The organism is Rhodococcus sp. C3V (assembly GCF_029269915.1).
GTDB classification, from domain to species: domain Bacteria; phylum Actinomycetota; class Actinomycetes; order Mycobacteriales; family Mycobacteriaceae; genus Rhodococcus_F; species Rhodococcus_F qingshengii.
Map to the genome: position 1 here is coordinate 575,925 of NZ_JARJBE010000002.1, position 114,397 is coordinate 690,321.

108 protein-coding genes and 1 riboswitch (1 of these 109 running past the window's edge) are annotated in these 114,397 nt (G+C 62.9%); of the genes, 59 read left to right on the forward strand and 49 right to left on the reverse strand.

Annotation, left to right across the window (positions count from 1 at the left end):
- The 3 genes in view from P3G66_RS07720 to P3G66_RS07730 are tightly spaced (at most 7 nt apart) and all read left to right on the forward strand, a layout consistent with a single transcriptional unit that may run on beyond the window.
- A protein-coding gene (locus P3G66_RS07720; RefSeq protein ID WP_276116407.1) for an 8-oxoguanine deaminase crosses the window boundary here: on the forward strand, positions 1-65 show its 3' end. Its footprint begins 1,249 nt before the window's first position; the window shows 65 of its 1,314 coding nt (coding positions 1,250-1,314); its start codon lies off the left edge, out of view; its stop codon occupies positions 63-65.
- Between the two features lie 7 nt (positions 66-72).
- Positions 73-882 (forward strand): FAD binding domain-containing protein, encoded by an 810-nt coding sequence (locus P3G66_RS07725; protein WP_276116362.1) that lies wholly within the window; start codon positions 73-75, stop codon positions 880-882.
- Positions 879-3,590, forward strand: a complete 2,712-nt coding sequence (locus P3G66_RS07730) for a molybdopterin cofactor-binding domain-containing protein (RefSeq protein ID WP_276116363.1) — start codon at positions 879-881, stop codon at positions 3,588-3,590. The genes P3G66_RS07725 and P3G66_RS07730 overlap by 4 nt, the downstream gene beginning before the upstream one ends.
- Here the strand turns inward: P3G66_RS07730 and lat are convergent.
- Positions 3,587-4,915, reverse strand: a complete 1,329-nt coding sequence (gene lat / locus P3G66_RS07735; RefSeq protein ID WP_050654889.1) for an L-lysine 6-transaminase — start codon at positions 4,913-4,915, stop codon at positions 3,587-3,589. The two genes, P3G66_RS07730 and lat, sit on opposite strands and share 4 nt — an antisense overlap.
- 65 nt (positions 4,916-4,980) lie before the next feature.
- Entirely contained in the window at positions 4,981-5,445 is a 465-nt protein-coding gene (locus tag P3G66_RS07740) for an Lrp/AsnC family transcriptional regulator (RefSeq protein WP_003940830.1), read from the reverse strand.
- Between the two features lie 30 nt (positions 5,446-5,475).
- On the opposite strand from P3G66_RS07740, the gene P3G66_RS07745 reads away from it, so the two are divergent.
- Positions 5,476-6,771: a VOC family protein gene (locus P3G66_RS07745; RefSeq protein WP_276116364.1), complete on the forward strand. Its 1,296-nt coding sequence runs from the start codon at positions 5,476-5,478 to the stop codon at positions 6,769-6,771.
- Entirely contained in the window at positions 6,758-8,263 is a 1,506-nt protein-coding gene (locus tag P3G66_RS07750) for an aldehyde dehydrogenase family protein (RefSeq protein ID WP_276116365.1), read from the forward strand. Before P3G66_RS07745 ends, P3G66_RS07750 begins: the two co-directional genes overlap by 14 nt.
- On the opposite strand, the gene P3G66_RS07755 is transcribed toward P3G66_RS07750, so the two are convergent.
- The 3 genes from P3G66_RS07755 to P3G66_RS07765 are packed head-to-tail and all read right to left on the reverse strand — an operon-like array spanning position 8,214 to position 11,432.
- Positions 8,214-8,999, reverse strand: coding sequence for an alpha/beta fold hydrolase (locus P3G66_RS07755; protein WP_276116366.1), 786 nt, complete (start codon positions 8,997-8,999; stop codon positions 8,214-8,216). The two genes, P3G66_RS07750 and P3G66_RS07755, sit on opposite strands and share 50 nt — an antisense overlap.
- Positions 8,996-10,060: a 2-oxoglutarate and iron-dependent oxygenase domain-containing protein gene (locus P3G66_RS07760; protein ID WP_058039072.1), complete on the reverse strand. Its 1,065-nt coding sequence runs from the start codon at positions 10,058-10,060 to the stop codon at positions 8,996-8,998. Before P3G66_RS07760 ends, P3G66_RS07755 begins: the two co-directional genes overlap by 4 nt.
- Positions 10,041-11,432 carry a nucleobase:cation symporter-2 family protein gene (locus tag P3G66_RS07765; RefSeq protein ID WP_007727244.1) on the reverse strand — a complete coding sequence of 464 codons (1,392 nt, stop codon included), beginning with the start codon at positions 11,430-11,432 and terminating at the stop codon, positions 10,041-10,043. The genes P3G66_RS07760 and P3G66_RS07765 overlap by 20 nt, the downstream gene beginning before the upstream one ends.
- A 134-nt stretch (positions 11,433-11,566) precedes the next feature.
- On the opposite strand from P3G66_RS07765, the gene P3G66_RS07770 reads away from it, so the two are divergent.
- The 3 genes from P3G66_RS07770 to P3G66_RS07780 are packed head-to-tail and all read left to right on the forward strand — an operon-like array spanning position 11,567 to position 14,315.
- Positions 11,567-12,130 carry a cupin domain-containing protein gene (locus P3G66_RS07770; protein ID WP_276116368.1) on the forward strand — a complete coding sequence of 188 codons (564 nt, stop codon included), beginning with the start codon at positions 11,567-11,569 and terminating at the stop codon, positions 12,128-12,130.
- A 54-nt stretch (positions 12,131-12,184) separates the two neighbouring features.
- On the forward strand, positions 12,185-13,189 hold the full coding sequence (locus P3G66_RS07775; RefSeq protein ID WP_080726627.1) for an acyl-CoA dehydrogenase family protein: 1,005 nt from the start codon (positions 12,185-12,187) through the stop codon (positions 13,187-13,189).
- Between the two features lie 34 nt (positions 13,190-13,223).
- Positions 13,224-14,315, forward strand: coding sequence for an N-formylglutamate amidohydrolase (locus P3G66_RS07780; protein WP_276116369.1), 1,092 nt, complete (start codon positions 13,224-13,226; stop codon positions 14,313-14,315).
- Between the two features lie 38 nt (positions 14,316-14,353).
- On the opposite strand, the gene P3G66_RS07785 is transcribed toward P3G66_RS07780, so the two are convergent.
- Entirely contained in the window at positions 14,354-15,685 is a 1,332-nt protein-coding gene (locus tag P3G66_RS07785) for an anaerobic C4-dicarboxylate transporter family protein (protein WP_003940851.1), read from the reverse strand.
- A 106-nt stretch (positions 15,686-15,791) separates the two neighbouring features.
- Here P3G66_RS07785 and P3G66_RS07790 point away from each other — a divergent pair, with 106 nt between their 5' ends.
- Together P3G66_RS07790 and P3G66_RS07795 are read left to right on the forward strand one after the other, a co-directional pair.
- Positions 15,792-20,339, forward strand: coding sequence for an ATP-dependent helicase (locus P3G66_RS07790; protein ID WP_042449813.1), 4,548 nt, complete (start codon positions 15,792-15,794; stop codon positions 20,337-20,339).
- 63 nt (positions 20,340-20,402) lie between these two features.
- The gene (locus P3G66_RS07795; RefSeq protein WP_030535047.1) at positions 20,403-21,194 is read left to right on the forward strand and encodes a DNA-formamidopyrimidine glycosylase family protein; all 792 of its coding nucleotides are present in this window, start codon (positions 20,403-20,405) and stop codon (positions 21,192-21,194) included.
- Here P3G66_RS07795 and P3G66_RS07800 read toward each other — a convergent pair.
- Positions 21,181-21,750: a TetR/AcrR family transcriptional regulator gene (locus tag P3G66_RS07800; protein ID WP_007727263.1), complete on the reverse strand. Its 570-nt coding sequence runs from the start codon at positions 21,748-21,750 to the stop codon at positions 21,181-21,183. The two genes, P3G66_RS07795 and P3G66_RS07800, sit on opposite strands and share 14 nt — an antisense overlap.
- Positions 21,751-21,837: 87 nt before the next feature.
- Between P3G66_RS07800 and P3G66_RS07805 the strand changes: the two genes are divergently transcribed.
- From P3G66_RS07805 to P3G66_RS07825, 5 genes are all read left to right on the forward strand, one after another.
- A complete protein-coding gene (locus tag P3G66_RS07805; protein WP_042449607.1) occupies positions 21,838-22,779 on the forward strand; it encodes an oxygenase MpaB family protein in 942 nt (313 codons plus the stop codon).
- A 17-nt stretch (positions 22,780-22,796) separates the two neighbouring features.
- Positions 22,797-23,333, forward strand: coding sequence for a hypothetical protein (locus tag P3G66_RS07810; protein ID WP_003940745.1), 537 nt, complete (start codon positions 22,797-22,799; stop codon positions 23,331-23,333).
- A 324-nt stretch (positions 23,334-23,657) separates the two neighbouring features.
- Positions 23,658-24,131, forward strand: coding sequence for a hypothetical protein (locus tag P3G66_RS07815; protein WP_007727281.1), 474 nt, complete (start codon positions 23,658-23,660; stop codon positions 24,129-24,131).
- Positions 24,121-25,044 (forward strand): hypothetical protein, encoded by a 924-nt coding sequence (locus P3G66_RS07820; protein ID WP_030535049.1) that lies wholly within the window; start codon positions 24,121-24,123, stop codon positions 25,042-25,044. The genes P3G66_RS07815 and P3G66_RS07820 overlap by 11 nt, the downstream gene beginning before the upstream one ends.
- Before the next feature lie 86 nt (positions 25,045-25,130).
- Positions 25,131-26,015, forward strand: a complete 885-nt coding sequence (locus tag P3G66_RS07825; protein ID WP_058226546.1) for an aldo/keto reductase — start codon at positions 25,131-25,133, stop codon at positions 26,013-26,015.
- A 36-nt stretch (positions 26,016-26,051) separates the two neighbouring features.
- Here P3G66_RS07825 and P3G66_RS07830 read toward each other — a convergent pair whose 3' ends face one another.
- Both P3G66_RS07830 and P3G66_RS07835 read right to left on the reverse strand, forming a co-directional pair.
- Entirely contained in the window at positions 26,052-26,795 is a 744-nt protein-coding gene (locus tag P3G66_RS07830) for a 3-hydroxybutyrate dehydrogenase (protein WP_054188164.1), read from the reverse strand.
- Positions 26,792-28,168 carry an MFS transporter gene (locus tag P3G66_RS07835; protein ID WP_003940819.1) on the reverse strand — a complete coding sequence of 459 codons (1,377 nt, stop codon included), beginning with the start codon at positions 28,166-28,168 and terminating at the stop codon, positions 26,792-26,794. The genes P3G66_RS07830 and P3G66_RS07835 overlap by 4 nt, the downstream gene beginning before the upstream one ends.
- 153 nt (positions 28,169-28,321) lie before the next feature.
- On the opposite strand from P3G66_RS07835, the gene P3G66_RS07840 reads away from it, so the two are divergent.
- Positions 28,322-29,269 (forward strand): LysR family transcriptional regulator, encoded by a 948-nt coding sequence (locus P3G66_RS07840; protein WP_042922131.1) that lies wholly within the window; start codon positions 28,322-28,324, stop codon positions 29,267-29,269.
- Here the strand turns inward: P3G66_RS07840 and P3G66_RS07845 are convergent.
- From P3G66_RS07845 to P3G66_RS07855, 3 genes are all read right to left on the reverse strand, one after another.
- Positions 29,238-29,954, reverse strand: a complete 717-nt coding sequence (locus P3G66_RS07845; RefSeq protein WP_030535052.1) for a GAF and ANTAR domain-containing protein — start codon at positions 29,952-29,954, stop codon at positions 29,238-29,240. The two genes, P3G66_RS07840 and P3G66_RS07845, sit on opposite strands and share 32 nt — an antisense overlap.
- Before the next feature lie 50 nt (positions 29,955-30,004).
- Positions 30,005-30,472, reverse strand: a complete 468-nt coding sequence (locus P3G66_RS07850; RefSeq protein ID WP_228232568.1) for a hypothetical protein — start codon at positions 30,470-30,472, stop codon at positions 30,005-30,007.
- A 174-nt stretch (positions 30,473-30,646) separates the two neighbouring features.
- On the reverse strand, positions 30,647-32,389 hold the full coding sequence (locus P3G66_RS07855) for a glycerol-3-phosphate dehydrogenase/oxidase (protein ID WP_003940825.1): 1,743 nt from the start codon (positions 32,387-32,389) through the stop codon (positions 30,647-30,649).
- Positions 32,390-32,497: 108 nt separating this feature from the next.
- On the opposite strand from P3G66_RS07855, the gene glpK reads away from it, so the two are divergent.
- Together glpK and P3G66_RS07865 are read left to right on the forward strand one after the other, a co-directional pair.
- On the forward strand, positions 32,498-33,988 hold the full coding sequence (gene glpK, locus P3G66_RS07860) for a glycerol kinase GlpK (protein WP_042449616.1): 1,491 nt from the start codon (positions 32,498-32,500) through the stop codon (positions 33,986-33,988).
- 170 nt (positions 33,989-34,158) lie between these two features.
- Positions 34,159-35,574 (forward strand): MFS transporter, encoded by a 1,416-nt coding sequence (locus P3G66_RS07865; protein WP_042449618.1) that lies wholly within the window; start codon positions 34,159-34,161, stop codon positions 35,572-35,574.
- On the opposite strand, the gene P3G66_RS07870 is transcribed toward P3G66_RS07865, so the two are convergent.
- A complete protein-coding gene (locus tag P3G66_RS07870; RefSeq protein ID WP_030535055.1) occupies positions 35,571-36,467 on the reverse strand; it encodes a LysR substrate-binding domain-containing protein in 897 nt (298 codons plus the stop codon). The genes P3G66_RS07865 and P3G66_RS07870 overlap by 4 nt on opposite strands.
- Positions 36,468-36,550: 83 nt before the next feature.
- On the opposite strand from P3G66_RS07870, the gene P3G66_RS07875 reads away from it, so the two are divergent.
- Together P3G66_RS07875 and P3G66_RS07880 are read left to right on the forward strand one after the other, a co-directional pair.
- Positions 36,551-37,465, forward strand: a complete 915-nt coding sequence (locus P3G66_RS07875) for a CoA-transferase (RefSeq protein WP_231915041.1) — start codon at positions 36,551-36,553, stop codon at positions 37,463-37,465.
- Entirely contained in the window at positions 37,462-38,247 is a 786-nt protein-coding gene (locus P3G66_RS07880) for a 3-oxoadipate--succinyl-CoA transferase subunit B (RefSeq protein WP_003940707.1), read from the forward strand. Before P3G66_RS07875 ends, P3G66_RS07880 begins: the two co-directional genes overlap by 4 nt.
- Here P3G66_RS07880 and P3G66_RS07885 read toward each other — a convergent pair.
- Both P3G66_RS07885 and P3G66_RS07890 read right to left on the reverse strand, forming a co-directional pair.
- Positions 38,228-39,409: a PLP-dependent aminotransferase family protein gene (locus tag P3G66_RS07885; RefSeq protein ID WP_276116370.1), complete on the reverse strand. Its 1,182-nt coding sequence runs from the start codon at positions 39,407-39,409 to the stop codon at positions 38,228-38,230. The two genes, P3G66_RS07880 and P3G66_RS07885, sit on opposite strands and share 20 nt — an antisense overlap.
- A 181-nt stretch (positions 39,410-39,590) precedes the next feature.
- Complete coding sequence (locus P3G66_RS07890; protein ID WP_003940987.1) at positions 39,591-40,994, reverse strand: NAD(P)H-quinone dehydrogenase; 1,404 nt, start codon at positions 40,992-40,994, stop codon at positions 39,591-39,593.
- Positions 40,995-41,148: 154 nt separating this feature from the next.
- Here P3G66_RS07890 and P3G66_RS07895 point away from each other — a divergent pair, with 154 nt between their 5' ends.
- A complete protein-coding gene (locus P3G66_RS07895) occupies positions 41,149-41,619 on the forward strand; it encodes a gamma-glutamylcyclotransferase (protein ID WP_003940753.1) in 471 nt (156 codons plus the stop codon).
- Positions 41,620-41,632: 13 nt separating this feature from the next.
- Here the strand turns inward: P3G66_RS07895 and P3G66_RS07900 are convergent, their stop codons facing one another.
- Genes P3G66_RS07900 through P3G66_RS07915 form a run of 4 tightly spaced genes read right to left on the reverse strand, consistent with a single transcriptional unit; the run spans position 41,633 to position 45,781 of the window.
- Complete coding sequence (locus P3G66_RS07900) at positions 41,633-42,709, reverse strand: hypothetical protein (protein WP_030535059.1); 1,077 nt, start codon at positions 42,707-42,709, stop codon at positions 41,633-41,635.
- 55 nt (positions 42,710-42,764) lie between these two features.
- Entirely contained in the window at positions 42,765-43,913 is a 1,149-nt protein-coding gene (locus tag P3G66_RS07905; RefSeq protein WP_003940741.1) for a M20 family metallopeptidase, read from the reverse strand.
- Positions 43,910-45,070 (reverse strand): M20 family metallopeptidase, encoded by a 1,161-nt coding sequence (locus P3G66_RS07910; protein ID WP_050654878.1) that lies wholly within the window; start codon positions 45,068-45,070, stop codon positions 43,910-43,912. The genes P3G66_RS07905 and P3G66_RS07910 overlap by 4 nt, the downstream gene beginning before the upstream one ends.
- A gap of 12 nt (positions 45,071-45,082) precedes the next feature.
- Positions 45,083-45,781, reverse strand: a complete 699-nt coding sequence (locus P3G66_RS07915) for an enoyl-CoA hydratase-related protein (protein WP_073512467.1) — start codon at positions 45,779-45,781, stop codon at positions 45,083-45,085.
- A gap of 67 nt (positions 45,782-45,848) precedes the next feature.
- On the opposite strand from P3G66_RS07915, the gene P3G66_RS07920 reads away from it, so the two are divergent.
- Both P3G66_RS07920 and P3G66_RS07925 read left to right on the forward strand, forming a co-directional pair.
- Positions 45,849-46,646 (forward strand): purine-nucleoside phosphorylase, encoded by a 798-nt coding sequence (locus P3G66_RS07920; protein ID WP_007727315.1) that lies wholly within the window; start codon positions 45,849-45,851, stop codon positions 46,644-46,646.
- Positions 46,643-48,235: a phospho-sugar mutase gene (locus P3G66_RS07925; protein ID WP_063316658.1), complete on the forward strand. Its 1,593-nt coding sequence runs from the start codon at positions 46,643-46,645 to the stop codon at positions 48,233-48,235. The genes P3G66_RS07920 and P3G66_RS07925 overlap by 4 nt, the downstream gene beginning before the upstream one ends.
- On the opposite strand, the gene upp is transcribed toward P3G66_RS07925, so the two are convergent.
- On the reverse strand, positions 48,232-48,855 hold the full coding sequence (gene upp / locus P3G66_RS07930) for a uracil phosphoribosyltransferase (RefSeq protein ID WP_007727319.1): 624 nt from the start codon (positions 48,853-48,855) through the stop codon (positions 48,232-48,234). The genes P3G66_RS07925 and upp overlap by 4 nt on opposite strands.
- Before the next feature lie 81 nt (positions 48,856-48,936).
- On the opposite strand from upp, the gene P3G66_RS07935 reads away from it, so the two are divergent.
- The 5 genes from P3G66_RS07935 to P3G66_RS07955 are packed head-to-tail and all read left to right on the forward strand — an operon-like array spanning position 48,937 to position 52,173.
- Positions 48,937-49,251: a type VII secretion target gene (locus tag P3G66_RS07935; protein ID WP_007727320.1), complete on the forward strand. Its 315-nt coding sequence runs from the start codon at positions 48,937-48,939 to the stop codon at positions 49,249-49,251.
- Positions 49,248-50,240, forward strand: a complete 993-nt coding sequence (locus tag P3G66_RS07940) for a C40 family peptidase (RefSeq protein ID WP_064074926.1) — start codon at positions 49,248-49,250, stop codon at positions 50,238-50,240. Before P3G66_RS07935 ends, P3G66_RS07940 begins: the two co-directional genes overlap by 4 nt.
- 9 nt (positions 50,241-50,249) lie before the next feature.
- Entirely contained in the window at positions 50,250-50,591 is a 342-nt protein-coding gene (locus P3G66_RS07945; protein ID WP_050654874.1) for a hypothetical protein, read from the forward strand.
- The gene (locus P3G66_RS07950; RefSeq protein WP_007727324.1) at positions 50,588-50,887 is read left to right on the forward strand and encodes a YbaB/EbfC family nucleoid-associated protein; all 300 of its coding nucleotides are present in this window, start codon (positions 50,588-50,590) and stop codon (positions 50,885-50,887) included. The genes P3G66_RS07945 and P3G66_RS07950 overlap by 4 nt, the downstream gene beginning before the upstream one ends.
- A 47-nt stretch (positions 50,888-50,934) precedes the next feature.
- A complete protein-coding gene (locus tag P3G66_RS07955; RefSeq protein WP_003940713.1) occupies positions 50,935-52,173 on the forward strand; it encodes a hypothetical protein in 1,239 nt (412 codons plus the stop codon).
- A 15-nt stretch (positions 52,174-52,188) separates the two neighbouring features.
- Here the strand turns inward: P3G66_RS07955 and P3G66_RS07960 are convergent, their stop codons facing one another.
- From P3G66_RS07960 to P3G66_RS07970, 3 genes are read right to left on the reverse strand one after another with little or no spacing between them, the layout of a single operon-like run.
- Positions 52,189-53,274: an adenosine deaminase gene (locus P3G66_RS07960; RefSeq protein WP_007727325.1), complete on the reverse strand. Its 1,086-nt coding sequence runs from the start codon at positions 53,272-53,274 to the stop codon at positions 52,189-52,191.
- Positions 53,275-53,283: 9 nt separating this feature from the next.
- The gene (locus P3G66_RS07965; protein ID WP_003940738.1) at positions 53,284-54,579 is read right to left on the reverse strand and encodes a thymidine phosphorylase; all 1,296 of its coding nucleotides are present in this window, start codon (positions 54,577-54,579) and stop codon (positions 53,284-53,286) included.
- The gene (locus P3G66_RS07970; protein WP_007727326.1) at positions 54,572-54,976 is read right to left on the reverse strand and encodes a cytidine deaminase; all 405 of its coding nucleotides are present in this window, start codon (positions 54,974-54,976) and stop codon (positions 54,572-54,574) included. The genes P3G66_RS07965 and P3G66_RS07970 overlap by 8 nt, the downstream gene beginning before the upstream one ends.
- Positions 54,977-55,229: 253 nt before the next feature.
- Between P3G66_RS07970 and sdhC the strand changes: the two genes are divergently transcribed.
- From sdhC to P3G66_RS07990, 4 genes are read left to right on the forward strand one after another with little or no spacing between them, the layout of a single operon-like run.
- Positions 55,230-55,634: a succinate dehydrogenase, cytochrome b556 subunit gene (gene sdhC, locus P3G66_RS07975; protein WP_020969155.1), complete on the forward strand. Its 405-nt coding sequence runs from the start codon at positions 55,230-55,232 to the stop codon at positions 55,632-55,634.
- A 1-nt stretch (position 55,635) separates the two neighbouring features.
- Positions 55,636-56,091 (forward strand): succinate dehydrogenase hydrophobic membrane anchor subunit, encoded by a 456-nt coding sequence (locus P3G66_RS07980; RefSeq protein WP_003940699.1) that lies wholly within the window; start codon positions 55,636-55,638, stop codon positions 56,089-56,091.
- Positions 56,092-56,106: 15 nt separating this feature from the next.
- Positions 56,107-57,858 (forward strand): succinate dehydrogenase flavoprotein subunit, encoded by a 1,752-nt coding sequence (sdhA, locus tag P3G66_RS07985; RefSeq protein ID WP_003941011.1) that lies wholly within the window; start codon positions 56,107-56,109, stop codon positions 57,856-57,858.
- Positions 57,858-58,625, forward strand: coding sequence for a succinate dehydrogenase iron-sulfur subunit (locus P3G66_RS07990; RefSeq protein ID WP_003940925.1), 768 nt, complete (start codon positions 57,858-57,860; stop codon positions 58,623-58,625). The genes sdhA and P3G66_RS07990 overlap by 1 nt, the downstream gene beginning before the upstream one ends.
- 58 nt (positions 58,626-58,683) lie before the next feature.
- Here the strand turns inward: P3G66_RS07990 and P3G66_RS07995 are convergent, their stop codons facing one another.
- Positions 58,684-59,706: a LacI family DNA-binding transcriptional regulator gene (locus tag P3G66_RS07995; RefSeq protein ID WP_007727328.1), complete on the reverse strand. Its 1,023-nt coding sequence runs from the start codon at positions 59,704-59,706 to the stop codon at positions 58,684-58,686.
- A 75-nt stretch (positions 59,707-59,781) separates the two neighbouring features.
- Here P3G66_RS07995 and P3G66_RS08000 point away from each other — a divergent pair, with 75 nt between their 5' ends.
- Genes P3G66_RS08000 through P3G66_RS08015 form a run of 4 tightly spaced genes read left to right on the forward strand, consistent with a single transcriptional unit; the run spans position 59,782 to position 63,477 of the window.
- Positions 59,782-60,573: an SDR family oxidoreductase gene (locus tag P3G66_RS08000; RefSeq protein WP_042449642.1), complete on the forward strand. Its 792-nt coding sequence runs from the start codon at positions 59,782-59,784 to the stop codon at positions 60,571-60,573.
- Positions 60,573-61,613 (forward strand): Gfo/Idh/MocA family oxidoreductase, encoded by a 1,041-nt coding sequence (locus tag P3G66_RS08005; protein ID WP_276116371.1) that lies wholly within the window; start codon positions 60,573-60,575, stop codon positions 61,611-61,613. Before P3G66_RS08000 ends, P3G66_RS08005 begins: the two co-directional genes overlap by 1 nt.
- Positions 61,610-62,476: a TIM barrel protein gene (locus P3G66_RS08010; protein ID WP_007727332.1), complete on the forward strand. Its 867-nt coding sequence runs from the start codon at positions 61,610-61,612 to the stop codon at positions 62,474-62,476. The genes P3G66_RS08005 and P3G66_RS08010 overlap by 4 nt, the downstream gene beginning before the upstream one ends.
- Complete coding sequence (locus P3G66_RS08015; protein WP_030535067.1) at positions 62,473-63,477, forward strand: Gfo/Idh/MocA family oxidoreductase; 1,005 nt, start codon at positions 62,473-62,475, stop codon at positions 63,475-63,477. Before P3G66_RS08010 ends, P3G66_RS08015 begins: the two co-directional genes overlap by 4 nt.
- Positions 63,478-63,535: 58 nt before the next feature.
- Here P3G66_RS08015 and P3G66_RS08020 read toward each other — a convergent pair whose 3' ends face one another.
- From P3G66_RS08020 to P3G66_RS08035, 4 genes are all read right to left on the reverse strand, one after another.
- Complete coding sequence (locus P3G66_RS08020) at positions 63,536-64,348, reverse strand: ATP-binding cassette domain-containing protein (RefSeq protein WP_007727336.1); 813 nt, start codon at positions 64,346-64,348, stop codon at positions 63,536-63,538.
- A gap of 3 nt (positions 64,349-64,351) precedes the next feature.
- Positions 64,352-65,410 (reverse strand): ABC transporter permease, encoded by a 1,059-nt coding sequence (locus P3G66_RS08025; protein ID WP_003940759.1) that lies wholly within the window; start codon positions 65,408-65,410, stop codon positions 64,352-64,354.
- A 63-nt stretch (positions 65,411-65,473) separates the two neighbouring features.
- Complete coding sequence (locus P3G66_RS08030; RefSeq protein WP_007727338.1) at positions 65,474-66,475, reverse strand: substrate-binding domain-containing protein; 1,002 nt, start codon at positions 66,473-66,475, stop codon at positions 65,474-65,476.
- Between the two features lie 160 nt (positions 66,476-66,635).
- Positions 66,636-67,637, reverse strand: a complete 1,002-nt coding sequence (locus tag P3G66_RS08035; protein ID WP_118602482.1) for a LacI family DNA-binding transcriptional regulator — start codon at positions 67,635-67,637, stop codon at positions 66,636-66,638.
- 115 nt (positions 67,638-67,752) lie between these two features.
- Here P3G66_RS08035 and P3G66_RS08040 point away from each other — a divergent pair, with 115 nt between their 5' ends.
- The 4 genes from P3G66_RS08040 (at position 67,753) to P3G66_RS08055 (ending at position 71,289) form a co-directional block, all read left to right on the forward strand.
- Positions 67,753-68,778 (forward strand): Gfo/Idh/MocA family oxidoreductase, encoded by a 1,026-nt coding sequence (locus P3G66_RS08040; RefSeq protein ID WP_042923507.1) that lies wholly within the window; start codon positions 67,753-67,755, stop codon positions 68,776-68,778.
- Positions 68,775-69,551, forward strand: a complete 777-nt coding sequence (locus P3G66_RS08045) for a TIM barrel protein (RefSeq protein WP_118602480.1) — start codon at positions 68,775-68,777, stop codon at positions 69,549-69,551. The genes P3G66_RS08040 and P3G66_RS08045 overlap by 4 nt, the downstream gene beginning before the upstream one ends.
- Before the next feature lie 173 nt (positions 69,552-69,724).
- Complete coding sequence (locus P3G66_RS08050) at positions 69,725-70,909, forward strand: phytanoyl-CoA dioxygenase family protein (protein WP_276116372.1); 1,185 nt, start codon at positions 69,725-69,727, stop codon at positions 70,907-70,909.
- Positions 70,910-70,971: 62 nt separating this feature from the next.
- Positions 70,972-71,289 (forward strand): hypothetical protein, encoded by a 318-nt coding sequence (locus P3G66_RS08055; RefSeq protein WP_039972802.1) that lies wholly within the window; start codon positions 70,972-70,974, stop codon positions 71,287-71,289.
- 39 nt (positions 71,290-71,328) lie between these two features.
- On the opposite strand, the gene P3G66_RS08060 is transcribed toward P3G66_RS08055, so the two are convergent.
- The 5 genes from P3G66_RS08060 to P3G66_RS08080 form a co-directional block, all read right to left on the reverse strand.
- Positions 71,329-71,754, reverse strand: coding sequence for a hypothetical protein (locus tag P3G66_RS08060; RefSeq protein WP_100245418.1), 426 nt, complete (start codon positions 71,752-71,754; stop codon positions 71,329-71,331).
- A 58-nt stretch (positions 71,755-71,812) separates the two neighbouring features.
- Positions 71,813-73,249: a rifampin monooxygenase Iri gene (gene iri, locus P3G66_RS08065; protein ID WP_007727353.1), complete on the reverse strand. Its 1,437-nt coding sequence runs from the start codon at positions 73,247-73,249 to the stop codon at positions 71,813-71,815.
- A 121-nt stretch (positions 73,250-73,370) separates the two neighbouring features.
- Complete coding sequence (locus P3G66_RS08070; RefSeq protein ID WP_007727359.1) at positions 73,371-74,753, reverse strand: MFS transporter; 1,383 nt, start codon at positions 74,751-74,753, stop codon at positions 73,371-73,373.
- A 30-nt stretch (positions 74,754-74,783) separates the two neighbouring features.
- The gene (locus P3G66_RS08075; RefSeq protein WP_007727362.1) at positions 74,784-75,932 is read right to left on the reverse strand and encodes a Gfo/Idh/MocA family oxidoreductase; all 1,149 of its coding nucleotides are present in this window, start codon (positions 75,930-75,932) and stop codon (positions 74,784-74,786) included.
- Positions 75,933-76,038: 106 nt separating this feature from the next.
- The gene (locus P3G66_RS08080; RefSeq protein WP_003941006.1) at positions 76,039-76,776 is read right to left on the reverse strand and encodes a GntR family transcriptional regulator; all 738 of its coding nucleotides are present in this window, start codon (positions 76,774-76,776) and stop codon (positions 76,039-76,041) included.
- Between the two features lie 199 nt (positions 76,777-76,975).
- Between P3G66_RS08080 and iolC the strand changes: the two genes are divergently transcribed.
- From iolC to P3G66_RS08120, 8 genes are read left to right on the forward strand one after another with little or no spacing between them, the layout of a single operon-like run.
- Positions 76,976-77,980 (forward strand): 5-dehydro-2-deoxygluconokinase, encoded by a 1,005-nt coding sequence (iolC, locus tag P3G66_RS08085; protein ID WP_193604587.1) that lies wholly within the window; start codon positions 76,976-76,978, stop codon positions 77,978-77,980.
- On the forward strand, positions 77,973-78,872 hold the full coding sequence (locus P3G66_RS08090) for a hypothetical protein (RefSeq protein ID WP_021332504.1): 900 nt from the start codon (positions 77,973-77,975) through the stop codon (positions 78,870-78,872). Before iolC ends, P3G66_RS08090 begins: the two co-directional genes overlap by 8 nt.
- Before the next feature lie 21 nt (positions 78,873-78,893).
- Positions 78,894-79,766 (forward strand): 5-deoxy-glucuronate isomerase, encoded by an 873-nt coding sequence (iolB, locus tag P3G66_RS08095; RefSeq protein ID WP_007727367.1) that lies wholly within the window; start codon positions 78,894-78,896, stop codon positions 79,764-79,766.
- A gap of 14 nt (positions 79,767-79,780) precedes the next feature.
- A complete protein-coding gene (gene iolD, locus P3G66_RS08100; protein WP_007727369.1) occupies positions 79,781-81,736 on the forward strand; it encodes a 3D-(3,5/4)-trihydroxycyclohexane-1,2-dione acylhydrolase (decyclizing) in 1,956 nt (651 codons plus the stop codon).
- Between the two features lie 52 nt (positions 81,737-81,788).
- Positions 81,789-82,694, forward strand: a complete 906-nt coding sequence (locus tag P3G66_RS08105) for a sugar phosphate isomerase/epimerase (RefSeq protein ID WP_007727370.1) — start codon at positions 81,789-81,791, stop codon at positions 82,692-82,694.
- 26 nt (positions 82,695-82,720) lie between these two features.
- Complete coding sequence (locus tag P3G66_RS08110) at positions 82,721-83,761, forward strand: Gfo/Idh/MocA family oxidoreductase (RefSeq protein WP_007727372.1); 1,041 nt, start codon at positions 82,721-82,723, stop codon at positions 83,759-83,761.
- Positions 83,762-83,763: 2 nt separating this feature from the next.
- Positions 83,764-84,648: a sugar phosphate isomerase/epimerase family protein gene (locus P3G66_RS08115; protein ID WP_276116373.1), complete on the forward strand. Its 885-nt coding sequence runs from the start codon at positions 83,764-83,766 to the stop codon at positions 84,646-84,648.
- A 24-nt stretch (positions 84,649-84,672) separates the two neighbouring features.
- Positions 84,673-86,178 (forward strand): CoA-acylating methylmalonate-semialdehyde dehydrogenase, encoded by a 1,506-nt coding sequence (locus tag P3G66_RS08120; RefSeq protein ID WP_003941032.1) that lies wholly within the window; start codon positions 84,673-84,675, stop codon positions 86,176-86,178.
- A gap of 62 nt (positions 86,179-86,240) precedes the next feature.
- On the opposite strand, the gene P3G66_RS08125 is transcribed toward P3G66_RS08120, so the two are convergent.
- The gene (locus P3G66_RS08125) at positions 86,241-86,813 is read right to left on the reverse strand and encodes a dihydrofolate reductase family protein (protein WP_007727376.1); all 573 of its coding nucleotides are present in this window, start codon (positions 86,811-86,813) and stop codon (positions 86,241-86,243) included.
- Between the two features lie 198 nt (positions 86,814-87,011).
- Here P3G66_RS08125 and P3G66_RS08130 point away from each other — a divergent pair, with 198 nt between their 5' ends.
- Positions 87,012-88,325, forward strand: coding sequence for a D-alanyl-D-alanine carboxypeptidase family protein (locus P3G66_RS08130; protein ID WP_082920581.1), 1,314 nt, complete (start codon positions 87,012-87,014; stop codon positions 88,323-88,325).
- Here the strand turns inward: P3G66_RS08130 and yhjD are convergent.
- The 7 genes from yhjD to P3G66_RS08165 form a co-directional block, all read right to left on the reverse strand.
- A complete protein-coding gene (gene yhjD, locus P3G66_RS08135; RefSeq protein WP_007727380.1) occupies positions 88,322-89,356 on the reverse strand; it encodes an inner membrane protein YhjD in 1,035 nt (344 codons plus the stop codon). The genes P3G66_RS08130 and yhjD overlap by 4 nt on opposite strands.
- A gap of 51 nt (positions 89,357-89,407) precedes the next feature.
- A complete protein-coding gene (gene trpS / locus P3G66_RS08140; protein ID WP_003941025.1) occupies positions 89,408-90,442 on the reverse strand; it encodes a tryptophan--tRNA ligase in 1,035 nt (344 codons plus the stop codon).
- Positions 90,443-90,468: 26 nt separating this feature from the next.
- Complete coding sequence (locus P3G66_RS08145) at positions 90,469-90,963, reverse strand: barstar family protein (protein ID WP_276116374.1); 495 nt, start codon at positions 90,961-90,963, stop codon at positions 90,469-90,471.
- Positions 90,963-91,481, reverse strand: a complete 519-nt coding sequence (locus P3G66_RS08150) for a ribonuclease domain-containing protein (RefSeq protein ID WP_276116375.1) — start codon at positions 91,479-91,481, stop codon at positions 90,963-90,965. The genes P3G66_RS08145 and P3G66_RS08150 overlap by 1 nt, the downstream gene beginning before the upstream one ends.
- 26 nt (positions 91,482-91,507) lie before the next feature.
- Positions 91,508-92,353 (reverse strand): exodeoxyribonuclease III, encoded by an 846-nt coding sequence (locus P3G66_RS08155; protein ID WP_020969128.1) that lies wholly within the window; start codon positions 92,351-92,353, stop codon positions 91,508-91,510.
- 36 nt (positions 92,354-92,389) lie between these two features.
- Entirely contained in the window at positions 92,390-93,529 is a 1,140-nt protein-coding gene (locus tag P3G66_RS08160; protein ID WP_003941030.1) for an MFS transporter, read from the reverse strand.
- A 199-nt stretch (positions 93,530-93,728) separates the two neighbouring features.
- A complete protein-coding gene (locus P3G66_RS08165; RefSeq protein WP_003940772.1) occupies positions 93,729-94,952 on the reverse strand; it encodes an NADP-dependent isocitrate dehydrogenase in 1,224 nt (407 codons plus the stop codon).
- Positions 94,953-95,257: 305 nt separating this feature from the next.
- Positions 95,258-95,398: riboswitch (SAM riboswitch) on the forward strand.
- A 143-nt stretch (positions 95,399-95,541) separates the two neighbouring features.
- On the opposite strand from P3G66_RS08165, the gene P3G66_RS08170 reads away from it, so the two are divergent.
- From P3G66_RS08170 to P3G66_RS08185, 4 genes are all read left to right on the forward strand, one after another.
- A complete protein-coding gene (locus P3G66_RS08170; RefSeq protein ID WP_007727392.1) occupies positions 95,542-96,867 on the forward strand; it encodes a bifunctional o-acetylhomoserine/o-acetylserine sulfhydrylase in 1,326 nt (441 codons plus the stop codon).
- The gene (locus P3G66_RS08175) at positions 96,864-98,000 is read left to right on the forward strand and encodes a homoserine O-acetyltransferase (protein WP_007727395.1); all 1,137 of its coding nucleotides are present in this window, start codon (positions 96,864-96,866) and stop codon (positions 97,998-98,000) included. Before P3G66_RS08170 ends, P3G66_RS08175 begins: the two co-directional genes overlap by 4 nt.
- Positions 98,001-98,118: 118 nt before the next feature.
- The gene (locus P3G66_RS08180; protein ID WP_228232561.1) at positions 98,119-99,948 is read left to right on the forward strand and encodes a DEAD/DEAH box helicase; all 1,830 of its coding nucleotides are present in this window, start codon (positions 98,119-98,121) and stop codon (positions 99,946-99,948) included.
- Entirely contained in the window at positions 99,948-100,523 is a 576-nt protein-coding gene (locus tag P3G66_RS08185) for a hypothetical protein (protein WP_050654857.1), read from the forward strand. Before P3G66_RS08180 ends, P3G66_RS08185 begins: the two co-directional genes overlap by 1 nt.
- A 5-nt stretch (positions 100,524-100,528) precedes the next feature.
- Here P3G66_RS08185 and P3G66_RS08190 read toward each other — a convergent pair whose 3' ends face one another.
- On the reverse strand, positions 100,529-100,813 hold the full coding sequence (locus P3G66_RS08190) for a DUF3017 domain-containing protein (protein ID WP_003940740.1): 285 nt from the start codon (positions 100,811-100,813) through the stop codon (positions 100,529-100,531).
- Positions 100,814-100,818: 5 nt separating this feature from the next.
- Positions 100,819-101,676 carry a bifunctional methylenetetrahydrofolate dehydrogenase/methenyltetrahydrofolate cyclohydrolase gene (locus P3G66_RS08195; RefSeq protein ID WP_064112569.1) on the reverse strand — a complete coding sequence of 286 codons (858 nt, stop codon included), beginning with the start codon at positions 101,674-101,676 and terminating at the stop codon, positions 100,819-100,821.
- Between the two features lie 31 nt (positions 101,677-101,707).
- Between P3G66_RS08195 and P3G66_RS08200 the strand changes: the two genes are divergently transcribed.
- Entirely contained in the window at positions 101,708-102,220 is a 513-nt protein-coding gene (locus tag P3G66_RS08200) for a GNAT family protein (protein WP_276116376.1), read from the forward strand.
- Between the two features lie 32 nt (positions 102,221-102,252).
- Positions 102,253-102,528: a DUF1905 domain-containing protein gene (locus P3G66_RS08205; RefSeq protein ID WP_007727403.1), complete on the forward strand. Its 276-nt coding sequence runs from the start codon at positions 102,253-102,255 to the stop codon at positions 102,526-102,528.
- A 6-nt stretch (positions 102,529-102,534) separates the two neighbouring features.
- Here P3G66_RS08205 and P3G66_RS08210 read toward each other — a convergent pair whose 3' ends face one another.
- Together P3G66_RS08210 and P3G66_RS08215 are read right to left on the reverse strand one after the other, a co-directional pair.
- Complete coding sequence (locus tag P3G66_RS08210) at positions 102,535-103,155, reverse strand: pentapeptide repeat-containing protein (RefSeq protein WP_003940770.1); 621 nt, start codon at positions 103,153-103,155, stop codon at positions 102,535-102,537.
- 33 nt (positions 103,156-103,188) lie between these two features.
- Entirely contained in the window at positions 103,189-103,869 is a 681-nt protein-coding gene (locus P3G66_RS08215) for an excalibur calcium-binding domain-containing protein (protein WP_042923481.1), read from the reverse strand.
- 137 nt (positions 103,870-104,006) lie between these two features.
- On the opposite strand from P3G66_RS08215, the gene P3G66_RS08220 reads away from it, so the two are divergent.
- The gene (locus P3G66_RS08220; protein ID WP_007727408.1) at positions 104,007-104,471 is read left to right on the forward strand and encodes a tRNA (cytidine(34)-2'-O)-methyltransferase; all 465 of its coding nucleotides are present in this window, start codon (positions 104,007-104,009) and stop codon (positions 104,469-104,471) included.
- 6 nt (positions 104,472-104,477) lie between these two features.
- Here the strand turns inward: P3G66_RS08220 and P3G66_RS08225 are convergent, their stop codons facing one another.
- From P3G66_RS08225 to P3G66_RS08235, 3 genes are all read right to left on the reverse strand, one after another.
- Positions 104,478-108,662 (reverse strand): bifunctional nitrate reductase/sulfite reductase flavoprotein subunit alpha, encoded by a 4,185-nt coding sequence (locus P3G66_RS08225; RefSeq protein WP_125050557.1) that lies wholly within the window; start codon positions 108,660-108,662, stop codon positions 104,478-104,480.
- A 180-nt stretch (positions 108,663-108,842) separates the two neighbouring features.
- The gene (locus tag P3G66_RS08230) at positions 108,843-109,676 is read right to left on the reverse strand and encodes a DUF3626 domain-containing protein (protein WP_042449674.1); all 834 of its coding nucleotides are present in this window, start codon (positions 109,674-109,676) and stop codon (positions 108,843-108,845) included.
- Positions 109,677-109,683: 7 nt separating this feature from the next.
- A complete protein-coding gene (locus P3G66_RS08235; protein WP_050654853.1) occupies positions 109,684-110,820 on the reverse strand; it encodes an NAD(P)/FAD-dependent oxidoreductase in 1,137 nt (378 codons plus the stop codon).
- A gap of 73 nt (positions 110,821-110,893) precedes the next feature.
- Between P3G66_RS08235 and P3G66_RS08240 the strand changes: the two genes are divergently transcribed.
- Complete coding sequence (locus tag P3G66_RS08240; protein WP_007727412.1) at positions 110,894-111,574, forward strand: TetR/AcrR family transcriptional regulator C-terminal domain-containing protein; 681 nt, start codon at positions 110,894-110,896, stop codon at positions 111,572-111,574.
- Positions 111,575-111,586: 12 nt separating this feature from the next.
- Here the strand turns inward: P3G66_RS08240 and P3G66_RS08245 are convergent, their stop codons facing one another.
- The gene (locus P3G66_RS08245; protein WP_030535095.1) at positions 111,587-112,498 is read right to left on the reverse strand and encodes a LysR family transcriptional regulator; all 912 of its coding nucleotides are present in this window, start codon (positions 112,496-112,498) and stop codon (positions 111,587-111,589) included.
- Between the two features lie 91 nt (positions 112,499-112,589).
- Between P3G66_RS08245 and P3G66_RS08250 the strand changes: the two genes are divergently transcribed.
- Positions 112,590-113,675: a TDT family transporter gene (locus P3G66_RS08250; RefSeq protein ID WP_042449826.1), complete on the forward strand. Its 1,086-nt coding sequence runs from the start codon at positions 112,590-112,592 to the stop codon at positions 113,673-113,675.
- A gap of 74 nt (positions 113,676-113,749) precedes the next feature.
- The gene (locus P3G66_RS08255; RefSeq protein ID WP_003940771.1) at positions 113,750-114,391 is read left to right on the forward strand and encodes a dihydrofolate reductase family protein; all 642 of its coding nucleotides are present in this window, start codon (positions 113,750-113,752) and stop codon (positions 114,389-114,391) included.
- Positions 114,392-114,397: the final 6 nt, after the last annotated feature.

Here is a 114,397-nt window from a genome sequence, read left to right on the forward strand (position 1 = left end):
TCGACGAGGACGTCGTGGCCTCGGATGTCGCACGCGCACACCGCGATCTACTCGGAAAGGCTTGAGGTCGCGATGGACCTGCACAGCGTCGACGAAGTTCTGGTGCCGCGGACCCGCGCCGAACTCCCCTGTGCGTCACCCGGCATCGGGTTCATCGGTGGCGGCACCTGGCTGTACTCGGAACCGCAGCCGCACCTGACCACCCTTGTCGACCTTGCGGGCTTCGACTGGGAAGCTGTGGCGGTCGGCGATCTCGGTCTCGAGATCGCGGCCACCTGCACCATCGAGGAACTGTGCCGCGCCGAACTTCCCGCATCCTGGCGCGCCGCAGCGCTGTTCCAACACTGCGCTGACGCACTGCTCGCATCGTGGAAGGTGTTGCGATACGCGACAGTCGGCGGCAACATCGCGCTCTCCTTCCCGGCCGGAGCGATGACGACTCTGTGTACCGCTCTCGATGCCGAACTGACGATCTGGCGTCCGGACGGTACCGAATACTCGTTCCCCGTAGTCGATTTCGTTATCGACGATTCTCGAAACGTACTCAGGTCCGGCGAGATCATCCGCAGTATCCGGATTCCCGTGCATGCATTGACTGCACGTACCGCGATGCGAAAGCTGGCTCAGACGTCACTCGGGCGATCGGCCGTAGCCGTGGCCGGACGCTGCGGCGCCGACGGTTTCACGCTGGCGATCACCGCCGCGACCCGCCGTCCGTACGCTCTGAAATTCGACGAACTCCCCGACGCCACAGCACTTGCGGATGCGTTGCGCAGCAGGATTCCGGAAGACGCCTACTTCACCGATGCCCATGGAACTGCGCCGTGGCGGAAGGCGATGACCGAGCTTCTTGCCGAAGAAATCCGAGGTGAACTGGAATGAAGTACTCGGTGGACGGAGTTCCGCGCGACGACCAGCCCCGCCCAGGACAGTGCCTGCGAACTTTCCTCCGCGAGCACGGAGCGAACTCCGTCAAGAAGGGGTGCGATGCCGGAGACTGCGGCGCCTGCTCGGTGCTGGTCGACGGACACCCCACCCATTCGTGCATATTTCCCGCCCATCGCATCGACGGCCGCGACGTCGTCACCGCCTCCGGTCTCGGAACACCGGAGAAACTTCACCCCATTCAACAGGCATTCGTGGACGCGGGCGGATTCCAATGTGGTTTCTGTACAGCGGGAATGGTAGTCACCGCATCAGCGTTGTCGGTCGAGCAAAAATCCGATCTCGCGTGCTCGATGAAAGGTAACCTGTGCCGCTGCACCGGTTATCGGTCCATTCGTGACGCTCTCGCCGGTACATCCAATACGGAGACTGCCAAAATAGGCGGGGCTCAGGGGCGTTCGATCGCAGCACCGGCGTCCGCGCGCATCGTCACGGGAACCGAGCAGTACACCATGGACTTCTCCCCGGGTGAGAAGCCGGTCGACCTGCTTCACGTCGCAGTACTCGGCAGTCCGCACGCACACGCACACATAACGCGGATAGACACGGCAGCAGCCGAAGCGGCGCCGGGCGTCGCTGCGGTCCTCACTTTTCATGACAGTCCGGACGTGCTGTTCTCGACCGCCCGGCACGAGGACCGCAACGACGATCCGGACGACACGCGCGTGTTCGACAGCACCCTCCGTTTCCGCGGCCAGCGCGTAGCCGCGGTCATCGCCGAATCCCCGACGCAGGCGGAACGTGCACTCTCGCTGATCGAAGTCGACTACGAGGTACGCGACGCGGTATTCGAACCAGATCTGGCGCGTTCCCCCGGCGCTCCACTCCTGCACGGCGACAAGGACGAGAGCTCGCGGATCGCAGAAGTCCCTCGCAACGTGGTTGCCGCGCTTCACGATGGTGTCGGCGATCTGGACCGTGCGCTCGCGGATGCCACTGCAGTCGTCGAAGGTACGTGGAAAACTGCGCGAGTCCAGCACGTGGCCTTGGAAACTCACGGCGCAGTGGGGTGGCTCGACGAGGACGGCCGTCTCGTCATCAGAAGCAGCACACAGGTGCCGTTTCTGGTTCGGGACGAATTGGCGCACATCTTCGATCTCGATCGCAGCCGAATCCGGGTGTTCGCCAAGCGGGTCGGTGGAGGCTTCGGCGGGAAGCAGGAACTACTCACCGAAGATCTGGTCGCACTCGCCGTCCTGCGAACGGGTAGGCCCGTTGCTTACGAGTTCAGCCGCAGCGATCAGTTCACCATCGCACCGTCACGGCACCCGATGCGAGTTTCGGTTCGCGCCGGCGCCGATGCCGACGGAACTCTCACTGCACTGGCCATCGACGTCCTTTCCGACGCCGGGGCGTACGGGAACCATTCGATCGGAGTCATGTTCCACGGTTGCGCCGAATCCATGGCGGTCTATCGCGCTGCAACCAAACGCGTCGACGCCGAAGCGGTCTACACGAACAACGTTCCGTCCGGCGCCTTCCGTGGTTACGGGCTCGGCCAGATCATCTTCGCCGTCGAATCGGCCATGGATCAGCTCGCTGATCGTCTCGGCATGGACCCCTTCGAGTTTCGGCGGCGAAACGTCGTCGTACCCGGAGACGATTTTGTCGACTGGCACGTCGAGGACGGTGATCTCGAATTCGGCAGCTACGGACTGGACCAGTGCATCGACCTCGTCGACAGTGCACTGTCGAGCGGACGCGGAGAGGCTGCACCGGCAGGGTCGCGTTGGCAGATCGGTCGGGGCATGGCAATTGCCATGATCGCGACGATCCCGCCGCGTGGTCACTTCTCCGACACCACCGTCGCGCTCGAGGCCGACGGTCGGTACGTCGTGAACATCGGCACCGCTGAGTTCGGCAACGGAACCACTACGATTCACCAACAGATCGCGGCCACCGAATTGCGGACGACAGTCGATCGCATCACGATTGTTCAATCCGACACCGATGCCGGCGGATACGACACCGGAGCATTCGGGTCGACGGGAACGGTGGTCGCCGGCAAGGCGCTCCTGATCGCCTGCGAGCGCCTTCGCGAGCGAATACTGACCCGTGCGGTGCGATTGAGTGGCCGCGGCGCGCAGATCGACGATCTTTCGCCGGGCGGGGTCGAAACGTCCCACGGTTGCCTCGATTTCGCGACGCTACTCGAAGGTGGCCCGCTCGCCGCTGACGGTCGCCACGACGGAACACCGCGCTCGGTCTCGTTCAACGTTCACGGCTTTCGCGTTGCCGTCGACACGGATACCGGCCGGGTGAAGATCCTGCAGTCGGTTCAGGCCGCCGATGCCGGCACCGTCATGAACCCGGCACAACTGCGAGGGCAGGTGGAAGGCGGTGTGGGACAGGCCCTCGGCGCTGCACTGTCGGAGGAAATCGTCATCGAAGAAGGCCGAGTGATCAATCCTCAGCTACGCAATTACCACGTTCCACAGATCGGAGATTTGCCGATCACCGAAGTACTGTTTGCCGACACGTACGACAAACTCGGGCCTTTCGGCGCGAAATCGATGAGTGAGGCCCCCTTCAATCCGGTAGCACCGGCGTTGGCAAACGCGATAGCCAACGCGTGTGGAGTGCGTATGTACTCCACACCGATGACACCGGATCGAGTGTGGAGCGAACTCCAGGCCAGAGCCTAGACTTCGCGCTCGAGCACTCGCTCGACTGCGTCGACCGCGTCGTCCAACTCACCGGTGGTCACCGTCAGCGCGGGACGGAATCTGATTCCTCTCTTCCCGGTTGGCAGTATCATCACATGCTCGTCTTCTCGCAGTCGCTGGACAACGCGATCACGAAGGTCACTGTCCGCCAACGTAATCGCGCACATCAGACCACGACCGCGCGGCTCGGTTGCCGCCGCGTACCGCCCGCAGACTTCGGTCAACCGGGCAAGGAGATGCGCACCCGTGAATCGCACGCGGTCGATCAGTCGGTCCTGCTCGACGACTTCGAGTATCCGCCGGGCACGAACCATGTCGGTGAGGTTGCCACCCCACGTCGAATTGATCCGAGAACTGACGTGAAACACGTTGTCATGCACTTCATCCACGCGCCCGCCGGCCATGATTCCGCACACCTGCGTTTTCTTGCCGAACGCCACCACATCCGGACTCAGACCCAATTGTTGGTAGGCCCAGGCAGTTCCGGTGATTCCGCAACCGGTCTGTACTTCGTCGAGAATGAAGAGGGCGTCGTTTTCGTGGCACAACTCCTGCATCGCCTGCAGAAATTCCGGCCTGAGGTGATGGTCGCCGCCCTCGCCCTGGATCGGCTCGGCGATGAAACAGGCAATGTCGTCGGGGTTGTCGGCGAAAGCTCGGCGCGCTTGATCGAGAGCTTGCCTCTCCGCAGCTTCGACATCGCGGCCGTCTGCCAGGTACGGCGAGTCGATACGTGGCCAGTCGAACTTGGGGAATCGCGCGACCTTGCCCGGTTCGGTGTTGGTGAGCGACATCGTGTAGCCACTGCGGCCGTGAAAAGCCTCGGTCAGGTGCAGGACCTTTGTCCCCAGATCTGCTGACAACCCACGGCTTTCGTTCCACCGACTCTTCCAGTCGAAGGCAACCTTGAGTGCATTTTCCACCGCCAGGGCTCCGCCGTCGACGAAGAACAAGTGCGGGAGTGCCGAATCCCCCAGTACCCGAGCGAAAGCCGCAACGAAGCGCGCCATGGGTTCGGTGTAGATGTCGGAGTTACTCGGCTTGTTGGAGGCCACGACAGCCAACTCCTGTTGAAACTCCTCGTCGCCTGCGATCGCAGGGTGATTCATACCCAGGGCCGAAGAGCCGAAGAAACCGAACATGTCCAGATACTCGGTTCCGTCTCGCAGGTCACGGAGATAGGAACCCCGCGACCCTTCGACGTCGAGAATCAGATCGAATCCGTCGACGAGGATGCTGGCCTTCAACACGTCGTAGACCGGAAAGAGCGCACTGTCACCGAAGTCTCGCATCGCAGTACTCATACGCGAAGGCTATGTCAATTTTCCGGGAGTGTCGATATAGGACCGTAAAAGTTATTGAACAAGCGTCATTCGTCGTAAAAAGTTTGTAGGATGATGGTGCTTCGTGTGTTGACGTTGGCTGCCGTACGGATCTCCTGCAGCAATCGCTCCAACGCCCGAGGTGACGCCACCCGGACCAGGAGGACGTAGCTTTCGCTCCCGGCTACCGAGTGACACGAGACGACCGCCGGCAGATGACGCAAGCGGGCAGGCGCATCGTCGGGCTGCGAGGGATCGAGAGGAGTGATGGCGACAAATGCGGACAGATTGTGACCGAGTGCCTCCGGATCGATCTTCGCGGAGTACCCACGGATCACCTTGCGAGATTCCAAACGACGCACTCGCGACTGGACTGCGGAGATCGAGAGTCCAGCCTTCTCAGCAAGACTCGCGAGAGTGGCACGGCCGTCCAAGACCAATTCACGCATCAAGAGTCGATCGGTTTCGTCGACCGGAACACCGGCAACGTCACTGGTTTCTGTTTCTCGCACCTGCGCAGGCTAACGCAATCGGACATTCGTATGGTTGAAACCTGGGAGCTACGTGCACGGTTCGCAGCGGCCCTCGCCAAGATGTATGGCGACGAGGTCCCCGCTTACAACACCTTGGTAGATGTAACGATGCAGGTGAACCGTGATTTTGCCGCCGAACATCCGGATTCTGCGGAGCGCCTGGGCAGCCTGGCGAGAGTCAGCGCCGAGCGTCACGGCGCCATCAGACTGGGGACTCTCGACGAACTACGTGACGTAGCCACCGTCTTCGGCGGATTCGGTATGTTTCCGGTCGGCTATTACGACCTCCGGCTCACCGACTCCCCCATTCCCGTTGTCTCGACGGCATTTCGCCCCACCGATCTCGCCGAACTCGCCCGGAACCCGTTCCGCGTTTTCACCTCGGTGCTGACCAGCTCCGATTCCAGGTTCTTCGACACCGACCTCGAGCGTCGGATCACCGGGTTCCTGCGTCGCCGGACCCTGTTCTCTCCCGAACTTCTGCAGTGGGCACGGCAATCGAGTCGCGAGGGCGGCCTGACGGAGCCCGAGGCGACACAGTTCGTCGATGCAGCGACCTCGGCGTTTCGGCTCGGCACCGATCCCATCGACGCGGGCTGGTACCGCGAACTCGCCGCAATCTCGCCGGTCGCTGCAGACATTGCGGGGCAGGGCTCGACCCACGTCAATCACCTCACCCCGCGAGTGCTCGACATCGACGAGTTGTACCGCCGCATGACCGAGCGCGGTATCACCATGATCGACCGCATCCAAGGCCCGCCGAGATGGAGCGGACCACCACTACTTCTGCGGCAGACGTCGTTTCGTGCATTGGCCGAAGACAGACTCTTCCGTCAGCGCGACGGATCGGTCACCACTGAGCCCGTCCGCGTCAGATTCGGCGAGGTGGAGGCACGCGGAATCGCGTTGACCCGCAGCGGGCGAGCGATCTACGACCGACTGATCGCCACGCCCGAGGACGCCGATTGGGACAGCGAATTTCCGCACTCCGAAAGCGAACTCGATGCCGCGGGGTTGGCGTACTTCACGTACCGAAACGAAGGAACTGTTGTCGTCCGCGACCCGATCGTCTACGAGGACTTCCTACCTGCCTCCGCGGCCGGGATCTTCGCATCCAATCTCGATTCCGTGACCGGATTCGTTTCCGATGCGCCCGGCGCCGAATACGGGCAGGATCGATTGGAGGGCGCCATCGACCGCACCATCGAAGATCCGTTCGAGCTGTACCGCGCACAACAAGAGGCGTCACGTGCCGTGCTGCCTCCCGCCCACAACAACAGAGGACTCCCCAGTGAACCTGCCTGATTCTTCGAGCCTCGCCGATCGCGCCGAAAGCGCCCTTGCCGCGTGCGGTGTCGAGTGGCCCGCCGGCGACCTGAGCGCACGAACCCCCATCACCGGTACGCAACTGCGTACCGTTCGGCAGCACTCCGGTAGAGAAGTCGACGACGCCGTCGAGGCGGCTCATCGCGCGTTCCTCACCTGGCGCACCGTCCCCGCTCCGGCGCGCGGCGCGGTCGTGCGCCGGCTGGGCAGCCTACTGACCGAGCACAAGGAGGACCTCGCGGAGATCGTGACCCTCGAAGCAGGCAAGGTCACCTCGGAGGCTCTCGGCGAGGTACAGGAGATGATCGACATCTGCGAGTTCGCCGTCGGTCTCTCCCGGCAGCTCTACGGACGCACCATGCCGTCCGAGCGTCCCGGACACCGGTTGACGGAAACGTGGCACCCTCTCGGCGTTGTCGGGGTCATCTCCGCGTTCAACTTTCCCGTCGCGGTGTGGTCGTGGAATACCGCCATCGCTCTCGTGTGCGGTGACGCCGTCGTCTGGAAGCCTTCGGAGACCACGCCGCTGACTGCGCTGGCATGTGACGCCCTCCTCCGACGCGCCCTCGCCGACTGTGATGCACCGATCGACGTGCACCAGTTGATCATCGGCGGACGTGGCGTCGGTGAGGCTCTCGTGGACAACCCACTCGTGGCCTTGGTCAGCGCCACCGGTTCCGTGCGAATGGGCCGCGCGGTGGCTCCGCGGGTCGCCGAACGCTTCGGGCGAAGCCTCCTCGAGTTGGGTGGCAACAACGCCGCAGTCGTCACACCGTCGGCAGATCTCGAGCTTGCCGTACGCGGAATCGTGTTCTCCGCCGCCGGAACTGCGGGGCAGCGGTGCACCTCACTTCGTCGGCTCATCGTGCACGAGTCGATCGCCGATCACGTCGTCGAGCGCGTTGCGGCCGCGTACGCACAGCTCGAGGTCGGCAGTCCCTTCGATTCCGGTGTTCTGGTCGGGCCGCTGATCAACGAAGCCGCGTTCGAGACGATGCAGAAATCGCTCTCGGCCGCACGCGCGGACGGCGGAACTGTGGTGTGTGGCGGGGACCGCGTCGGCGATTCCGGGTTCTACGTGACACCTGCCCTCGTTCGTATGCCCGCACAGACCGAGGTGGTGCGGGCGGAGACTTTTGCACCCATCCTCTACGTCTTGACCTACACCGACTTCGACGACGCCATTGCGCTGCACAACGGCGTGCCTCAAGGACTTTCGTCCTCGATCTTCACACTCGATCAGCGAGAAGCAGAGCGCTTCCTCGCCGCCGACGGCTCCGATTGCGGCATCGCGAACGTGAACATCGGAACGTCCGGTGCGGAGATCGGCGGCGCATTCGGCGGGGAGAAGGAGACTGGCGGCGGACGCGAGTCGGGTTCGGATTCGTGGAAGGCATACATGCGCCGAGCCACCAATACCGTCAATTACTCGGACCAGCTTCCGCTGGCTCAAGGGGTCGAGTTCGGCTGAACACCTGCCGGGCGAAATCGGTGATCGCGTCGATCAACGCCGGGAGCGCCGACAACTGCGGTGCATGGTCGGTGCCCAGGCTGACCACCTGGGCACCGGGGACAAGTCTCTGCATGGCGCGTTGAGCCTCGATCGGCACGGTTCGATCCAGCGTGCATTCGACATACAACCTCGGCACGGTTCCGAATCGCTCTTCCGTCCAGACCGGTGCCATCAGGCGGGCTGACTCCAGTTGTGGAACGAGCATGCGCGCGGCGAAGATCGCATCAGCCACCGGCGCTTCGTGGAAGAACACAGCGGCACCGGCTTCGGGCGGTACCACCGTCGCATCCCCGTCGTCGGCGGGGACCAACCAACGTGAGATCCCGACCGGACTTTCCAGACCGAGTTCGATGCAGAGCATCCCGAAGTCCGTCTGCGATGGAAGCATCATCCCTGCGACGTACACAAGACCCGTTACCCGCGAAGGCAGCAACTCAGCCACCTGTGAGGCCACGATGCCACCGCCGGAGTGACCGACGAGGGCGCACTGCCCGTCCAAGGACTCGACAACTGCCACAACATGTTCGGCAACGACATCGAGATCGATCACGTCGTCTGAGTTCCAACTTCCCGAGCCGGGAAGCTCCACTACAACAGGATTGAAGCCGGCCGATTTCAGTGGGCCACACACACGATCCCAGACCCAACCGCCGGCCCATGCTCCGTGGATCAGGACGATGTTCCGTGCACTCACTGCTTGACCTCGAGCTCTGCAGCCGAAAGTACCCGAGCCGCCTCACGACCTGCGGCGGCGTTGGACTTCCCCTGCCTCGACCCGGCCAATTTGGCCTTGATGTGATCGCGAACGGTAATGGGTTCGTACTCCAAGCCGGAGTCGTCCTGAAAACTCGGCAAGGTCGCAATCACCGCGTCGACGTTTCCGTCATGGAAGAAGGCCGCCGATCGCCGGCGCTTGATGGTGCCGTTCACCACCGGAGGCGCAACTCGGTGCAGCGTGGACATCCACCTGTCGTTGGTCAGTCGCGCGGTGAGATCCCCGAGGTTGACCAGTAGCGCGCCGTCGTGCGGCCAGACATCGTGCCAGCGTCGGTCGGTCCCGAGCACTTGCAAACCTTCGACCTGATCCGCCCACAGCACGGTGACCAGCCCGAAATCGGTATGTTCACCCATCCCCTTCAACTCACCGTCCAACGTCACCGTCCCTTCGGGTAACGCATAGTTGTTCATCCGCAGTACGTCGATGGAGTGGTCGGTGATCGACTCGAAGAATCCTGGGGTCAGCCCGAGCGCATCTTCGAAAATGGCGGTCAGTGTGCGTGCCACCCGCTCGCCATGGGCGTAGTAATTCTCCACCCGCTCCGTGAAACCGGACACTGCGGGCCACAGGTTGATTCCGTAATCGTCCTCCGACAGTTCGAGTTCGGTGAATGATCGGGCTTCGGTTCCGACGTTGAAGGCCTCGAAAAAGTCGTTCATTCTGGTCGCGGATTCGACGCCGAGGCTCAGGCTCAGCGACTCGCTCTTGGGTGGGCTGTACCCACGATTCGCGCCCTCGATTCGGTAGCCCGACTTCGTCTCCATCGGCAGCCCGAAGAAGTCGTCCATCGCTTCGGCGAGGCCGGAAGAAACAGCGGCCGGAACACCGTGGCCCCGAATCTGCATGAAACCTACAGTCCGACAAGCATGGTCGACTTCGGCAGCCACTCGCGCCTTGTCCTGGTCGGCACCACCGAGCACGTAAGGCGAGATGTCGACGACGGGCACTTCGAAGGGATCAGACTGGGACTGTGACACTGGCGTCTCCTGCAGAGCTGGTGGCGGGTTCAGATTTTGCAGTGGCATGGAGGCTCTCTCGCGATCGCCTCGCGAGTTCACCGAGTCGGGTGTGATTGAACAGCAGATTGAGCGAAAAGGCCGAGGCCGCAGCCAAGGTGATGCCGCTACCGAGGAGGATCTGAGCCGAGGAGGGGAATCGCTCGAACATCCCCTCCGCAAATTCCGGAAGAATACCGATCCCCACCGATACAGCGGCGATCGTGGTGTTGATCGGGTCGCTGAGATCGACCTTGCGCAGCGTGTTGATTCCGACCACGGCGACAGTGGAGAACAAGATGATTCCGACACCGCCGACCACCGGATCAGGCAGGGCTGCAACCACTTCACCCATTCGCGGGATGAGGCCGAGGACGATCAGAATGGCACCGCTGGTAGCGGTCACGTACCGGCTGTACACCCGGGTCGTGGCAACGGCGCCGACATTCTGCGAGAAAACGGTGTCGACAAAGGCATTGAAGATTCCGCCCAGAACTCCCGACATCCCGTCGGCCACCAGCCCTCGTGCGAGATCTGCTTTCTTCAAAGGCTTTCCGGTGATCTCGCTGACCGCCAGCATGCTCGCCGTCGACTCTGCGAAGACGACTGCCATGACGATACTCATCGCCACCACGGCGGTGACGGGAAACTCCGGAGCGCCGAAGTGGAACGGCATCGGGAAGCCCACCCAGGCCGAGCCGCCGACGCCACTCAGATCGATCAGGCCCATCGGGATGGCGATCACGGTGCCGATCACAAGCGCCATCAGTACACCGAGCTGCGTCCACATCCCGCGGCCGAGGCAGATGAAGGCCACCGCGACCACAACGACTGCGGCAGCCAGCGCCAGATTCTTCGGGTCGGCGAACGACGGGGAGGTGGGGTCGTTTCCGACGATCAGTCCTCCTGCGACACCGATCAACGAGATGCCGATCACTGTGAGGACGACGCCGGTAACCAGGGGTGGGAAGTATCGGACGATCTTGGCGAACGGCACGGCCAAGGCAATGCCGACTACGCCACCGACCAGCATGGACCCGTACACCGCCTGCAGGCCGTACTCCTTGGCGATCAGAATCATCGGCGTCAGCCCGGCGAAGGTCGCCCCGCAGACGATCGGCAGCCGGACACCGGCGACCTTCCCGACGCCCAGGCTCTGAATGATCGTGATGATGCCTGCAACGAGCAAGTCCGCGCTGATCAGCATCGCGACTGTGCTGCGGTCCAGCCCTACGGCGGCACCGAAAACCAGCGGAACCGTGATGCAGCCGGTGTACATGATGAGGACGTGCTGAAGAGCAAAAGCAGACTGGCGGGCAAATGGGAGCCGCTGGTCGACAGGATGGATGGCCATGCGCCGATCTCCGTCCGAAGCTGGAAGTGTTTCGTGTACGGGACTATTCAGCACGTCGATAATTTCTTACCGTGGTCGAATTTGTTTCGTCTGTGTAATCAAAACTTTCACCAGAGCACTGCTATCTTCGGCACATGGACGACGACCAGAAGGCGATAGCGACCGCAATCGGGGCTGCCGTGCGGACGGCGCGAAAAGAAGCCGGACTGACGTTGCGCGAGGTTGCCGTGAAGTCGGGATTGTCGCAGCCCTTCCTGAGCCAGACCGAAAACGGCCACGCAGTACCCAGTGTCATGAACCTTCATCGCCTCGCGCAATCGCTCGGCACCACGGCGCACGCACTCTTGGCACAGGGTGAGCGAACTCCGTCCAGCCTCGTCCGCGCCGGCGAGGGGCGAACCTTCGAACTGGCACACGATTCGGTGATTCGATTCTGCTCCACCGGCTCACGGACCATGGAACCCAACGAGATCACGGCAGCACCTCATTCCGAGGCAGGTGAGCACACCGAGCACGCCGGCGAAGAGTTCATTCATGTTCTCGAAGGATCTGTCGAGGTCGAGGTGGGACTGGACGAGCATCACGTTCTTCACGTAGGCGACACCCTCCTCTACACCTCGACCATCCCGCACCGGTGGTTCAATCGCAGCGATGCGGTCGCGAGGTTCCTCATCGTGAGTTCGCCGCCCTCGTTCTAGATGCGCGGCTGTAGTTCCACACCACAACCCCCGCTCACGGCTTACCCTGACAGCGTGACCATGTGGCCGGAACTTGCGCGCGAAATCGCCGATACCGTTCTGTTTCCCGTCGCCGACAGCGTCGACGCCGACGGAGAAATCCCCAGCAGCCATTTCGACGCGCTCGCCGCCGAGGGGTTCTACGGCATCGCCGCCCTCGGTGAGGGTGGCCCCAGCAGCGAAGAACTGGTCGAGGTCCTCGAAACCTTGTGCGGCGGTTGCCTCGCGACGACGTTCACCTGGATGCAGCATCACGGCGTCGTCGGAGCCCTGGCGGCGAGTCCCAATGCGCCTCTGCGCGAACAATACTGGGACGGACTCGTTTCCGGCACGATTCGCGGTGGGGTTGCCTATGCCGGCGCCATCCCCCGCCCACCGCTCCTGTGGGCGAAGCGGGTGAACGACGGCTACGTCCTCGACGGGATCGCCCCCTTCGTCACCGGTTGGGGCATCGTCGATGTTCTCTTGGTGTCGGCGCGCGACGAGTTCGACAATTCCATCGTTCATTCCGTCGTACCGGTGGGCGAGGCCCCGGGTCTGACGATCGAGGAGCTTCCACTGATCGCGGCGCGCGGGAGCAACACCGTCCGAATCGTGTTCGACGCTTTCGAAATTCCCGATACCGACGTCTGTGCTGTCGTCAGCGACGAACAATTCCAGAGCACCCAGCTCCCCGGCTTGTGGCTCAACGGCGCGATGGCCATGGGCATCACCCGCCGCGCTGTCACCGAACTCGCGGATCTGGGAGTCGACACCGACGCGTTCGAGGAACAAGCCACCCGGGCGCGCGCCGATCTCGATGCAGCACTGCGCGACGGCGGCGACATGTCGGCCGCCCGCGCCCGAGCGTCGGAACTTGCGATACGCGCGTCGGCCGCACTCGTGACTGCGACCGGAAGCCGCGCTCTGGTCGGCAGCAACACCCCCGAGCGGCTCATGCGTGAAGCCACCTTCACTCTTGTCGCGGCTGGTCGCCCGGAGATCAAAACAGCTCTCGTGGAACGACTCAGCGGATACTGAGTACGCACGGATGTACTCGATTACGCTGGGGCTCATGACCAGTGGAGAACCAGTACTCATCCCGGCCGGAACCGTGTTCACGCCGGAGGACCTGACGTTCTATGCCGATCGCGACTCCCGCAGTCTCGACGACGCCATCGCCGAAGCCGACCTTCTTGTCAGTTGCCCACACTCGGGTTCCGCGATTCCAGCAGAACTCTCACGTTTTCTCGCACCCGAGTTCACACAGCGGCTGCAGTTCGACTTCACCGACATGTCCACCAGTCCCATCGTGCGCCGTTGGGCCGAAATCGATTCGCGCATCGTGTACGTGGAGAATCCGCACCCTCGCATGATTCGCGATCCCAACCGTGCGAAGCCCGAAAACCTGGAAGCGTCACTGCGCGAGGCCTTCGCCCGCGTCCACGAGGCCGGTGCCGGCAACAAAGCGGACCTCACCGGTGTCGACGCAGTTCGCCCTGTCACCTTCTCGTTCTACCCCCTGCTGCTCGAGCCGACCGACGACGCGGGTTGGAAGGACCTCGCCGAGACCTTCACCGAGACAGCTGAACACGGTTTGGGCGTCTACGAGAGAACTCGCGACGCACTGATCGAAGCCATGGTGGCGAAGAGCTTCGAACTCGGTCGATCGTTCACGACCTTGTCGTTCCACGACACGATGAACCACACCACCCGGCAGGACGGCGCCGTCAATGTCGAACGGCCGGAAGCAGATCGGCTCCCCGACGTCGTCGCGCTCTCCAATCGTGGCGACCACGACGGCAATCGACGCGGCGACAATCCCGTGACGATGGATCCGGAGCTCATTCGCACACTTGCGATCTCACATCGCAAGGGATTTCAGGTCGACGATCCGGATGCCGTCGCTCTCAATCAGCCGTACCTCGGCAGTTTCGAAATCATTCGAGCCGGAGCCAGATTCGCCGAATTGAGCGCCCGCGCCGCCGAAGCCGGGATCACGTTGAGCGCGGTTCAGGCCGAATTCAAACGAGAATTCCTACTGGGAGACGAACTGGCCGCCTACATCATGGAACCCGGCGTCGAATGGCCTACACCCGACGCCGAACGGGTGGACCAGCTCGCCCACGCGTGCAAGGCGAGCTGGGACCACTACCGCAACAGCTGACTCAGCGCTGTCACTCAGGGCTGACTCAGCCGCAATACTCAACCGAGCACCACTCCGAACAACGCGCCGGCCGCAATCGTCGTGACGGCCAAGATGATGGTCGGCAGGAAGAACGAGTGGTCGACGAGCTTGGAACCGAGCTTCGTGCTGCCCGAGAGGTCGAAGTTCGCAGCCGCGATCTGCGAACCGTTTGTCGGCAACAGATAGACGCCGGCAAACGCTCCGGCCCACATTCCGCTCACCAGACCGGGTGCAATCCCGGCAGCGAGACCGATCGGCACGATGGTCCTCGTAGCGGTCGACTGACTGGTCGTCAGTACACAGACCAGGAAGACACCGAGCGCGAAGATCCACGGCGCGGCGTTGACCCAGTCGCCGACGGTGCTCGTGATCAGCTCGGAATGGGCGCTGATGAACGTGTCCGTCAGCCATGCCAGACCGAACAGCGCGATGGCCGAGACCATACCGGCACGGAACACCGTCGACGACGGCACGTCGGCGACATTCGGGCGGCACACCAGCAGGATCAACGTACCCACGACGAACATCAGCATTTCGATGATCGGTGTCATCCCCATCGGAGTACCGTCGGCAGCTTCGGGACGAATCCCCTTGAACAGGCCGAAGATCACGATAGCCAGGACGCCGGCCAGGAAGATCAGTGCCGCGTTTCGTCCGGTCTTCGTCGAGACGAGTTCAGTCTTGGAAGCTGCACCAGGTCCGGCCAATTCGCCCGACTTCATCTTTGCCTGTATCTCCGGGTCGTCGTCGAGATCTTTGCCGAGTCGGTTGACCGCGATTGAGGAAAGGACGATGCCGACAACAGCAGCCGGGAAGGTGATCTTGATGATGTCGATGAGTTCGAAATCGTAGGGCGGCACGTCGGTCAGCGTGACCATTGCCGCCATTGCCGCGGACACCGGACTACACGCGAGCGCCACACCGGTCGAGACAACTGACAGCGACAGCGGTCGTGACGGCCGCACACCGTTCTTGTACGAGACGTCGTAGATGACGGGGAGCAGCGGGTAGAGGATGTTGGACGTGCCGGCACCGACCGAGAACAGGAATGACACCAACGGCGCGATCAGCGTGATCTGTTTCGGGCGAGATTCGATCAACTTGGCCGCGATGGTGACCATCCAGTCGATACCACCGGCCGCCTGCATCATCGACGACGCGAGGACGACGGACAGGACGATGAGGAGAGCGTCGACCGGCGGACTGCCGACGTCCTCTCCGAAGACGAACACGAGGACGGCAACACCTGCGCCGCCCCACAGACCGAGAGCGACACCGCTCGATCTGGTACCCATGACAATCGCCCCGAGCACTACCGCCAGCTCGAGGACAATCTTGACTGCTTCCATCAGGCACTCGCCTTCTCGATAACAAGAGAATCGCTATAACAGGGCAAATAGTATGCTCTGCACTTCGGCTGCAGGCACGAACACGCTGTCGGTGGGAAGGGGCAATATGGTGGTCGTGACCAACGTCCTCGGTAGGTTCTCGCCCGCCACACGCGAGTGGTTCGGCGGGGCTTTCAGCGCGCCGACTGCTGCGCAGCTCGGTGCCTGGGAATCCATCGCGAGTGGCTCTCACACTCTTGTCGTCGCACCCACCGGCTCCGGCAAGACATTGTCGGCGTTCCTGTGGGCGCTCGATCAACTCGCCGCCAAGGACGAAGGCGAACGCGCCACCAAAGTCCTCTACATTTCGCCGCTCAAAGCGCTGGGTGTGGACGTCGAGCGGAACCTTCGCGCGCCGCTGGTCGGCATCACGCAGACGGCGAAGCGTCTGGGCCTCACCCCGCCCGAGATCACCGTCGGTGTCCGTTCCGGCGATACGTCCCAGGCCGATCGACGCTCGTTGATCAAACGTCCTCCGGACATCCTGATCACCACGCCTGAGTCGTTGTTCCTGATGCTCACCTCCGCTGCCCGGGAAACACTGGTCGGTGTCGACACCGTGATCGTCGACGAGGTTCACGCGGTGGCGGGTACCAAGCGTGGCTCGCACCTCGCGCTCTCACTGGAACGCCTGGACGGCTTGCTCGAGCGTCCGGCGCAACGCATCGGATTGTCGGCCACTGTCCGTCCGCACGAGGAGATCGGGCGGTTCCTCGCCGGTTCGGCACCGATCCGAATCGTGGCACCGCCTGCCGCCAAGACATTCGACCTCACGGTCCGTGTTCCCGTCGAGGACATGACCGAACTGGGGATCGCGACGCCGGACGACGGTTCCGAATCTCCCACCCCGCAAGCCGGTTCGATCTGGCCCCACGTCGAGGAACAGATCGTCGACCTCGTTCTCGACCACCGATCGTCCATCGTGTTCGCCAACTCTCGCCGCCTCGCCGAACGATTGACAGCCAGGCTCAACGAGATTCATGCAGAACGCATCGGTCTGGCCGTCGAGAAAACATCTCGCCCGCCCGCGCAGATCGGGGCTCCCACCGAGGTCAACTACGGCGCAGAACCCCTCCTTGCTCGCGCCCACCACGGATCGGTCAGCAAAGACCAGCGAGCCCTCATCGAAGACGACCTCAAATCGGGTCGATTGCGATGCGTCGTCGCCACCAGCAGTCTCGAACTCGGAATCGACATGGGCGCCGTCGACTTGGTCATCCAGGTGGAGGCACCGCCTTCTGTTGCCAGCGGCCTGCAACGTGTCGGTCGCGCCGGCCACCAGGTCGGCGAGATATCGCGAGGCGTCGTCTTCCCCAAGCATCGCACCGACCTGATTCATTGCGCGGTGACCGTCGAGCGCATGGTCGAAGGCAAGATCGAAGCGATGGCCGTTCCGGCCAATCCCCTCGACATCCTCGCTCAGCAAACTGTTGCGGCCACCGCTCTCGAACCTATCGACGTCGACGACTGGTTCGAGACGGTGCGCCGAAGCGGTTCCTTTGCAACGCTTCCCCGTTCGGCGTACGAATCGACTCTGGACTTGCTGGCGGGGCGGTACCCCTCGGACGAGTTCGCCGAGTTACGTCCTCGCCTTGTCTGGGATCGTGAGTCCAACACGCTCACGGGCCGCCCGGGTTCGCAGCGTTTGGCCGTCACTTCCGGCGGCGCAATCCCCGACCGCGGCCTCTTCACCGTCTACATGGTTGGCGAGAAAGCGTCCCGCGTCGGCGAACTCGACGAGGAAATGGTCTACGAATCCCGGGTCGGCGACGTCTTCGCGCTCGGCGCCACCAGTTGGCGGATCGAGGAGATCACCTTCGATCGGGTTCTGGTCAGCCCCGCCTACGGCATGCCGGGTCGTTTGCCCTTCTGGCACGGCGACGGACTCGGTCGCCCCGCCGAACTCGGACAGGCGTTGGGGCAGTTCGTCCGCGAAACGGCTCTCGGCAACGAAGCCGACGTCGTCGAGCGTTGCCGCGTGGGCGGGCTCGATCACAACGCGACTACCAACCTGATCCAACTCGTCGGTGAGCAGAAGAATGCCACCGGGCAGGTGCCGTCGGATCGAACCCTGGTGGTCGAACGCTTCCGCGACGAACTCGGTGACTGGCGTCTGGTGCTGCATTCCCCGTACGGCCAACGGGTTCACGCACCGTGGGCCCTCGCCATCGGGGCGCGCCTGCAGGAACGATACGGCGTCGATTCCAGTCCGACGGCCTCCGACGACGGCATCATCATCCGTCTCCCCGACACCGAGAACGAACCTCCCGGCGCCGAACTGTTCACCTTCGACGTCGAGGACATCGAAGATCTGGTCACCCAGGAGGTGGGCGGCTCCGCGCTCTTCGCTTCCCGATTCCGCGAATGTGCCGCCCGCGCACTGCTTCTCCCCCGCCGCAATCCCGGAAAACGTGCACCGCTGTGGCAGCAGCGTCAGCGGTCGGCGCAACTGCTGGACGTCGCCCGCAAGTTCCCGACCTTCCCGATCCTGCTCGAGACCGTACGCGAGTGCTTGCAGGACGTTTACGACCTGCCTGCACTGAAGGAATTGTTCGGCAAGATCGAGAAAAGGCAGATTCGAATCGTCGAGGTGGAGACGGCCTCTCCGTCTCCGTTCGCCAGTGCGCTCCTGTTCAACTACGTGGGTGCGTTCATGTACGAGGGCGACAGCCCCCTCGCCGAGCGACGCGCCGCCGCTTTGTCCTTGGACTCCACGCTGTTGGCCGAACTCCTCGGCCGCGTCGAGCTGCGCGAGCTCCTCGACGCCGGAGTGATCGAGCAGGCCGAACGTGAACTGCAACGGCTCGTCCCTGACCGAAAGGCCAAGGACCTCGAGGGTGTTGCCGATCTCCTCCGCATGCTCGGCCCGCTGACCACCGAAGAAGTCACCGAACGCTGTCTCGAGGACCCGGTCTCATGGCTCGAGAAGTTGGTTACGGACAAACGCGCCCTCCACGTCTCGTATGCGGGCGAGAGCTGGTGGACCGTCGTCGAAGATGCAGCGCGGCTTCGCGATGGACTCGGCGTTCCCCTACCCATCGGCGTTCCGGCCGCGTTCATCGAGCCGGTCGATCAACCACTCGACGACCTCCTGAGCCGGTACGCCCGCACCCACGGTCCCTTCACTCTCGCCGACGCGGCTGCACGCTTCGGTCTCGGAGTATCAGTCGCGCGTGACGTTCTCGGTCGGCTCGCGCTCGAAAAGCGGGTCCTGGAAGGTGAATTCCGCCCGTCTGCAACCGGGAGCGAATGGTGCGACGCCGAGGTCCTGCGTCGCTTGCGGCGACGCTCGCTCGCCGCGGCACGGCAGGAGGTCGAGCCGGTCAGCACCGCGACCCTCGGGCGATTCCTTCCCAGTTGGCAGCACGTGGGCGGCACGCTGCGAGGAATCGACGGTGTTGCAACGGTGGTCGATCAACTTGCCGGCGTCCCGATTCCGGCGTCCGCTCTCGAATCGTTGATCCTGCCGAGCCGAGTTGCCGACTACTCTCCCGCGATGTTGGACGAACTCACGTCGACGGGTGAAGTCCTGTGGTCCGGATCGGGAGCTATCTCGGGCAAGGACGGGTGGGTAGTGCTGCACCCCGCCGACCTGGCACCGATCACGCTCAATTCACCCGCCGACACCGACGTCTCGGAATTGCAGAAGCGCATCCTCGACCTGCTGTCCGGCGGCGGTGCCTACTTCTTCCGCCAGTTGGTCGACGCGTTGCGAACTACGGAGTCGGCTGCGGACACGGTCGACAGTGCGGTGACGACGGCACTGTGGGAGTTGGTGTGGCTCGGACACATCGGTAACGACACCGTTGCGCCGCTGCGCGCACTTCTCTCCGACACCACCAGAACAACAACCAGTCACCGATCACCTCGCCGTGTTCCGCGGGCCCGTCCGTACCGCGGAATGGCCCGCGCTTCCACGCCCGCGCGCACGGGACCGGCAACCGCCTCCGGTCGGTGGTTCCAGCTGCCAGGTATCGAACCTGACCCCACTATCCGGGCGCACGCCACGGCTGATCTGCTGCTCGAACGATACGGCGTCGTCACCCGCGGTTCGGTGATGAGCGAGAACGTGCCGGGCGGTTTCGCGTTGATCTACAAGGTACTGAGCACGTTCGAGGACAACGGGCGCGCTCGACGCGGATACTTCGTGGACACCCTGGGCGGCGCTCAATTCTCGACGCCTCCCGTGGTGGACCGCTTGCGGACGTTCGGTGATTCCATCGAGGGGCGCCACACCTCCTCGGCTGCAGTCACTCTCGCGGCGTGCGATCCGGCAAACCCGTACGGCGCGGCGCTGCCGTGGCCGGCGTCGGGGGGCGAAGAGTCACCAGGACACCGACCCGGGCGAAAAGCCGGCGCATTGGTAGTTCTGGTGGAGGGTGAGTTGGTTCTGTTCGTCGAGCGCGGCGGTCGCACGATCCTGACATTCACCGACGACGGCGGAACGTTGCGCCTGGCAGCACTGTCACTTGCTCAGAAGGTGACGTCTCGCGCCATCGACAAGTTGGTAGTGGAGAAGGTCGACGGAGAGACCATCCACGGCAACGATTTTGCTCCGGTCCTGGTCGAAGCCGGCTTCGCGGCCACCCCTCGCGGATTCCGGTTACGGTCATGAGGATTGGGGTCATGATGATTGAGATCGTGGAAGTTGAGATCCTGAAGTGTGGGTGCGGCGACCATGCCTGAGGGCGATACCGTGTGGCGGGCCGCCAATGAACTGCGCGCTGCCCTGGCCGAGAAGGTACTCACCACCTGCGACGTCCGCGTTCCTCGTTACGCCACGGTTGATCTCTCGGGCCACCGCGTGGATTCCGTCGCCAGCCGCGGAAAACATCTCCTGATCCGAGTGGGCGAAGCGTCCATTCACACGCATCTGAAGATGGAAGGTCAGTGGCAGATTTATCGCCCCGGCGAGCGCTGGCGCCGACCCGCCCATCAAGCGCGCATCATCTTGGCCACCGAAGACTCTGTAGCAGTTGGCTTTTCACTGGGAATCACCGAGATCCTCGAACTCGGGCAGGAACAGGAGGCCGTCGGACATCTCGGACCGGATCTGCTCGGGACCGATTGGGACAGTTCCGTGGCCGCCCGAAATCTACGGGCCGCCGACTCCGTACCGATCGGAATCGCGCTCCTGGATCAGCGGGTGATGGCCGGACTGGGCAACGTGTACCGAAACGAGATCTGCTTCCTACGAGGTATTCACCCGAAAACGCCGACACATCTCGCGGGGAATCTCGACGCGATAGTGGATCTGTCTTTTCGCACCATCAACGTCAACAAGTCACGTCGCATCCGGGTCACCACCGGCGACACCCGCCCCGGTAGGCAGACATGGGTGTACGGCAGACGCGGAAAACCATGCCGCCGTTGCGGGACTCGCATCAGAGAAGACACCCTCGGACCGGATCAGCTCACCGAGCGAAATATCTTCTTCTGCCCGGCCTGCCAGCCCTTCACGCCTGGTTAGCGTTGATCAGCAGCCTGACGCAGTGGCGGACAAATCGATCACGGTCCACGACGATCGTGCCGTCCAGATAACCGATGAACAGTGTGAACAACGCCCCGACCAGTCCGACTGCCACCAGTTGCTTGTCCACGGGATCAGCGATCTCGGACAACTGGTCGTACACCAGGTCGACGAACGCCGGCATCGATTCGATACCGCGGCCGCTCAGGACGGGTTCCGACAGCGGGGCGATCAGGAGCACTCTCCCCATCGCCGGATCGTCGACCATGAGCTTGACGAAAGCGTCGACCGCAGCGGTGGCGACGGCCTCGGATGTCGTCTCCGACTCCACTGCCGACGCAAGCGCCGACTGCGCGCGCTCGGCGACAAACGTGTGGACCGCGACAACGTACTGATCGCGATCGGTGAAGCTTTCGTAGAAGTACCGCTCGGTCAGACCGGCAGCCTTGCAGACCGCACGCACGTTGACGGCCGGACCGTCGACCGCACCGAGCAGTGTCACTCCGACGTCGAACAACGTCGCCTTTCGAGTGGCCCTGCGTTCTTCGATGCTCACAACTTCCCCACTTCGCCGACACTTGATCTTCAATGCACCCGGCATTCGATCCTTGACTACCGCTGTTGTCGATCCTAATCTGACAACATGCGTAGTCAACTTGACGACAGCAGCACCCCGGTTCCCCTCGGTCCGGATTCCCTGACGTGGAAGTATTTCGGCGACTGGCGCGGGATGCTGCAAGGCGTCTGGGCCGGTTCGATGCAGAACATGCACCCCGGCCTCGGCGCCGGAGTCGAGGAGCATTCGCAATTCTTCGACGAGCGGTGGGAACGACTGTACCGCTCGCTGTATCCCATTGCAGGCGTGGTCTTCGACGGCGATCGCGCGCAGCAGACAGCCGAAGAAGTCCGCGGCTATCACACACGAATCAAGGGCGTCGACAAGTTGGGGCGTCGGTATCACGCACTTGATCCCGACACTTTCTACTGGGCGCACGCAACGTTCTTCATGGGCACCATCGTCACTGCCGAGAACTTCTCCGGTGGCTTGACCGAGGCCCAGAAACGTCAGCTCTTCACCGAGCACATTCAGTGGTACCGCCTGTACGGGATGAGCATGCGCCCTGTTCCCGAGACCTGGGAAGCATTTCAGGAGTACTGGGACCACATGTGCCGCAACGTACTCGAAGACAACAAGGCGACCCGCGACGTCCTCGACCTGTCGGGACTCGGCAAGCCCCCGTACATGACGTGGCTACCCGATCCGTTGTGGCGGCTCGCCCGAATCCCCCTCGCCCGCGGATTCGTGTGGCTGACGGTCGGAATGTACGACCAACCGGTTCGAGACCTACTCGGCTACTCGTGGACCAGTCGCGATCAGAAAATTCACAACGCTGTCGGCCGCACCGTCAACGCCGTCTTCCGTCTGGTGCCGTGGCGATACCGGTATCAGCCACGTGCTCGCGCGGGATGGGATCGAGCTGACGGCCGAATCCCCGCCGATGCACCACTGGTCCACACACCGGCGCGCAACCTGCCCCCGCTCGAGCAGCGAGATAACCCGATGCACTACAGCCCCAGGGTCTGATCTGCCATGCTCTGAACATGGAGTGGGACCTGCGAACCCTGCTGAACCGTCCGATCACGTCTCACGGTGCGCCGCTGGGACAAGAACGTGTGGCGGCGAGGACCACCGCGTACATCTACGGCAACATTCTTGTCCTCGCTGCACTCATACCGGTGACGAAATCTCAGGAATCGCTCGGCGCCGCGATTGTGGTCGGCACGGCATTGTCGACATACATCGCCCACACATTTGCCGAGGGAGTCGGCGAGAGCATTCGCAACGATCGCCGACTGACGACCGCGGAGAGAATCGACTCTCTTCGCGATTCCGTCCCGATCCTCACCTCTGCGGTTGTTCCTGTCGTCATTCTCGCGACGGCGTGGTTCAACTTCCTGGAGCCACGGACGGCGCAGTTGATCGCGGAAATCGTCTTGATCCTGCGGATCGGTTCCACCAGTTACGTGATCAGCCGACTGCACGGCGAGAAAGTCAGTACGAACACACATCTGGCAGCCTTCGGCCTCGCTGCCGTCGCCACCCTCATAGTCGGCTTGAAGATAGTGCTCACTCATTGACGAGCCACAAGTGCAAAAGAAGTCAGACCGGTCGTATATAACTAAGACGGGCAATTCGCAGAAACCTAACAATCGGTAATTTCGATGTGCGGTGATCGACGACTAACTCGGCCCACTTCTATCAAGTAGGCAGAGGAGCAGCCCGCAATGACAACACCACAGTCGCCGTATCCCTGGAACAACGACCCCAACCACACGACACCTCTCCCTCCGCCCCCTCCTCCGCCGCCGGGCATCACACCCGGTCAGGCTCCGTACTCGGGACATCAGCCTGCTTACACCCCGCCCCGGCCCCCATACGGTCAAGGCACTGGATATTCGCCGATGCCTCCCCGCCCGCCGAAATCGTATGCATGGCTGTGGGTCCTACTGGGAGTTGTCACAGTCGCACTCGTCGCCGTCGTGGTCTACGTATGGGTTCTCCCTCTCGTCTTGAACGACAATTCCGACGAGAACACCGCACGCACGGAAACCGTGGTGATCACCTCACCTGCGGCCGCGCCGCAGAACGGCGTCGTCACACCCGCGCCCAACGAGTCGGTCCCTGCCAGCGCAGCGCGTTGTGGATCGGTGTTCTCGAACAACGAATTCACGACGTCCGCCGTCGGCACCAGCGTGACGTCCTGTGAGTTCGCCGAAGAAGTGCGCTACCAGTACGTGAGCCAGGGTCGACGCGGCGGCCCGGTCTCCATCAGCGCGGTCAGTCCGGTCACGGGAACTCGGTACTCGATGAACTGCGCCGGCAACAAAGTCGTCACGTGTACCGGCGGAAACAACGCGGTGGTCTATGTCTATTGAGCAGTGCGTCGAGGCTCGTAGCGGGACGCGCCGACGACTCCTGGCGGTTGCACTCGCCACTGCTTCTGCAGCAGCCCTCGCGGGCTGCACGATTCCGACGCGAGACGAGTCGTCGGAGAAGGTCGAGACGATCACCGAGATCGTCGTCGTTCCACCGGAGCCGACAGAGACTCCTGCCGCTCCGGGCAACGGTGTCGGCCCGCTCGCCGGATTCGAGGCCCTGGGCAACACCCTCGGCGGCGCCGTGGGTATCGCACTCGTGCCCGTCGGCGGAGGTCAGTCACTCGTTGCCGGCGAGTGGCAGAACGGAGTCGCCTGGTCCACCATCAAAGTCCCACTGTCCATCGCAGCCCTCCACGAACCCGACAACACAGAACTCACAACGGTCAAGCAGGCGATCACCACCTCCGACAACGAATCAGCCGAAGAACTGTGGCGAGGCCTCGGCGATCCGACCACTGCCGCAGCGAAGGTCGAGTCAGTCCTCGTGGCCTCCGGCGATATGTCCACCACCGTGGAATCACGCACGCTACGACCAGAATTCAGCTCGTTCGGTCAAACACAATGGCCACTTGCCGTCCAAGCGCAATTCGCCGCCACCCTGCCATGCCGGAGCGACGCCACCGAAGTCTTCGGGCTCATGGGCAGCATCAGCCCCGACCAACAGTGGGGCCTGGGAGTGATCCCAGCCGCTCGATTCAAAGGTGGGTGGGGGCCGGACGACGACGGCGGCTATCTGGTCCGCCAATTCGGGATCATCAGCAGCGGCACCGGACAACTCGCTGTCGCCATCGCAGCCAAGCCGGACTCGGGCACTTTCGCCGACGGTACTGCGATGCTCAGCGACATCGGCCGCTGGGTAGGCGAACGAGCGCAGGCTTTACCCATCGGCGGCACCTGCCAACCGAGCTGAAGTACTGCCGGTCGAGGGAGGTACTGCCGTTACCCGGCTGAGCAGTCACTCCCGCCGAACCCCCGGCCGCCGCTACCGTGGACGACATGAGCATCCCGAGTCTGAAACTGAACAACGGCGTCGACATCCCCGCGCTTGGCTTCGGGGTGTACCAGACGCCGCCGGACGAAACACTCGCCGCCGTCGAGTCCGCGCTGTCGACGGGTTATCGCCATATCGACACTGCCGCGGCCTACGGCAACGAGAAGGGCGTCGGTGAGGCGATCCGGCGATCCGGACTCGATCGCGCGGACATCTTCGTCGAGTCGAAGGTCTGGATCACCGACTACGGATACGACGAGACTCTGCATGCCTTCGACAAGAGCGCAGGCAAACTCGGTGTCGAACAACTCGACCTCCTGATCCTCCATCAGGCGTTGCCGAGCGAGTTCGAGCGCACGATCGACGCGTACAGGGCATTGGAAACGCTTCTGGCCGACGGCAAGGTCCGCGCCATCGGAGTCAGTAACTTCATGCCGGATCACCTCACCCGACTCCTGGACGCAACGTCCGTGGTGCCGGCGGTCAACCAGATCGAGGTTCATCCGTACTTCAGGCAGTCGACTTTGCTCGAGGCCGACGCCGATCACGGGATTCTGTCTCAGGCATGGTCACCGATCGGCGGAATCACGTTCTACCGCGACGGCTCCCACGGCTCGACCCTCGAGGACGCCACCATCGGCGCCATCGCGACCGCTCACGGCAAGTCGCCTGCACAGGTGATGCTGCGCTGGCACCTCCAGCAGGGCCGCCAGGTGATCCCCAAGTCGGTGACTCCCTCGCGGATCGCGGAGAACTTCGACGTGTTCGACTTCGAACTCACCGCCGAAGAACTCTCCGCAATCGACGCACTCGACACCGGAGTTCGCGGCGGTCCCGAACCCGAGGTCATCACCCGCGAGAAGTTCGGAATCGAGATTCCCGAAGCCTGAACCCGGCAGCTTGAACAACACAGCAGCCCCAGTGATCTAGCTGGCGCTCCACCCGCCGTCGATGGTGTACGAAGCCCCCGTCACCATCGACGCCTCGGTCGATGCCAGCCACCCCACCAGCGATGCCACTTCTGCGGGCTCGACCATCCGTTTGATCGCGCTCTCAGTGAGCATCACCTTCTCGACAACCTCGGATTCACTGATTCCGTGAACCTTTGCCTGGTCGGAGATCTGGGATCGCACGAGTGGTGTCAGGACGTAGCCCGGATTGACACAGTTACTGGTGACACCGTGTGGGGCACCCTCGAGCGCAACAACTTTCGACAGGCCTTCGAGTCCGTGCTTTGCCGTGACGTACGCACTCTTGAATGCCGAAGCGCGGAGCCCGTGGACCGAGGAAATGTTGACGATGCGCCCGAATCCTTTGCGGTACATGTACGGCAGGGCCGCTCTGACCAGGAGGAACGGCGCTTCGACCATGAGGCGTTGAATCTTCCGGAAGTCCTCGACGTCGAAATCCTCGATGGGACTGACCCGTTGAATGCCGGCGTTGTTGACAAGTACGTCCGTCTCGAGTGCCAGATCCACGAGTTGGTCGGTGTCGAGGAGATCGACGGCCCACGCAGTGCCGTCGATCTCGTCGGCCAGCGCCTTCGCAGCGACGTCGTCGAGATCAGCGACGGTGACGTGGGCGCCGCGGGCGGCAAGGAGTCGAGCACACGCCTCGCCGATACCGCTGGCACCACCGGTGACCAGTGCCGTTTTGCCGGAGAGCGTCATGCGGAAACACCGGCCCGCTCGTCGGCGAGCACTCGTGCGTCGGCAGCATCGACGGACTCGAGCGAGATTCCCTTGGTCTCCCGCGCGAAAACGACTGCGACGATAGTGACCAGGGATGCCAGCAGGAGATAGATCGCGATGGGGACCGAGGAGTCGAACTTGCTCAGCAGTCCGGTCGCGATGATCGGAGCAAGTGAACCTGCCACGATCGACGTGACCTGATATCCCAGGGAGACACCGGAATAGCGCATCCGGGTCGGGAACATCTCGGCCATGATCGCGGGTTGGCCGGCGTACATGAACGCGTGGAACACAAGCCCGATGATGATTGCCGACAAGATGACTGCATTGTGCCCGCTGTTCATCATCGGAAAGGCGAAAAATCCCCATGTTCCAGCGGTGACGGCGCCGATCATGTACACCGGGCGTCGACCGATCGTGTCGGACAGTTTGCCTACCAACGGAATCACTGCGAAGTGCACGGCATGTGCCATCAGCATCCACCAGAGGATGTGCGCCGTGTCCGCATGAACGACGACCTTGAGGTAGGTGATAGAGAAGGTCACCACGAGGTAGTACATGACGTTTTCGGCGAAACGCAGGCCCATCGCGGTCAACACTCCGCGCGGGTAACGCTTGACCACCTCGAAAACGCTGTACGAGGTTGCCTTGACCAGTTCTGCTTCCTTCTGCGCCGCAATGAAAATGGGAGCGTCGGTGACCTTGGTCCGAACGTAGTACCCGACCAGAACGATCACCGCGGAGAGCCAGAAGGCAACGCGCCAGCCCCAACTCATGAAGGATTCGTCCGAGAGCGTCGACGTCAGGATCAACAGCACGACAGTGGCCACCAGGTTGCCCATCGGCACGCCGGCCTGAGGCCAGGACGACCAGAACCCGCGAGATCGATTCGGGCTGTGCTCGGCGACAAGGAGTACCGCCCCACCCCATTCGCCGCCGACAGCAAATCCTTGGATGAAGCGCAGCGTGACCAGCAGTGCCGGCGCCCAGTAGCCGATCTGACCGTATGTCGGTAGACAGCCCATCAGGAAGGTCGCGGCACCGACCAGCAGCAAACTGAACTGCAACAACTGCTTCCGGCCGAACTTGTCTCCGAAATATCCGAAGACGATTCCGCCGAGTGGCCGGGCGGCGAATCCGACGGCGTAGGTGATGAAAGCCGCGATGATCGCATCCAGCTCGTTGCCGCCGCCAGGAAAGAAGACTTTGCTGAAGACCAGAGTGGCCGCCGTGCCGTACAGAAAGAACTCGTACCACTCGACCACGGTGCCCGCCATCGAGGCGCCGACCACCTTCTTCAGCCCCGATGGTGGGGCTTGGCTCTCGGGTTTCGGCATGTTGTCGACGCTCATCGTGGACTCCCTCGTCTTCAGTTCGCGATTCGCCTGCTCTTCACGATCAGGAATGTGACCGCTCGCACATTTTTTGTGACTCGATGAGTATCGGTGCAGATTCTTAGCACGACAATGACAAATCTCGCACCATACAGGTGCAAAAATGCAGATATGACACTCGGACTGAGCCCGGACGACCTACTGGTGCTTCTCGCGGTCGGTCGCACCGGCCGCTTCAACACCGCCGCCGACGACCTGGGCCTCAACCACACCACCATTTCGCGCCGCATCGCCTCGCTCGAGAAGAGCCTCGGCGGCCGTGTACTGGTCCGCTCGTCCGGCGGCTGGGAGTTGACCGACCTGGGCAGACAAGCCCTCAGCGCGGCCGAGCGCATCGAGGCCGCGGTGAACGAACTGGCACTCGACTCCACCGGTCAGCAGCAACTCGACGGCGTCGTGCGGGTCTCGGCCACCGACGGCTTCAGCGCATACATCGCGGCCCCCGCCGGCGCAGCGGTTCGCAGACGCCATCCTCGCGTGAGCGTGGAGATAGTCGTCGCGACCAGAAAGGCGTCGCAGATACGCTCGGGGCTCGACATCGAGGTTGTTGTCGGCAAACCTCAAGTTCACCGCGCCGAGGCCGTCCATCTGGCCGACTACGCGCTGGGTTTGTACGCCTCCCGAGAGTATCTACGTCAGAATGCAGTGCCCGAAAGTGCCGAAGAGCTGGCCGAACACTCGCTCGTGTATTTCATCGACTCGATGCTGCAGGTCGACGAACTCGATCTGGCCCGCAAGCTCACGGTTTCCATGCGCGAGGCCGTCACGTCCACCAACGTGTTCGTCCACATCGAGGCAACGCGCGCGGGTGCCGGCATCGGCCTGCTCCCCTGCTTCATGGCCGAGCAGCACGACGATCTGATTCGCGTGCTGCCGGCTCACATCGAAGTCAGACTTTCGTACTGGTTGGTGGCTCGTTCTGAATCCTTGCGCCGACCGGAAGTCGCAGCGGTGGTGACGGCACTTCGAGAGACGGTGGATCGCAAGCGATCTCAACTCCTCGGCTCTCCCGGGGCGAACGAAGCGCTCAGTCCAGAGTCGAACGATGCTGGACGATGACCTTGCGCGCCAACTCGGCGATCTTGACGTTCATGTTCTGCGAGGTTCGCACCAGAATGTCGAAGGCCTCGTCGTCGGACACCCGATGCAATGCCATCAGCAGACCGACGGCCTGACCGATTTCGCGACTGCTCGCCAGACCTCGCCGCAGCGAGTCGGCATCCTCTCCTCGGTTCAGCGCGGTGACGGCCACGGATGCAAACGATGCCAACATGATCGCGTGGTCGGCAACAGTTTCCGTGAATGCTCCCGGAGTGTCGGAGAAGAGGTTGAGGGCACCGAACTTCTGACGATCGACCATCAGTCGGAACCCCATCGAGCCACGAATGGGTGTCTCTGCCACTACTTTCCGAGCGAACTCGGGCCACTGATTCGGAGTGCGAAGATCTGACTCGAGCTGCGGCGCCTCCGTGTCGAGGGCGTCGATGCACGGCCCCTCGCCAGTCGCACGTTCGAGATCGTCTGCATACTCGGCGATCTCGTCGCTTGCCGCTACCGTGACGTTGGTGTTTCCCCGTCGCAGCATCAGGCTTGCGTGATCGCAACCGGGAATCAACTCGACAGCCGCCGAACAGATCGCGGAGTACACCTCGGCGCTGTCTGCTGCGGAGTAGAGGATCTCCGCCAACGCCGCGAACACTGCCGTGGGTTCTGTCAGTGCTTGGTCGCGCTCAGCCATCTCCATACACCTCGGGGTCTACCGTTCATCGAATTCTTCACCGAACGGTACAAACCTTACTTACTCGAGCGGATGGGGTCGCCGCCGCTCGCCGATTCCCGCCCGTCCGTCCCCTGAAAAGCTTCCGTGGCCGCGCGGTGATGCAGAGCCGTCACGGTGGTGATCTGCTTGGACACCAGGTCGTTGAGCTCGCGGTACTGCTCCTCCGTCTCCCCGGCCGGAATGTCTCTCAGGACCTCCCACATCGCACTCTTGCCGCACAGAGCGGTCCGCATGATCTCGAGAGTTGCCAGCTTCACGAGACGGTTGCGCCAGATGGCGTCGACATGGACGAGGCGCCTGATCCGATTGACCGTCGCGTCGATCTTGGAGTACCGCGGCAGAGATATGCCCTGGGTGTCCTCGATCAGTTGCAGCAGCTGCTCGATCTCGTACTCGAGCTCACCCGGCAACGAGTCCAGCTCACCGTCAGCCCACGCGCCGTACGAGTCCGAGAGTGACCGCGAGAGTTGCAGCCCTACCATCGCTCCGCACAGGTGAGTGACCAGATAAGCAGTGGCTATGTGTTCCTCAGCAGATCTCGACCGACTACCGAACATTGGGATCCTCCTGGGCGACGCTCGACCGGTCTGTGCTGACACGGGTGGTGATTCGACATCCGCCTACCCGCGACAGACCGAGAACAAACGACGGGCGACTCAGACCCGATCCGGCACCACGACGACGGGTTCGAGGATCTCGGCCCGAGACTCCGGCGCTGCGGCGCGCAAGGCGTCGGCCGACTCGTCGTCCGGCTGGGTCTGCGACTCGATCTCCGCTTCGACGCGCGCTCGGTACGTGTCGACCTCGCGCTCGACGGTGGCGGCATCCCAACCGAGAATCGGGGCAACCAATCCGGCAACCTGTTGCGCACAGTTGACACCACGATGCGGGTACTCGATTGCGATGCGCATGCGGCGAGCCAGGATGTCGTCGAGGTGCAATGCACCCTCGGCCGCGGCGGCGTACACAGCCTCGACCTGAAGGTAATCGGGGGCATCTGTGATGGGCTGCAACAACTCCGGCGTCTGTCGGCCGAGTTCGAGGACCTCCGTGATGAGTGAACCATAGCGGTCGAGCAAGTGCTTGACGCGATACGGATGCAAGCCGTACTGCTCGCCCAGTTGCACAGTCTGATTGATCAACGCGAAGTATCCGTCGGCGCCGACGAGCGGCACCTTCTCCGTGATCGACGACGCCACTCGCGCCGGAATGTCTTCTGCTGCGACATCGACGGCGTCTTCCGCCATGACCCGATACGTCGTGTACTTTCCACCGGCGATGGCGACCAGGCCTGGAGCCACACGGGCAACGGCGTGCTCGCGCGAGAGCTTCGACGTCTCGTCGCTCTCACCGGCAAGCAGCGGACGCAGGCCTGCGTAGACACCGTCGATGTCGGCGTGCGTCAGCGGCGTGACCAGGACGGAGTTCACGTGGCCGAGGATGTAGTCGATATCTGCTTTGGTTGCCGCTGGGTGAGCGAGATCCAAGTTCCAGTCGGTGTCCGTGGTGCCGATGATCCAGTGACTGCCCCACGGAATGACGAACAGCACCGATTTCTCGGTACGCAGGATGATGGCGGCTTCACTGACGATGCGATCGCGCGGGACGACGATGTGTACGCCCTTCGACGCTCGCACCCGGAACCGTCCGCGCTGACGTGAGAGGGCCTGGATTTCGTCCGTCCAGACACCGGTTGCATTGATGACGACGTGACCCTTGACCTCCGCGGTACGGCCGTCTTCGCAGTCGCGAACACGAACTCCCGAGACCCGGTCCGCTTCACGCAGAAATCCCACGACCTGCGTCGACGTTCGGACAACCGCGCCGTAGTGGGCGGCGGTCCGTGCAACGGTCATGGTGTGCCGAGCGTCGTCGACGACGGTGTCGTAGTACTGGATGCCACCGGTCAGTGAACTGCGCTTGAGGCTCGGCGACATGCGCAGTGCGCCCGCCCGGGTCAAGTGCTTCTGGGAGGGGACCGATTTGGCGCCGCCCATCCGGTCGTAGAGGAAGATTCCCGCGGCCATGTACGGGCGTTCCCACACTCGGTGAGCCAAGGGGAACAGAAACTTCAGCGGCTTGACCAGGTGCGGAGCGAGCGTGGTCAGCGAGAGTTCGCGCTCACGCAACGCCTCACGAACGAGGCCGAATTCTAGTTGCTCGAGATAGCGGAGACCGCCGTGGAACATCTTCGACGAGCGACTGGACGTACCGGATGCGTAGTCACGGGCCTCGACCAACGCAACCTTCAGCCCGCGGGTGGCCGCATCGAGGGCCGCTCCGACACCGACGACACCACCGCCCACCACGACGACGTCGAATTGCTCGGTCTGAAGTTGTTCCCAAGCAGCTTCGCGCTGCTGCGGGCCGAGAAACTGCGCACCTTGCTGCTTACTCAACCCGGTCTCCTGTAAGTCGACGACGAATCCGTTTACAGGCTAGTAGCTTGATCCACATACTGCGACAGCGCACGGATTACTGCGAACACGCCCGAACCTAGGAGCACAGTGAATCAATACATCGCCGCCATCGACCAAGGCACGACGTCGAGCCGCTGCATGATCTTCGATCACGACGGCGCCGTGGTGAGCGTTGCGCAGAAAGAACACGAGCAGATTTTCCCGCGAGCAGGTTGGGTCGAGCACGATCCGGTGGCGCTGTGGATCAACACTCGGGAGGTGGTGGCCGGCGCTCTCGCGAAGGTCGATCTCACGCGGGCCGACATCGCTGCCGTCGGAATCACGAATCAGCGTGAGACAACCGTCGTTTGGGAACGTTCGACGGGTAAGCCGATCTACAACGCGATCGTGTGGCAGGACACGCGCACGGATCAACTGTGTGTCGAACTGGGCGGCGACGAGGGTCCGGACAAGTATCGAGACAAGACCGGACTACCACTCTCGACCTACTTCGCCGGGCCGAAGATCCGCTGGATTCTCGACAACGTCGACGGTGCGAAAGCAAAAGCGGAGGCCGGCGAATTGTGCTTCGGCACTGTCGACACGTGGATCGTGTGGAACCTGACCGAGGGCGTCCACGTGACAGATGTCACCAATGCGTCACGCACGATGCTGATGGATCTCGAGACCCTCCAGTGGGACGAATCGATCTGTGCAGACTTCGGAATCCCGATGTCGATGCTCCCGGAAATCCGTAGTTCCTCAGAGGTCTACGGCACAGGACGTCCACGCGGCAATCTCGCCGGTGTGCCGGTCGCCGGAATCCTCGGTGACCAGCAGGCAGCCACATTCGGCCAGGCCTGCCTCTCCGAGGGTGAAGCCAAGAACACCTACGGCACCGGCAATTTCATGCTTCTCAATACTGGCACGAAGCCGGTGCACAGCAAGCACGGACTACTGACGACCGTCTGCTACAAACTCGGCGAAGCCCCTGCCGTGTACGCACTCGAAGGTTCCGTCGCCGTGACGGGTTCCTTGGTCCAGTGGCTTCGGGACAATCTCGGAATCATTCAGAACGCCAAGGACATCGAGCCGCTCGCCGCAAGTGTCGATGACAACGGCGGCGCCTACTTCGTGCCCGCGTTCTCCGGGCTGTTCGCACCTCGGTGGCGACCGGATGCCCGGGGTGTCATCGTCGGTCTGACGCGCTTCGTCAACAAGGGACACCTGGCCCGCGCAGCGCTCGAGGCGACGGCATACCAGACCCGCGAGGTCATCGACGCCATGCGAGCGGATTCGGGAGTCGAACTGTCCGCACTGAAGGTCGACGGCGGCATGGTGGTCAACGAAACCCTGATGCAGTTCCAGTCGGACATCCTCGGAGTTCCCGTCATCCGCCCGGTGGTCAACGAAACGACAGCTCTCGGTGCTGCATACGCAGCGGGCCTCGCCATCGGTTATTGGGCCGACACCGAAGACATCCGCAACAACTGGGCCGTCGGCCAAACCTGGGAACCGGCGATGGACGAGTCCGAAAGGTCACGGCTGTACGCGGAGTGGAACAAGGCCGTCGAGCGGACGTACAACTGGTCCGAGTAATCACCCGATCCTTCCATACCGGAAGAGCTGATCATGGTCGTCTATTGATACTCCTGAGGTATCAATAGGCGACCAAGTTGGTATTGGACGTGACCTACACCACTCTGCGAATCTCATTCAGGCACGCCACGTTTCGGCGCCGCGAATGTTGCAGAGAAAGGTCGCCACGCATGAGTTCACCCACTCGCAGTTCCGAGGAGATCAACGCCAAGGCGCGAAGAGCCGGTATCGCTTCGTTCATCGGAACCACTATCGAGTGGTACGACTTCTACATCTACGGCACTGCCGCTGCCCTGGTATTCGGCGACATCTTCTTCTCCGACACTCTCCCGAACGGAGTCGGCACTCTCCTCGCCTTCATCACACTCTGGGCAGGCTTCCTCGCCAGGCCGATCGGCGGGATCATCTTCGGTCACCTCGGCGACCGGATCGGACGCAAGAACACTCTCGTCATCACCTTGATGATGATGGGTGTCGCCACGGTAGGCATCGGACTCCTCCCCACCTACGCACAGGTCGGGATCTGGGCGCCGATCGGTCTGGTCACCCTTCGCGTCATCCAAGGAGTCGCGGTCGGTGGCGAGTGGGGCGGCGCAGTGCTCATTGCCAGCGAGAATGCCCCGAAGGGCAAGAGCATCCTCTACTCCGCGTTCGCCCAACAGGGCTCACCCGCCGGAAATCTGTTGGCCACCATCGCGTTCTTCCTTCTATCCTCGATGCCGACGCCGTCGTTCCTCCTGTACGGATGGCGCATCCCGTTCATCATCTCGGCGGTGCTGGTCATTCTCGGGATGATCATTCGCCTCAAACTCGAAGAGTCGGACGAGATGAAGGCCGTTCTCGCACGCAAGAAGGTCGTCAAGCTTCCGCTCGCCGAAGTCTTGCGCAAGCACTGGGTACTGGTTCTCCTCGGCGCCGGCGCACTCCCCCTCGCCCAGGTCACCTATTTCAAGAACACCTTCGCATTGTCCTGGGCTACAAAAGAACTCGGATACGATCGAGGAACCTTCCTGGCCGCCATCGCGATCGCGCTCGTCGTGCAGTTCATCGTCCAACCTTTCGGTGCCGTCCTGGTCTCCAAGATCGACATGCGAAAAGCCATGTGCCTGATGGTGATACCGGAGTTCGTCCTCATGCCCGCCATGTTCTTCGCGATCCGAACCGGGAACTTCACCATTGCAGTCGTCGCAATGTGTCTGGCCACGATCCCGCACTCGATGTTCTACGGCGCCATCGCCGGCGTTCTCGCTCGGGCCTTCCCCGCCAACATCCGTTACACCGGTCTGTCGACGGCGTACCAATTGTGTTCCCTTGTCGTCGGCGGCGGAACTCCCGTACTGGCGCAGTGGATGCTCAACACGTCAGGCAATATCGTCGGGGTCGCGATCGTATCCGGGCTGTACGCCCTTGTCTCACTGATCTGCACCCTGCTCCTGCTCCGACGTACAGGCTACAACGCGGGCGAACTCTCGACGGCCGAACAAGCGGACTACGACGAACTCGAACTCGAAAACACTCTTGTCGATATTGCGAACTCGCCGAAGTCCGAAGCGGGTGAGATTCCTACCGGTCGGGCAACCGTCTAGGCCAGGGACGGCAGCGCCTGCTCGGACAATTTCAACACTTCGAGAAGAGCAGGTCTGTCGTCTCCCTCTCGCCAGGCGATACGCAGTTGAAGAGGAGGAGGTGGGTCCATGACCGGAACAAAGACAACATCAGGATTCACGATGCTCTGGGCCACCGAGGAAATGGTCAACGAGCATCCGATTTCCGCGGACACCAGCGCGATCAACGACATCGAATCCGGTGCCGTCTGCACGATTCGAGCCAGGAACCCTGCGTTCTTCGAGGCAGTGAGCAGAGACTCCCGCAGAATCGAACCTGGCTCCGCCGGAAGCGTCACCCAATTCTCGGACTCCAATTCGATCAACCGAACCGAGTCCCTCGACGCCAACGGGTGGTCTTTGGACATGGCCACCAGAAAGTTCTCCTCGGCGATCAATCTCGACGTGATCCCGAGCGGCGGTACGGTCCACCGCACCATCCCGATGTCGAGTCGTCGATCGAGCAGCATCAACAACGCCTCGTTCGCGAAAGCAGAACTGTCGAGCACGAATTCGATACCGGGATTGGTCTTTCTCACCAATTTCGCCCACCGCCCGACGAGCAGATGCGAAGAAGTCCCCGCGAAACCCAGGCGAACGCGACCTGTCGTTCCCTTGCCTGCCGCAGAGACCGCGATCTCGGCCATCCGGCACGCGTCCAGAATCTCGCGCGCCGGAAGCAGCAGCGCTTCACCGGCAGCAGTGAGCCGCACAGTTCGAGTGCTCCGATCGAACAACGGCGAACCGAGCTGTTTCTCGAATTGCCTGATCGTTCGACTCAGCGGCGGTTGCGCAATCCGAAGCCGCTGCGCCGCACGGCCGAAATGTAGCTCCTCAGCCACCGCGAGAAAAGCGTTGATCTGATGAATTTCCACCCGACATTGTTGCGCCACACCGGCCGAACATGTCAAGTTCCGAAACCGACCGAGTGCGCGAAAGAACAAGAAGAGGTACACACGTGGACAAGACCCTCTCGATGAAAGAGGCCGTCGGCCGATACGTCGAAGACGGGATGACCGTTGCGCTGGAGGGATTTTCGCATCTCATTCCTTTTGCCGCGGCACACGAGATCATCCGGCAGGGCAGAAGGGACCTCACCCTCTGCCGGATGACGCCGGACATCGTTTCCGATCAACTCGTCGCCGCCGGCTGCGTCCGAAAGCTGGTTGCCTCGTTCTTCGCCAGCGGCTCCGCAGGTTCTCTGTACGAGTTACGCAGACGCATCGAGAACCAGGACCCGCTCCCCCTCGAAGTCGAGGAATACAGCCATTACGGCATGGTGTGCCGGTATCAGGCGGGAGCGGCCAGACTTCCCTTCTTCCCGCTGCGGTCGTACGCAGGTAGTGATCTACCCGCACTCAACCCACAACTGAGACTCGTCGAGGATCCGTACGGAGGCGGGAGCGTCTACGTTGTGCCGCCGTTGAATCCGGATGTGACGATCATCGGCGCACAGCGAGCGGACACGTCCGGGAACGCACAGATCTGGGGCATCGCCGGGGTGCAGCAAGAGGCCGTGTACGCCGCGAAGAAGGCGATCGTCGTTGTGGAAGAGCTTGTCGACGACGAGGTCATCAGGTCAGATCCGAGCCGAACTCTGATTCCCTCGCACGCCGTCGACGCGGTTGTCGTCTGCCCGCGCGGCGCGCACCCGTCGTACGCACAGGGATACTACGACCGCGATTGCGGCTTCTACCGACGCTGGACCGAGATTTCCAAAGACCCTTCGTTGCTGAGAAATTGGCTCGACGAGTGGGTGTACACACTCGGCGATCACGACGAATATCTCGCCAAGCTCGGAGCTGACTACTGGTCGGATCTCGAGGTCGGATCAAAACTCTCCACACCTGTCGACTACGGGAGCAGACTGTGACCACCACGATTGTCAGCGGTAACACCACCTCCACCGAAACGATCGTCGCCGTCGCGGCACGCGAGTTGGCGGGTAAGCGCCGGGTCTTCGCCGGAGTCGGGCTCCCCACGCTCGCAGTCGATCTCGCGCGCCACACGTCGAATCCGGACGTAGAACTGATCTACGAATCCGGAGTGTGCGGCGCGCATCCGTCGGCGATGGCCGAAGGTATCGCCGACTCCGTCGTGGTCTCCGGCGCCGAATCCGTGCTCAGTATGGCCGCACTCTTCGGTTATGTCCTGCAAGGTGGCAACGTCGACGTCGGTTTTCTCGGGGCCGCTCAAATCGATCGAACGGGAAGCCTGAACACAAGTTTCATCGGTGACTGGAAGAACCCGACGGTCAGACTGCCCGGAGCAGGCGGGGCCGTCGAGATCATCGCGAACGCGGCCGAGATCTTCGTCGTGATGCGTCGCCACGACCTCAGTTCCTTTCCGGCCGCGCTCGACTTCTGCACCTCACCCAGCCCCGCCCGCGCCCACGCCAGCGGAAAGGGCATCATGCCGGCAGGTGCAGGAGTGACAAAGGTGTTCACCAACCTCGGTGTCCTGACACACCAGGGCCCCGGCGGCGAGTTGGAGCTGACCAGTGTCCACGAAGGCATCTCGGTCGATCAGGTGCGAGAGGCGACGGGATGGGATCTGGCCGTCGCCGACCACGTCACCGTCACCACCCCACCGTCCGGTACGGAGATCGATCTGCTCCGCAACACTATCGACAAAGTCAGGCTGTACCTGCGGTGACACTGTCCCGGAGCCTGCCGACGGCGTCGACCAGCACCGCTTCGGGATACGTCGCGAAACACAGTCGAGCGCTTCGACCAAGGTCCGCTTCGACCGCGAAGGCCGAACCTGGGACAAATGCCACGCCATGCGCGAGCGCGGCACCCAGGAGTTCGGTGGTGTCGACGTCGTCGAGGAAATCCATCCAACAGAACATCCCGCCGCGGACCTCGGAAAAGCGTGCACGCCCACTCAATTCCGTCTCGGCGGCCGTGACCAACGTCTTCGCCCTCGCGCCGTACCCCGCTCGAAGCACGTCGAGATGCGCGTCGAACCATTCGACGTCGGAGAAGAGGTCTGCGGCGATCTGCTGGGTGAGCGAAGACCCGCACAGGTCAGCGCCTTGCTTGATCAGTTCGACCGCCTCGCAGACCTTTCGGTCGCCGTGCAGCCAGCCGACGCGCAGCGCCGGTGCCAACACTTTGGAAGCACTGGACAGCCGAATCACCCTGTCCGACAACGCCGCCAGCGGTGCGGGCGGTTTCTCGCCGAAGTACAGTTCGCCGTACGGGTCGTCCTCGAGAACCCAGAACCCGTATCGGTCCGCCAGTGCCGCCAAGTGCGCTCGCCGCTGCGCCGAAAGCACCGCGCCGCGCGGGTTGTGGAAATTGCTCACGGTGTGAACAACTTTGGGCCGAAGACCGGCGTCGAGTTTCGTCTCGAGCGCGTCGGTGTCCATTCCGTCCTCGTCGAGCTGGACGGGAACGAGACGGGCCTGCGCCGTTCGAAAGACCTGCAGCGCACCGGTATATGCCGGTTCCTCCACGACCACGACGTCACCGGCGTCGAGGAGGACCTGCGCGAGCAAGCTCAAACCTTGCTGAGAACCGTGGGTGATCACGACTTCGGACACGTCGAGTGTCCGCCCGATCTTGGATGATTCGCGCTCGGCGATCACCTCACGGAGGCGCAGCAGGCCGGAGGTCTCGCCGTACTGAACGGACGAGGGGTCACCGAGTGCGTCGTGGGCTGCCTTCGAGATTCGCTCCCGCGGAATGAAATCGGGATCGGGCAGTCCGCCGGCCAAGCTGATGACGTCGGGCCGGGCAGTCAGGGTGAGCAGATCGCGAATTGCAGAACTACGGAGTCCGTCCATGCGAGCGGACAGCGCGGCGTGTGTCATATGAAGCTCCCAGGCACGCAGAATGAAGGTCAGAGGAAAAACACCCTGAGCCGTCCTGGGTCAACGGGGCGGGAGAGCGCCGAGATACCGACCCTTGATTCGGTCGGTATCTCGACTATCCCACCAATACTTCAGTATGTGAAACAGAGTTCCCACATTGTAAGAAGACTCTGGTCGGTTGTCAGTCCAGGTCGTCGTGACGCATGAGCTGACGAGCAGCCTCGGTGATCGATCCGGTCAGCGACGGGTACACCGAGAACGTCTGCGCCAGGTCGTTGACCGTCAGGTTGTTCTGTACGGCGATCGCGATCGGCAGGATCAATTCCGAAGCAGTGGGTGCGACCACAACACCGCCGATGACCACGCCGGTAGCCGGGCGGCAGAAAATCTTCACGAATCCGCGACGCAAACCGGACATCTTGGCGCGCGGGTTGGTGTTGAGCGGCAACATGACGGTCCGCGCAGGCACCTCTCCGTTGTCGATCGCTGCCTGCGAAACACCCACCGTTGCAATTTCGGGGCGTGTGAAGACGGCCGACGCGACGGTCTTCAACTTGATCGGGCTGACGCCTTCACCCAGTGCGTGGTACATCGCGATACGTCCCTGCATCGCAGCCACCGACGCGAGCGGGAGCAGTCCGGTGCAGTCACCGGCAGCGTAGATACCGGAAACCGTGGTGCGCGAGACCCGGTCGACACGCAGGTATCCACCCTTGTCCAACTCGATGCCGACCCGCTCCAGGCCGAGACCGTTGGTGTTGGGGACGGAACCGACGGTCATCAGAGCGTGGCTTCCTTCGACCGTGCGGCCGTCGGAGAGCTTGACGACGATGCCCTTCTCGGTGCGCTCGACGGCGTCCGCGCGGGCGTGCTTGACGAGGGTGACACCTCGCTCGGCGAGGGCGTCCTCGAGCACGAGCGCCGCATCGGCATCCTCGCCGGGCAGAACACGGTCGCGACTGGACACGAGCGTGACCTTGACGCCCATCTCGGTGTACGCGGAGACGAACTCGGCACCGGTGACACCGGAACCGACCACGACCAGGTGCTCGGGAAGCTCGTCCAAGTCGTAGAGCTGGCGCCACGTCATGATTCGCTCACCGTCGGGCTCGGCTCCCGGGATGATGCGGGGGCTGGCGCCGGTGGCGATCAACACGACGTCTGCGTCGATGGTCTTCTGCTCGCCGCTTCCGAGCGTCGCGCGAACCTGGTGTGCTGCCATGCCGAGGAGTGGATCGGTCAGTTCGGCGGTGCCGGAGAGAACCTCGACGCCTACCGTCTGCAACCGTGCGCGAATGTCCGAGGACTGGGACAACGCGAGACTCTTGACTCGGGAGTGGATCTTCGGCAGTGACACCGAAGCCTGCTCCGGATCCAGAGTGATGCCGAGGTCGGATGCACGACGCATGTCGGTGCGGATTCCGGTGGACGCGATGAACGTCTTCGACGGGACACAGTCGAACAGCACACACGCACCGCCGACGCCGTCCGAATCGACCAGGGTGACCGTGGCCCCGTGCTGCGCGGCTACCAGTGCCGCCTCGTAGCCGGCGGGTCCGCCACCGATGATCACGATCCGGGTCATGTGTCCTCCAAGTCCTCGCGTGGCCGGCAGGGGTCTCCCGTCGACCAGTGTCACGCTATTCGAGCACCACGTGTCGCGCAGTGCTTGTACCAGATTACTTGCGTCCGGTGGTCCGCTTCGCCACACCCTCGGACCACGGTTTAGGCTTGCGCCCGTGTCGATTTATGCCGCCTACGGTTCCAACATGCATCCCGAGCAGATGTTGTTGCGCTGCCCACACTCCCCCATGTCCGGGACAGGGTGGCTGCGAGGCTGGCGCCTGACCTTCAGCGGCGAGGACCTCGGCTGGGAGGGTGCTCTCGCCACCGTGGTCGAAGATCCCGATTCCAGTGTTTTCGTGGTGCTCTACGACGTCCCGGAAGAGGACGAAGTGAGTCTGGACCGCTGGGAAGGTGCCGAACTGGGTCTGCACCGCAAGATCCGCGTGCGGGTCGACACCGCCGGCGACGCGGTACTTGCGTGGCTCTACGTCATGGATGCGTACGAAGGCGGGCTGCCGTCGGCCCGCTACATCGGCGTGATGGCCGACGCTGCCGAGATTGCCGGAGCGCCGGCCGAGTACGTACGAGAGTTGCGGACGAGAAACAGCCGCAATGTCGGTCCGGGTAACGGTGTTACCGATTAGATAGCTGTCCTGCTCAAAGCAGCAGGAAATACGCGAGCACTGCCAGTGCTGCGAGCACCACCACAACCGTCACGCCGATGAGCACACGCTTGGAACCGCGCGACTCCGATTCGCCTGCGACAACTGCAGTTTCCGGCTCGGCGGTCGCCACCCCGGCAGCGGTTTCTGCCGCCACCTTCTCGCGTCCCAGGGTGTCGAACACCTCGGTCACGTCGTGTGAAGGCGGCAATCCGATCGGCACGATAGTGTGCGACGTCGAGGTGAATCCGGCAGCCAGAATTGCGGCTCCCAGCGCAGCCGACTGCTCGGGTCCGGGACCGAGTTCACATCTGACACCGAGCTTTTCGGCAATCCCGGCCGCTATGGACATCATGGCCGCTTTGTCTGTCGCCGGTTCGCCGTCACCGGTGACGACTACGGCGTCCAGGTTCTCCGGCATCCAACCGAACGCACCCAGAGCCGTCGCGAGGCGTGAACTCGGCGAACTCCCGTCGCCGGCAAAGCCGAATGCACGGCCGGCCGCGACACCAGAACGCACGAGGGTGACCGCTGCCCCGGTGTCGTCCACGTGATAGATGCCGATGAGCGTGCCGGCGAGTGCCGCGATTTCCGACTCGAACCACGCCGACACGGCCTCGGCATCCGAGACGAGTGTGACCCGTTCGAGGCCCGCGTAGACCAGCGAATCCTGCATGAGGGCCGCTGTCGACGAGTCCCAGCGTGACGGGTAGGTCGCGACGATGTCGGGCGCTCCCCCGCTTCGACCACCACGATCGGGCAGCGGCTCGCATTCCTGCAACAGACAGCGGATCGAGGTCGCCACCAAATCCTCGGCGCGGTAACGAGTATCGGCAGTTCCCGCGACGCCACTCGGGTCCCCGACGCGACCGACAAAGCCCGACCAGCTCTCGGCGAACTCACGGCCGGCACCCAGTTGCTCGGTGCCACCGAGCACCGTCGTTCCGTCCTTGCGTTGATTGAGGATCGTGTCCCGAACCAATACCACCGGATCGGCCGAACCCGGATCGTTCGACGCAACGACAGCCGTCGACACCAATGTGCCGATTCGCACTCCCACACCTATGGACATGCCCGTACCTTCACTCGAACGACACGAAAAACGGTACCCCCGACGGGAACCGGAACTATCCCAGAACCAGGCTCGTCAGAACCTTCACACCGACGCCGAGTGCTCGCTCGTCGAGATCGAAAGTGGGTTGGTGGATGTCGAGCTGATCGCCCTCACCCGACCACACGCCGAGCCGCGCCATGGCACCCGGCACGGTTTCCAGGTACCACGAAAAGTCTTCGCCACCACCGGATTGCGGGGTGTCCGCCAAAGCATCTTGTCCGACGGTCGCGATGGCGTCCTCGAACATCCGAGTGGACACCTCGTCGTTGACGACCGGAGGCACTCCGCGACGATAGTTGAGTTGGTAGCGAACTCCGGTGGGTGCGAGCAGTCCGTGGACGATTTCTTCCACGAGCGGTTCGAGCAACTCCCAGGTGTCGTGATCGCCCGTACGTACCGTGCCCGTCATCATGCCGGTCTGCGGAATCGCGTTGGGCGCCTGACCTGCACTGACCGCGCCCCACACCATGACGGTTCCGGTACGCGGATCGATACGACGGCTGAGCATTCCCGGCAGCCCGGTCACGACGGTGCCGAGCGCGTAGATCAGATCCGTGGTCAAATGCGGCCGCGACGTGTGCCCACCCGGAGAGTCGAGGACGACCTCGATCGTGTCGGCAGCAGAGGTGATCGCACCCAGGCGCATTCCCACCTGGCCTGCCTCGAGTCGCGGATCGCAGTGCAGAGCAAAGATTCTGGACACACCGTCGAGCGCGCCCGCGGCGATGACGTCGAGTGCTCCGCCAGGCATGACTTCCTCGGCGGGCTGAAATATCAGCCGAACCCCGACGGGAAGTTCGGGCAGCGTGGCCAGAGCCAGTCCGGCGCCGAGCAAGATGGTGGTGTGGGCGTCGTGCCCGCATGCATGGGACACACCGGGGACCGTGGACGAGTACGTCGCCCCGGTCGCTTCCTGCATCGGCAAAGCGTCCATGTCGGCGCGCAGTGCGATTCGTGGACCCTCCGGTCCGATATCGCACGTGAGACCGGTGCCACCGGGAAGGATCTTCGGCGACAATCCAGCGGCAGTGAGGCGGGTGGCGACGAATTCGGTGGTCGCGTATTCGCGGCGAGCCAACTCCGGGTTGGCATGGATGTGTCGACGCCACGCGACGAGGTCGTCGGTGTGCGCGTGAATCCACGTGTCGATTGCCGCGTTCACCGGCGATCTACCCCTTCCAACAGACGGGCGCGTTGTTCTGGATCGGACGCTACCCGGACAGCAGTGCGGGCCAACGCAATTGCACCGTCGACTACCGCTCGATCTGCGGAGGTGGTGATACACGCAGCCGCGAACTCCGGCTGATGTGTCACTGCCCCCGATGAATCCAAGCCTATGACCGGGTGAATTCCCGGAATCACATTGGTCACATTACCCATATCCGTACTACCCAGTGGACGGGAGCGCTCCCATTCCGCTGCCAGTGGCACCCGCCCGAGATCGACGATCTGTTCACGGTACGCCGCCGCCAGCCACGGATCGGGGGTCAGCTCGGTGTAAGTAGGCGATACCGTGCGGATTTCGTGGGTGCACCCGGTGCCGAGTGCACCCGAGGCGAAGCACGCGTCGGCACGCTCGGACAGATTGGCCAACGACGCGGCCGTTTCGGCACGCAGGTAGTAGAGCAATTCGGACCGAGCCGGAACGATGTTGGGAGCCGTGCCGCCGTCACTGACGATTCCGTGAATCTGCTGACCTGGCTGCAGGTGCTGACGCAACAGTCCGACCGCCACCTGAGCGAGCGTCGCTGCGTCGGCGGCGTTACGACCGAACTCCGGCGCAGCAGACGCATGCGCCTCGCGACCGTGATAACTCACGGCGATGTCCGCCAAGGCCAGCGAGGTCGCACCGATGATGTCGATCGGCCCTGGATGAACCATCATGGCCGCGCCGACGCCGTCGAATGCACCACGCTCGAGCATCAGAACTTTGCCGCCACCGGTTTCCTCCGCGGGAGTACCGATCACTCGGACGGTGATCCCCAGTTCGTCGGCCACGGTAGCCAACGCGATGCCGGCCCCGACCGCGGCGGCGGCAATGATGTTGTGCCCACAGGCATGACCGATCTCGGGCAGCGCGTCGTACTCGGCGCAGATCGCGATGACCAACTCTCCGCTGCCGTAGGTGGCATCGAAAGCTGTCGGCAGATCGACGATCCCGCGAGTGACCGCGAAACCGTGCTGCGCCAGCAGGTCCGACACTTTGGCAGCGCTGCGGAACTCCTCGAAGGCGAGTTCCGGGTCGCTGTGAATCGAATGCGACAGCGCGATCAGATCGGCCTCTACGGACCTGACTGCGCTGTCGACATTCTGGTTCACGCGATCATTGTCTCACCCGAAGGAGAAGTTGCTCTTGTCAGTCACCTGAGCGAGGTCTGCAAGAGCATCGCGGTGGATGCCTGCCTTGATTCCCGCCAAGTTCTTGCCGTGAGTCGACGTCAGTGCCGACGCCTTGGCCACAGCAGCGGCGAGCACTCCGTCTCCGTCGACCGTTTCCTGCACGATGCCCGCAGCAAGTGCGTCGGCACCGCCGAAGCGACGCCCCGTCGTCATCGCGTCGACTGCCGTCTGCTTGGGCAGACGACTGTTCAACAGTGCTGACATGCCGACAGTGAACGGCATGTTCAGTCCGACCTCGGGGAGGCAGTAGAAGCCGCGGTCCGCGCGCATGATCTGGAAATCGTGCGAGGACGCGAGCATGGCGCCGGCGCCGAACGCGTGCCCCTGCACGGCCGCGACCGTGGCCATCGGGAAGGTCAGCAAACGGCTGTAGATGGTGTGGACCTTGTCCAGGTAGCTGGGCAGACCGTCGAGATTGCCGAAGATCCACGTCGTGTCCAGGCCGTTCGTGTAGAACTTGCCCGTCGCCGTCGTCACCAGGGCTGCGGGACCCTCGTGCGCTTCGACCTCGTCCAACTTGCTGTGAACAGCGTCGATCCACTCGGGGCCGAAGCGGTTCTCGTTGTCCGTTTCGCCCTCGTTGCCGAGGTACAGGATGAATACGTCGCCGTCGCGTTCGAGAAAAGGCATGGATGGGAGAGTAACGCCCGCCAACTCACCCGGCGAACCGACCCGACTCCTCAGTAGGGTTGCTCACATGGGAACGATCGCCGAGGCCGCCGCCGCTGCTCTGTCCGCCATGACTGGCTCTTCGTCACCGTCAGTCGCCATCGTGCTCGGGTCGGGGTGGACCGATGCCGCAGACGTGTTCGGCGACGCCGGTGCGGACGTGACAGCCGAAGTCTCGATGGCGGATCTTCCTGGCTTCGCCCCACCGTCCGCCCTCGGCCATGCGGGCACCATTCGTTCGGTGCGCGTCGGAAACACCGAAGTCCTGCTGCTGCTCGGGCGCGCGCACGCATACGAGGGCCACGATCTCGGTACCGTCGTCCACCCGGTCCGGACAGCCATTGCTGCCGGCGCCGACACCGTCATCCTCACCAATGCGGCCGGCGGTATCCGCGAGGACTACGCAGTGGGACAACCAGTGCTGATCAGTGACCACCTGAACCTGACGGCCCGCTCTCCCCTCGTCGGCGCAGAGTTCGTCGACCTGGTCGACGCCTACTCGCCGGAACTGCGTGCGCTGGCTCGCTCGATCGACCCGGACCTTGCCGAGGGTGTTTACGCCGGGCTTCCCGGTCCGCATTACGAGACTCCGGCCGAGATTCGAATGCTTCGTACACTCGGCGCCGATCTGGTCGGCATGTCGACGGTTCACGAGACCATCGCGGCCCGCGCGCTCGGCGCCCGCGTTCTCGGCATCTCCATGGTCACCAATCTGGCCGCCGGAATCACGGGCGCCCCACTGGACCATCAGGAGGTGCTGGCGGCAGGCAAAGCTTCGGCGGCCCGGATGGGAGTGCTGCTGCGCCAACTGGTCGAGCAGCTGTGACACCACTGAACGTCAACGAGTGGATCGACGCCGATCCGGACCCAGTTACCCGCGCAGAATTAGCCGCCCTTTCCGAACATGAACTGGCCGAACGCTTTTCCTCACCGCTGACGTTCGGCACTGCTGGGCTTCGCGGGCCGGTACGCGGCGGACCCAACGGCATGAACCTCGCGGTCGTCATCCGGACCACGGCCGGTCTGGCGGCCTGGCTGACAGCTCGCTGCCAGGGCGGGTCCCGCGTTGTGGTCGGCCGCGACGCCCGGCTCGGTTCAGAGGCATTTGCTCTGGCCGCCGCCGAGGTCATGGCAGCGGCCGGGTTCGAGGTGACCCTGCTCCCCCGCCCACTGCCGACACCGCTGGTGGCGTTCGCGGTGCGCAGGCTCGGGGCAGCGGCAGGTATCCAGATCACCGCCTCCCACAATCCTGCCGCCGACAACGGTTACAAGGTGTATCTCTCGGGCGGAGCGCAACTCGTCTCCCCCGCCGATCGTGAAATCGAGAGCGAGATCGCTCGCATCGGTAGTGCCGCCGACGTCGCGCGAGCATCGGTGATTCCGGCCGACGATTCTCTGGTCGAGGAGTACATCGCCCGCATCGCGACCCTCCCGCACGGCGACGCCCGCTCGATCCGGATTGCGCTCACGGCAATGCACGGCGTCGGGGGTGAGACTGCGACCGCGGCTCTGCGAGCAGCAGGATTCGAGGACCTGCACGTCGTGGCGGAGCAGTTCGATCCCGACCCCACGTTTCCGACCGTCGAGTTCCCCAATCCCGAAGAGCCCGGCGCCGCAGACCGCCTGCTCGCCCTTGCCCGAAGTGTCGACGCGGATCTGGCGATCGCACTCGACCCGGATGCCGACCGCTGCGCCGTCGGAGTTCGCGACGGTGATCAGTGGCGCATGTTGCGCGGCGACGAAACCGGGGTGCTCCTGGCCGACCACGTACTGAGCACGGCGCCCGAAGATTCGTTGGTGGCGACGACGATCGTCTCCTCGACCCTGCTCTCGAAGTTGGCGAAAGCCCGCGGAGCCAGGTTTGCGCAGACACTCACCGGATTCAAGTGGCTCACGCGCGCCGGCGACGGACTCGTCTACGCCTACGAGGAAGCGATCGGGCACTGCGTCGATCCGGATGTGGTGCGGGACAAGGACGGAATCTCAGCTGCCGTTCTGGTGGCTGACTTGGCTGCCACCCTCGCGGGCAGCAACAGAACCCTGTTGGACGTTCTAGGCGACTATGCCGTCGAATTCGGACTGCATTGCGGGGACCAAGTATCCCGCCGCGTCGAGGACTCGAGTGACATCGCGGAAATGATGAAACGGCTACGCGCCGATCCGCCAAGCCAACTCGCGGGCGAGCCGGTCACGACCGAGGACTTGTCCCTGGTTCGCGGTGGTATGCGCACCGACGCAGTGATATTCGACGGGCCGTCGATCCGCGTGGTTGTTCGACCGTCCGGAACCGAGCCCAAGCTCAAGTGCTATCTCGAAGTTGTCGTCCCGGTGGCGAACCGCGCCGACCTCGCGAACGCAGTAGAGCAGGCGAAGGCCCGGCTGGCCGAACTCCGAACCTTCGCCCTTTCGCTCTAGCGGGGTCCGAACTGCCGATCGCCGGCGTCACCGAGACCGGGGACGATGAAAGCGTTCTCGTCGAGTCCGTCGTCGATGCTCGCGATGACCAGACGAACCGGGTGGCCGGACGCTGCCAGCGCGTCGACGCCGGCCGGAGCGGCCACGACGCACACTGCCGTGACATCCGTCGCGCCACGCGCAACCAGCAAGTCGATGGTGTGCACCATCGAACCACCGGTGGCGAGCATCGGATCGAGCACGAACACCGGGATCCCGGACAGATCCGCCGGCAGGGATTCGAGGTACGGAACCGGCTGATGAGTCTCTTCGTCACGTGCCATTCCGACAAAGCCGACGCCGGCCGACGGAATCAGCGCACTCGCCTGTTCGACCATGCCCAGACCGGCCCGCAGCACCGGTACCAACAACGGCGGCTTCGCGAGCCGGATGCCCGTCGTCGCTGCTACCGGGGTGTCGACCGGAAATTCCTCGACCTCCGCGTCACGCATGGCCTCGTAGACCAGCATGTGCGTGAGCCTGCGAAGTGCGGAACGAAAAGTCGCGTTCTCACTGCGTGCATCACGCATTGTCGTCAAGAGGGCCGCCGCGAGCGGATGGTCGACTACGTGCGTTTGCATGACCATCAGAATAGTTCCTCGGGAACCGGAGCACCCCGCGCGGCGTCCAAGAGGGAGTAAGCGCAACGGGGGGAAGACAAGTTGACAAATCTGGATCTGGACACTGAAAGCATCGCGGAGTTCGCCACGCGGTTGGGCACTGTTGCCGACAACGTCGCGCAAGCTCGACAGGACGCGGCGGGTGGCGATCACTTGGCTCTGTCCACTGTGCTGGGGCTGATCGGCGGCGACTTCGTCGATGTCGCGAGCCGAGCACAGCAAGCGCACATCGACGACATCGATCGACTGTCCGCTGTGATCTCCAGCGTCCAGTCAGCCACCCGCGACGCTCACGCCGTCTATCTCGACTCCGAGGAATCGGTACGAAGGACTCTCGCTGAAGCCGCACGCTCATGATCGACGTCGACGCACTCGCACGACCGATCATCGACCTGGTCGACACTGTCGGGACTGGTGTCCCCAGCGCAAGTGGACCCGACGTCGGCATCCGAATCGCCACGGACGCCCTCGAGATCGCCTACCAACTGGGAAGCGCGGCACTGAGCGAACTGGCGTCCTCTCAGAGTTCGTCGACTGCTCTCACTGCTGCGGTGACCAAAACCGAGCAGACGCAGACGTCGACGCGAAACCTCGCCGATCGCGGAAACGACATCGCCGGCGTCGTGGACGAAGCGACAACGTCCGTGTACGCGGGAATGACCGAACTCGGTGAGATTCTCCAGTCGTTTCTGACACTCGCGATCAAGGCCGGGCCGACGCTGATGACACCGACGGGCCAATTGATGTTGTTGTCGGCCGCGTTGGAGCACCTCGGACGCGCGGTATCGGTTATCGAGCGGGTACGCGGTGAGCTGGCCGGGTCGACCGACAAGATGTCCGCACTCGTCCCGTCCGTCCCGATACCCGATCCCGCACCTGGGGTCTCCGAGTCGGCGGGTGGTTCCGGTTCCGTCGGTGGTTCCGGTTCCGCAAGTGGTTCCGGTTCCGTCGGTGGCGTTGAGGTCGAACTTCCCGACGGCTCGATTGCCACCGCACCGAACGCCGAGGCCGCTGCTGCCGTACGCAACGCGCTCACTCAACAGGGTGTCCCGTACGCCTGGGGAGGCACGACACCCGGAGTCGGTCTGGACTGCAGTGGTCTGACGCAATGGGCGTACGGCCAGGCCGGAGTCGATATTCCGAGGTTGGCTCAGGAACAGGGAATCGGGAACCAGGTCGATCAGAACAATCTGATGCCGGGCGACCTCGCGGTCTGGGACGGACACGTCGCCATGGTGATCGGCAACGGTCAGATGGTCGAAGCCGGCGATCCTGTCGAGATCAGCGCCATCCGAACCACGAACAGCGGCATGGGCTTTCACGGCTTCTACCGTCCGACGGAATGACAGGGAATCATGCCCGAGAACAAGCGCGAATCACCGCCGATCATCACAGCCGTAGCCGTCAACCGCAACGGAACCATCGCGGTCCGCGCCACGGAGCACGCCGTGCCCGTGGACCTGAGGATCAGCCAGGACGAACTGCGGTACGGCGGGCAGCGGTTGGCGCAGCAGATACTCACGCTGTGCTCACATGCAGCAATCGAAGCCGGCGCCCGCCATCGTGTGGAGCTCGAGGAGACCGGAGTCCCGGCAGCGATCCTCGATCGGCTCGGTCTCCCGACCCGAGACGAACTGGCCGATGTCGACGCCGCCGAGGGCCAGAACCTTCCGTCGAGCTGGATGCGTTCGATATGAGCGAGATTGATCGAATCATGGAGCTGGCGAAACACCGGACGGGACTCTTGCAGGACGCCGTCGACGGGGTCGGCGCTCTTCGGGTAGTCGTCTCGAGCGAGGGTGGGATAGTCACGGCGACTGTCGACGGGCTGGGCGCTCTGGTCGACCTACGGATCACCGACGCAATCACCGCGATGAATTCTCAGACGGTGGCCGCATTGACGGTGGCCACGATTCACCAGGCAGTTCAACAGTCCAACGACGAACGCGAGCGACTGGTCAGTGAGCTCCGAGTAGCCCTGAAACAAACGTGACGAACCCCCGCTATGCCTTTCGCGCTGCGGTGGATAGGCTTCCGCCCATGGCTGGAGACATCGTCCCTATCGAAATCGGACTCACCGACGGAGACCTCGTCACTTTGTGGGCACCTCGCTGGCGCGAGGGCGACGACGAGTGGGAAGCGTTTCTCGGCCATGAGGAAGACCTCTACGGGTTCTCCTCCGTCGCGGAACTCGCGGCCTTCATCCGAACGGACTCCGACAACGACCTGGTCGAGCATCCGGCGTGGGCCGTCGTCTCCGGACTGTCGGCAGCCGAGTTGGAACCGGAAGAGAACTTCACGTTCGACTTCGTCGGCGTGCCGGAACTGGCCGCAGGTGACCCTGAGGCACTGGTGGTCTCGGAACTCGAAGACACCCTGAACATGGCTCGCAACATCGGTGAGGTGTGCGAACTCGACGCGGTCATCCGCTTCTTCAGCGGCCATCCGGTACTCGGCGCGCTTGCCACCGGCGCCGGCACCTTCGAAGGCCGCGAAGGCCTGGAGCTGTGGGACCAGGTCGGCGCTGCGATCGTCAAGGACTGGGACGCCGTTCTCGACGCCATCGACAAGGTGGTCACCTCCCCGAAGGTCGATGCAGCTGCTGTGGCGGTCGCCGAAGCTGAACTGCTCGCTGCCGCCGAGAACACCGTCGACGCCGACGATGTCGCCGAGGAGGGCGAGGACGAGGAATTCGACGAAGACGACCTCGAAGAGGACGAAGACGAAGTCGAGACCTTCTGGGGCGAGGTCGGTGTCGACCCGATCCGCATCATCACCTCGGCCGAGACGTTCTACACTCTGCGCTGCTACATGGGAGATCAGGCGATCTTCCTCGGCAAGGACGGACTGATCACCGTCTTCCGTAGCGAGCGCGCACTCGCTCGCTACCTCGCCGACAACCACGAACACGATCTCTCGCAGGTCAGTACGTACGGCGAAATTCAGAATGCGGCCGTCGACGGTTCACTCGAAATCGAGGTCACGGACGAGAACGTCTACGTTCTGCCCGGTATCGCCGACGACCTCGCCCAGGGCCCGGACGTCGTAGATGCCGAGCAGCTGGAACTCGCCGTCGAATTGTTCACCGATGCAGCAGATTTCGCCGACGACGACTCCACCGAGGAGGCTCTGTCCGCGTCGAACGAGCTGGGTTGGTACGTCTCGTACCTCCTCAACCCCGATCCGTCGCGGATGGCTCCGAGTGCGCCGTTCACCAAGGAATCCGAGGCCTGGCGCGAACTCGAGCGCGAGTTCGAGGCCCGGCTTCGATCTGAGTAGTCGGGCGCACGTCATCTAGCCGATGAGCACGGCGTAGCCCGGCTTGATGACGTCGTCGATCAACGCGAGGCGCTCGTCGAACGGGATGAAGGCCGACTTCATCGCGTTGATGGTGAAGCGTTCGAGATCGGTCCATCCGTAACCGAAGGTCTCGACCAACGCGGCCATTTCCCGGCTCATGGTGGTGTCGCTCATCAGCCTGTTGTCGGTGTTGACGGTCACTCGGAAGCGCAAGTCCGCCAAGAGTCCGAACGGATGGTCCGCCAGGGCGGCTACGGCTCCGGTCTGCACGTTCGAACTCGGGCACAGTTCCAGGGGAATGCGCATGTCACGGACGTAGTTCGCGAGCCGACCCAACTCTGCCCCACCTGGCACGCCTACGTCGATGTCGTCAACGATCCGCACGCCGTGGCCCAACCGATCCGCTCCGCAGAAGGCGATGGCTTCGTGGATCGACGGCAACCCGAAAGCCTCACCCGCGTGAATCGTGAAGTGGGCGTTCGCGTCACGCATGTACTCGAACGCGTCGAGGTGCCGGCTCGGTGGGTTTCCGGCCTCGGCGCCGGCGATGTCGAAACCGACAACCCCGCGGTCCCGGAATCGCACAGCGAGTTCGGCGATCTCCCGCGACCGCGCGGCATGCCTCATCGCCGTGAGAAGACAGCCGATGCGGATCTCCCGTCCCGCGACCCTGGCAGCGGATTCGCCGGCCCGGAAACCTTCGAGAACGTGCTCGACGACCTCGTCCAAACTCAGGCCTTGTTCCAGGTGCTGCTCGGGCGCAAAACGGATCTCGGCATAGACGACGTTGTCGTCGGCCAGATCCTCGGCACACTCACGTGCCACCCGTGCGAGCCCTTCGGGGGTCTGCATCACGGCGACTGTGTGCGCGAACGTTTCGAGGTAGAGCTCGAGCGATCCACTGTCAGCGGCAGTTCGGAACCATTGCGCCAGTTCGGATGCCGTATTCGCCGGCAGCTCGTCGTAGCCACATTGCTCGGCCAGTTCGAGAACGGTCTCGGGTCGGAGTCCTCCGTCGAGATGATCGTGGAGAAGAACTTTGGGTGCGCTGCGGATCGTGGTCAACTCCGGTGCGTTCATTCGCCAACGCTAACGCGAATCACCCACAATTCGCTCGATGAGCAACGGTCGCGAAACGGTGTCGGAATCGGTCCCGATCGACCATCCACCGCCGAGGCTTCGTCGCGCTGCATCAAATCTCTCGGGAGTGTCGGTGTGCAATGTCATCAGCTTCTGCCCGGCACGGACCACGTCGCCAGGCTTTGCATGCATCTCGATGCCGGCACCGGCCTGAACGGCTTCGCCCTGCCGTTCGCGTCCGGCTCCCAGTTTCCAGGCCGCGATGCCCACCGCCATGGCGTCGAGTCGGGTCAGTACGCCGTCTCGGTCCGCGGTGACGACGTCGCTGTGCCGGGCCACCGGCAGCGTCGCGTGTGGGTCCCCACCTTGTGCGGCGATCATCGCGCGCCACCGGTCCATTGCCGTGCCGTCGGCCAGTTTGTCGGCGGGGTCGATACCGTCGATCCCAGCCGCGGACAGCATCTCCCGAGCCAGGACCAGGGTCAGCTCGACGACGTCCGACGGCCCGCCGCCTGCCAGCACCTCGACGGATTCACGTACCTCGAGGGCGTTGCCCGCCGTCAATCCGAGCGGGGTGTCCATCCCGGTGATGAGAGCGCTTGTACGCACGCCGGCGTCGTTGCCAAGCTCGACCATCGTGCGTGCCAACTCTCGCGCGTCGCCGAGGTCCTTCATGAACGCTCCGGAACCGACCTTGACGTCGAGCACCAGGGCGCCGGTTCCCTCGGCAATCTTCTTGCTCATGATCGAACTTGCGATCAGCGGAATGGATTCCACCGTTCCGGTCACGTCGCGCAGCGCGTAGAGCTTCTTGTCCGCGGGGGCCAGATTCGCTCCGGCAGCGCAGATCACCGCGCCGATTTTCGGATCCGAGAGAATGTCGACCATCTCCGTCGCCGTGAGCTCGGCTCGCCAACCTGGAATGGCCTCGAGCTTGTCGAGAGTTCCACCGGTGTGGCCGAGTCCGCGGCCCGACAACTGCGGGACTGCAAGACCACAGGCAGCGACGAGGGGTGCAAGCGGAAGGGTGATCTTGTCCCCCACTCCACCGGTCGAATGCTTGTCGACGGTGGGCAGCGGCAAGTCCGAAAAGTCCATCCTCCCGCCGGATTCGATCATGGCCTCGGTCCATCGGCCGGTCTCTGCTCGCGACATTCCGCGGAAGTAGATCGCCATCGCGAGCGCCGACATCTGCTCGTCGCCGACGATCCCCTGTGTGAACGCCTGAACTATCCAGTCGATCTCGGTTCCCGACAGCTCGCGGCCGTCACGCTTGGCGCCGATGATGGAAACTGCGTCAAACATGGCGGAGCCCCTCTGCTTGTTCCGGCCCGAAAGCATCAGGCAACAGCTCGCTCAGCGGCTTGAACCCACTGCTCGTGTCGACAAGCATCTCACCCCCGCCGTGCTCGAGGAGAAGCTGTCTGCACCGGCCGCACGGCATCAGAATCGAGCCCTTCGCGTCACAGCACGTGAAGGCAATCAGCCGGCCACCCCCGGTGGCGGCCAAGTTACCGACGAGTCCACATTCGGCGCACAGGCTCAAACCGTATGAGACATTTTCCACATTGCATCCTGAGACGATCCGACCATCGTCTACCAGGGCCGCTGCACCCACCGCGTACCCCGAGTACGGCGCATAGGCGTGCCGCATGACCACTTGCGCGTTGTGCCGCAACAACTTCCAGTCGATGTCACCCATGGTTCGTTATCCAATCACGCCGACTGAATGGATGCAGAAACCACGCCGAAACCGTCTCGGCGAGATTGGAAAGGCAAACCTTACAAAGAGTTTGGTACGCGTACGAATCCCGCATCTGATTAGTTCCCGGTTTCACATAGGTTTAGAGTCTGAGTCAAGTCGGTTCAGGATCCCGTCGAGCCCGGGCTGAGGTACATCGAAGCTCTCTGCAGGCTCGACGCGTCCACCAATGACGTTGGAGGCACAGCACTCGATGAGTACTACGACTGAAGCCGCTCCTCAGAAGGAGCGCACGAGGTCGCTTTACCGGGGCGACCCCGGAATGTGGTCCTGGGTTCTACACCGGATCACAGGCGTCGCTACTTTCTTCTTCCTATTCGTACACGTTCTCGATACGGCACTCGTTCGGGTCAATCCCGATACGTACGACGCCGTCATCGACACGTACAAGAACCCCCTCGTCGGCCTCATGGAGATCGGCCTCGTCGGCGTAGTCCTCTACCACGCCCTCAACGGCGTGCGCGTGATGTTGGTGGACTTCTGGTCGAAGGGCCCGAAGTACCAGCGCGTCATGCTCTGGACCATTCTGACGATCTGGTTCCTGGTGATGATCCCAGGCGCCGGACGCATCCTCATCAACATGTTTGCGGAGCACTGACATGGCGACTACTCACGGACCCGAAGCCAAGAGCCTGGGCACCTCATACGACCGTCCCGCAAGCCTGGACAACCCGCGGTCCCCGCGCGCGAAGGCTCGGAACAACTTCGAGTTGTACGCATGGCTCTTCATGCGCTTCTCCGGCGTCGCCCTGATCGTTCTGGTCCTGGGCCACATGTTCATCATGCTGATGCTCGACGGTGGCGTTCACCGTTTGAACTTCGCGTTCGTCGCAGGTCGCTGGTCCAGCCCGTTCTGGCAGTTCTGGGATCTGACGATGTTGTGGCTGGCACAGCTGCACGGCGGTAACGGTCTGCGCACGGTCATCGCGGACTACTCCCGCAAGGACTCCACGCGCTTCTGGCTGACCACGATCCTCGTTCTCTCGATGATCCTGATCATGGGCCTGGGCACGTACGTCATCTTCACCTTCGACCCCAATATCTCGGCGAGCTAGGGGAGCACAGACTTCATGCAGGAACATCGTTATGACGTGGTCATCGTCGGCGCCGGTGGCGCAGGCATGCGTGCGGCAATCGAAGCTGGCCCCCGTGCCCGCACGGCCGTACTGACCAAGCTCTACCCCACCCGCAGCCACACCGGCGCGGCCCAGGGCGGCATGTGTGCCGCACTGGCGAACGTGGAGGAAGACAACTGGGAGTGGCACACCTTCGACACCGTCAAGGGCGGCGACTACCTCGCCGACCAGGACGCCGTCGAGATCATGGCCAAGGAGGCCATCGATGCGGTGCTCGACCTCGAGAAGATGGGTCTGCCGTTCAACCGCACGCCCGAAGGCAAGATCGACCAGCGTCGATTCGGTGGCCACACACGCGACCACGGCAAGGCACCCGTCCGCCGTGCGTGTTACGCCGCCGACCGCACCGGTCACATGATCCTGCAGACGCTCTACCAGAACTGCGTCAAGCACGACGTCGAGTTCTTCAACGAGTTCTACGCGCTCGACATCGCCATCACCGAGACCGAGGACGGCCCGGTTGCCACCGGGGTCATCTGCTACGAGCTCTCGACCGGCGAGCTGCACATCTTCCACGCCAAGTCGATCGTCTTCGCGACCGGCGGCTCGGGACGCATGTACAAGACGACGTCCAACGCGCACACCCTCACCGGTGACGGCATGGGCATCATCTTCCGCAAGGGCCTGCCCCTCGAGGACATGGAGTTCCACCAGTTCCACCCGACAGGACTCGCCGGTCTCGGCATCCTGATCTCGGAAGCCGTCCGCGGTGAAGGTGGCATTCTCCGTAATGCCGACGGTGAACGCTTCATGGAGCGTTACGCACCCACCATCAAGGACCTCGCTCCGCGTGACATCGTGGCGCGTTCGATGGTCCTCGAGGTTCTCGAAGGCCGCGGCGCCGGCCCGAACAAGGACTACGTCTACATCGACGTGACGCACATCCCCGAGGAAGTTCTCGACGAGAAGCTCCCCGACATCATGGAGTTCTCGCGCACCTACCTCGGCGTGGACCCCGTCAAGGAGCCCGTGCCCGTCTACCCGACGTGTCACTACGTCATGGGCGGTATCCCCACCAAGATCAACGGTGAGGTGCTGCGCAACAACGACGAGATCGTCAAGGGTCTGTACGCGGCCGGCGAATGCGCCTGTGTCTCCGTACACGGTGCAAACCGTCTCGGTACCAACTCGCTCCTCGACATCAACGTGTTCGGCCGCCGCGCCGGCATCGCTGCGGCCGAGTACGCGAACTCCACCGAGTTCGTCGACATGCCGGAAACCCCCGCCGCGATGGTCGAAGACTGGGTCGGCGTCATCCTGTCCGATCACGGCCACGAGCGCGTTGCGGACATCCGCACCGAGCTGCAGCAGTCGATGGACAACAATGCCTCCGTCTTCCGCACCGAAGAGCGCCTCACACAGGCTCTCAAAGATGTGCGTGCTCTCAAGGAGCGCTACAACCACATCACGGTCCAGGACAAGGGCAAGCGCTACAACAGCGACCTGCTCGAGGCCATCGAGCTGGGCTTCCTCCTCGAAATGGCAGAGGTCACCGTCGTCGGCGCCCTCAACCGCAAGGAATCGCGCGGCGGCCACGCTCGCGAGGACTTCCCGGACCGCAACGACGCCGAGTACATGAAGCACACGATGGCGTACAAGGAGGGTGACGGCCTGCTCTCCGACATCCGTCTGGACTACAAGCCGGTGATCCAGACCCGCTACGAGCCGATGGAGCGTAAGTACTGATGTCTGCGCCTGCTGTAGATGCACCCAAACTCCCCGCTGTTCCCGAGGGGGCCGTCATGGTCACTCTCAAGATCGCGCGGATGAACCCCGAATCGGGCGAGGGCCAGCACTGGGACAGTTTCCAGGTCCCGGCACTGCCCACCGACCGTCTGCTCAACCTGCTGCTGTACGTAAAGGGTTACCTCGACGGCACCCTCACGTTCCGTCGCAGCTGCGCACACGGTGTCTGTGGATCGGACGCCATGCGGATCAACGGTGTGAACCGTCTGGCCTGCAAGCTGCTGATGAAGGACATGCTGCCCAAGGACGGCAAGCCGGTCACCATCACGGTCGAGCCCATCAAGGGCCTGCCCGTCGAGAAGGACCTGGTTGTCGACATGGAGCCCTTCTTCGACGCATTCCGCGCCGTGAAGCCGTTCCTCATCACCAGTGGCAACGAGCCCACTCGTGAGCGCATCCAGAGCCAGCACGACCGTGCTCGTTTCGACGACACCACCAAGTGCATCCTCTGCGCATGCTGCACCACGTCGTGCCCCGTGTACTGGAGCGACGGCAGCTACTTCGGTCCCGCTGCCATCGTGAACGCACACCGGTTCATCTTCGACAGCCGTGACGAGGCCGCTTCCGAGCGTCTCGACATCCTGAACGACAAGGACGGCGTGTGGCGTTGCCGCACCACGTTCAACTGCACCGACGCGTGCCCCCGCGGCATCCAGGTGACAAAGGCTATTCAGGAAGTCAAGCGAGCACTGCTCTTCGCTCGATAGTCAGGCCTTCGGCCCTGTGCGCGGTTAGGGAGTCTCCGGACTCCTTGACCGCGCACAGCTATGTCGGGGGCATGTTGAGCGGTGTCACGACTTGAACCGGTGACGTCGTAAAGCCGAAGTGAGCGCCCATGGCGCCGTGTTCCTTCATGACCACCTGACAGGCAGTGCGAACATCCGCACGCAGATCGTGGTGGAGCACCGCCGATATTCGCTTCTCCCCCAGCAACTTTCGATTGTCACCGTCGAGATCGTGGGCGATGAAGACACTGCACTCCCGGTTCAGTTCGTCGAACGCGTCGACCGTGGCCAGGTTGCCACCACCGATCGAATACACGGCACGGATCTGCGGATCGGATTCGAGTGCCGCTCGCACCAGTTTCCTACTCGTCTGATCCAGACCGTCACTGTTCGGAATGTCGATCAACCGTCGATGCGGAGCTGAGACTCGCATGGCGGAGCGAAATCCCATCTCCCGTTCTTCCTCCCCGCGGAAGAACCCGCTGCTCATGCTGACCAGCACGTTGCCTTCCCGATCCCCCAGCCACTGATCTATCAAGTACGCGGCGGTGGCCCCGGCGGCTCGGTTGTCGATGCCGATGTAGGCGGCTCGCCTGCTGCCGGCAACGTCGGTCACCAACGTGACGACCGGAATCCTTGCCGCCACCAACCGGTCGATCGCCGACACGACTTCCGGAGTGTCGGGAGCCTTGACGATGACTCCGTGGGAGCCGCGCCGGCGAATCTTGTCGAGCGTCGACGTCATCGCTTCTACCGAACCGGTTTCACGAAAGTGAAACCTGGAACGAACAACAGCGGGTGCAAGGGTGGGCAGTTCGGCCTCGAGCGCGTCACGGACGGCGTCGGAAAACCTTGCAGGAGTTTGCAACACGACGTCGACGATGAACGTGCGACCGACCAGTTTCAGTTGCGAGCGTTGACGTTCCAGGTCCGTGATCGCCTGGCGAACCTCCGATCGTGTGCCGTCGCGAACTCCAGGACGGTCGTTGAGCACCCGGTCGACGGTGGCCTCACTCAGGCCCGACTGCTGAGCGATCTCCCGTACTTTGAATCGATGCGCCACAACTACCTCACGATGATGGATATTTGATGGTTTTTTGCTGTTGCTCGAGGTCTTCGTCACAGCCAGACTAAACCCATGACTTCTACGCCGGGCGTAACCAGGCCCGCACTCCTGGCCGACACCGTCTTACTGGTCAGTGGCGGCTCGCAAGGCGTCGGCGCCGGAATCGTACGCGCCGCAGTCCGTGAGGGCGCTCAGGTGGCTTTCACCGGCCGACGCCCGGACGTCGGAAAGGCTCTCGAGACAGAACTTCCGGGAACTCACTTCATCGAAGCCGATGTGGCACAAACGGATTCCGCGCTCGACAGCGTGGCCGAGACGATCTCTCACTTCGGCCGCGTGGATGCTCTGGTCAATTCCGCCGGGCTCACTTCACGCGGAACGCTGCTCGACACCACCGAAGAACTCTTCGACCAGCACATCGCGGTGAACCTTCGCGGTCCGTTCTTCACGATGCAGGCAGCAGTCAAAGACATGCGCGAGCGTGCGGTCCCCGGGTCCATCGTCAACATCATCTCCACGTCCGAACTCGGCGGGCAGCCGTATCTCGCGCCGTACGTGGCAGCGAAGGCCGGGCTGGCGGGGCTGACCCGCAACGCCGCCCATGCGCATCGCTGGGATCGTATCCGGATCAACGGTCTCGACATCGGGTGGACACAGACCGAGGGTGAAGACCTCACGCAGAGAGCTTTTCACGACGCTGGTGACGACTGGCAGGAACGTTCGGGCAGCACCCTCCCCATGGGCAAGCTCGGACAGGTCGACGAAATCGCCGACTTCGTCGTCTTCCTGCTCTCCGATCGCAGCGGAGTCGTGACGGGTTCGATCATCGACTGGGACCAGAACGTCTTCGGAGGGCTGGACTGATGGGCGCTCGCATCGGAGTCGTCGGCCTCGGACGAATCGGCAGCTACCACGCCCGAAATCTACTGACGCTAAACGGCGTCGACGCACTGGTTGTCACCGATGTCGACGCACGTCGAACCTCGGACGTGGCAAGCGAACTCGACGTGGAGTCCGCTGCCGATCCCGACGCGCTTCTAGCGTCAGGCATCGACGGCGTTCTGATCGCCGCGCCGTCGAGTTCACATGCCGAATTGATCGAAGCCGCTGTCCGCCTAGACATCCCGACGTTCTGCGAAAAGCCGGTAGCCGACTCCATCGAATCCTCCGTTCGTGTACTCGCGACTGCCGAGCAGACGTCGGTACCAGTCCAGATCGGATTTCAGCGCCGATTCGACCCGTCATTTGTGGCGGCGTACGACGCGGTTCGATCTGGAGAACTCGGTTGGATCCACACTCTCCGATCGACCACCCTCGACCCCGCTCCCCCGCCGATCTCGTACATCGAACACTCAGGCGGCATCTTCCGCGACTGCTCGATCCACGACTTCGACATCGTACGGTGGATCAGCGGCCGCGAAGTCACCACTGTTTTTGCCACCGGCTCGAATCAGGGTGATCGCGGGATCGCCGATGCCGGTGACGTCGACACCGCCGCAACGGTTCTCACTTTCGAAGGCGGAACCATCGCGGTCGTGTCGAATACCCGCTACAACGGCCGCGGCTACGACTGCCGACTCGAGGTACTCGGCTCGGCGGACTCCGTCGTTGCCGGGCTGGACGACCGCTTGCCACTCCGCTCCCTCGACCCCGAAACATCGTTCCCCTCGAAGGAGCCGTACACGTTCTTCATGGACCGCTTCACGTCCGCCTACCGTGCGGAACTCGAAGCATTCCTCGGCGTTGTCGCCGGGCGTCGGGAATCACCTAGCACGCCCGCAGATGCGGTCGAGTCGGCCTGGATCTCCGAAGCTGCAACGCACTCTCTGCGCGAGGGTCGGCCCGTCACGATCACCGAAGTCAAAGATCTGTTCCTTCACGACAAGAATGAGGCACACACATGAGCACTCCTCGCATCGCCGGCGCACCGATCTCCTGGGGCGTGTGCGAAGTCCCGGGCTGGGGCTACCAGCTCGACCCTGCGCAAGTCCTCCGGGAAATGCGCGAAGTCGGTCTGGCGGCAACGGAAATCGGACCGGAGGGCTTTCTGCCGACTGCACCCGCCGAAATGGCCAAGGTGCTCGCGGATCACGATCTGAGCGCAGTCGGCGGGTTCGCACCGGTACTGCTGCATGATCGCGATCATGATCCGGTTCCCGGCATCTCCCCCATCCTCGATGGTTTCGTCGCCTCGGGTGCCGAGGTTTTGGTCCTGGCCGCCGCGACGGGTTCCGACGGCTACGATTCACGCCCGGAACTGGACGAGCAGAGTTGGAAAACCCTGCTGCACAATCTCGATCGCCTCACCGACGCCGCGGCCGAGCGCGGAATCAGGGCAGTTGTCCACCCTCACGTCGGAACGATGATCGAGCAGCGCGACGAGGTCCTGCGAGTGCTCGACGGCTCGGCCATCCCCCTGTGCCTGGACACCGGCCACCTGTTGATCGGCGGCACCGATCCGGTCGACCTGGCGCGTCAAGCTCCCGAGCGCATCACCCACGTGCATCTCAAGGACGTCGACGATGCCCTCGCATCACGCGTTCGCAGAGGTGAGCTCACCTACACCGACGGCGTGAAGGCGGGAATGTACCGTCCACTCGGTGGCGGCGACGTCGACATCGCCGGTGTCACAGCCATATTGCAGCGCCACGGTTTCGACGGGTGGTACGTGCTCGAGCAGGACACCATTCTGGCCGAAGCGCCGTCGGACGAGGGACCGGTGCGCGATGTGCGAGCGAGCGTCGAGTATCTGCGGTCGGTTCTGTGACACCTCCTACCCCGCTGCGGATAGGCATTCTGGGAGCCTCACGCATCGCCGAGAACGCGATGATCAAACCTGCAACGGCCACCGGGCACCGCCTGGTGGCCGTTGCCGCACGCGACCCCGAGCGGGCCAGAGCCTATGCGGCCCAGCATGGGATCGAACGGGTGGTCGGTTCGTACGCCGAGCTGATCTCGGATCCGGAGGTGGATGTCGTCTACAACGCGCTGCCCAACAGCCTGCACGGACCGTGGAATCTCGCCGCCGTTCAGGCCGGCAAGCACGTGCTGACGGAGAAACCGTTTTCGAGCAACGCGGTGGAAGCGCGTGCTGTAGCCGAGGCAGCACGCGTGAGCGGCGTGACGCTGCTCGAGGGGTTCCACTACCTCTTTCATCCGGTGAACCGGCGCCTGCTGGATCTGGTTCGAAGCGGCGCCGTCGGCGCGGTCACTCGGGTGGAAACCGTACTGCGGATGCCCACACCATCCGAGAACGACCCGCGGTGGGAGCTCGCCTTGGCAGGCGGGTCACTGATGGACCTGGGCTGCTACGGGTTACATGCTTCCCGGACGCTGAGTGACGTCTGTGGTGGTGCGCCAGTGGTGACCGAGACCCGCCACGAGGAATATGCTCCGAGGGTTGATTCGTGGTTCGACATCGAACTCGAATACCCCAGCGGCGCCACGGCATCCGTGGTGACCACGATGTTGGACGAGCGGTATCACTTCACCTTCCGAGTATTCGGCACTGAAGGAGACGTCCTGGTACACAACTTCCTGCAGCCGGACATCGACGACCGTGTCTCCGTCACGGCCGGTGGGCGCACGAGCGTCGAGCATCTGGGCACGAAGTCGTCGTACACCTATCAACTCGAAGCGTTCGCCGATCATCTGTCCGGGGTCTCGGCGCTGCCGATCGGGCCGGGCGACGCGGTAGCCAACATGACGATGATCGACGAGGCGTACATGCATTCCGGCCTCGGGGTTCGGCCGACGACCATCCTCTGACGAAACGACTACAGCCTCGGTTCGATTCGAACCGAGGCTGTAGTCGCGAGGTTTTGATCTAGCGGCGAAGCTCGTGGGTCAGCGTCTCGAGCTCGTCACCGCCCGCCATCTCCTTGGTCAGTTCTTCGAGTGAGATGTCGTCGTACTTGGCGTCAAGCTTCTGCCTGCCTCGGTTGAGGAGCACGAAGTGATCGCCGACCATGTACGCGTGGTGCGGATTGTGCGTGATGAAGATGACGCCGAATCCCTGTTCCTTGGCAGCGGTGATGTAGCGCAACACCATTCCCGACTGCTTGACGCCGAGCGCTGCTGTCGGCTCGTCGAGAATCAGCACGCGCGCGCCGAAGAAGATGGCGCGGGCGATGGCAACACACTGACGCTGACCGCCCGAGAGACTACCGATCGGTGCGTCGACGTCAGGTAGTTCGATGCCCATCTTCGACAGTTCCGAAAGAGTCGTCGCGCGCATGGCGTTGGCGTCGAGCGACTTGATCAGACCACCCTTGCGCAGTTCCTGCCCGAGGAAGAAGTTGCGCCACACCGGCATCAACGCAACGACGGCGAGGTCCTGATAGACCGTCGCGATGCCTTTGCCGAGCGCTTCTTTCGGCGAGTGGAACGTTGTCGGTTCGCCGTCGACGAGTAGTTCACCTTCGCTCTGTTGGTGCAGACCGGCGATGATCTTGATCAGCGTGGACTTGCCTGCGCCGTTGTCACCGAGCACGCCTGTTACTTCACCCGCACCGACGCGCAGGTTGATTCCCTTGAGCGCGATGATGTTTCCGTATTGCTTACCGACGTCCTTGAGCTCGATCAGTGGCACGTTGCCGCCCGAGTTCGAGAGAGCGGGAACTTCAGCTGTGGTACTCATGTGTCACCTTTTCGCAGCGTAGTTGCGGAATGCGTTGTTGGCGATGACCGCGAAGAGCAGCATGGCGCCGAGGAAGAACTTGAACCAGTCCGGGTTCCAGCCTGCGTAGACGATGCCCTGGTTGGTCATACCGAAGATGAATGCACCGATCGCAGCGCCGATCGCGGTTCCGTAACCACCGGTGAGCAGGCAACCGCCGATGACTGCGGCGATGATGTACAGGAACTCGTTACCGACACCCTGACCGGACTGAACGGTGTTGAACGAGAACAGCAGATGCATGCCCACGAACCAGGCAGCAAAGCCGACGGTCATGAACAAGCCGATCTTGACTGCGGTCACGGGCACACCGATCGCGCGGGCACTGTCCTGATTGCCGCCGACCGCGAAGATCCAGTTGCCGATCTTGGTCTTGAACAAAACAAATGTTGCAATCGCGGTGAACAGCAGCCACCACACGACCGTGATCTTGACGGACACCCCGAAGACCGAGAACGACGACGCGAATACCTTTTTGGCGGAATCGAATCCAGCCATATCGGAGACGCTGGGTGTGGCCACCTGACCACTCACGAGCTTGGTGACGGCCAGGTTGATACCGGTCAACATCAGGAAAGAACTCAAGGTGATGAGAAAGCTGGGAATCTTCGTCTTCATGACGAGGTAGCCGTTGAAGAATCCGACGGCGAGCGAGACGACCAGCGCCAGAATCGCGCCCACCCACAGGTTGAGGTGCAGGTTGTAGGCGATCATCGACGCGGCGAGCGAGGACGTGGTGACTGCGACGCCGGCGGAGAGGTCGAACTCGCCGCCGATCATGAGCAGGGCGACCGCGCAAGCCATGATGCCGATCGTGGAGCTGGAGTAGAGCACTGTCGCAAGCGCTTCCGGCGTACGGAACGGTGCCGCGACGATACAGAAGAAGATGAAGATGGCGATGGCGCCGACAAGTGAACCCATCTCCGGGCGGAGCAGCAGACGCTGAATGCGCTTTTGCTCCTTCACCCGTTCATCGGTCACGACTTTATGGGCGGCAAGGTCGAGATCTGCCTGAGTGGACATGATTTCCCTTCCGTGCTGGACAGGCGCACGGAGGGCGGACTCTCAGCCCTCCGTGCGCCCGGATCAGCGAGTTCCGTTCTTGGCGTACTCGGCGACCGAGTCGATGTTGGTGTTGTCGATGAACGCGGGTCCGGTCAGGGTGGGCAAGCCACCACCGATCACGTTGCCGTTGTTGAGGTAAAGCCACAGCGAATCGATGGCGAGGTAGCCCTGCAGGAAGGGTTGCTGGTCCACTGCCCACTGCACGTCACCGGATTTGATGGCGTCGACGAGCGCCGCGTTGGTGTCGAAGGTGACGACCTTCGCCTTGCTGCCCGCATTGCCGACCGACGTCACGGACGTCAATGCGAACGGCGCACCGAGCGCGAGAACTCGATCGATTGCCGGGTCCTGTTGAAGTTTCGCGGTGATGGTCGACTCCACCGACGGCATGTCCTTGCCGTTGACGTTGAGAATCTCCGTCGTTCCCTTGAACGACTTCTTCACACCGGCGCACCGTGATTCGAGGCTCACGTTGCCCTGCTCCTGAATCACGCACAGCACCTTGGTCGCACCTTCGGTGTTGAGTCGCTCGCCGGCAGCTTCACCGGCAATCGACTCGTCCTGACCGAAGTACTCCTTGACGCCCATGTCCTTCCAGGTTTCGAGGCCCGAGTTGAGGGCGACCACCGGAATGCCCGCGGCGGTGGCACTTTGGACCGCGGCAACCATGGCGTCGGGCTTCGCGAGGGTAACGGCAATCCCGTCGACCTTGCTGTCGATCGCGCTCTGAACCAAGTTGGCCTGATTCGGTGCCTCGGGATCGGCGGAGTACCGAAGTTCGATGTTGTCCTTCGCCGCTGCGGTTTCGGCTCCCTTGCGCACCAGATCCCAGAACGTGTCACCGGGAACTTCGTGGGTGATCATCGCAATGGTGGCGCGGGGCGTGTCCGCCGTACCCGCGCCCATTCCGGATCCGGATGAATCCGGCTTACCGCCGGTGCTGGAACAGGCGGCCAGACCCAAGACCACGACTGAGGCTCCGGCCAGTACGGCAACGCTCTTGCGCCCCGTGAGAAACGACATGCGAACTCCCTCTCGACATCAACCAACGGCCCGCGAACGGATGGTGCTCGGTTGTATGTGAAAGATGTAATACCCGTCACAGTCGAATGTCAATAGTTTGTTCTGACATTAGGACTGCTTATCAAAGGCCAGACAAACTGAAGGGAGTGGAAAGGCCAGGTCAACGCGCTGCAGGTCCAGTTGAACCTCGAACCACTAGTTGTGGTTGCGCGACTATGTCCTTGCCCAAGAGTCCACTTCCGCCATCGAGACGTTCGGAGATTCGCTCCACCGCGGCGCCACCCAGAAACGCCGTGTCCTGCCCGACGCTGGTCAGATCGATGTGCACCAAACCTGCCAATGCACTGTTGTCGAATCCGATCACGGAGACGTCGCCGGGCACCGAGACCCCGGCACGCAGGAAGACGTCGAGAACCCCCAGCGCGCAGCGATCATTGAAAGCGAAGACCGCACCGGGAATCCCTTGTTCGACCATCGACCGCGCGGCGTCCGCGCCGAACTCCTCCGTGAGGCCGCCGGGAAGTATCCGCGATTCCAGTCCGGCCGCCCGCATGGCCTTCCGGTAGCCCTGACGCCTCTCCTGGGCGCCCGGACCGCGTCCGCCGTCGACATGGACAATCGAGCGGTGCCCGAGTCCGACGAGATGATTCACGGCCATCACGGCGCCCGCCTCGTCGTCCGTGCGGACAACGTCCACATGTGCTGAGGGCATCTTCCGGGCGAGCACGACGACGGGAACCTTGGCCGCCAGGTCGACGATCTCCGATTCCGGCGCCTGCGAACCCAACAGCAAGATCGCCTCGCATCGGTCGTCGAGCAGGGTGCGCACGGCGCGCGAGCCAGGCCTGCGGTCCGAGACAGCGCTGAGAACGACGTCGTAGCGCAAGCGTTCGGCTGCGTCGTAGATCTCGTCGAGCAGCTCCGCGTGAAAGGTTTGCGCGGCAACATAACTGACACCGATCAGGCGGCTGCGATGCTGGCGCAGCAGTCGCGCCGCGTTGTCGGGTCGATAGCCGAGTTCGTCCGCGGCCGCCTTGACCCGTACCCGCGTCGCATCGCTGGCACCCGGGACATCGCGAATGACGATGGACACCAGTGCGCGTGACACACCGGCCAGGTCTGCTACGTCTTGCAAGGTGGGGCGTCGACTGTTCACCTCCACAGACTAGATCGTTCCAGCGAATACACGCCGAAACGTTGACGCACGAGGCAACCAGCGCTTTACTGACACGACTAGAACGATCTAGTTCCTCATCCTCACTCCGAACGGAGCCCCCATGTCTGCCTCTGTTGCAGTCGGTCTGATCGGCGCTGGATGGATCGGCCGTTTCCACGGCGAGTCCGTCGCGCTGCGTATCCCCGGCACCCGTCTCGTCGCCGTCGCCGATCCTGCGCCCGGCGCTGCGGCGTCGTTGATCGAACGTGTCAGTCCCGACGCCCGCGCGTACACCGACGCCCTTGAGCTGATTGCCGATCCGACCGTCGAAGCGGTGCTCATCAGTACGCCCGCATCAACTCACACCGATCTCGTGGTAGCAGCAGCGGAGGCCGGCAAGCATGTCTTCTGCGAAAAGCCGATGGCTTTGACACTCGAGGACGCCGATCGCGCAATCGGCGCATGCGCCGCGAACAATGTTGCGCTGCAGGTCGGTTTCAATCGCCGTTTCGCCGCCGATTTCGCGGCGGCCCACGACGTGATCACCTCCGGCGGAATCGGGACCCCGCAGCTACTTCGCTCTCTGACTCGCGATCCGGGAATCACCGCCGACGTCGCCTCTCGAGTCAAGCCGTGGACGATCTTCAACGAGACACTGATTCACGACTTCGACGCCCTGCTCTGGCTCAACCCGGGGGCACGCGTCGTCGAGGTGTTCGCGCAGGCCGATGCTCTCGTCCATCCGCAGTACAAGGAGCAGGGGTACCTCGATACGTCGATGGTTCAGTTGCGGTTCGACAACGGCGCCTTCGCGTCGGCCGAGGCCAACTTCCAGGCCACCTACGGTTACGACGTTCGCGGCGAGGTTTTCGGTTCCGGTGGAATGGTGAGTGCAGGCGAGGTCACGCGGACCGCGATGCGTCATTACAGCTCACCGGGCGTTCTGGCCGACACACCTCGGGTGAACATCGAACTGTTTCACGACGCCTATGTTGCCCAGCTAGCGCACTTCGCAGACTGCATCCGCTCCGGCAGCGCGCCGTCGGTCGACGGTCTCGATGCTCGCAACGCCCTGGAAATCGCACTGGCTGCAAAAGAATCCGTGGAAACCGGACTGCCCGTATCGCTGCTGTCGGTGCCGCAGTGAGCCCCTTCGATTTGGCGGTCTCTGCCGAGATGACGTTCACCGAACTCCCTGTCGTCGAACGCATTCGGCGGATCTCGGAGGCGGGGTTCGCAGCCGAGATCTGGAGTTGGCAAGACAAGGACCTCGATGCTCTGGTCGCCACCGGGGCTCGGTTCTCCTCGATGACCGGCTATCTTCACGGCGATTTGTTCGACGAAGCGGGCAGCGCCGAACTCGTACGTACAGCGGCGCTATGCCTCGCGCCGGCAGCGAAACTCGGCGTTCCTCGGCTGAACTTCCATACCGGCGAGCTGATCGACGGACAGGCCGCGCGCCCGCAGTATCGAACTACGGGAGCGATGTGGCTGACGGCCCAACGCGCTCTCGAGAAGATCGCGCGACTGGGTGAAGACGCCGGAGTCGTCTTCTGCCTCGAGAATCTCAATACGATCGTCGATCACCCTGGCGTACCGATGGCCAGAGCCAAAGACACTCTGGCACTGGTGGAATCCGTCTCACACCCCAACCTCAAGATGATGCTCGACCTCTACCACGCACAGATCGGCGAAGGAAACCTCATCGAACTCGTGCGGCGTTGTGGTGACAACATCGGCGAGATTCAGGTGGCCGACGTACCCGGCCGATGCGAACCCGGAACCGGCGAGATCAACTACCCAGCCATCGCACGCGTTCTCGCCGAGCAGGGTTACACCGGCACGATCGGATTGGAGGGCTGGGCATCCGGAGACAGTGACACCGCACTCACTGCTTTCCGGAACGCCTTCACTCTCTAACTCTCACCCAGGAACGTGATCCCGTCGTAGCGCGCAGATCTTCCGTCACCGGTCGAGTCCACGGGGAGCGCTTCCTGAGGTCTTTTTGATGGATTTCAGGGGTAGTTTCGATGGCTTTTCCTTGGCAGTCTTTGAGTCACAGCACATCGTGAACTCCGCAGGAAGGCCCCCGAATGACTCCAGCACTGACCGACCACACCGTGCCGTTCGCGGGTAGATTGCACCGAGAAGATTGCAACATCGAAGACTTCGCCGCTCTGGTCGCACACGAGACAGACCCCGTCGATTACCCGTACGCCCATTCGGTGGCCGACGGCGTTCTTCTCTACCGCTCGGATGCTCTGGTCGACAAATTGTCGAATCCTGAAATCCGGGCGGAGATTCAGGACGAGATCGCCCGCGCGTTACTCACCGGTCCAGGCATCACGGTCTTCCAAGGCGCGTTCGACGCGGAGGTATTGGATCGCGCCAGTGCGGTCTTCCGCGAACTCATTGCGCGCCAACACGAATCCGGCGCGACGTCCGGGGATCACTTCGCCAAACCCGGAGCCAATGACCGGATCTGGGGAGCACAACTGAAGTTGGCGCTCGAAGATCCCAAGGCTTACGTCGACTACTACGCAAACAGCATTGTCGCTTTGGCTTCGGAAGCCTGGCTCGGCCCCATGTATCAGGTGACGTCGGACGTCAACGTCGTCAATCCCGGTGGCGCCGCACAGAATCCACATCGCGACTACCACCTCGGTTTCATGTCGAGCGACGTCGCTGCGAAGTTCCGAGCGCACGTTCATCGCTTGACCCCCGCCCTCACCTTGCAAGGTGCAGTCGCCCATGTGGACATGCCGGTCGAGACGGGCCCGACGAAATATCTGCCGTACTCCCAACAATTCGAATCCGGATACCTCGCGTTCGAGCGTCCCGAGTTCAAGGAGTTCTTCGAGGCCAATTACGTCCAATTACCTTTGGAGAAGGGAGATGCCGTCTTCTTCAACCCTGCACTGTTCCACGCCGCCGGCCACAACAAATCCGCCGACGTCCTGCGCATGGCAAATCTTCTTCAGGTGTCGTCAGCCTTCGGTCGCGCCCTCGGAACCATTGACCGGGACGCGCTCGTCAACGCGATCTATCCGGCACTGCTCGCTCTCAGCGAAGCAGGTTCCGACGAGGCAGTTCGGTGTGCCGTCGCCGCCTCGGCCGAGGGCTACGCCTTCCCGACCAATCTGGACCGAGACCAACCGATCGACGGCCTCACGCCTCAGACGCAGGCCGAACTAGTGATGGAGGCGGTTCGCGAGCGGATCTCGCCTGACCATCTGGCCGAGTTGCTGAAGGCACAGTCCGAGAGACGAATGGCCTGAGGGACGACAGCGCTGACGAGACTCGGACCGCCCCAATGCCGGTCAGTCGGTATGCTCGTGGCATGGGGTGGGACTTGTTAGTGCTGTTCGCCATGATCGGCCCGTTGGCCGTGTTCGGGTGGGCCGCCGTTCGGGCGAAGCGCCGCGGACTCGGCGGATCGTTCGTCGGGCCGTTTCAGGAGATGTTCGATCCCGGTGCGGCGCGAGCACAGACTGTCATCGAACAGATCGCGGAACTTCCGGATCCTGCGGACTCCGGCGACCCGGACAACGACGACGATGTGCCGTACACAGTCGCCTACGAGGGTGTTCGGCTCCACATCAACCCCGGTAAGGCTCGACAGCGCGGAAGCGACGGGACCACCAAGCGAGCTCAGTGAAAGTCGGACCGGATACAACGCGAGGGAGAACTGGTTCAGTCAGGGCCGGCGAAGTTGATAGGTGACACCGTTCTCCAACTCATCTGAGCTGAAGGACTCCGGAGAGAAGTGGCCCAAGCTCACCTCATAGTTTCTCTGGTTTGCGGGGACGGCATCAAAATGTGCGGTGTAGGAGCAGGTGCTCATTCCGTCGGGAAGTTGATCGATTGCCTCGACCTCGAGTGCCGACCTTGTGGATGCAGCGCCGCTGCCCCCGAAAATCTGAATCTGGTCGTTCGGAGCAACACGAATCATGTCGATCACGCACTCTCCAGAGACCGTCTCGGCCTGCTCTGCCTGACCGGTCACCGTTATCGTGGCGGCAAAGGTTTTCGGCACATCGACATTGGTCGTGCAGCTTGTCAGCATCAGCGCTCCCACAGAGCCCGCTGCCGCAGCCGCAACCTGTGCTGACCTTCGCCTCATAGTCGTCAACGGTAGTGCGTCCGAGTCGCCACGGTGCTCGGTTGCCGAATCCGAAGAGTCACACGGGGCCCGTCGCCGGCCGGCCGAACCACGTGGACAGCTGAGTATCCAACTCCACCTGCGAATCCCCCACCCATGCCACGTGACCGTCCGGTCGAAGCAGGACAGCCGGTGAGTCCAATTCGGTGCTGGTGTCGACTACGTGGTCGACTCGATCGCTCCAACCATCTACCGCCAGTTGGCTACCCTGGTCGAGAAGAAGTCCGCGGCCGGATCGCATCAGGTCGTACAGGTTGCCGCGGGTCAACGCGATGTTCCGCAGCCGCCGACCGAGTAAGTCGTCGCCTTCGCCGAAATCGTAGCGAATCGAGATCGCAGTGATCTTCTCGGTCAGATAGCGCTTGACGTCTTCGAATTCCATCAGCTCGGAGATCAAGCGCCGCACGGCTTGTGGACCGGCAGCGGTGGAGATCAGCTCCGCCTGCGCGCGCGTGTTGTCGAGAACGTCGGCAGCCACCGGACGCCGTTCCGATTCGTACGTGTCGAGCAGGACGTCCGGTGCCCAGCCATTGATCTCGGCGGCGAGCTTCCAGCCGAGGTTGAAGGCATCTTGCACACCGAGATTGAGACCTTGACCGCCCATCGGTGGGTGGATGTGTGCGGCATCGCCGGCGAGGAACACCCGGTCGCGCCGGTAGTGCTCCGCTAGACGGGTGGCGTCGCCGAAGCGCGAGAGCCACCGCGGCGAGTGCACACCGAAGTCGGTACCCGCAATGGCCAGTAGCTGTTGTTTGATGTCGTCGAGGGTGGTCGGTGTTGCGCGACCGTCGGCAACTTCGGCCGCAGGGACCACGACACGAAAAGCGCCGTTACCGGCGGGACCGACTCCGAATCGTTTGTGCGTTTCCCGGATTTCGGCGACAACGGCGGCCAGTTCATCAGCCGGCATGGTCACGTCCATTTCGCCGATCAGCGTGTCGGCGCTCGACGGCTCGCCGGGAAACCCGACGTCGATCAGCTTCCGAACAGTGCTGCGGCCGCCGTCGCAGCCCACGAGATAACGCGCGTGAAGTGTTGTGCCGTCGGATAATTCCGCTGTGACGCTATCGGTATCTTGACGGATCGCGACGACGCGCTTCCCTCGCTGAATGTCCGCACCGACTTCGGTGGCATGTTCGGCAAGAATCCTGTCGATCTCGGGCTGAGGAATGCCCAGTACGTACCCGTGCGCAGTATCGAGGTGCGCCGGTGCCGGTTTGCTGATCCCCGCGAAGAATCCACCGAGCGGATACTTGCGGCCGTGCGCGAGGAACTTGTCCAGCAACCCGCGCTGCTCCATGATTTCGATGCTGCGCACATGGATGCCGAGAGCACGGACGAACTGAGTCGGCTCCTCGTCCTTGTCCACGACGACGACATCGACGCCCTGCAGCCGGAGCTCACCTGCCAGCATCAATCCAGTTGGTCCAGCACCGACAATGATGACGTCACTCATGCGATCCCCTCCTCCGGGCAAGGCTTTTGCTTGCTCGCAGCAGACGAGTGTGCACCATCACCGGGGCCTTGCCGCAAGCCCCGGGTCCCGCGTTATGATGAAGGTGGCGGAAGACGCTTCATCAGCGCACCAACACCACAGCACCCGTATCGCGTGGGAGCCGCCAACTCTCGATCACCGTCGGCACCAGCATGGCCCCGAGAACACCCAGCGTAAGAGAAAACGGCACTCCGCCGCTCAGATCCTCCGACTCCGCCAACGGTGTACAGAGCGTGATCACCAAAGCGGACAGTGCAATACCCAGACCGGACGCCAACTCTTGCAGCGTTGCATGCAGAGTATTGGCATCGGTCAGCTCACCCGAGTCGACGTCGGCGAACGCCAAGCTGTTGTACGCGGTGAACCCGATGGATCGCAACGCGCCACTGACAAACAGTGCGACAGCGATTACGACGTCCGGTGTCGTCGACGAGATCAGTACCAGGGCACCGAAGCACACCACCGACAGAACTCCGTTTCCCACCAGAACTAGTCTGATCCCGAACCTGCGCATGAGCGGAGTGGTGAGCGGTTTGATCGCGATATTCCCCGCGAACAGAGCCATCACCAGCAGACCGGCCTTGAACGCCGACATTTCGAATCCCACTTGGAACAACAACGGCAGCACAAACGGCACGCCCATGATCACGAGCCGGTACAGCGAGCCGCTCGACGCGACGAGCCGAAACGATCGAAGCCGGAGGACGCCGAGCGCGATGAGCGGGTGATCCGACCGGACGAGGTGAATGACGGCCAAGCTCAACAAGATCAGAGCCGCAACGATCCCGAGGCCCACTCTTAGCCAGTCGGTTCCGGCACTGTGCACGCTCTCGAGCGCCACGACAAGCACTGCGACGCCTGCTCCGATCACCACCAATCCCAGCCAGTCAAGGCTCCGTTTCTGCGTTTGCCGAATGTCGGGCACCATGCGCAATGCCAGCAGAAACCCGACGATCCCGATCGGAACGTTGATCAGAAAGATCCAGCGCCACGAAGCGATCGACACGATGGCTCCACCCACAGCGGGCGCAAGAACCGGCGCTGTGAGCGCCGGCCACGTCAAGTAGGCGATAGCCCGTACGAGTTCCGCCTTCGACGTCACCCGCAATACTGCGAGCCGCCCTACCGGCACCATCATGGCGCCGCCTACCCCTTGTAAAGCACGCATTCCCACCAGCATCGGGAGGGAGGTGCTCAGTGCACATCCCACCGACGCCACCGTGAAAACGGCTATGGCAGAGATGAAGACACGTCGCGTTCCGAATCTGTCGGCCATCCATCCGCTCGCCGGGATCAGGACGGCCAACACCAGGAGGTACGAAGAAACGGCGACATTGACGTCGACGGCGTCAACTCCGAAAGATTGGGCGATCGACGGCAGTGCCGTTGCGAGAATCGTCGCGTCCAGCATCTCCATGAACAGCGCTGCTGCCACGAGCAGCGCCAGTCCGCGGGGAAATGTCACTGCACCAGAGACTTTCGGAGGAGCTGTCGATCAGCCGAGAAAAATCCAGCTGCCGGAGGTCACCGAGGCGACCATCGCGTCCAGAGCCTGTGCGGACGCGACTGCATCAGCGATGGTCGCGCCCTGCGGCGCTCCGTCCACGATCGAGGCGATGAAATTGCGAGCCTCGATCACTTTCAGGTCGTCGTAGCCCATCGCGTTGGCCGCGCCAGGCTGGAAGCGGCCGAACTCACCCGACTCTGGGCCGACCAGAACCGTCGTGACGGATTGGTCCTGGTACTTCGAGCCGAGGCTGGTGCCCAGTTCACCCATCCGGCGGTAGTCCCAGAACACGGCACCTTTCGTGCCGTGAATCTCGAATCCGTAATTGTTCTGCTCTCCCACGGCGACGCGGCATGCTTCGAGGGTGCACCGGCCACCCGACCCGAGGCGCAGCAGTGCGCTGACGAAGTCTTCGTTCTCGACAGCCCCCATCTCCCCACCGCTGGCCCGCGCATGTCCACTGGTAGCGGCGGACGGACGCGCACGCTCCGGGATGAAGATCGCAGTATCCGCAACGAGAGCGTCGACGTCACCGAGAAGATGACGAATCAGATCGATGCCGTGCGAAGCCAAGTCGCCCAGGACGCCCGCGCCGCCGCGCTCACGCTCGTATCGCCAACTCAAAGCACCTTCAGGGTGGGCCGCATAGTCGCTGAGGAAACGAAAACGCGAGTGCGTGATCGTGCCCAACTCCCCTGAGTCGATCAGGCTCTTTGCCAGGGCCACAGCCGGCGCGTTTCGGTAGTTGAAGCCGACGGTCGACTGCACACCGGCCTTCGAGACTGCTACGGCAACAGCTTTGGCGTCTTCCGTGGACAAGCCGACGGGCTTCTCGATCCAGATGTGTTTGCCGGCCTCTGCCATTGCGACGCCGATTTCACGGTGCAAGAAGTTCGGGGCCGTGATGCTCACCGCGTCGATGGCCGGATCGGCTGCGATATCGCGCCAATCCTGGGTGAAAGCTTCGAAACCGAACTGGTCCGCTGCTTCCTCCCCTCTGCCAGGCACCTCGTCGGCGACGGCGGCCAGGCGGATCACGGGAAGCTGCGGATAGTGCTGCCGCAGACGCAGATACGCCTGCGTGTGGACGCGGCCCATCCATCCGAATCCGGCAACTGCTACTGAAATGCCTGTCATGAGGCTCCGTTCGGGTCAAATGATCGAAGGATCGCAGAAATGCTGGGATCACAAATCACCCCCACTGACTCGGTCAGGCGGGTACTCGTGTCACCGGGATCGAGATCTAGCGGTCGACCACGGTGGTGTCGAAGTAGTAACGCGACGCTCGGTAGCAGTGGCTGCCGTACTCGACGGCGCTACCTGAATCGTCAAATGCAGTGCGGCTCATGGTCAAGAGGGCAGCACCCACTTTCTCGTCGAGCAATCCTGCTTCTTCGCGAGTCGCCGCCCGAGCGCCGATTCGCTGCCGCGCCACACGGATGTGAACGCCGCGAGTTCGCAAGGTTTGGTACAGCCCCTGCGTCTCCAACTCCTCGGGATCGGGTGCGATGTCCACCGGAATGTAGTTGGTCATCACGGCAAGCGGTTCGCCGTTGGTGCTTCGCAGACGCCTGATGGTGGCCACTTCGGCGTCAGGTTCGAGGTTGAGTTCCGCGGCAACGTCCTCGGCGGGAACTCCCACCGTGAACTCGAGCAGCTTGGTCGTCGGCGCCTGGCCGGCCCTCGCAAGGTCGTCGAACAGGCTGGTGAGCTCGACCGGGCGGTGCACCGGACTTTGCACCACCTGAGTTCCGACTCCCCGCTTACGAACAAGTAGTCCCTTGTCCACCAGCTCCTGGATCGCGCGTCGAGTGGTCGGACGTGAGAGATTGAGCCGTTTGGCCAACGCCAGTTCATTCTCGAAGCGATCACCTGGGGCAAGTTCGCCACCGAGAATAGCGCCCTCGATTGCCTGTGCCAGCTGAAAATACAGCGGCACCGGGCTCGAGCGGTCCAACTCGACGGCGAGTGCTGCGACCACGGCCAACTCCGATCTGTCTTGGGAAGGCGCCGTATCGACGCTACTTCTCTCGGCAGTGTATGCGAACACTAACATTCACTTGACCGCAAGTCATAATGTCCAGACAAACTATTGACAATAGCTGTGTCGCGGCGCACAGTTTCAGTCATACATCGGTGCCCTGCGTGGGCAACCCACCACGAACTCTCGGGAGTCAGTTTTGACAAGCATCAACACTCACCAGAGCGGGTCACACATCCCTGACGCACCCTTCGACGTGCTTGCCATCGGCCGATCGGGGGTGGACATCTACCCACTTCAGACCGGTGTCGGACTCGAGGACGTCGAGACGTTCGGCAAGTTCCTCGGCGGCAGCGCAGCCAATGTCTCGGTGGCGGCTGCACGCCTCGGCCGGCGAGCAGCACTGATCTCCGGCGTAGGCAGCGATCCTTTCGGGAAGTTCGTCACACGCGAGTTGGCACGTCTGGGCGTCGACAACAGGTTTGTCGTCACCAATTCCGAGTACCCGACACCGGTGACGTTCTGCGAGATCTTCCCTCCTGACGACTTTCCGCTGTACTTCTACCGCAAGCCGCACGCGCCCGATCTTCGGATCACCCCGGAAGACATCGACCTCGACGCCGTTCGAACAGCGTCCCTCTACTGGTCGACTGTGACGGGGCTGTCCGAAGAACCGAGTCGCAGTGCACACTTCGCGGCCTGGGAAGCCCGCGAACGACGCCCGCTGACGGTCCTCGATCTGGACTACCGCCCGATGTTCTGGTCGACGCCCCAAGAAGCAACCAATCAGGTGCAGCGCGCTCTGGCGCACGTGACAGTAGCCGTCGGAAACCGCGAAGAGTGCGAGATCGCGGTCGGTGAGACCAATCCGAACAAGGCCGCCGACGCGCTTCTCGACCTCGGCGTCGAACTGGCCATCGTGAAGCAGGGCCCGAAGGGCGTACTCGGCAAAACGCGAAAGCAATCGATCACCGTGCCGCCCAACGCCGTCGACGTGGTCAACGGGCTGGGAGCAGGCGACAGCTTCGGCGGATCACTGTGCCACGGACTGTTGGCCGGGTGGCCGCTGGAGAAGGTACTGCGGTACGCCAACGCGGCCGGCGCGATAGTCGCATCTCGGCTCGAATGCTCCACTGCGATGCCGACCGCCGAAGAAGTCCACGATCTCGCCGAAGCCACAGCCACGGAGGCAGTCAATGTCTGACAAGCTCGCCGCCCGCCCCCTCGCCACCACCTACGCCGAAGTGACGGAACTGCGTGCGAGCGATCCGCAGATCATCGAAAAGGCCTGGGCAGCGCGAACTCCTCGCGCCACTGTTCGAGGCAATGGTCGACTGATGATCGTCGCTGCCGATCACCCGGCCCGTGGGGCACTGTCTGTCGGTGGCAAGCCGACAGCGATGAACAGTCGTACAGATCTGCTCGACAGATTACGAACTGCGCTCGACAATCCCGGAGTCGACGGCGTTCTCGGCACCGCGGACATTCTCGACGATCTGCTCCTCCTCGGCGCCCTCGACGACAAGGTCGTCTTCTCGTCGATGAACCGCGGCGGCCTGGCAGGCGCGAGCTTCGAACTCGACGACCGCATGACCGGATATACCGCGGCGGGCACCGCGAAGTTTGGAATGAACGGCGGAAAGATGCTGCTACGCATCGCACTCGACGACGCGGGCACACTGCCCACCATGACGGCATGTGCCGAAGCCGTGGACGAACTGGCCGCGGCCGGACTGATCGCGATGCTCGAGCCGTTCCTCTCCAGCCGCGTGAACGGCAAGGTCGTCAACGATCTCAGCCCCGACGCCGTCATCAAATCCATCCACATCTCCCAAGGTCTCGGCTCCACCTCGGCGTACACGTGGATGAAACTGCCGGTCGTCGACGAGATGGAACGCGTCATGGATGCGACCACCCTCCCGACGCTCCTCCTGGGGGGAGATCCGCAGATCGCGCCGGAAGAAACGTACGCAAAGTGGGACGCTGCACTTCAGCTGCCGTCCGTGCGCGGACTGATCGTCGGACGCGCGCTGCTCTACCCACCCGACGGCGACGTCACCGCGGCCGTCGACACCGCAGTCAAGCTCGTCCACTAGAACCGACCTGGCAGGAGCAAGATGTTCAGCAAGTACTACGTCCCCGCCGGATCGTCCGCCGACGGTGATTTCACGACAGTGGTCACGCCGGAGTCCGCCGGGTGGACCGAATCCAGCTTGTGGACACTCGAACTCGCCCCTGGCGCTGACGTCCACCTGCAGTCCGGCGAGAACGAGATCATCGTCGTTCCACTGGCGGGTTCGGCCGTGGTTGTTGCCGAGGGGACGGAGATTCCCCTGACCGGCCGCGCATCGGTTTTCGACGGTCCGAGCGATTTCGCGTACGTCGGTCGCGACGCCGACTACTCGGTCAGCAGCACGGGCGGAGGCCGCTTCGCCCTGTGCGGAGCGCGCGCCGGCGCCAAGCTCCCCCATCGCTACGGTCCGGCTTCAGGAGTTGCGGTCGAGCTCCGCGGCGCCGGGAACTGCAGCCGACAGGTTCACAACTTCGCCACTGCAGACACCTTCGAGGCCGACTCCATCATCGCGTGTGAGGTCATCACCCCCGGCGGGAACTGGTCGTCGTATCCCAGCCACAAACACGACGAGAACAGCGACGTCGAATCGGCCCTGGAAGAGATCTACTACTTCGAGATCGACAGAAGCCCCACCGGGACCGAAGGTTTCGGCTACCACCGCGTGTACGGAACCGCCGAGAGACCTATCGAGGTGCTCGAGGAAGTCCGCTCGGGCGACGTCGTCCTCGTGCCGCACGGCTATCACGGCCCGTCCATCGCAGCGCCGGGCCACCACATGTACTACCTCAATGTCATGGCAGGTTCGGGCGAGATCCGGGCGTGGAACATCTGTGACGATCCGCAACACACCTGGCTACGTGGAAGCTGGGATCACCAGGACATCGACCCTCGACTGCCGTTGCAGTCCCACAACTGACGGAAGTGAAAGCTGTGGCACCCACCAACAACGCAACCGGCAATCGTCCACCTCGCGACGAGCCGACCGTATACCTGACCGTTTCTCAAGCTGTCGTCCGCTTCCTCGCCAACCAGTACACCGAACGCGACGGCCAGCGCACCAAGCTGTTCGCCGGCTGCTTCGGAATCTTCGGGCACGGCAACGTCGCCGGACTGGGGCAGGCACTCTTGCAGGCCGAGATCCAGGATCTCGACGCCGGCCGTGAGCCGACACTCCCCTACGTGCTCGGCCGCAATGAACAGGCGATGGTGCACTCGGCTGTCGCGCACGCCCGCATGAAGGACCGCCTGCAGACGTGGGCGGTCTCGTCCAGCGTCGGCCCCGGTGCCACCAATATGGTCACCGGCGCGGCACTGGCCACCATCAATCGTCTACCTGTATTACTCCTTCCCGCAGACACTTTCGCGACCCGCGCCAGTGCCCCCGTCTTACAGGAACTCGAACTCCCGTCGAGCGGCGACGTCACAGTCAACGACGCTTTCAAACCCGTCTCACGATACTTCGATCGGGTATGGCGCCCGGAGCAGTTGCCGAGCGCTCTGCTCGCCGGGATGCGCGTTCTCACTGATCCCGTCGAGACCGGCGCGGTCACCATCGCCATCCCGCAGGACGTGCAGGCCGAGGCTTTCGACTGGCCCGAGTCCTTCTTCGCCGAACGGGTGTGGCACGTGGCCCGCCCGCTCCCCGAACGATCGGTGATCGAACGCGCCGCCGCGATCATCCGCTCGGCTCGCAAGCCACTGATCGTCGCCGGCGGCGGCGTGATCTACAGCCAGGCCACCGACTCTCTGGCAGCGTTCTGCGCGCAGACCGGAATCCCCGTGGGGCAGAGCCAGGCCGGCAAGGGTTCATTGGTCTACGACCATCCACAATCCGTCGGGGCGGTGGGGTCCACCGGCACTACGGCTGCAAACGCACTGGCCACCGAGGCTGACGTCGTCATCGGAATCGGTACGCGGTACAGCGATTTCACGAGCGCGTCCCGCACCGCGTTCACCAATCCCGACGTTCGCTTCGTCAACATCAACGTCGCATCACTGGACTCCGTGAAGCAGGGCGGAGTCAGCGTTGTCGCCGACGCACGTGAGGCACTCGACGCGCTGGCACTTGCACTGAACGACTACCGGGTGGACGACGAATATGCGTCCAGGATCGGTGACCTCGCTCGCGATTGGGATGCGATCGTCGAATCCGTCTACAACCCAGCCGAACCCGCTGCCGACGGGTCACTGAATCAGAATCAGGTGATCGGCCTGGTCAACACACTGTCCGATCCACGTGACGTCGTGGTGTGCGCTGCCGGGTCCATGCCGGGTGACCTCCACAAGCTGTGGCGAACCCGTGATTCCAAGGGGTATCACGTCGAATACGGGTACTCGTGCATGGGATACGAAGTTGCCGGCGGTCTAGGCGTCCGCATGGCGTGCCCCGATCGCGACGTGTTCGTGATGGTCGGAGACGGTTCCTATCTGATGATGGCCACCGAATTGGTCACCGCCGTACAGGAACGCCTCAAGGTCATCGTCGTCCTGGTGCAGAATCACGGATTTGCCTCCATCGGTTCACTGTCCGAGTCGCTGGGTTCCCAGCGCTTCGGCACGCAGTACCGCTACCGCTCGAATGACGGACGTCTCGACGGAGGGGTTCTCCCGGTCGATCTGGCCGCGAACGCTGCCAGCCTCGGTGTCGACGTCATCCGCGCCAACACCGCTGCCGAGTTCGCCGACGCGATCAAGGTTGCCAAAGCAAGCGACACCAGCACCGTCATCCACGTCGAAACCGATCCGCTGATCGGCGCCCCGGACAGCGAATCCTGGTGGGATGTACCGGTATCGGCCACCTCCGAACTGGAGTCCACCAAGAAGGCACGGACAACTTACGAGTCCTGGAAGAAGATCCAGCGACCGTACCTCCGTCCATCCGAATGAAAATTCCGCACAACCACACCCCATAAAGCTTGCCCGCGAAAGGAATCTAGACATGAGCGCGATTCGCGTCGGATCAGCCCCCGACTCCTGGGGCGTGTGGTTTCCGGACGATCCACAGCAGACCCCTTACACACGATTCCTCGACGAGGTATCCGCGTCGGGATACGAATGGATCGAACTCGGCCCGTTCGGATACCTTCCGACCGATCCAGCCAAGTTGACGGACGAACTCGGCGCCCGCGGCCTGAAGCTTTCGGCCGGTACCGTTTTCGAACACCTGCACCAGGACGATTCCTGGGATGCCGTCTGGAATCAGATCAAGGACGTCGCCAAGTTGACCGCAGCCGTCGGCGGCAAGCACGTGGTGGTCATCCCTGAGATGTGGCGCGACCCTTCCACCGGAGCGGTACTCGAAGACCGCAATCTGACGCCCGAGCAGTGGCGTAAGAAAACCGACGGCATGAACGCTCTCGGGAAGGCAATGCTCGAGGAGTACGGCGTCATGGCGCAGTACCATCCTCATGCCGACAGTCACGTCGACATCGAAGACAACGTCTACAAGTTCCTCGAAGGGACCGACGAGCGTTTCGTGAATCTGTGTCTCGACACCGGCCACATCAGCTACTGCGGCGGCGACAATCTCGCAATTATCAACAAACATCCGGAGCGCATCGGGTACCTACACCTCAAACAGGTGGATCCGGCGATAGTCGCCAAGGTTGAGGCGGAGGACCTGCCGTTCGGTGAGGCCGTCAAACTCGGTGCCATGATCGAACCGCCGCGCGGAATCCCCGACATGCCGCCGCTTCTGGAGGCCATCGAGAAGCTCGGCATCGACGTGTTCGCGATCGTCGAGCAGGACATGTATCCCTGCCATCCCGACACACCGCTGCCCATCGCAGCGCGCACTCAGAAATACCTGTCCACCTGTGGCGTCCCCGCCGTCCGTTTCAACTGAGCAACACAATCGAGGAGTACCACCGCATGTCTGACAACCAGGATCTCCGGATCGCAGTGCTCGGCGTCGGCATCATGGGGGCCGATCACGTCGACCGCATCACCAACAAAATCGGCGGTGCCCGCGTCACCGTCGTCAACGACTACTCTCTCGCCCGCGCCGAGGAAATCGCAGCACTGACGCCAGGGGCGCGCGTCGTCGTCGATCCGTTCGATGCCATCGCAGCCGAGGACGTCGACGCCGTTGTTCTCGCAACCCCGGGCCCGACCCATGAGAAGCAGGTTCTTGCCTGCCTCGAAGCGGGCAAGCCTGTTCTCTGCGAAAAGCCGCTGACCACCGACGCGGACAGTTCGCTCACGATCGTCAAAGCCGAAGCAGCGCTGGGAAAAAGACTGATCCAGGTTGGTTTCATGCGCCGGTTCGACCACGAATACACCCAGCTCAAGGATTTGATCGACAGCGGCGATCTCGGTCGCCCTCTCGTTGTGCACTGCGCTCACCGCAATCCTGCGGTTCCGAACGGCTTCGACAGCGCGATGATCGTCAAGGACTCACTCGTCCACGAGGTCGACGTGACACGATTCCTGCTCGACGAAGAGATCACCTCAGTGCAGATCATCCGACCGGCCGCGAATTCGCTTGCTCCCGAGGGCATTCAAGACCCACAGATCGCGATATTCGAGACCGAGTCCGGCAGACACGTCGACGCCGAGGTGTTTGTCACCACCGGAGTTGCCTACGAGGTGCGCACCGAAGTTGTCGGCGAACTCGGAAGCGCGATGATCGGACTCGACGTGGGACTGATCCGAAAGACCAAGCCCGGCAACTGGGGTGGGCAGATCACCCCAGGATTCCGCGAACGCTTCGGGCAGGCCTACGACACCGAGTTCGCCCGGTGGATCAAGGCAGTGAAGACGGGCGCCGGCACCGGCAACTACATCGACGGACCAGGTGCTTGGGACGGGTACGCCGCGGCCGCTGTCTGCGCCGCCGGTGTGAAGTCTCTGGAGACGGGTCAGCGCGTCGTCGTGGACATGGTTGCGCGCGACTCTGTGGCCGGAGCTTAGCGATGAAGGTCGCACTCGACCCCACACCTTTCCATCACGATTACTCACTACTCGAGCTACCTCAGGTTGTTGCCGATCTCGGGTACGAGTACCTGCAGCTCACACCGCACGTCGACATGATCCCGTTCTTCAATCACCCGAAAGCCGACGACGCGCTCGTCACCGAGTTCCGGAAGGCCTGCGCGAGTGCGGGAGTCGGCATCGCGTCGGTGCTCCCGGTCCTTCGGTGGTCCGGCCCGGACGAGGACGCTCGCGAAGCAGCCGTGCGCTACTGGAAGCGGGCCATCCAGATCACGGTCGATCTCGGTGTCAACGTCATGAACACCGAATTCTCCGGCCGCCCCGAAAAGGCCGAAGAGTCCGAGCGTGCGTTCTATCGTTCGATGGAGGAACTGGTTCCGATCATCGAACGCGAGGGAATCGACGTCCTGATCGACCCCCACCCGGACGATTTTGTCGAAGACGGACTAGCCGCGATCCGCACGATCCGTGGTGTGAACTCCAAGAACCTCGGCATGGTGATCGTGGCGTGCCACCAATTCCACATGGGTGGGGACCTTCCCGCCATCATGGAGGCCGCCGGCGACATGGTCCGACTCGTTCACGTGGCGGACACCATGGATCATCACCGTTCCCACGGACTGCGCTACATCACCAACCCGCCAGGCAATGCCGTTCGAGTGCATCAGCATCTCAAAATCGGTGACGGAGACGTCAACTGGGACGAATTCTTCGGCGGTCTCGGCAAACTCGGCTTCTACGAACGTGAGAACGCCGTGGTGGTGTCGAGCGTCTTCGCCGAGAACGAAAACGCGCACGAGGTTTCCCGGTACCAGCGCGAGACGATGAACGACTACGTCGCCAAGTACACCTCCCCGAACTCCTGAGTCACCAGACCACTAGGAAATACCATGACCAGCACTGATACTCGTGTCATCGCGCACTGGCTGGACGGCAAGCCGTTCGCCGGAACGTCCGAGGACACCGCCACCGTCACCAACCCCGCCACCGGACAGATCACCGGCCGACTGGCCCTGGCGAACCTCGAGGACGCCCGCGCTGTCATCGACGCGGCTGCGGCGGCCTTCCCCGCCTGGCGTGACACCTCACTGGCCCGGCGCACACAGGTACTGTTCAGCTTCCGCGAACTCCTCAACGCTCGCAAAGGTGAACTCGCCGAGATCATCACAGCCGAGCACGGCAAGGTTCTCTCCGACGCCCTCGGCGAAATCAGCCGCGGGCAGGAAGTTGTCGAATTCGCTTGCGGAATACCGCATCTCCTCAAGGGCGGATACACCGAGAATGCATCGACCAAGGTCGACGTCTACTCCATCCGCCAACCCCTCGGCCCCGTCGGCATCATCTCGCCCTTCAACTTTCCCGCGATGGTCCCCATGTGGTTCTTCCCGGTCGCCATTGCCGCCGGGAACACCGTGATTCTCAAGCCCTCGGAGAAGGACCCCACCGCGGCGATCTGGCTCGCCGAACTCTGGGCCGAAGCCGGTCTGCCCCCCGGCGTCTTCAACGTCCTCCAAGGTGACAAGCTCGCCGTCGACGAACTTCTGGAAAACAAAGCAGTCAAAGCGATTTCGTTTGTCGGATCCACCCCCATTGCCCAGTACGTCTATGCCACCGGCACCGCCAACGGCAAACGCGTGCAAGCACTCGGCGGCGCCAAGAACCACGCCATCGTTCTGCCGGACGCCGACCTCGACCTCGCCGCCGACGCAATGGTCAACGCGGGATTCGGCTCCGCGGGCGAACGATGCATGGCGATCTCCGCCCTGGTCGCAGTCGGCGACATCGCCGACGAACTGGTTGCCAAGATCGTCGAACGCACCACTCCCCTCGTCACCGGTGACGGCACCAAGAACTCCGACATGGGTCCGCTCGTCACCAAGGCCCATCGCGACAAAGTCGCGTCCTATGTCGATGCCGGCGAGAAGGACGGTGCCACGATCGTGGTCGACGGACGCACAGTTCAGGCCGACGGTGGACCGGACGGCTTCTGGCTCGGGCCCACCCTCATCGACCACGTCACCACCGACATGTCGATCTACACCGACGAAATCTTCGGACCTGTCCTGTCCGTCGTGCGTGTCGATACCTACGACCAAGCCCTCGAACTGATCAACAACAACCCGTACGGAAACGGCACCGCCATCTTCACCAACGACGGCGGCGCTGCCCGACGCTTCCAGAACGAGGTGGAGGTCGGAATGATCGGCATCAACGTCCCCATCCCGGTTCCCATGGCCTACTACAGCTTCGGCGGCTGGAAGAACAGCCTCTTCGGTGACACCCACGCTCACGGGACAGAAGGTGTTCATTTCTTCACGCGAGGTAAAGCCGTCACCAGTCGCTGGCTCGACCCCAGCCACGGCGGAATCAACCTCGGATTCCCCGAGAACAGTTAGCCGGCAAGACATCTGTGGCCGAGGCTCTCGAAGAGTCTCGGCCACAGATGTTTTCGAGAGGTCTACGTGACCGTGGGGTGGTACGTCAGTACTTGAACTCCGGATTCGTACCGACGATCGTCCTTCAACTCGAGGACGATCTTGTCGGCCGATTCGGGGAACACTCTCCCGCCGGACCCGAGAATGACCGGGAAGACCATCAGACGAAGCTCGTCGACCAGACCGGCCAGCAACAACGCGTGGACGAGCGTCCGACTTCCCGCGACCAGGATTTCGCCGTCGATCTGCTCCTTCAGCTTCGGAACGGCTTCCTCGATGGGACCGTCGAGTGCCGTCGAGTTGTTCCATTCGAGCGGTTCGGTCGAACTCGTGACGACGTACTTGGGCATCTCGTTCATCTTGTCCGCAAAGCCTTGGTCGTCTTCGCGCTCGGGCCAGGCACCGGCGAAGCTCTCATAGGTCCGCCGCCCGAGTAGAAGGACGTCCGCGGCGAGGGTTTCGTCGAGTTTGAACTTCATCTGATCGCCCTCCTGGTACGGAAAGACCCATCCAGTGTGCGCATAACCCGGTTCGCCACCGGGAGCTTCCATCACCATGTCCAAAGACACGAATTCTGTCACCACGATCTTGCCCATACCGATCCCCTGTCGTCAGTGCGTGTGCGCCATTCGAGTAGCCGACTACCCCACTGTTACAGACTCTGCGTGGTGGTGGAACTCATCGGCGGCGATCGTCGACTATGACCGATGTACAAACCGAATCGCCTGTTTTCGATCCCTCTGCTTGCGTGGCGATTCGGACGTTCCCTCAGGTTCGCATACCCTCGTATATCGATGATGTGGCGTCGAAAGTGTGCAGTGGCAGTTGCCGGAACAGTGCTCTCAGGGAGCATTGCGTTTACCGGTGTCGTCGGGACCTCGGGAGTGGCCGGCGCCCAACCGGCCCCGCCGCCGCCCACCACCACCACCGAAGCGCCGTTCACAACACCCAACACCGACAGCTGCCCGTTCACGAGTAGCCCGGCACCGGCGATCGATCTCTCCGAAGCACCCGCGCCCGGATCCACAGCCCCGACTGCTGTCCCGATTCCGGAAAGCCCCGTCGGTGGAGACAAGCTCGGCGAGTGCGGTGTTGTGCTCCCTGACGGCGCTCCCCCGCTCCCGGCCGACATCGCGGCATCAGGATGGGTACTCGCGGACGCCGAAACCGGCGAGGTCCTCGCCGCCAAAGATCCGCACGGTCGCTACCGCCCCGCCAGCACCATCAAGATGCTCTTGGCTCTTGTCGCGCTCGACGAACTCGATCTCGACACCGAAATCACCGCAACGGCCGAAGACGCGGACGCTGAAGGTAGCGCTGTCGGCATCGGCAAGGGCGGCAAGTACACCAACCGGCAACTGATGCAGGGTCTGGTCATGGCGTCGGGAAACGATGCCGCGCATGCTCTTGCCCGCCAACTCGGCGGTGACGCTGCAGCCGTGTCGAAAATGAACGCGCTCGCGGCCGAACTCGGCGCCCTCGACACTCGCACGGCAACTCCATCCGGACTCGACGGCCCGGGGATGAGCAGCTCGCCGTACGACCTGGCCGTGATTTTCCATACCGCCCTGCAGAATCCGACGTTTGCCGGTCTGATCCATACCGAGACCGTCGAATTTCCCGGCTTCCCCAAGGATCCGACGATTCCCGACGATCAGGACCGCCCCGGATTCACTCTCGCCAACGACAATCAGCTGCTCTACAACTACGACGGCGCATTGGGCGGCAAGACCGGCTTCACCGACGACGCCCGCCACACGTATGTGGGTGGCGCGGAGCGTAACGGCCGGAAACTACTGGTGACATTGATGGGCGGCGAAGCCAAGCCGATCCGTCCGTGGGAACAAGCTGCCCGTCTACTCGACTACGGATATGCACTCCCCGCGAGCACAACCGTCGGCTCGTTGACGGACCGATCCACCGACGATTCCAGTCCCGATGTCACTCGCACACCGTCTGCCGCTGCACCAGGCTCGATCTCGGCAGCACCCACCGCTACCGACGCCGAATCCGACACCACTGACCGCATCCTCATCGGTGCTGTCGGTGGAGTAGTGGTGATCGCGCTGGTGGCGGGAGCCGTTGCCCTCAACCGTCGGAGGCGCTAGCGCGGCCGACGACGCATGAAGCCCGAAAGACCCAGGCCGGCAACCGCACCCGTGGCGATCAGCGCAGCCACGCGAGACGGTGAAGCACCGTCACTGACAACGATTCGCGGCGAGATCACGGCGGGATCCGGCGGCGGAACGAACGCCAGGGCCATACTTTCCTTGGTCGTCGCCGCCCACGCCGTGCAGAACAGCAGCATCCGTGACGCCGTGAACACGAACACGAGCAAACCGATGATCGGACCGAATGCCACGCCCGCTGGTCCGTTGGTGACGGCAGCGAGGTAGATCGCACCCACCTGCTTGAAGATCTCGAACACAATCGCGGCGATAACCGCTGCCTGCGCAGCGCTACGCAGCGTGACAGGCTCGCGCGGCAGCCGGGCGATCACCCACAGGAACACCGCCCACGTCGCCAGGAGTGAGAGCAACAGTGAAACAACTCTGAGCCCCACGCCGACACCGGTGATGTTCTCGAGGTTGAGCCATTTCACGATCTGAGTCGCAACCGGCCCACTGCTCAGCGCCGACATTCCCAGTGAGACGACCATGGCGAGAGCCAGACCGACGAGGGCCCCTGCGTCACCAAGTTTGGTACGTACGAACCCCTTGGGCTCGCGCTTGCTCTCCCACATCGCCGTCAGCGCGTCGCGAACATTTGCCATCCAACCGAGACCCGCGTACGCAGCACCCAGGAGGCCGAAGATTCCGACGCTCGCGCGCGAGTCGATGGCCGAATCGATCAGCGTGTTGATGGTGTCACCCAAGCTGCCCGGAATGCTCTTGGTGATCTGCTCCTGAATCGACTCCAGGTACTCGGGATGCCCGGCCAATACGAAACCGGCCACTGCAAACGCGACCATCATGATCGGAATCAACGCGAGAACGCTGAAGTACGTGATACCAGCAGCGTAATAGTCGCCTTTTTGCTCTTGAAACCGTCCGGCCGCGCGAACCAGATGATCGAGCCAGGGTCGCGCTGCCCGTTGCTTCTCGAGAAAGCTCGGTGCGTCGTCGTCCGTGTCAGCCATTGCCGTCCCCCTCATGTTCGGTCAGGCGTCGTGAGTCCGAATTCGCGTAAGTCAGCCCTTCGGTGCCAGGAATCCGACCTTGTCATAGACAGCGGCGAGAGTGCGTGAAGACACCTCACGGGCGCGGTGCGCTCCGGCCGCGATGATGCGATCCAGCTCTGCCTCGTCGGCAAGGTAACCGTCGACCTTCGCCTTGAGTGGGGTGACGAACTCGGTCAGCACGTCAGCGGTATCGGTCTTGAGGTCGCCGTACCCCTTGCCCTCGTAACCGGCCACCAGAGTCTCGATCGGTACTCCCGAGAGAGCCGACTGAATGGTGAGCAGGTTGCTGACGCCCGGCTTGGCCTGCGGGTCGAAACGAATCTCGCGCTCGTTGTCGGTGACGGCCGACTTGATCTTCTTCGCCGACACCTTCGGGTCGTCGAGCAGATTGATCAGTCCGGCCGCACTGGCAGCGGACTTGCTCATCTTCGCGGTTGGATCCTGCAGGTCGTAGATCTTTGCCGTGCCCTTGATGATCTGCGGCTCGGGAACGACGAACGCCTTGCCGTAGCGGGTGTTGAACCGGCCGGCCAGATCGCGTGCGAGTTCGAGGTGCTGACGCTGATCCTCACCCACGGGGACTCGCTGCGGGCGGTACAGAAGGATGTCCGCGGCCATCAGAACCGGATACGTGAACAAGCCGACACTGGCGTTGTCGCTGCCTTGCTTGGCGGACTTGTCCTTGAACTGCGTCATACGGCTGGCTTCACCGAAACCGGTGATGCAGTTCAGGACCCACGCCAACTGTGCGTGCTCGGGAACCTGACTCTGCACGAACAGCGTCGCCCGATCCGGATCGATCCCCACCGCAAGGAGCTGAGCGACCGCAACCTTGGTGCGACGACGCAATTCCTTCGGGTCCTGCGTCACCGTGATGGCGTGAAGATCCGGAATGAAGTAGAAAGCGTCGAAATCGTCCTGCAACGGAACCCACTGCTGCAGCGCACCCAGGTAGTTGCCGAGGTGGAAAGAATCCGACGTCGGCTGGATTCCGGAAAGCACGCGAGGCTTTGCGGTGGGCTTCTGTTCTGCAGGGGTCGACATGGTTCCGATCTTTTCACGAGTGGAAATCAGTGCAGTGGCGTGGTGCCCGGGTAGTCGAGTTCGACGAGGTCTTCACCGTGTGCGGTGAGGTCCTCCGCACCGAACTGGTAGGCGGTCCGGAAAACGACGGGTTCCCATTCTTCGGCGTAGAAGTCCATCGTTTCGCGGAACCACTCCAACTGATCCTGTTGCTCGGACAGTAGAGAACCCGCACCTCGAACCACAACTACATATCCGGCGCCGAGTCCGAGGACGTCGTCGAGATCGCGCATGACATCGTCGAAAGCGTCTTTGTTTCGCCCGAAGTGGGACGGAAACTGGAAGGCTGCCGCGAACTCGTCGAAGACCTGCGCCGTTGTCCGCATGTTCTCGCCGCGAACCACCCGAACGACAAAATTCTCGCCACGGAGTTCACGTGCAAGATCATCTGCGACGGCCGGGTCGCTCTGCAGGGCCACCGAAGCCACATCCGAAGACGGATCCAGCCACTGCGCCACGCTGACCGGAGACGAGTCGGACATCAGCGAATCCTCACAAACGTGTCGTAGTGATCGAGGGTGTACCACGCCGAACCGTCGTTGCCGGTGACGATTCGCTCGGCGTCGCGTCCTTGGCCGTTCTTCTTCGCGTTGACGTCCCATTCCTGATAGACGACACGTCCGCCACCGGCACCGACAGCGGGTAGACGTCCTTCGCTGTTGCGGAAGGTGATGCCGCCCTTGGTGCCCGGCGCATTGGCGGAATCCGGCCACCTCCCGGCGTCGATCTCGACCAGCGTGGCGAGCACTCGTGCCGGCGCATCGGTGCTTGTCTGCTGCGTTGGCTTGGCAGCGGAATTCGAGGGCGCGGAACTCGACGGCGCAGCCTTGGTGGTGACGCCAGGCTTGGCTTGAACACTCGAGGACTGAACGCTCGAGGACTTCGTCACCGACGACGCCGAACTGTCGGAGTCACGTGAAGAAAGGGTGACCGCCAGTACGAGCGCAACCACCGCCACCACGACGGTGATGATGGCGTTGCACGTCTTTGCGCTCGGCATTTTCAGACCTTCAGACATACGCGTCTCTATCGGTACGAGACGGTGACAGGCGCATGATCCGACCAACGGAGGTCGTAGGACTCAGCGCGTTCCACGAGCGCGACCTTGGCCCGCTCGGCGTATCCGCGAGTGGCAACCTGGTAATCGATACGCCAACCCGAATCGTTGTCGAATGCCTTTCCGCGGTAAGACCACCACGAGTACGGGCCGTCGACACCCGGATGGAGGGTGCGGAAGACGTCCACCCACGCGGAATCTTCGGCGAACAGCAGATCCATCCAGGCGCGCTCCTCGGGGAGGAATCCCGAGGACTTCTTGTTGGTCTTCCAGTTCTTGAGGTCGAGTTCGGTGTGCGCGATGTTCCAATCGCCGCTGACCACCACGTGACGATCGGCAGCCTCGGCCGCTGCAGCGGTGGAGGCGAGGTGAACTGCGAAGGATGCCATGAACCGCTCCTTCTCCTCCTGCTTCGGCGTGAGCGCCTCACCGGAGGGCAGGTACAGGCTCGCGACGGTCAGATCGGCGAAGTCGGCTTCGATGTATCGACCGGCGTCGAGAAACTCGTCGTCCCCGTGACCGATCCGCACCGCGTCAGGTTCCGTGCGTGAGAGCACCGCGACTCCGTTGCGTCCCTTCGCGGACGGCTCGGCGGAGACCAGGAACCATCCGTTGCCGAGTGCCGGCTCGAGGGTCTCGCGAAGCTGGTCGTCCGACGCACGCGTTTCCTGAAGGCAGATGAAATCCGCCGACGTCTTCTCCAGCCAGTCGAGCATGCCCTTGCGGGCAGCTGCTCGAACGCCGTTGACGTTCACGGACGTGATGGTGTGGGGCGCAAGAATGTGGGAGTCAGCAGTTTGTGGCACGGCAAGCACCGTAGCCGATTCCACCGACGCGGATGGGCGCCCAGGTCAGCGCGCGGCCCTACGCTGCAGAATCACCGCCACCGCCAGCACGACGAGACCCGCGACGGCCAGCAACGACCCCACCGCTGCCGGCGCGGTGTACCCGTAACCGGCTGCGATGACGACGCCGCCGATCCACGCTCCGAAGGCGTTGGCGATGTTGAGTGCGGCGTGATTGAGAGACGCGGCCAAGGTCTGAGCATCCTCGGCGACATCCATCAACCGTGTCTGGAGGCCAGGCACCATCGACGACCCGGCGAGCCCGATGAGGAAGACGAAGACGAGCGCCGTGTACGGATTGCGCACGGCGATAACGAAGATCGCGAGGATGACCACGAGGGATCCCATCGACAGGAACAAGCCCTTCATCAGTGCGCGATCCGCGAGGTATCCACCGACGAAGTTGCCGGCCACCATGCCCAGTCCGTACAGCATGAGTGCGAGGGGAATGAACGAAGCGCCAAGCCCGGACACGTCGGTGAGAGTCGTACTGATGTAGGTGTAGACGGCAAACATCCCGCCGAATCCGACCATGCCCACGATCAGGGTCATCCACACCTGAACGCGGCCCAGTGCCCCGAGTTCGGTGATCGGATTCGTCACCGGCATGCCGTCCAAACGCGGAATCCAGACGAAGAGCGAAGCAACGGTTGCCACTCCGATCACGGCGACCAAGGCGAAGGCGCTGCGCCAGCCGAGTGCCTGGCCGATCCAGGCCGCGACCGGTACCCCGATCACGTTGGCCACGGAAAGACCCATCATCACCATGGCGACGGCCTTCGCGCGTTTTCCCGGTTCGGCCAGGTGAGCTGCGACCAGTGCGGCGACTCCGAAATACGCGCCGTGCGGCAATCCGGCGACGAAGCGGGCCATCATCAGCGTCGTGTACGAGGGCGCGAAAACCGAGGCGGCATTGCCGACGGTGAACGCGACCATGAGTGCGATCAACAGGGTGCGGCGCGGTACTCGTGCGGTGAGTGCAGCGATCAGCGGAGCGCCGACGACAACCCCGAGCGCGTACGCCGAGATCACGTGACCCGCGACGGGTTCCGAGACACCGAGTCCGGATGCCATTTCCGGGAGCAACCCCATGGCGACGAACTCGGTTGTGCCGATACCGAAACCGCCGAGAGCGAGAGCGAGCATCGCCGGACCTCTGGCGGAACGAACCCCGGGTGTCGAGGTGTCAGAACGGGAGAGGGTAGACGAAGTCACTGATCAATTGTGGTCTCACACCTGGTTGAACTTCCAAGTGAGAGCGGGTGAGTTCACTCACGTGAGACCGCGAACACAAATGGGACGCCTGGTTTCCCAGACGTCCCATTTGACAGGTGAAGCGGTGAATCTACTTCGCGGCCATGGCCTTCTGCAGGTTCACGTCGAGTGCGCCGAGGAACTCCTCGGTGGTCAGGTAGCCCTGATCGCCGCCGACCAGCATCGAGAGGTCCTTGGTCATCTGGCCGCTTTCGACGGTCTTGATGACAACGTCTTCGAGCGCCTGCGCGAAGCCGATGACCTCAGGGGTGCTGTCGAGTTTGCCACGATGCTCGAGCCCGCGGGTCCACGCGAAGATGGACGCGATCGGGTTGGTCGAGGTGGGCTTGCCCTGCTGGTGCTGACGGTAGTGACGCGTCACGGTGCCGTGAGCAGCCTCTGCCTCACAGGTCTTTCCGTCCGGTGTCAGCAGAACCGACGTCATGAGGCCGAGCGAGCCGAAGCCCTGGGCCACGGTGTCGGACTGGACGTCGCCGTCGTAGTTCTTGCATGCCCAGACGTATCCGCCCTCCCACTTGAGTGCGGAAGCGACCATGTCGTCGATGAGGCGGTGCTCGTAGGTCAGACCTGCAGCATCGAACTCAGCCTTGAACTCGGTCTCGTAGACGTGCTGGAAGATGTCCTTGAAGGCACCGTCGTACGCCTTGAGAATGGTGTTCTTGGTGGACAGGTACACCGGGTAGTTCTGCTGCAGTCCGTAGGTGAGCGACGCGCGAGCGAAGTCACGGATGGACGTGGTGAAGTTGTACTGCCCCTGGACGACGCCGCCCTCTTCGGGGAAGTTGACCAGTTCGTGCTCGATCGGTGCGCTGCCGTCCTCAGGCGTGTAGGTGATCATCACCTTGCCGGGGCCGGGGACCTTGAAGTCTGTGGCGCGGTACTGGTCGCCGAATGCGTGACGGCCGATGATGATCGGCTTGGTCCAGCCCGGAACGAGTCGCGGAACGTTGGAGATGATGATCGGTGCGCGGAAGATCGTGCCGCCGAGAATGTTGCGGATCGTTCCGTTCGGGGAACGCCACATCTTCTTGAGACCGAATTCCTCGACACGTGCCTCGTCCGGCGTGATCGTGGCGCATTTGACGCCGACGCCGTGCTTCTGGATCGCGTGCGCTGCGTCGATGGTGACCTGGTCGTCGGTCTCGTCGCGGTACTCGATACCGAGGTCGTAGTACTCGAGGTTCACATCGAGATACGGATGGATCAACTTGTCTTTGATGAACTGCCAGATAATGCGCGTCATCTCATCGCCGTCGAGTTCGACGACGGTGCCCTCAACCTTGATTTTGGACATGGGTGCTTCGCGTCCTCCTAGGAAGTTTCCCTGGTTACACGGTTGCGGTCACACTTTGTGAGTGGGTCCGCGAACGGTTCGATTATCAAACCTAGACGGTGTGGACTGATCTCGGGAGATGAGTCCCAAACAAGACAAGCGTACTGCTAACCCGTGAGGCCGCAACCGGCAGGTCCACTCATCGGTCTCTACTCGCGAGTAACTTTTGCCTGCTAGTGGGCTGCGTCGCTCTGCCTCGCGTGCGGTTGCGGCTCACATTTCGCCCCGTGTCAGGACTGCGCTCACTTCCCGGTAGAATCCGACTTGGTCATGAGTGCCAGCGTCAAGCCCCGGCTCGCTGGACGGCAACCCTCCAACCGCGGTGGGGTGCCCCGGGTGATGACCAGGTTTCCCGACGTGGATCTGCTCGCGCAGTTCCACCGCAATTCGGGTGACAAGCGCGGGTCCGACAGGGACGGACCCCAGACCGGGCCGAGCCCCACGGAGGTATTTCAGTATGTGTCGCACTTGTAGATAGACCCCAGCACGGGGCGGCGATCATTCGCCCCCGTCCGACATCTATCCGTCAGACCACTGGAGTGAACAAATCATGACCGACAACACAGCCGACGCCGCAGCAACTTCGGATCCGACCGCGAACTGGTCGTTCGAGACCAAGCAGGTGCACGCCGGACAAACAGCGGACACCGCCACCAACGCGCGCGCTCTGCCGATCTACCAGACCACCAGCTACGTCTTCGACAGCACCGATCACGCTGCGGCACTGTTCGGCCTCGCCGAGCCGGGCAACATCTACACGCGGATCATGAATCCCACACAGGACGCCGTCGAGCAGCGCATCGCTGCCCTCGAAGGCGGAGTCGCCGCACTCCTCCTCTCCTCGGGTCAGGCCGCCGAGACCATCGCGATCCTCAACATCGCCGAGGCCGGCGACCACATCGTCTCCAGCCCGTACCTGTACGGCGGCACGTACAACCTCCTGCATTACACCCTTCGTAAGCTGGGCATCGAAGTCACGTTCGTCGAGGATCCCGACAATCTCGAGCAGTGGCGCGAAGCCATTCGCCCGAACACGAAGGCGTTCTACGGCGAAACGATCGCCAATCCGAAGAACCACATCCTCGACCTACCCGGTATCTCGTCACTGGCCCACGAGAACGGTCTTCCGTTGATCGTGGACAACACAGTCGCGACGCCGTACCTGCTTCGCCCACTCGAACACGGCGCCGACATCGTCGTTCACTCCGCCACCAAATACCTTGGTGGACACGGCACCGCGATCGCCGGCGTCATCGTCGACGGTGGCACTTTCGACTGGACGCAGGGTCGCCACACGAACTTCACGACGCCTGATCCCAGCTACCACGGCGTCACCTTCGCGGACCTCGGCGCGCCGGCGTTCGCACTCAAGGCCCGCGTCCAACTGCTGCGCGATCTCGGTTCCGCCGTGGCGCCGTTCAACGCGTTCCTCATCGCGCAGGGTATCGAAACCTTGAGCCTGCGCATCGAGCGCCACGTATCCAATGCACAGAAGGTCGCCGAATTCCTCGACGGTCACGTCGAGGTGGCCTCCGTTTCCTACGCGGGACTTCCCTCCTCGCCATGGTTCGAACGTGGAAAGCAGCTGACGCCCAAGGGAACCGGCGCCATCGTCACCTTCGAGCTGCCCGGCGGTATCGATGCGGGCAAGACGTTCGTCAACGCCCTGACGCTGCACAGCCACGTCGCCAACATCGGTGACGTTCGCTCACTCGTCATCCACCCCGCGTCGACGACACACTCGCAGCTCACCCCCGAAGAGCAGCTCGCCTCCGGTGTCACACCCGGGCTCGTCCGCCTCGCGGTCGGCATCGAAGGAATCGACGACATCCTCGCCGATCTCACCGTCGGCCTGGCAGCGGTGGCAAACTCGTGACCGTGAACGAATTGGAGCCCAGGATCGACCTCCTGCCCCCACCCGACGGCCAGGTGGGGTTCGTCGACATCGGTGCCTTGGAACTCGAGAGCGGCGCGGTGCTCCCATCGGTTTCGCTCGCCGTTCAGCGGTGGGGTGAGCTTTCCCCGAACCGCGACAACGTCGTACTCGTCGAGCACGCACTGACCGGAGACTCACACGTCACCGGACCGATCTCCGCGAATCAGCCCTCCCCCGGCTGGTGGAACGGGATGGTCGGCCCCGGCGAACCGATCGACACCGGCGAATGGTGCGTCATCGCAACCAATGTCCTCGGTGGTTGTCGCGGCACGACCGGTCCCAGTTCGCCGGCCGACGACGGCAAGCCGTGGGGCAGCAGGTTCCCGGAGATCTCCATCCGGGATCAGATCGCGGCGGAGAAGAAGCTCGTCGATCTCCTCGGGATCGACCAGTTGGCCTCGGTAGTCGGCGGATCCATGGGGGGCATGCGCACCCTCGAATGGGCAGTTACCTACCCGGACGGCATTCGCTCCGCGTTGGTTCTCGCAACCGGTTCACGGGCCACTGCAGATCAGATCGGCACCCAGACGACGCAGATCGCTGCCATCGTCTCCGATCCGGATTGGCAGGGCGGTGACTACCACGGAACGGGGCGGGCACCTCGCACCGGACTCGGCATCGCCCGTCGCATCGCGCACCTGACGTACCGCACCGAGTCCGAACTGGACGCGCGCTTCGAGAACTCCGCTCAGAACGACGAAAATCCTTGGAACGGTGGACGATACGCCGTACAGAGTTACCTGGAACATCAGGCAGACAAGCTGGTCGACCGCTTCGACCCGAGCACGTACGTCCTCCTGACCGAGGCCATGAACCGGCACGACATCGGTCGTGGACGCGGCGGTGTTGCGGCGGCGTTGGCATCGATCACGGCACCGGTCGTGGTGGGCGGCGTCGACTCGGATCGGCTGTATCCCCTTCGCTTGCAGGAGGAGATCGCCGACGGAATTTCCACGTGCAGCGGCCTCGAGATTCTCAAGTCCAAGGACGGCCACGACGGCTTCCTGACGGAGGCGGACGCCGTCGCCGGACTGCTTCGCCGAACGATGGAGTTCGCACGTACGGCTCGCTGATTCGGCACAGAGCCACGTTTTCAGGATTCGTCAATGTCGGGAAAACCACAGCTGATCTGCGGGTTTTCCCGACATTCTCATTGGCGAACGTGAGCCGGCGCGGCTAGCATCGGCGAACGTGAATCAGCCATGCTCGACGCGCCTGCAGGCTACGTACATTCCCGAGCACATGTCCTTCGCGTTCTGGGGTGACGCAGACCCGGCAGCGCGGCTGTCGGCACTGGGGATGCCGACCGGGTCGCCGGGCGTGTGCAGGCTTGCGATCCCGGTCGACGAGTCGATCACAGCAACCGACGTCGGAGCGCAACTGCTCGACCTCACCACCGCGATCGACGCGTTCCACAACCTCGATGCTGGTCGCGGCGACCTCGGATCGTCGCTGCTCGCGTGGAAGCGCGTCATCGACACCGGCGCACATGACATTCCGACCGCAGCGCATGCCGCTATCGAGCGCGACGACACGAAGATCCGAAGCGCCGAGTCCACGGTGCGGTTGTTCACGGATGCGCGTACAGCCGTGGACAGCCTTCGCCGAGCAAAGATTCAGGCGACTCTTCGCCCGTATCAAATGCAGGGAGTTGCCTGGCTGACGGCTCTGTCGGGTTCGGGTGGTGGGATCTTGGCCGACGAGATGGGTTTGGGTAAGACACTGCAAGCGATTTCGATGATCGCGATCCGCGCCGGCGACGGTCCGCATCTGGTTGTGTGTCCCACCTCGGTGATAGGAAACTGGCGCCGCGAGATCGAGCGATTCGCTCCGCATCTGCCACTGCACGTTCATCACGGGGCCGCCCGTGCACTTCCCACTCGTATCCCCGCCGGCACTACGGTTCTGACCAGCTACAGCGTCTTGCGTTCCGACGCAGCCCAATTGGCCCCGGTCCATTGGAGTTCAGTGGTCTTCGACGAGGCGCAACAGATCAAGAACCCCGCTTCCCTCGCCGCGAAAGCAGCAATGCAGTTGTCGGCGGACGTCAAGGTAGCGATGACCGGCACGCCGGTGGAGAACCGCCTCGAAGAATTGTGGTCACTCTTTCGCGTCGCCAACCCCGACGTCCTCGGAACTCGCGCACGGTTTCGTCAACGCTTTGCCGTCCCGATCGAATCCGGTCGATCGGCCACCGCGGCGACCAGACTTGCCGCGGTGATCGATCCTTTCATTCTGCGCAGAACCAAAGACATAGTGGCCAAGGATCTTCCGCCCAAACAGTTCTCCACGGTCTCGTGCACTCTGACGTCGGAACAGGCGCGCATCTACCGGTCGGCAGTTGCCGATGCGTTCGACTCCGGATTGGGCACGGGAATCGCCCGGCGTGGCAACATCCTTGCGCTTCTGACCACTCTCAAGCAGGTATGCAATCACCCGGCGCAGGTCACCGGCGATACGGACGACCTCTACGGAAGATCCGGAAAGCTCGACCGCGCAACGGAAATGATCGCCGAGATCGTCGACGACGGCGATCGCGCGCTGATATTCACGCAGTACCGGACGATGGGCGAGATGCTCTCGCGACACCTGGGAGCCGAACTGGGAATCGGCGCCGTGCCTTTCCTCCACGGCGGCCTGAACACCGACAAACGAGACGCGATGGTCGACGCGTTCCAGAACGAGACGGATTCACCACCGGTTCTGATTCTGAGCTTGCGCGCCGCCGGCTTCGGCCTCAACCTCACGCGCGCAAGTCATGTCGTGCACTACGACCGGTGGTGGAACCCAGCCGTCGAGGATCAAGCAACCGACCGGGCACACCGCATCGGCCAGAAACGCACCGTCAACGTCCACACCTTGGTGACGGGCGGTACCGTGGAGGATCACATAGCAGCGATGCACGAGTCCAAACGAGTTGTGGCCGATGCTGTCTCCGGGAACGTCGAGGCCGCGCTGGCCGATCTCCCCGACACCGAACTGCGTGAACTTCTCGAACTCGACGGCGCGGTGATCATCTGATGGCCAACGAATTCGGCGTCACCGCTTGGGGTCGAGCGTGGCTGCGCACGGTGGAGCGGACCGCGGCGTCCGGTCCGAACCCGTCCCTGCCGACGGCTCGCACCCTGGCACGCAACGGTTCCGTGGAGTTCACCGTCGTCTCGTCGGGGACCGTCGTCGCCGAGGTGAGCACCAAGGCAAAAACTTCGTCAGTGACGATTGGTGTCCCGCTCTGGACCAAATCCGAGATCGCTGCAGTGAAGAGCCTTCTCCGTTCGGCTGGAAAGGCGAACAGATCCGTATCCACCGGCGAACTGCCGGACAGCATCGTCACCGAACTGCAGGCTCGAAATATCGCAGTAGCCGTTGATCTTTCGGAGTGCACTGCCAGCTGCGACTGCTCAGGTAGACGCTCGCCGTGCGTTCACCATCTCGCCGCGATCTACGCCCTCGCCGGGCGAATCGACGAGGAACCTGCACTTGCGGTGACGTTACGGAGTGCACCGGTCAAGGCTGGAAAGAAGTCGACATCCGCACATTCACCGGAGTGGATCCCTTTGAGTGATATCGATATTCGCTCGTTCTACGGGGGCTGATCTTCTCAGTCGGTACCGAGCGGATCGATGGTCAGGGCGAGCGTCGCGATCAGCACACCCATAACGCCCATCGCCGCAGTGTCGAAGACCCTTCCACGCACCGCGAGCAACCCCACACGGTTCTCGGGAACGAACCACCGAGCGGCAGCTCCGATGATGACGGCAACACCGAAGACGAGGGCGCCGCGGCGCCACCGGTCGGCCAGCACGAGAACAACCGCTGCCGCGATCACGGCGAGGACCGCGAGCATGGGCAGATTCTTCTTCGCGAGGCCGACCAGTGAGGACATCGGACTCAGGCCTCGGCCAGAACCCGCTCGGCGCGTTCGACCACGTTGGTGATCAGGAACGCGCGGGTCAGCGGTCCGACACCACCGGGGTTGGGTGAGACGAAGCCGGCGACCTCGCTGACGTCGGCTGCGACGTCGCCGCGCAGGCCGTCGTCGGTGCGACTGACGCCGACGTCGAGGACCGCCGCTCCAGGCTTGACCATGTCTGCGGTGATGAGGCCGGGAACGCCGGCGGCAGCGACGATGATGTCGGCGCGGCGAACCTCGGCCGCGAGATCGCGGGTACCGGTGTGGCAGAGCGTGACCGTCGCGTTCTCGCTACGACGCGTCAGCAGCAATCCGATCGGGCGACCGACTGTGACGCCTCGTCCGACTACCACCACGTGTGCGCCTGCAATAGGGACCTCGTAGCGGCGCAGGAGATGCAGGATTCCACGCGGGGTGCACGGCAGCGGGGCTTCCTTGCCCAACACCAGTCGACCGAGGTTGACCGGGTGCAAGCCGTCGGCGTCCTTGTCGGGGTCGATGCGCTCGAGGGCTGCGTTCTCGTCAAGGTGCTTGGGAAGCGGCAACTGCACGATGTAGCCGGTGCACTCGGGATTGGCATTGAGCTCGTCGATCGTCGCGTTGAGCTGCTCCTGCGTGATGTCGGCAGGCAGGTCGCGTCGCAAAGAATTGATACCGACCTTGGCGCAGTCGTTGTGCTTGCCGCGCACGTAAGCCGCGGATCCGGGGTCGTCGCCCACCAGGATGGTGCCCAAGCCGGGTGTGATGCCCTCTGCCTTCAGAGCGCTCACCCGCACCTTCAGGTCTTCGAAGATTTCGTCGCGGGTAGCTTTGCCGTCGAGGATCGTTGCAGTCACGGCGACCATTGTTCCAGGTTAGGGTCGATGAGTGACAACGGCTCCGGAACTACGCGGCCCGAGGGTGCTCCTCTCCCCCGTCGCGCCCGATCATCACGCCCGTCTGCGGGCAATTCACCTGCACCCGGACGTCGTGCAGTGGTGGCAAAATCCCGACGACGACTGGCCTACGGCGCCGGAAGCCGGCACCACGCACTACAGCATCTTCCACGGCGACCACCTGATCGGCTTCATCCAGTGGTACGAAGCGGAAGACAATCCTGACTTCCGCCACGCCGGGCTCGACTTGTTCCTCGATCCCGACTTCCACGGCCGAGGGTTCGGTCGCGAATCGATACGGGTGCTGTGTGCCCACCTGATCGACGACCTCGCATTCCACCGTCTGGTCATCGACCCGGAAGTCGACAACTCCGTCGCCATCGCGTGCTACCGATCGGTGGGGTTCAAAGACGTCGGGGTGATGCGCGAGTATTCGCGAGATCGCCATGGTGTGTGGAAGGACGGACTGCTGATGGATCTGCTCGCACGGGAATTCATCCGCTGATCGACTGGGACGAGTTCGAAAGGACCGACATCATGTTGCTGGACAAGGAATTCACGGCCACCCTGCAGAAGAGCGACGCCAAGGGCGGGTGGACTTATGTGATCTGGCCGGAGTCCGCCGAGTTCTTCGGCACCCGCGGCCTGGTCAAGGTACGCGGGACGATCGACGGACATCCGTTCCAGAGTTCGTTCATGGCGTTGGGAGACGGTAACCACAAGCTGCCGGTCAAAGCCGATCTTCGCAAAGCCATCGGCAAGGAGACCGGCGAGCTGGTGACGGTGCGCCTCGAGGAGCGCTTGGAGAGCTAGGCGCTGCTACTTCATGTCGACGACAAGACCGTGCGCCGACGCGTACGCCACCGCCTGCATCAACTCGATCTGCGCGTTTCCGACGGACGCGGACGTCCACAGGCTCGGATCGATCCGTGCACCGCGCAGGTCTGCACCTTCGAGTTTGAGTCCACCCGTACGAGCACCGGACAGATCCGCCGACGCCAGCACCGCGCCCCGCATGTCGGCCCGAACCAGGTTCGCTTCACGGAAGCGGCATGAGGTGAAGTCGATCTTTCTCAGGTCCGCCCCGCCGAGTGAGGTCAACGAGAAGTCGACTTCGTCGAGCGTCAACGGCCGGATGCGGCAACCGTCGAACGTCGACCCGAGCAGACTGCAGTTTCGGAACGTGCTGTGCCACAGGCTGGTCCGGGCAAAATTGCACGAGCGGAACGCAGTTCCCGTGTGCACGGACTCCCCCAGATCGGTGCCGGTGAAATCACAATCCGTGAACACCACCGACTCCGTCGTGAGTCCGGTGAGGTCGGCGTCTCGGAAATTGCAGTTGGTGAAAGTGCGCTGACGCCACTTCTGCCCGGCCAGCCGCGCGTCTGAATAGTCTTCGCCGACGACATCGTCGGATTCTTCGGGGAGCATGCCGTCCATACTGCCCCGCCGCACCGACACCGGTTCGATCGCCTAGGTCTCGCAGGCCACGCCGTCACCGTCACGATCAAGCTTGGACGAATAGCCGGGATCGCCGCGGTAGATCGGGGCAGCACCGGCCGCTCGCACGGCTGCACAGTTGGCGTAATACACCCCCGCGTCGGGCACCTTGGCCGGCGGCGGAACGTACGCCGGTTCTGTTGTCTTCGGCGGTGTGTACGCAGGAGCGGGCGGAACATACGGCGTAGTCGTGGTCTCCGGGACCTGCGGAACCAGCGGCACAATTGCCACGGTGGTTGTCGTCGGTGGCGGCACGATCGTTGTCGTCGTCGGCAAGAGGGACGAAGTCGTGGTCTTCGTCGTCGACGGGACCGTGCTTTTGGTTGTCGTCGCTGCAGCTGTCGTCGAAGAGGTCGCAGCAGGCGTCGTCGATTCTTCCGACTTGCCCGCTCCCGTCGCCGCGGCGATGGCAACCAGCCCCACGACTGCCGCGCCGGCGATCCACGGCCACTTACGCCGCGTCTTGCCTTCCTCGGCGTTAGTGTCCGGCACCGCCGATCCGGGTGCGCCGAAGACCTGCGTGGGAGTGCCGAAAGCCTGAGTGGGTGCGTCGACGCCCTTGGGCCGTGTCTGCGCGGTCCACTGCTGACCGTCCCAGTAACGGTCGATCGTGGGGTCGAAGGGGTCGGGGTTCCAACCGGCGGGAGGGTTCATCAAAATGTCCGTTCTGCGTAGAGTGCCGGAAATAGATTCGCACGGACTGGCCGGTTTGTTACCAATTCGCCCACACTTCCCGACCGGGTCTTCTCACGGACGTGGTCACCGATACGTCGCCCGGTACAGTTCCTCGAGTGTTCCGAGTGATGTTCCACGAGCCCCGCATCCCACCCAACACCGGAAACGCGATCCGCATGGTCGCAGGCACCGGTTGCGAACTCCACCTGGTCGGCCCTCTCGGGTTCGACTTGTCGGAGCCGAAGCTCAAGCGCGCAGGCTTGGACTACCACGACCTGGCGACTGTCACGGTCCACGAAAACCTGACCGCTGCCTGGGAAGCCGTCACCCCCGCTCGCGTGTTCGCCTTCACCGCGCACGCGACCACGTCGTATGCCGATATCGCCTACCAACCCGGCGACGTCCTGCTGTTCGGGCCCGAACCCACCGGACTGTCCGAAGAAGTATTGGCGGACGAACACGTCACCGAGCGCCTGCGTATCCCGATGCTGCCCGGACGCCGGTCCCTCAACCTGTCCAACGCTGCCGCCCTCGTGACGTACGAGGCCTGGCGTCAGCACGGGTTCAAGGGCGCTGTCTGATCGACGTCAGTAGACGTCCCGGACATAGCGCTTCTCCGCCGAAAGAGCCTTCACGTATGCCTCGGCACTGCGAGGAGCCAGTTTTCCGTGTTGAGCGACCACCCCGTTGAGGGCACTGTCGACGTCCTTGGCCATCCGGTTGGCATCGCCGCAGACGTAGAAGTGCGCTCCCTTCTGCAACCACTCCCACAGCAGCGCACCCCGCTCACGCATCCGGTCCTGCACGTAGACCTTGTCGGCTTGATCCCGGGAAAACGCGAGGTCGAGTTCGGTGAGGAATCCGTCTTTCCGCAATTCTTCGATTTCTTCGCGGTAGTAGAAGTCGGTCGCGGCGTGCTGTTCTCCGAAGAACAGCCAGTTCGGGCCCGTGTGCCCCAATGCCCGCCGCTCATGCAGGAAGGCACGGAACGGTGCAATGCCGGTCCCCGGACCGACCATGATCATCGGGGTCTCGGGATCGGAAGGTGGCCGGAAGTGGGTCGACTTCTGCACGTAGATACCGATGTCGTCATCGTGAGCGTGGTCGGCGAGGTAAGTCGAGCACACTCCACGCCGTGGGACACCCGCAACGTTGTATCGCACCGCGGACACCGTCAACTGCACTTCGCGTGGGTTCTCCTTCGGACTGGAAGATATCGAATACAGCCGCGGCTGAATCGGTTTGAGCAGCGAGAGCCATTCGTCTGTCGAGGCACGAACGGGCGACTGCGCGAGAATGTCGACGGACTGTCGTCCCCACGACCAGTCTTTGAACGTGGAGACATTCTCCGGCTTCAACAACTCGGCCAGGTCCGAATCGCGGGTTCGTTGATGCACGAATCGAATCATGTCGGTCGAGATTCGAGTGATCTCCAGGCGCTCGGTGAGCGCGGTACGCAGCGTCATTTCCCCGTACTGCCCCAGTTCGACGGTCTCGTCACCGTCGAGGCCAGTAAGGGTGAGCCACTCGTCGACAAACGGAGAGCTGTTTCGGGGCCAGACTCCGAGAGCGTCGCCGGCTTCGTAACTGACCGTGTCACCTGGAAGGTGAAAGCCCAACTGCCGCACGTCTTTGGAAGAACCCGGACGGTTGAGCACGACATTGCGCGTCAAGGCTGTGGTCAGTGGCGCCTTCTTGTTGTATCGCAGCGGCGGCGACATCGCCGGTGAAATCGGCTCGGCTGCAACGGTTGTCCCAGAATTCTTCTTTGCAACGAGGACGTCGGTCGTCTCGCCGGCCACCGAGCTCCGAAGCTCAGCCGTGACCGCCTCCAGCCATCCAGCAGCGGTGTCCTCGAAATCGGGCTCGCAGTCGGCGCGATCGACGATACGACTGGCTCCCAGTTCGGCAAGGCGGGCGTCGAGCTTTCGTCCGTGTCCACAGAAGTCGGCATAGTTCGAGTCGCCGAAAGCGATGACTGCATAACGTGTCTCGGACATGCGGGGCGCCGTGTCAGCAGACAACGCATCCCAGAAACCGCTGCCGTTGTCCGGGGATTCGCCGTCACCGGAGGTACTGGTGATCAGCAGGACCTCTCTGGTAGCTGCCAGGTCGGCGGCGGGGAACTCGTCCATCGCGTGCATCACCACGGGTAAGCCGATTCCCCCGAGACGAGTGGCGCACTCAGCAGCGAATTCTTCCGCGTTTCCGGTCTGCGATGCCCAGAGCACCACGATCGGCGCGCGCTCGGATCCAATACTCGGACTCGATGACAACGCAAGCCCGTCGGTGTCAGGAAGTGAGATCCGCGAGTACAGGCCGGCCAGAACACCGTCGACCCACATCCGCTTTTCGGCATCGAAGGGTGCCGTCGACGGCAAGGTAGGTACCCCGGCAGTGCGATCGGCGTCCGCACGCAACGCGGCGAGAAGGCCGGACAGGTAGCTCTGTTGGAGCGGATCGAATACCACTGCAGGTGTTCCTGTTTGACCGAGGACGCCCGCGAGGACATCGGTTCGCGACAAAGCCCGATCAGCTGGCGCGGGAGCCAGCAGCGCCGCCTCGGCGAGCACTGTTTCAGGTGTGTTCACGGCGACCTTCGTCATCGTGACAGCGCAGGCTTTGAACTCCGGTTGCTGCGAGGCAGGGTCGATGGCGTCGTTGGTGACGGCGTTGATGGACAGATATTCACCGAAGGCGTCGTTCCAGTGAAATGGGGCAAAGCAGTTCCCCGGACGCACTCGGTCGGTGACAACAGCCGGAAGCACAGCGCGACCGCGGCGTGAGGCAACCTCGATCGCATCCTGGTCGACGATACCGAGCCTGGCGGCGTCGTCGGGATGGATCTCGACGAAGGGACCTGGGTTGAGCTTGTTCAACTTGGCCACCTTGCCGGTCTTGGTCATGGTGTGCCACTGGTGCGCGAGACGACCGGTGTTGAGCAGGAAGGGGTAGTCGTCGTCGGGCATTTCGGCGGGAAGCATGTGCGGCCGTGCGAAGAACATCGCACGGCCAGTGGCGGTGGGAAATGCGAGCCGCGGAGTGCTGCCGTCCTCGCGGATCAGGAGCCTTTGACTGACACCGTCATTGACGTATCGGATGGGATGACGGTCCTGATCACTGTCTGGCGGGCATGGCCACTGAATCGATGTCTTGCGGAGGCGCTCGTAGGTGACGCCGCGTAAGTCGTAGCCGGTCTTCGGATTCCAGAACTGCTTGATCTCTTCGAACACCTCTTCGGCACAGGTGTAGGTGAACGCTTCGGCGTACCCCATCTCGCAGGCGATCCGGGCGATGATCTGCCAATCAGGCAGCGCCTGCCCAACCGGATCCAGTGCCTGCTGAAAGAGCGTCAGGTTGCGTTCGGAATTGATCATCACTCCGTCGGACTCTGTCCACAGCGAAGCAGGCAGCAGAACATCGGCGTATTCGTTGGTCTCGGTGCCCAGGAAAGCATCCTGGGTGATGACGAGGTCGGCCTTCTCCAAGCCGTCGATGACGGTCTTGCGGTTGGCTACCGTCGCAACGGGATTGGTGCAGATGATCCAGCACGCTTTGATGTCGCCCGCCGCCATTCGGGAGAACATGTCAATGGTGCCACCGCCGATGTCGGTGCGCAGCGAGCCCTGCGGGATCCCCCATCGGTCCTCGACGAAGTCGCGATCGGCGTCGACCATCACGGCACGCTGGCCGGGCAAACCTGGCCCCATGTAGCCCATTTCACGCCCACCCATGGCGTTCGGCTGACCGGTCAACGAGAACGGACCGCTGCCGGGCTTGCAGATCGCACCGGTCGCAAGGTGAAGGTTGCAGATGGCGTTGGTGTTCCACGTGCCGTGGGTGCTCTGGTTCAAACCCATTGTCCAACAGCTCATCCAGTTTGCAGCCTCACCGATCCACTGCGCTGCAGTGCGGATGTCGGCCTCGGGGATACCGGTGATCTCGCTGACCTTCGCAGGCGTGTACTCCGCGAGGAAACTGGGCATGACCTCCCAGCCTTCGGTGAAGTCGGCGATGAAGTCCGGATCTGTGTGGCCGTTCACGACGAGCAGGTGGAGTAGTCCGTTGAGTAGCGCGAGATCGGTGCCGGGAGCGATCTGCAGGAACAAGTTCGCCTTGTCGGCGGTGGCGGTGCGTCGAGGATCGACGACGATCAGCTTCGCGCCTGCCTTGATCCGCTCCTGCACCCGCAGAAAAAGGATCGGATGGCAGTCCGCCATGTTCGCGCCGGTCACGAAGAACACGTCGGCGTGTTCGAAGTCCTGATAGGAACCGGGCGGTCCGTCGGCCCCGAGTGACTGCTTGTAGCCGGTGCCGGCACTCGCCATGCACAAACGGGAATTCGATTCGATCTGATTGGTCCCGATGAAGCCCTTGGCCAGTTTGTTCGACAGGTACTGAGCTTCGAGTGACATCTGCCCGGACACGTACAACGCAAACGCGTCGGGACCGTGCTCGTCGATGATTGCCCGCAGGCGCTGGGCGGTGTCAGTGATGACTGCGGCCATGTCCGCCGCTTCGATCGCATCACCTCGGCGCGGACGGCGATATGCAGATTCCATGCGCCCCGGGCCTGCGAGCATGTCTGCGGTCGTGGTGCCTTTGGTGCACAGACGCCCGAAGTTGGTGGGATGTGTCTTCAGACCGGAAGACTTCGCAGCCTTCCGACGTCCCGTCTCCGGATCGGTGATGATGTCGAGGACAAGACCACAGCCCACCCCGCAGTACGCGCAGAGTGTGTCGACACTGGTGGTGGTGAGTTGAGCGCCCATCGATTCATGCATCCCTTCGACCGAGGATCAAGGTCGACTTCTATCTTCGGATGCAGTTGTTTCGGGAGTTCATGCCTGATGTTGCGTATCAATCACTCTTTCCTCACCGCGACCTTCGGACCGATGTGCGGTCCCGGGACCAGCGGTCGTCGACGTGCAGCTGTACGCGAATGCCCAGTTCTACGCTCTGCCGCCGAATCGAGCGATGTAGTGCCAAACCTTCTTGACGTCCTGCGGATCGAAGGATGCACCCCGTGCGAGCCCCAGGACGGCAGGCGTCAGCCGCCTGCCGTGCGCAATTTCTCGGGCAAGGTCGATCACGGCCGCTCCCCGGTATTCGGGATGTTCGGCTATCTCGTCGACATCGACCGCGTAACCGTCGTGCCACAGCACCGGGCACGTGAGCGAGTGGGCGATCTCTTCGATCCGTGTGCCCCGGTAACTCGGATCCAGAACGAGCGCCTCGACGTCCGTCCCGATGTCGACGGCGCCGTGGACGTGCGCCTCGATGTAGTGGTCGAGCGGATCGTCGAGCTCGGCAGCCCGTGCGGCGCCGACCAAGCTCATCGCTTCGGCCGTTCCGAAATGATCAGGCTCGAAGACGCTGTCGGGAAAGCAGAAAGTGGTGCGGTCGAGCGTGTGCTCGGCAAGCCGGAAGTAGGACGAGCCGAACCGAGGGGATGCCCCGTAGGGATCGGCGGAGAAGTTCAACGATCCGTACTTCGGCCGTTCCGAGGGCTCTCGCTCGTCGTAAGCTCCGCCGAATATCCGACTCTCCCAACGCCAACGATCGCCGCCGTGATGCGCCGTCAGTCCGCCGTTGCTCGTTCGAGTCTCGAACTGGGTCACATAGGTGCCTTGACGTGCGATCGAGGCCAATGTCAGACCACGTTCAGACGGGAGGTCCGGATGAAAGTGCAACGTCACCCGGTGATTTCGATCCAACGGGCCGCCCTTCGAGAGACCGCTCACGTGCGCAATCGCGGCAGACCAAGGAGTGGAATCAACAGGCATTCGCCCATTATCCGGATATGGAAGCAGCGCCGGTGAAGAAATCGACCAGTGAATACGGTGTGCCTTCACCGAGGCAGAGATCAAGGATCACGTGCGAGTCCGCGGCCTCGGATGCGCTGCGCACGAACATCGCTTCTTCGTACTCGGCGAGTGCCCCTTCGATGTCGTCGGGGTGCGTGGCGATCGCCTTTCCCAGTTCGGCGCCGTCGAACATCGCCAAGTTCGCACCCTCACCGGACGGGGCCATCAGGTGCGCCGCGTCACCGAGGAGCGTCACCCCAGGCACGCGATCCCATCGGTGCTCGTCGGGAAGTGCATGGATCGCGCGCGGAATCGGAGCGGTTTCGCCATCGGTGATCAGCGCCGTGAGTTCCGGTGCCCAACCGTCGAACTCGGCCGCGACCCGCGCTGTCGCAGCGGCGGCGTCGGTGAAATCGATACCGGCAAACCACTCCGCCGGACGGTTCAGCTGAACGTAGGTGTGCACGATGTCTCCCGCCTCTCGATGCGCGGCGATCGCTTTTCCTGGTGCGGGCGCGTACATCGCCCCGTCCCCGACGGCTTCGGCTGCAGCCGAATGCTTCTCGTCGACGTCGTAGAGGTAGGTCTCGACGAACGTGGTGCCGACGTATTCCGGCTTCGCATCGGAGAGCAGCGGCCGGACCTTCGACCAGGCACCGTCTGCACCGACGAGAAGGTCGGTGGTCACTGTCGAACCGTCGACGAAGGTCAACTCGTGGCGATCATCTCCGAGCGAGCGCACAGTGTCGACTTTGCGTCCCCATTCGATCGTGTAGTCCGGAAGGGAATCAATCAGGATTCGACGGAGGTCGCCGCGCAGCACCTCGGGACGTGCTCCCGTGCCGTCGTCGGGTTCGTCGAGGAGCACGGCGGCGCGTTGATCGAGTACGCGCGACGCGGCGCCGCCCGCGTGGATGATCGCGCGGAACTCGTCGGTGAGTCCGGCAGCGTCGAGCGCAGCCTGACCGTTGTGTTCGTGGATGTCGAGTTGGCCGCCCTGCGTGCGAGCTTCTGCCGACAGTTCCGCCTCATAGATCTTCGACGGAATTCCATGAACGTGGAGGACACGCGCGAGCGTCAGACCGCCGAGGCCCGCCCCGATGATCGTTATCGAGTTGCTCATGTTGTTTCCTTTCAGGCTTCGATTGGAACGTCGTTCCAATGACATCTTGGAACGGCGTTCCAGATATGTCAAGATGGTTCGCATGGCGACCAGGAATCAGCGGACCGAACGACGTACGGATGCGCTCTCGAAGGAGCGAATCGTCGAGGCTGCGATCGAGATCCTCGACGACGAGGGCGAAGCCGCGCTGACATTTCGCGCGCTCTCCGCACGCCTGGCAACAGGTAGCGGGGCGATTTACTGGCACGTTGCCAACAAGAGCGAACTGCTCGCCGCGGCGACCGACGACGTCATCGCCCGCGTGACAACCGGTGCAACCGAAGGCGCAGCCCCACGGGAGGCGATCCGGACCATCACCCTCGGCGTGTTCGACGCGATCGACGCCCACCCCTGGGTCGGCACCCAACTCTCACGTGAACCGTGGCAATCAGCGGTGATGCAGATCTTCGAAAGTCTCGGCGAGCAACTCCAGGCGCTCGGCGTTCCCGAATCGGCACAGTTCGACTGCGCGTCCGCGCTCCTGAACTACGTGCTCGGTCTCGCCGGACAGTACGCCGCGGGCGCCCGTCTGCTCCCCCGTGAGACAGATCGGTCCGCTTTCCTCGCGGGCGTCGCCACGCGATGGGAAGAACTCGACTCTGCGAAGTACCCGTTCCTCAATCAGGTGACGGCGCAGTTGCGCGACCACGACGACCGAGAACAGTTTCTGGCAGGCATCGAGCTCATCCTCGCGGGGATCGACACCGTCCGATAGCGGCCGTAGCCGTCAGCGTGAATGAACAGCGGTGTTGGATCCGAGCGCTATGTCGAGGAAATCTCTTGCCGCACCGCGCAATCCGCGATCGGGATCCCAGACGGCTTGGAGTCGACGCGGCATCCGCAAGCCGTCGACGTTGACCGCGACCAGTCGGCCGTCCGTCAGGTCGGCGGCAACTGCCAGCGACGACAGAACAGCCGGGGCGTTGCCTGCCACCACCGCAGCCTTGACAGCGGTACACGAGGTGAGCTCGAGCAGCGGCGGCACACAATCGGGAACAGCATTCTCGAGCGTCAGGCGCGTACCGGACCCTGATTCTCGCTGAATCAGCGGTGTGCGTGCGAGTTCCTCGACCGGAACGGGCACACCATTCGCCCAGTCGTGTCCCGGCGGCACAACCACGACGAGGTGATCACGCGCTACTTCGCACGACGCGAGCGCCGACGGCACATCCGGCCCTTCGACAAATCCGATATCGGCCTGGCCGGCCTGAACTTGAGCAGAGACGTCCGAGGAATTGTGCAAGCTCACCGACGCCACGACGTTGGGGAACTTGTGCCGCATCGCGACCGTCCATCCGGGAACCAGATACTCGGCGATGGTCATGCTGGCGGCAACCGTGACGGCAGCATCACGTTCACCGCGAAGTGCGGCAACTCCCGATGCCATTTCCTCGGCACTGACGAGGATGTGACTTGCCCACTCGAGAATCAGACCGCCCTCGGCGGTGGGACGAACACCGGTCGCCGCTCGATCGAACACCTTGATTCCGAGTTGGCGTTCGACCGAACGCACCCGGGCGCTGACCGCCTGCTGACTGAGTCCGTGCTCCCGGCCGGCAGCACCCATGCTGCCCAGACGCCCTACGGAAAGGAGGACGTCGAGGGCACTGAGTTCCGGCACCCGAGGAGACAACGACATAGTCCCAAGATTAGACCCACAAGGCGAGTTTGTGGGCATTCAAGAACAACCGGTCTACCGGTACGGACCGGATGAGACGACAGTGAAATACATGACCACCACAACGAGTTCCACCTTCGCCCACATCACTCCGAACTGGTTCGCGGCAGCGATGGGAACGGGAATCGTGTCGGTGGCCGCCGCTTCGCTCGAACCGGAGATCGAGGGCTTGAAACTGGTCTCCGAGATCTTCTGGGTTCTGGCGGTTCTCGTACTGTGCGCCTTGATCGGAGCATTTGCCACCCATTGGTCACAACATCGATGTCAGGCCCTCGCCTACCTGCACAGCCCCGCGATGTTCCCCTTCTACGGCGCCGTCGCAATGGCACTGCTGACCGTGGGATCCGCAACCGGCATCACCGGCCCGGACTTCCTCGGCCACGACGTGGCGATCACCGTGTCGCTGACACTGTGGACACTCGGCACGGCACTCGGCCTGGTCACCTACGTCGTGATGATGATTCGACTCGTTCGAGATGCCGGGATGGCGACGGCAATGCCGTTCTGGCTCATGCCCGTCGTACCTCCGATGGTCTCGGCCACCACCGGCGCAGCGGTCAGCACCCACATGCCCGAAGGCGCTCCACGCATCGCGGTACTGGTTTTCTGCTACATCCTGTTCGCTCTGGCGCTGACCGCCGCCATCGGCATTCTGGTAGCCGTCGCCAGGCAGTTCGCACGCAACCGTTCGGCCGGCGTCGACGTGATCCCGTTCAATGCCATTCCCTCACTGTGGATTCCGTTGGGCGTGATCGGACAGTCGATCGCGGCATCCAACCTGTTGGCCGCCGCCTCACGGCATGCACTCAGCCCCGAGCATGCCGACACCCTGCACGAATTCGGGATCGCCTACGGAACCGTCGTCGGAATCATCGGCGTGATCGCGTTTGTCACCGTCACCGTCGTCACCATCCACGCACTGCGCCGCGGCTTGGACTTCTCGCTCGGCTGGTGGAGCTTCACCTTCCCCATCGGAGCATGTGCCGTCGGAGCGAATGCCTTCGGAGTCGCCACCGGTTCCACCCTGATCCTGGGAATCGCACTTGCCCTGCTGACCGTACTGATCCCCATCTGGGCAACCGTCGCGGTCAGGACCGTCCGGTCGATCCGCAGTGGAGTTCTACCGGCGGCTGCATGAATTCGCACCGATGAGTTTTGGCTCGCCGTACGGTCTGTACTCACGTAGACCATTGTCGAGAGCAGGAGTACACGGTGAGTCAGTTATTGCGAGTGCAGAATTTCGGCGTTTCCAGTGACGGAATAGCCTGCGGTCCGGACCAGAGCTTCGAGAGCCCGTTCGGCCTGGACCACGGTGAAATGTTTGCGTGGGCAGGAGCTACGGCCAGCTGGCCCAATCGCACCGATCCCGGCGGCAGCCGAGGCCTCGACGACTATTTCACGCGGGACTTCTCCAACAACATCGGCGCCGAAATCATGGGCCGCAACAAATTCTCACCCTACCGCGGCCCTTGGGAGAATCTCGAGTGGCAGGGCTGGTGGGGCGACGAGCCACCGTTCCACACCCCGGTTTTTGTCTTGACCCACCACGTGCGGCCGTCGTTCACGCTATCGGACACGACATTCCACTTCGTCGACGCCGACCCCGCGACGGCCCTCGCGCAGGCACGTGAGGCAGCGCAGGGCAAGGACGTTCGACTCGGCGGCGGAGTCAGCACTATCCGTGAATTCCTCGACGCCGATCTGGTCGACACGATGCACATCGCTGTCTCCCCGATCGAATTCGGATCCGGTCTACGACTGTGGGAGACACCTGACGAGTTACTCGACCGCTTCAACCTCGACGTTGTGCCGAGCCCGAGCGGCGTGACGCACCACCTGTTCTGGCGGAAGTGACGTGTT

Bases quoted from the DNA above. Each gene is read 5' to 3' on its own strand.
- P3G66_RS07970 (WP_007727326.1), bottom strand. From the start codon at position 54,976: ATGGGTGACATCGACTGGAAGTTGTTGCGGCACAACGCGCAAGTGGTC.
- P3G66_RS08205 (WP_007727403.1), top strand. From the start codon at position 102,253: ATGTTGCTGGACAAGGAATTCACGGCCACCCTGCAGAAGAGCGACGCC.
- lat (WP_050654889.1), bottom strand. From the start codon at position 4,915: ATGAGTACTGCGATGCGAGACTTCGGTGACAGTGCGCTCTTTCCGGTC.
- P3G66_RS07785 (WP_003940851.1), bottom strand. From the start codon at position 15,685: ATGGAAGCAGTCAAGATTGTCCTCGAGCTGGCGGTAGTGCTCGGGGCG.
- P3G66_RS07815 (WP_007727281.1), top strand. From the start codon at position 23,658: ATGCCTCCCCGCCCGCCGAAATCGTATGCATGGCTGTGGGTCCTACTG.
- P3G66_RS07835 (WP_003940819.1), bottom strand. From the start codon at position 28,168: ATGAGCGTCGACAACATGCCGAAACCCGAGAGCCAAGCCCCACCATCG.
- P3G66_RS08055 (WP_039972802.1), top strand. From the start codon at position 70,972: ATGGGGTGGGACTTGTTAGTGCTGTTCGCCATGATCGGCCCGTTGGCC.
- P3G66_RS08150 (WP_276116375.1), bottom strand. From the start codon at position 91,481: ATGCCGAGCGCAAAGACGTGCAACGCCATCATCACCGTCGTGGTGGCG.
- P3G66_RS08025 (WP_003940759.1), bottom strand. From the start codon at position 65,410: ATGTCCACTCAGGCAGATCTCGACCTTGCCGCCCATAAAGTCGTGACC.
- P3G66_RS07960 (WP_007727325.1), bottom strand. From the start codon at position 53,274: ATGAACGCACCGGAGTTGACCACGATCCGCAGCGCACCCAAAGTTCTT.
- P3G66_RS08160 (WP_003941030.1), bottom strand. From the start codon at position 93,529: ATGCTCGCTCTCGCTCTCGGCGGTTTCGGTATCGGCACAACCGAGTTC.
- P3G66_RS08040 (WP_042923507.1), top strand. From the start codon at position 67,753: ATGTCTGCCTCTGTTGCAGTCGGTCTGATCGGCGCTGGATGGATCGGC.
- P3G66_RS07840 (WP_042922131.1), top strand. From the start codon at position 28,322: ATGACACTCGGACTGAGCCCGGACGACCTACTGGTGCTTCTCGCGGTC.
- P3G66_RS07980 (WP_003940699.1), top strand. From the start codon at position 55,636: ATGGCGACTACTCACGGACCCGAAGCCAAGAGCCTGGGCACCTCATAC.
- P3G66_RS07850 (WP_228232568.1), bottom strand. From the start codon at position 30,472: ATGGTAGGGCTGCAACTCTCGCGGTCACTCTCGGACTCGTACGGCGCG.
- P3G66_RS08190 (WP_003940740.1), bottom strand. From the start codon at position 100,813: ATGTCCTCACTGGTCGGCCTCGCGAAGAAGAATCTGCCCATGCTCGCG.
- yhjD (WP_007727380.1), bottom strand. From the start codon at position 89,356: ATGGCTGACACGGACGACGACGCACCGAGCTTTCTCGAGAAGCAACGG.
- P3G66_RS07955 (WP_003940713.1), top strand. From the start codon at position 50,935: ATGGCTGGAGACATCGTCCCTATCGAAATCGGACTCACCGACGGAGAC.
- iolB (WP_007727367.1), top strand. From the start codon at position 78,894: ATGTTCAGCAAGTACTACGTCCCCGCCGGATCGTCCGCCGACGGTGAT.
- P3G66_RS07825 (WP_058226546.1), top strand. From the start codon at position 25,131: ATGAGCATCCCGAGTCTGAAACTGAACAACGGCGTCGACATCCCCGCG.
- P3G66_RS07810 (WP_003940745.1), top strand. From the start codon at position 22,797: ATGGAGTGGGACCTGCGAACCCTGCTGAACCGTCCGATCACGTCTCAC.
- P3G66_RS07730 (WP_276116363.1), top strand. From the start codon at position 879: ATGAAGTACTCGGTGGACGGAGTTCCGCGCGACGACCAGCCCCGCCCA.
- P3G66_RS08145 (WP_276116374.1), bottom strand. From the start codon at position 90,963: ATGTCCGACTCGTCTCCGGTCAGCGTGGCGCAGTGGCTGGATCCGTCT.
- P3G66_RS07865 (WP_042449618.1), top strand. From the start codon at position 34,159: ATGAGTTCACCCACTCGCAGTTCCGAGGAGATCAACGCCAAGGCGCGA.
- P3G66_RS08110 (WP_007727372.1), top strand. From the start codon at position 82,721: ATGTCTGACAACCAGGATCTCCGGATCGCAGTGCTCGGCGTCGGCATC.
- P3G66_RS07745 (WP_276116364.1), top strand. From the start codon at position 5,476: ATGGTTGAAACCTGGGAGCTACGTGCACGGTTCGCAGCGGCCCTCGCC.
- P3G66_RS07920 (WP_007727315.1), top strand. From the start codon at position 45,849: ATGGGAACGATCGCCGAGGCCGCCGCCGCTGCTCTGTCCGCCATGACT.
- P3G66_RS07915 (WP_073512467.1), bottom strand. From the start codon at position 45,781: ATGCCTTTTCTCGAACGCGACGGCGACGTATTCATCCTGTACCTCGGC.
- P3G66_RS07990 (WP_003940925.1), top strand. From the start codon at position 57,858: ATGTCTGCGCCTGCTGTAGATGCACCCAAACTCCCCGCTGTTCCCGAG.
- trpS (WP_003941025.1), bottom strand. From the start codon at position 90,442: ATGTCGACCCCTGCAGAACAGAAGCCCACCGCAAAGCCTCGCGTGCTT.
- P3G66_RS08130 (WP_082920581.1), top strand. From the start codon at position 87,012: ATGATGTGGCGTCGAAAGTGTGCAGTGGCAGTTGCCGGAACAGTGCTC.
- P3G66_RS07950 (WP_007727324.1), top strand. From the start codon at position 50,588: ATGAGCGAGATTGATCGAATCATGGAGCTGGCGAAACACCGGACGGGA.
- P3G66_RS08030 (WP_007727338.1), bottom strand. From the start codon at position 66,475: ATGTCGTTTCTCACGGGGCGCAAGAGCGTTGCCGTACTGGCCGGAGCC.
- P3G66_RS08075 (WP_007727362.1), bottom strand. From the start codon at position 75,932: ATGACAGGCATTTCAGTAGCAGTTGCCGGATTCGGATGGATGGGCCGC.
- P3G66_RS08090 (WP_021332504.1), top strand. From the start codon at position 77,973: ATGTCTGACAAGCTCGCCGCCCGCCCCCTCGCCACCACCTACGCCGAA.
- sdhC (WP_020969155.1), top strand. From the start codon at position 55,230: ATGAGTACTACGACTGAAGCCGCTCCTCAGAAGGAGCGCACGAGGTCG.
- P3G66_RS08010 (WP_007727332.1), top strand. From the start codon at position 61,610: ATGAGCACTCCTCGCATCGCCGGCGCACCGATCTCCTGGGGCGTGTGC.
- P3G66_RS08185 (WP_050654857.1), top strand. From the start codon at position 99,948: ATGGCCAACGAATTCGGCGTCACCGCTTGGGGTCGAGCGTGGCTGCGC.
- P3G66_RS08050 (WP_276116372.1), top strand. From the start codon at position 69,725: ATGACTCCAGCACTGACCGACCACACCGTGCCGTTCGCGGGTAGATTG.
- P3G66_RS07965 (WP_003940738.1), bottom strand. From the start codon at position 54,579: ATGTTTGACGCAGTTTCCATCATCGGCGCCAAGCGTGACGGCCGCGAG.
- P3G66_RS08240 (WP_007727412.1), top strand. From the start codon at position 110,894: ATGGTTCGCATGGCGACCAGGAATCAGCGGACCGAACGACGTACGGAT.
- P3G66_RS07885 (WP_276116370.1), bottom strand. From the start codon at position 39,409: ATGACACACGCCGCGCTGTCCGCTCGCATGGACGGACTCCGTAGTTCT.
- iri (WP_007727353.1), bottom strand. From the start codon at position 73,249: ATGAGTGACGTCATCATTGTCGGTGCTGGACCAACTGGATTGATGCTG.
- P3G66_RS08210 (WP_003940770.1), bottom strand. From the start codon at position 103,155: ATGGACGGCATGCTCCCCGAAGAATCCGACGATGTCGTCGGCGAAGAC.
- P3G66_RS08115 (WP_276116373.1), top strand. From the start codon at position 83,764: ATGAAGGTCGCACTCGACCCCACACCTTTCCATCACGATTACTCACTA.
- P3G66_RS07890 (WP_003940987.1), bottom strand. From the start codon at position 40,994: ATGACCCGGATCGTGATCATCGGTGGCGGACCCGCCGGCTACGAGGCG.
- P3G66_RS08230 (WP_042449674.1), bottom strand. From the start codon at position 109,676: ATGCCTGTTGATTCCACTCCTTGGTCTGCCGCGATTGCGCACGTGAGC.
- P3G66_RS08020 (WP_007727336.1), bottom strand. From the start codon at position 64,348: ATGAGTACCACAGCTGAAGTTCCCGCTCTCTCGAACTCGGGCGGCAAC.
- P3G66_RS08215 (WP_042923481.1), bottom strand. From the start codon at position 103,869: ATGAACCCTCCCGCCGGTTGGAACCCCGACCCCTTCGACCCCACGATC.
- P3G66_RS07780 (WP_276116369.1), top strand. From the start codon at position 13,224: ATGACCAGTGGAGAACCAGTACTCATCCCGGCCGGAACCGTGTTCACG.
- P3G66_RS08000 (WP_042449642.1), top strand. From the start codon at position 59,782: ATGACTTCTACGCCGGGCGTAACCAGGCCCGCACTCCTGGCCGACACC.
- P3G66_RS07900 (WP_030535059.1), bottom strand. From the start codon at position 42,709: ATGTCCATAGGTGTGGGAGTGCGAATCGGCACATTGGTGTCGACGGCT.
- P3G66_RS08125 (WP_007727376.1), bottom strand. From the start codon at position 86,813: ATGGGCAAGATCGTGGTGACAGAATTCGTGTCTTTGGACATGGTGATG.
- P3G66_RS07795 (WP_030535047.1), top strand. From the start codon at position 20,403: ATGCCTGAGGGCGATACCGTGTGGCGGGCCGCCAATGAACTGCGCGCT.
- P3G66_RS08165 (WP_003940772.1), bottom strand. From the start codon at position 94,952: ATGTCCAAAATCAAGGTTGAGGGCACCGTCGTCGAACTCGACGGCGAT.
- P3G66_RS08005 (WP_276116371.1), top strand. From the start codon at position 60,573: ATGGGCGCTCGCATCGGAGTCGTCGGCCTCGGACGAATCGGCAGCTAC.
- P3G66_RS07940 (WP_064074926.1), top strand. From the start codon at position 49,248: ATGATCGACGTCGACGCACTCGCACGACCGATCATCGACCTGGTCGAC.
- P3G66_RS07820 (WP_030535049.1), top strand. From the start codon at position 24,121: ATGTCTATTGAGCAGTGCGTCGAGGCTCGTAGCGGGACGCGCCGACGA.
- P3G66_RS07830 (WP_054188164.1), bottom strand. From the start codon at position 26,795: ATGACGCTCTCCGGCAAAACGGCACTGGTCACCGGTGGTGCCAGCGGT.
- upp (WP_007727319.1), bottom strand. From the start codon at position 48,855: ATGCAAACGCACGTAGTCGACCATCCGCTCGCGGCGGCCCTCTTGACG.
- P3G66_RS08225 (WP_125050557.1), bottom strand. From the start codon at position 108,662: ATGGGCGCTCAACTCACCACCACCAGTGTCGACACACTCTGCGCGTAC.
- P3G66_RS07945 (WP_050654874.1), top strand. From the start codon at position 50,250: ATGCCCGAGAACAAGCGCGAATCACCGCCGATCATCACAGCCGTAGCC.
- P3G66_RS07805 (WP_042449607.1), top strand. From the start codon at position 21,838: ATGCGTAGTCAACTTGACGACAGCAGCACCCCGGTTCCCCTCGGTCCG.
- P3G66_RS07845 (WP_030535052.1), bottom strand. From the start codon at position 29,954: ATGGAGATGGCTGAGCGCGACCAAGCACTGACAGAACCCACGGCAGTG.
- sdhA (WP_003941011.1), top strand. From the start codon at position 56,107: ATGCAGGAACATCGTTATGACGTGGTCATCGTCGGCGCCGGTGGCGCA.
- P3G66_RS08250 (WP_042449826.1), top strand. From the start codon at position 112,590: ATGACCACCACAACGAGTTCCACCTTCGCCCACATCACTCCGAACTGG.
- P3G66_RS08105 (WP_007727370.1), top strand. From the start codon at position 81,789: ATGAGCGCGATTCGCGTCGGATCAGCCCCCGACTCCTGGGGCGTGTGG.
- P3G66_RS08120 (WP_003941032.1), top strand. From the start codon at position 84,673: ATGACCAGCACTGATACTCGTGTCATCGCGCACTGGCTGGACGGCAAG.
- P3G66_RS08235 (WP_050654853.1), bottom strand. From the start codon at position 110,820: ATGAGCAACTCGATAACGATCATCGGGGCGGGCCTCGGCGGTCTGACG.
- P3G66_RS07765 (WP_007727244.1), bottom strand. From the start codon at position 11,432: ATGGCCATCCATCCTGTCGACCAGCGGCTCCCATTTGCCCGCCAGTCT.
- P3G66_RS07770 (WP_276116368.1), top strand. From the start codon at position 11,567: ATGGACGACGACCAGAAGGCGATAGCGACCGCAATCGGGGCTGCCGTG.
- P3G66_RS08170 (WP_007727392.1), top strand. From the start codon at position 95,542: ATGACCGACAACACAGCCGACGCCGCAGCAACTTCGGATCCGACCGCG.
- P3G66_RS07790 (WP_042449813.1), top strand. From the start codon at position 15,792: ATGGTGGTCGTGACCAACGTCCTCGGTAGGTTCTCGCCCGCCACACGC.
- P3G66_RS08245 (WP_030535095.1), bottom strand. From the start codon at position 112,498: ATGTCGTTGTCTCCTCGGGTGCCGGAACTCAGTGCCCTCGACGTCCTC.
- P3G66_RS07725 (WP_276116362.1), top strand. From the start codon at position 73: ATGGACCTGCACAGCGTCGACGAAGTTCTGGTGCCGCGGACCCGCGCC.
- P3G66_RS08060 (WP_100245418.1), bottom strand. From the start codon at position 71,754: ATGAGGCGAAGGTCAGCACAGGTTGCGGCTGCGGCAGCGGGCTCTGTG.